The sequence below is a fragment of the Tessaracoccus antarcticus genome, from assembly GCF_003688855.1.
Classification (GTDB): Bacteria; Actinomycetota; Actinomycetes; order Propionibacteriales; family Propionibacteriaceae; genus Arachnia; species Arachnia antarctica.
In genome coordinates, this window is the sequence record NZ_REFW01000002.1 from 687,905 (window position 1) to 801,044 (window position 113,140).

The 113,140-nt window shown below is 65.6% G+C and carries 111 protein-coding genes and 1 pseudogene (2 of these 112 cut by a window edge); 59 read left to right on the forward strand and 53 right to left on the reverse strand.

What is annotated here, in order from left to right:
* The 7 genes from EAX62_RS10440 to EAX62_RS10470 all read left to right on the forward strand — a co-directional run.
* On the forward strand, window positions 1-255 hold the 3' portion of the coding sequence (locus EAX62_RS10440; RefSeq protein ID WP_121901586.1) for a small basic family protein. Its footprint begins 78 nt before the window's first position; the window shows 255 of its 333 coding nt (coding positions 79-333); its start codon lies beyond the left edge, outside the window; it ends in the stop codon at window positions 253-255.
* The gene (locus tag EAX62_RS10445; protein WP_121901587.1) at window positions 248-1,105 is read left to right on the forward strand and encodes a DUF881 domain-containing protein; all 858 of its coding nucleotides are present in this window, start codon (window positions 248-250) and stop codon (window positions 1,103-1,105) included. The genes EAX62_RS10440 and EAX62_RS10445 overlap by 8 nt, the downstream gene beginning before the upstream one ends.
* A gap of 119 nt (window positions 1,106-1,224) precedes the next feature.
* Window positions 1,225-1,710 carry an FHA domain-containing protein gene (locus EAX62_RS10450; protein ID WP_121901588.1) on the forward strand — a complete coding sequence of 162 codons (486 nt, stop codon included), beginning with the start codon at window positions 1,225-1,227 and terminating at the stop codon, window positions 1,708-1,710.
* Window positions 1,710-2,393 (forward strand): transcriptional regulator FtsR, encoded by a 684-nt coding sequence (ftsR, locus tag EAX62_RS10455; RefSeq protein WP_121901589.1) that lies wholly within the window; start codon window positions 1,710-1,712, stop codon window positions 2,391-2,393. The genes EAX62_RS10450 and ftsR overlap by 1 nt, the downstream gene beginning before the upstream one ends.
* 13 nt (window positions 2,394-2,406) lie before the next feature.
* Window positions 2,407-2,883 carry a bifunctional nuclease family protein gene (locus tag EAX62_RS10460; RefSeq protein ID WP_121901590.1) on the forward strand — a complete coding sequence of 159 codons (477 nt, stop codon included), beginning with the start codon at window positions 2,407-2,409 and terminating at the stop codon, window positions 2,881-2,883.
* Between the two features lie 189 nt (window positions 2,884-3,072).
* Complete coding sequence (locus EAX62_RS10465; protein WP_325048820.1) at window positions 3,073-3,642, forward strand: MerR family transcriptional regulator; 570 nt, start codon at window positions 3,073-3,075, stop codon at window positions 3,640-3,642.
* A gap of 335 nt (window positions 3,643-3,977) precedes the next feature.
* The gene (locus tag EAX62_RS10470; RefSeq protein ID WP_121901591.1) at window positions 3,978-5,234 is read left to right on the forward strand and encodes a YhjD/YihY/BrkB family envelope integrity protein; all 1,257 of its coding nucleotides are present in this window, start codon (window positions 3,978-3,980) and stop codon (window positions 5,232-5,234) included.
* A 51-nt stretch (window positions 5,235-5,285) separates the two neighbouring features.
* Here the strand turns inward: EAX62_RS10470 and EAX62_RS10475 are convergent, their stop codons facing one another.
* Window positions 5,286-6,188, reverse strand: a complete 903-nt coding sequence (locus EAX62_RS10475) for a fructose bisphosphate aldolase (RefSeq protein WP_121901592.1) — start codon at window positions 6,186-6,188, stop codon at window positions 5,286-5,288.
* A gap of 166 nt (window positions 6,189-6,354) precedes the next feature.
* Window positions 6,355-7,575, reverse strand: a complete 1,221-nt coding sequence (locus EAX62_RS10480) for a pyrophosphate--fructose-6-phosphate 1-phosphotransferase (RefSeq protein ID WP_121901593.1) — start codon at window positions 7,573-7,575, stop codon at window positions 6,355-6,357.
* A 159-nt stretch (window positions 7,576-7,734) separates the two neighbouring features.
* Here EAX62_RS10480 and EAX62_RS10485 point away from each other — a divergent pair, with 159 nt between their 5' ends.
* The 6 genes from EAX62_RS10485 (at window position 7,735) to EAX62_RS10505 (ending at window position 11,263) form a co-directional block, all read left to right on the forward strand.
* Window positions 7,735-8,100, forward strand: a complete 366-nt coding sequence (locus tag EAX62_RS10485) for a pilus assembly protein (protein WP_121901594.1) — start codon at window positions 7,735-7,737, stop codon at window positions 8,098-8,100.
* Window positions 8,101-8,227: 127 nt separating this feature from the next.
* Complete coding sequence (locus EAX62_RS16555; RefSeq protein ID WP_147454082.1) at window positions 8,228-8,848, forward strand: hypothetical protein; 621 nt, start codon at window positions 8,228-8,230, stop codon at window positions 8,846-8,848.
* A 344-nt stretch (window positions 8,849-9,192) separates the two neighbouring features.
* Window positions 9,193-9,780, forward strand: a complete 588-nt coding sequence (locus EAX62_RS10490) for a hypothetical protein (RefSeq protein WP_147454083.1) — start codon at window positions 9,193-9,195, stop codon at window positions 9,778-9,780.
* Between the two features lie 37 nt (window positions 9,781-9,817).
* Complete coding sequence (locus tag EAX62_RS10495; RefSeq protein ID WP_121901596.1) at window positions 9,818-10,210, forward strand: pilus assembly protein; 393 nt, start codon at window positions 9,818-9,820, stop codon at window positions 10,208-10,210.
* Between the two features lies 1 nt (window position 10,211).
* Window positions 10,212-10,613 (forward strand): TadE/TadG family type IV pilus assembly protein, encoded by a 402-nt coding sequence (locus EAX62_RS10500; protein WP_121901597.1) that lies wholly within the window; start codon window positions 10,212-10,214, stop codon window positions 10,611-10,613.
* 29 nt (window positions 10,614-10,642) lie between these two features.
* Window positions 10,643-11,263 (forward strand): L-threonylcarbamoyladenylate synthase, encoded by a 621-nt coding sequence (locus EAX62_RS10505; RefSeq protein ID WP_121901598.1) that lies wholly within the window; start codon window positions 10,643-10,645, stop codon window positions 11,261-11,263.
* Between the two features lie 30 nt (window positions 11,264-11,293).
* Here the strand turns inward: EAX62_RS10505 and EAX62_RS16725 are convergent, their stop codons facing one another.
* From EAX62_RS16725 to EAX62_RS10515, 3 genes are all read right to left on the reverse strand, one after another.
* A complete protein-coding gene (locus EAX62_RS16725; RefSeq protein ID WP_158600638.1) occupies window positions 11,294-11,452 on the reverse strand; it encodes a hypothetical protein in 159 nt (52 codons plus the stop codon).
* A gap of 65 nt (window positions 11,453-11,517) precedes the next feature.
* Complete coding sequence (locus EAX62_RS10510) at window positions 11,518-12,375, reverse strand: DUF4870 domain-containing protein (protein ID WP_158600639.1); 858 nt, start codon at window positions 12,373-12,375, stop codon at window positions 11,518-11,520.
* Between the two features lie 55 nt (window positions 12,376-12,430).
* Complete coding sequence (locus EAX62_RS10515; RefSeq protein WP_121901600.1) at window positions 12,431-13,891, reverse strand: amidohydrolase; 1,461 nt, start codon at window positions 13,889-13,891, stop codon at window positions 12,431-12,433.
* Window positions 13,892-14,005: 114 nt separating this feature from the next.
* Here EAX62_RS10515 and EAX62_RS10520 point away from each other — a divergent pair, with 114 nt between their 5' ends.
* Window positions 14,006-14,884: an aldo/keto reductase gene (locus EAX62_RS10520; protein ID WP_233557889.1), complete on the forward strand. Its 879-nt coding sequence runs from the start codon at window positions 14,006-14,008 to the stop codon at window positions 14,882-14,884.
* Window positions 14,885-14,902: 18 nt separating this feature from the next.
* On the opposite strand, the gene EAX62_RS10525 is transcribed toward EAX62_RS10520, so the two are convergent.
* The gene (locus EAX62_RS10525) at window positions 14,903-15,238 is read right to left on the reverse strand and encodes a hypothetical protein (RefSeq protein WP_147454084.1); all 336 of its coding nucleotides are present in this window, start codon (window positions 15,236-15,238) and stop codon (window positions 14,903-14,905) included.
* Between the two features lie 59 nt (window positions 15,239-15,297).
* Between EAX62_RS10525 and EAX62_RS10530 the strand changes: the two genes are divergently transcribed.
* Window positions 15,298-16,020 (forward strand): YggS family pyridoxal phosphate-dependent enzyme, encoded by a 723-nt coding sequence (locus tag EAX62_RS10530; RefSeq protein ID WP_121901602.1) that lies wholly within the window; start codon window positions 15,298-15,300, stop codon window positions 16,018-16,020.
* A 9-nt stretch (window positions 16,021-16,029) separates the two neighbouring features.
* Window positions 16,030-16,548, forward strand: a complete 519-nt coding sequence (locus EAX62_RS10535; protein WP_121901603.1) for a DUF488 domain-containing protein — start codon at window positions 16,030-16,032, stop codon at window positions 16,546-16,548.
* A 6-nt stretch (window positions 16,549-16,554) separates the two neighbouring features.
* Here the strand turns inward: EAX62_RS10535 and EAX62_RS10540 are convergent, their stop codons facing one another.
* Window positions 16,555-17,313: a Crp/Fnr family transcriptional regulator gene (locus EAX62_RS10540; RefSeq protein WP_121901604.1), complete on the reverse strand. Its 759-nt coding sequence runs from the start codon at window positions 17,311-17,313 to the stop codon at window positions 16,555-16,557.
* A 166-nt stretch (window positions 17,314-17,479) separates the two neighbouring features.
* On the opposite strand from EAX62_RS10540, the gene EAX62_RS10545 reads away from it, so the two are divergent.
* Both EAX62_RS10545 and EAX62_RS10550 read left to right on the forward strand, forming a co-directional pair.
* The gene (locus EAX62_RS10545; RefSeq protein WP_121901605.1) at window positions 17,480-18,742 is read left to right on the forward strand and encodes an Nramp family divalent metal transporter; all 1,263 of its coding nucleotides are present in this window, start codon (window positions 17,480-17,482) and stop codon (window positions 18,740-18,742) included.
* Window positions 18,739-19,344 (forward strand): annotated as a pseudogene (locus EAX62_RS10550) (metal-dependent transcriptional regulator); the annotation flags it as partial. The gene EAX62_RS10545 and the pseudogene EAX62_RS10550, both read left to right, overlap by 4 nt.
* On the opposite strand, the gene EAX62_RS10555 reads toward EAX62_RS10550, so the two are convergent.
* Both EAX62_RS10555 and EAX62_RS10560 read right to left on the reverse strand, forming a co-directional pair.
* On the reverse strand, window positions 19,264-21,150 hold the full coding sequence (locus EAX62_RS10555) for a SulP family inorganic anion transporter (RefSeq protein ID WP_407703319.1): 1,887 nt from the start codon (window positions 21,148-21,150) through the stop codon (window positions 19,264-19,266). The pseudogene EAX62_RS10550 and the gene EAX62_RS10555 overlap by 81 nt on opposite strands.
* Window positions 21,151-21,290: 140 nt before the next feature.
* Window positions 21,291-21,734: a hypothetical protein gene (locus tag EAX62_RS10560; RefSeq protein ID WP_121901607.1), complete on the reverse strand. Its 444-nt coding sequence runs from the start codon at window positions 21,732-21,734 to the stop codon at window positions 21,291-21,293.
* A gap of 108 nt (window positions 21,735-21,842) precedes the next feature.
* Here EAX62_RS10560 and EAX62_RS10565 point away from each other — a divergent pair, with 108 nt between their 5' ends.
* Complete coding sequence (locus EAX62_RS10565; RefSeq protein ID WP_147454085.1) at window positions 21,843-22,028, forward strand: hypothetical protein; 186 nt, start codon at window positions 21,843-21,845, stop codon at window positions 22,026-22,028.
* Between the two features lie 17 nt (window positions 22,029-22,045).
* Here EAX62_RS10565 and EAX62_RS10570 read toward each other — a convergent pair whose 3' ends face one another.
* The gene (locus EAX62_RS10570; RefSeq protein ID WP_233557890.1) at window positions 22,046-22,606 is read right to left on the reverse strand and encodes a mycothiol transferase; all 561 of its coding nucleotides are present in this window, start codon (window positions 22,604-22,606) and stop codon (window positions 22,046-22,048) included.
* Between the two features lie 128 nt (window positions 22,607-22,734).
* Here EAX62_RS10570 and EAX62_RS10575 point away from each other — a divergent pair, with 128 nt between their 5' ends.
* Window positions 22,735-23,424, forward strand: a complete 690-nt coding sequence (locus tag EAX62_RS10575; protein ID WP_121901609.1) for a hypothetical protein — start codon at window positions 22,735-22,737, stop codon at window positions 23,422-23,424.
* Window positions 23,425-23,484: 60 nt separating this feature from the next.
* Window positions 23,485-23,982: a DUF427 domain-containing protein gene (locus tag EAX62_RS10580; protein WP_121901610.1), complete on the forward strand. Its 498-nt coding sequence runs from the start codon at window positions 23,485-23,487 to the stop codon at window positions 23,980-23,982.
* 80 nt (window positions 23,983-24,062) lie between these two features.
* On the opposite strand, the gene EAX62_RS10585 is transcribed toward EAX62_RS10580, so the two are convergent.
* The 3 genes from EAX62_RS10585 to EAX62_RS10595 form a co-directional block, all read right to left on the reverse strand.
* Window positions 24,063-25,703, reverse strand: coding sequence for a solute symporter family protein (locus EAX62_RS10585; RefSeq protein WP_121901611.1), 1,641 nt, complete (start codon window positions 25,701-25,703; stop codon window positions 24,063-24,065).
* Window positions 25,700-26,125 (reverse strand): DUF485 domain-containing protein, encoded by a 426-nt coding sequence (locus tag EAX62_RS10590; RefSeq protein WP_121901612.1) that lies wholly within the window; start codon window positions 26,123-26,125, stop codon window positions 25,700-25,702. The genes EAX62_RS10585 and EAX62_RS10590 overlap by 4 nt, the downstream gene beginning before the upstream one ends.
* 192 nt (window positions 26,126-26,317) lie before the next feature.
* Window positions 26,318-27,655 (reverse strand): MFS transporter, encoded by a 1,338-nt coding sequence (locus tag EAX62_RS10595; protein WP_121901613.1) that lies wholly within the window; start codon window positions 27,653-27,655, stop codon window positions 26,318-26,320.
* Between the two features lie 334 nt (window positions 27,656-27,989).
* Between EAX62_RS10595 and EAX62_RS10600 the strand changes: the two genes are divergently transcribed.
* Window positions 27,990-28,262: a hypothetical protein gene (locus tag EAX62_RS10600; RefSeq protein WP_121901614.1), complete on the forward strand. Its 273-nt coding sequence runs from the start codon at window positions 27,990-27,992 to the stop codon at window positions 28,260-28,262.
* Between the two features lie 333 nt (window positions 28,263-28,595).
* A complete protein-coding gene (locus EAX62_RS10605) occupies window positions 28,596-28,781 on the forward strand; it encodes a hypothetical protein (protein ID WP_121901615.1) in 186 nt (61 codons plus the stop codon).
* Between the two features lie 180 nt (window positions 28,782-28,961).
* Here EAX62_RS10605 and EAX62_RS10610 read toward each other — a convergent pair whose 3' ends face one another.
* A complete protein-coding gene (locus tag EAX62_RS10610) occupies window positions 28,962-31,358 on the reverse strand; it encodes an ATP-dependent DNA ligase (RefSeq protein ID WP_199711231.1) in 2,397 nt (798 codons plus the stop codon).
* A gap of 5 nt (window positions 31,359-31,363) precedes the next feature.
* The gene (locus EAX62_RS10615; RefSeq protein WP_121901616.1) at window positions 31,364-31,918 is read right to left on the reverse strand and encodes a DUF2231 domain-containing protein; all 555 of its coding nucleotides are present in this window, start codon (window positions 31,916-31,918) and stop codon (window positions 31,364-31,366) included.
* 88 nt (window positions 31,919-32,006) lie between these two features.
* Between EAX62_RS10615 and EAX62_RS10620 the strand changes: the two genes are divergently transcribed.
* From EAX62_RS10620 to EAX62_RS16910, 3 genes are all read left to right on the forward strand, one after another.
* Entirely contained in the window at window positions 32,007-33,275 is a 1,269-nt protein-coding gene (locus tag EAX62_RS10620) for a GNAT family N-acetyltransferase (protein WP_121901617.1), read from the forward strand.
* Window positions 33,276-33,411: 136 nt separating this feature from the next.
* Window positions 33,412-33,642 (forward strand): hexameric tyrosine-coordinated heme protein, encoded by a 231-nt coding sequence (locus EAX62_RS10625; RefSeq protein ID WP_121901618.1) that lies wholly within the window; start codon window positions 33,412-33,414, stop codon window positions 33,640-33,642.
* Between the two features lie 189 nt (window positions 33,643-33,831).
* Entirely contained in the window at window positions 33,832-33,978 is a 147-nt protein-coding gene (locus EAX62_RS16910; RefSeq protein ID WP_199711232.1) for a hypothetical protein, read from the forward strand.
* Window positions 33,979-34,065: 87 nt separating this feature from the next.
* On the opposite strand, the gene EAX62_RS10630 is transcribed toward EAX62_RS16910, so the two are convergent.
* The gene (locus tag EAX62_RS10630; RefSeq protein WP_121901619.1) at window positions 34,066-35,100 is read right to left on the reverse strand and encodes a YeiH family protein; all 1,035 of its coding nucleotides are present in this window, start codon (window positions 35,098-35,100) and stop codon (window positions 34,066-34,068) included.
* A gap of 69 nt (window positions 35,101-35,169) precedes the next feature.
* On the opposite strand from EAX62_RS10630, the gene EAX62_RS10635 reads away from it, so the two are divergent.
* Window positions 35,170-36,069, forward strand: coding sequence for a LysR family transcriptional regulator (locus tag EAX62_RS10635; protein WP_121901620.1), 900 nt, complete (start codon window positions 35,170-35,172; stop codon window positions 36,067-36,069).
* A 73-nt stretch (window positions 36,070-36,142) separates the two neighbouring features.
* Here the strand turns inward: EAX62_RS10635 and lpdA are convergent, their stop codons facing one another.
* On the reverse strand, window positions 36,143-37,543 hold the full coding sequence (gene lpdA, locus EAX62_RS10640; RefSeq protein ID WP_121901621.1) for a dihydrolipoyl dehydrogenase: 1,401 nt from the start codon (window positions 37,541-37,543) through the stop codon (window positions 36,143-36,145).
* A 91-nt stretch (window positions 37,544-37,634) separates the two neighbouring features.
* On the opposite strand from lpdA, the gene EAX62_RS10645 reads away from it, so the two are divergent.
* Complete coding sequence (locus tag EAX62_RS10645; protein ID WP_121901622.1) at window positions 37,635-39,176, forward strand: helix-turn-helix domain-containing protein; 1,542 nt, start codon at window positions 37,635-37,637, stop codon at window positions 39,174-39,176.
* Between the two features lie 9 nt (window positions 39,177-39,185).
* On the opposite strand, the gene pdxY is transcribed toward EAX62_RS10645, so the two are convergent.
* Window positions 39,186-40,040: a pyridoxal kinase PdxY gene (gene pdxY / locus EAX62_RS10650; protein WP_121901623.1), complete on the reverse strand. Its 855-nt coding sequence runs from the start codon at window positions 40,038-40,040 to the stop codon at window positions 39,186-39,188.
* Between the two features lie 102 nt (window positions 40,041-40,142).
* Between pdxY and EAX62_RS10655 the strand changes: the two genes are divergently transcribed.
* Complete coding sequence (locus tag EAX62_RS10655) at window positions 40,143-40,934, forward strand: glycerophosphodiester phosphodiesterase (RefSeq protein ID WP_121901624.1); 792 nt, start codon at window positions 40,143-40,145, stop codon at window positions 40,932-40,934.
* A gap of 50 nt (window positions 40,935-40,984) precedes the next feature.
* Window positions 40,985-41,326, forward strand: a complete 342-nt coding sequence (locus tag EAX62_RS10660) for an RNA polymerase-binding protein RbpA (protein ID WP_121901625.1) — start codon at window positions 40,985-40,987, stop codon at window positions 41,324-41,326.
* A 55-nt stretch (window positions 41,327-41,381) separates the two neighbouring features.
* Here EAX62_RS10660 and EAX62_RS10665 read toward each other — a convergent pair whose 3' ends face one another.
* The 3 genes from EAX62_RS10665 to lnt are packed head-to-tail and all read right to left on the reverse strand — an operon-like array spanning window position 41,382 to window position 44,300.
* A complete protein-coding gene (locus EAX62_RS10665; protein WP_121901626.1) occupies window positions 41,382-41,942 on the reverse strand; it encodes an FxsA family protein in 561 nt (186 codons plus the stop codon).
* Window positions 41,935-42,732: a polyprenol monophosphomannose synthase gene (locus EAX62_RS10670; RefSeq protein WP_121901627.1), complete on the reverse strand. Its 798-nt coding sequence runs from the start codon at window positions 42,730-42,732 to the stop codon at window positions 41,935-41,937. The genes EAX62_RS10665 and EAX62_RS10670 overlap by 8 nt, the downstream gene beginning before the upstream one ends.
* On the reverse strand, window positions 42,729-44,300 hold the full coding sequence (gene lnt, locus EAX62_RS10675) for an apolipoprotein N-acyltransferase (protein WP_147454086.1): 1,572 nt from the start codon (window positions 44,298-44,300) through the stop codon (window positions 42,729-42,731). Before lnt ends, EAX62_RS10670 begins: the two co-directional genes overlap by 4 nt.
* Before the next feature lie 53 nt (window positions 44,301-44,353).
* On the opposite strand from lnt, the gene EAX62_RS10680 reads away from it, so the two are divergent.
* Window positions 44,354-45,259, forward strand: coding sequence for a 5'-3' exonuclease (locus EAX62_RS10680; protein ID WP_233557891.1), 906 nt, complete (start codon window positions 44,354-44,356; stop codon window positions 45,257-45,259).
* Between the two features lie 7 nt (window positions 45,260-45,266).
* Here EAX62_RS10680 and metW read toward each other — a convergent pair whose 3' ends face one another.
* The 5 genes from metW to EAX62_RS10705 all read right to left on the reverse strand — a co-directional run bounded on the left by metW (window position 45,267) and on the right by EAX62_RS10705 (window position 50,876).
* On the reverse strand, window positions 45,267-45,869 hold the full coding sequence (gene metW, locus EAX62_RS10685; RefSeq protein WP_121901629.1) for a methionine biosynthesis protein MetW: 603 nt from the start codon (window positions 45,867-45,869) through the stop codon (window positions 45,267-45,269).
* The gene (metX, locus tag EAX62_RS10690) at window positions 45,869-47,029 is read right to left on the reverse strand and encodes a homoserine O-acetyltransferase MetX (protein WP_121901812.1); all 1,161 of its coding nucleotides are present in this window, start codon (window positions 47,027-47,029) and stop codon (window positions 45,869-45,871) included. Before metX ends, metW begins: the two co-directional genes overlap by 1 nt.
* 51 nt (window positions 47,030-47,080) lie before the next feature.
* Entirely contained in the window at window positions 47,081-47,959 is an 879-nt protein-coding gene (locus EAX62_RS10695; protein WP_121901630.1) for a sugar ABC transporter permease, read from the reverse strand.
* A complete protein-coding gene (locus EAX62_RS10700) occupies window positions 47,959-49,542 on the reverse strand; it encodes an ABC transporter permease subunit (RefSeq protein ID WP_233557893.1) in 1,584 nt (527 codons plus the stop codon). Before EAX62_RS10700 ends, EAX62_RS10695 begins: the two co-directional genes overlap by 1 nt.
* 77 nt (window positions 49,543-49,619) lie before the next feature.
* Window positions 49,620-50,876 (reverse strand): sugar ABC transporter substrate-binding protein, encoded by a 1,257-nt coding sequence (locus tag EAX62_RS10705; RefSeq protein WP_121901631.1) that lies wholly within the window; start codon window positions 50,874-50,876, stop codon window positions 49,620-49,622.
* 139 nt (window positions 50,877-51,015) lie between these two features.
* Here EAX62_RS10705 and EAX62_RS10710 point away from each other — a divergent pair, with 139 nt between their 5' ends.
* From EAX62_RS10710 to EAX62_RS10730, 5 genes are all read left to right on the forward strand, one after another.
* Window positions 51,016-52,008 carry a LacI family DNA-binding transcriptional regulator gene (locus EAX62_RS10710; RefSeq protein WP_233557894.1) on the forward strand — a complete coding sequence of 331 codons (993 nt, stop codon included), beginning with the start codon at window positions 51,016-51,018 and terminating at the stop codon, window positions 52,006-52,008.
* Between the two features lie 205 nt (window positions 52,009-52,213).
* A complete protein-coding gene (locus EAX62_RS10715; RefSeq protein ID WP_158600640.1) occupies window positions 52,214-53,743 on the forward strand; it encodes an ABC transporter substrate-binding protein in 1,530 nt (509 codons plus the stop codon).
* 75 nt (window positions 53,744-53,818) lie between these two features.
* Window positions 53,819-54,757, forward strand: a complete 939-nt coding sequence (locus tag EAX62_RS10720; RefSeq protein ID WP_121901633.1) for an ABC transporter permease — start codon at window positions 53,819-53,821, stop codon at window positions 54,755-54,757.
* Window positions 54,757-56,550: a dipeptide/oligopeptide/nickel ABC transporter permease/ATP-binding protein gene (locus tag EAX62_RS10725; RefSeq protein WP_121901634.1), complete on the forward strand. Its 1,794-nt coding sequence runs from the start codon at window positions 54,757-54,759 to the stop codon at window positions 56,548-56,550. Before EAX62_RS10720 ends, EAX62_RS10725 begins: the two co-directional genes overlap by 1 nt.
* A complete protein-coding gene (locus EAX62_RS10730; protein ID WP_233557895.1) occupies window positions 56,547-57,386 on the forward strand; it encodes an ATP-binding cassette domain-containing protein in 840 nt (279 codons plus the stop codon). Before EAX62_RS10725 ends, EAX62_RS10730 begins: the two co-directional genes overlap by 4 nt.
* A gap of 54 nt (window positions 57,387-57,440) precedes the next feature.
* Here the strand turns inward: EAX62_RS10730 and EAX62_RS10735 are convergent, their stop codons facing one another.
* Window positions 57,441-58,727, reverse strand: coding sequence for an O-acetylhomoserine aminocarboxypropyltransferase/cysteine synthase family protein (locus EAX62_RS10735; protein WP_121901636.1), 1,287 nt, complete (start codon window positions 58,725-58,727; stop codon window positions 57,441-57,443).
* A 190-nt stretch (window positions 58,728-58,917) separates the two neighbouring features.
* On the opposite strand from EAX62_RS10735, the gene nhaA reads away from it, so the two are divergent.
* Both nhaA and EAX62_RS10745 read left to right on the forward strand, forming a co-directional pair.
* On the forward strand, window positions 58,918-60,207 hold the full coding sequence (gene nhaA / locus EAX62_RS10740; protein ID WP_121901637.1) for a Na+/H+ antiporter NhaA: 1,290 nt from the start codon (window positions 58,918-58,920) through the stop codon (window positions 60,205-60,207).
* Between the two features lie 9 nt (window positions 60,208-60,216).
* Window positions 60,217-61,068, forward strand: coding sequence for a sulfurtransferase (locus EAX62_RS10745; protein ID WP_121901638.1), 852 nt, complete (start codon window positions 60,217-60,219; stop codon window positions 61,066-61,068).
* Between the two features lie 6 nt (window positions 61,069-61,074).
* Here EAX62_RS10745 and EAX62_RS10750 read toward each other — a convergent pair whose 3' ends face one another.
* The 5 genes from EAX62_RS10750 to EAX62_RS10770 all read right to left on the reverse strand — a co-directional run bounded on the left by EAX62_RS10750 (window position 61,075) and on the right by EAX62_RS10770 (window position 65,410).
* Window positions 61,075-61,734 (reverse strand): DUF2334 domain-containing protein, encoded by a 660-nt coding sequence (locus EAX62_RS10750; protein ID WP_233557913.1) that lies wholly within the window; start codon window positions 61,732-61,734, stop codon window positions 61,075-61,077.
* Entirely contained in the window at window positions 61,661-62,857 is a 1,197-nt protein-coding gene (locus tag EAX62_RS10755; RefSeq protein WP_158600641.1) for a DUF2334 domain-containing protein, read from the reverse strand. Before EAX62_RS10755 ends, EAX62_RS10750 begins: the two co-directional genes overlap by 74 nt.
* A 138-nt stretch (window positions 62,858-62,995) precedes the next feature.
* Window positions 62,996-63,631: a LamG domain-containing protein gene (locus EAX62_RS10760; RefSeq protein WP_121901815.1), complete on the reverse strand. Its 636-nt coding sequence runs from the start codon at window positions 63,629-63,631 to the stop codon at window positions 62,996-62,998.
* Between the two features lie 32 nt (window positions 63,632-63,663).
* Complete coding sequence (locus EAX62_RS10765; RefSeq protein ID WP_121901641.1) at window positions 63,664-65,010, reverse strand: glycosyltransferase family 2 protein; 1,347 nt, start codon at window positions 65,008-65,010, stop codon at window positions 63,664-63,666.
* A 1-nt stretch (window position 65,011) separates the two neighbouring features.
* A complete protein-coding gene (locus EAX62_RS10770; protein WP_121901642.1) occupies window positions 65,012-65,410 on the reverse strand; it encodes a hypothetical protein in 399 nt (132 codons plus the stop codon).
* A gap of 183 nt (window positions 65,411-65,593) precedes the next feature.
* Between EAX62_RS10770 and EAX62_RS10775 the strand changes: the two genes are divergently transcribed.
* The 5 genes from EAX62_RS10775 (at window position 65,594) to treS (ending at window position 72,032) form a co-directional block, all read left to right on the forward strand.
* The gene (locus EAX62_RS10775) at window positions 65,594-66,670 is read left to right on the forward strand and encodes an alkene reductase (RefSeq protein ID WP_121901643.1); all 1,077 of its coding nucleotides are present in this window, start codon (window positions 65,594-65,596) and stop codon (window positions 66,668-66,670) included.
* Window position 66,671: 1 nt separating this feature from the next.
* A complete protein-coding gene (locus tag EAX62_RS10780; RefSeq protein ID WP_121901644.1) occupies window positions 66,672-67,106 on the forward strand; it encodes a MarR family winged helix-turn-helix transcriptional regulator in 435 nt (144 codons plus the stop codon).
* A 50-nt stretch (window positions 67,107-67,156) separates the two neighbouring features.
* Window positions 67,157-68,167: an NADP-dependent oxidoreductase gene (locus EAX62_RS10785; RefSeq protein ID WP_121901645.1), complete on the forward strand. Its 1,011-nt coding sequence runs from the start codon at window positions 67,157-67,159 to the stop codon at window positions 68,165-68,167.
* 89 nt (window positions 68,168-68,256) lie between these two features.
* Window positions 68,257-69,690: a phytoene desaturase family protein gene (locus EAX62_RS10790; protein WP_121901646.1), complete on the forward strand. Its 1,434-nt coding sequence runs from the start codon at window positions 68,257-68,259 to the stop codon at window positions 69,688-69,690.
* 110 nt (window positions 69,691-69,800) lie between these two features.
* Complete coding sequence (gene treS, locus EAX62_RS10795; protein ID WP_121901647.1) at window positions 69,801-72,032, forward strand: maltose alpha-D-glucosyltransferase; 2,232 nt, start codon at window positions 69,801-69,803, stop codon at window positions 72,030-72,032.
* A gap of 80 nt (window positions 72,033-72,112) precedes the next feature.
* Here treS and EAX62_RS10800 read toward each other — a convergent pair whose 3' ends face one another.
* Window positions 72,113-72,994, reverse strand: coding sequence for a LacI family DNA-binding transcriptional regulator (locus EAX62_RS10800; protein ID WP_233557896.1), 882 nt, complete (start codon window positions 72,992-72,994; stop codon window positions 72,113-72,115).
* 160 nt (window positions 72,995-73,154) lie between these two features.
* Here EAX62_RS10800 and EAX62_RS10805 point away from each other — a divergent pair, with 160 nt between their 5' ends.
* From EAX62_RS10805 to EAX62_RS10825, 5 genes are all read left to right on the forward strand, one after another.
* Window positions 73,155-74,291: an alpha-L-arabinofuranosidase C-terminal domain-containing protein gene (locus tag EAX62_RS10805; protein ID WP_199711233.1), complete on the forward strand. Its 1,137-nt coding sequence runs from the start codon at window positions 73,155-73,157 to the stop codon at window positions 74,289-74,291.
* 263 nt (window positions 74,292-74,554) lie between these two features.
* Window positions 74,555-75,943, forward strand: coding sequence for a TrkH family potassium uptake protein (locus EAX62_RS10810; protein WP_233557897.1), 1,389 nt, complete (start codon window positions 74,555-74,557; stop codon window positions 75,941-75,943).
* Window positions 75,936-76,607, forward strand: a complete 672-nt coding sequence (locus EAX62_RS10815) for a potassium channel family protein (RefSeq protein WP_121901650.1) — start codon at window positions 75,936-75,938, stop codon at window positions 76,605-76,607. The genes EAX62_RS10810 and EAX62_RS10815 overlap by 8 nt, the downstream gene beginning before the upstream one ends.
* A 39-nt stretch (window positions 76,608-76,646) precedes the next feature.
* The gene (locus EAX62_RS10820) at window positions 76,647-77,363 is read left to right on the forward strand and encodes an AzlC family ABC transporter permease (RefSeq protein WP_121901816.1); all 717 of its coding nucleotides are present in this window, start codon (window positions 76,647-76,649) and stop codon (window positions 77,361-77,363) included.
* Window positions 77,356-77,682, forward strand: a complete 327-nt coding sequence (locus EAX62_RS10825) for a branched-chain amino acid transporter permease (protein WP_121901651.1) — start codon at window positions 77,356-77,358, stop codon at window positions 77,680-77,682. The genes EAX62_RS10820 and EAX62_RS10825 overlap by 8 nt, the downstream gene beginning before the upstream one ends.
* On the opposite strand, the gene EAX62_RS10830 is transcribed toward EAX62_RS10825, so the two are convergent.
* The gene (locus EAX62_RS10830; protein ID WP_121901652.1) at window positions 77,669-77,959 is read right to left on the reverse strand and encodes a DUF4031 domain-containing protein; all 291 of its coding nucleotides are present in this window, start codon (window positions 77,957-77,959) and stop codon (window positions 77,669-77,671) included. The genes EAX62_RS10825 and EAX62_RS10830 overlap by 14 nt on opposite strands.
* A 47-nt stretch (window positions 77,960-78,006) precedes the next feature.
* Here EAX62_RS10830 and EAX62_RS10835 point away from each other — a divergent pair, with 47 nt between their 5' ends.
* Window positions 78,007-79,344 carry a DUF2254 domain-containing protein gene (locus EAX62_RS10835; protein ID WP_121901653.1) on the forward strand — a complete coding sequence of 446 codons (1,338 nt, stop codon included), beginning with the start codon at window positions 78,007-78,009 and terminating at the stop codon, window positions 79,342-79,344.
* On the opposite strand, the gene EAX62_RS17160 is transcribed toward EAX62_RS10835, so the two are convergent.
* Both EAX62_RS17160 and EAX62_RS10845 read right to left on the reverse strand, forming a co-directional pair.
* Window positions 79,326-80,516 (reverse strand): septal ring lytic transglycosylase RlpA family protein, encoded by a 1,191-nt coding sequence (locus EAX62_RS17160; RefSeq protein ID WP_158600642.1) that lies wholly within the window; start codon window positions 80,514-80,516, stop codon window positions 79,326-79,328. The genes EAX62_RS10835 and EAX62_RS17160 overlap by 19 nt on opposite strands.
* Window positions 80,517-80,638: 122 nt before the next feature.
* Complete coding sequence (locus EAX62_RS10845) at window positions 80,639-81,571, reverse strand: cation diffusion facilitator family transporter (RefSeq protein WP_121901817.1); 933 nt, start codon at window positions 81,569-81,571, stop codon at window positions 80,639-80,641.
* Between the two features lie 381 nt (window positions 81,572-81,952).
* Between EAX62_RS10845 and EAX62_RS10850 the strand changes: the two genes are divergently transcribed.
* The 4 genes from EAX62_RS10850 (at window position 81,953) to EAX62_RS10865 (ending at window position 87,505) form a co-directional block, all read left to right on the forward strand.
* The gene (locus tag EAX62_RS10850; protein ID WP_233557898.1) at window positions 81,953-83,470 is read left to right on the forward strand and encodes a SulP family inorganic anion transporter; all 1,518 of its coding nucleotides are present in this window, start codon (window positions 81,953-81,955) and stop codon (window positions 83,468-83,470) included.
* Window positions 83,471-83,552: 82 nt separating this feature from the next.
* Entirely contained in the window at window positions 83,553-85,655 is a 2,103-nt protein-coding gene (locus EAX62_RS10855; RefSeq protein WP_121901656.1) for an MMPL family transporter, read from the forward strand.
* Window positions 85,627-86,871: a sensor histidine kinase gene (locus tag EAX62_RS10860; RefSeq protein ID WP_233557899.1), complete on the forward strand. Its 1,245-nt coding sequence runs from the start codon at window positions 85,627-85,629 to the stop codon at window positions 86,869-86,871. Before EAX62_RS10855 ends, EAX62_RS10860 begins: the two co-directional genes overlap by 29 nt.
* A 1-nt stretch (window position 86,872) precedes the next feature.
* Window positions 86,873-87,505: a response regulator gene (locus EAX62_RS10865; RefSeq protein ID WP_121901657.1), complete on the forward strand. Its 633-nt coding sequence runs from the start codon at window positions 86,873-86,875 to the stop codon at window positions 87,503-87,505.
* 19 nt (window positions 87,506-87,524) lie between these two features.
* On the opposite strand, the gene EAX62_RS10870 is transcribed toward EAX62_RS10865, so the two are convergent.
* From EAX62_RS10870 to EAX62_RS10900, 7 genes are all read right to left on the reverse strand, one after another.
* Window positions 87,525-89,234: an NAD-dependent malic enzyme gene (locus EAX62_RS10870; RefSeq protein WP_121901819.1), complete on the reverse strand. Its 1,710-nt coding sequence runs from the start codon at window positions 89,232-89,234 to the stop codon at window positions 87,525-87,527.
* A gap of 80 nt (window positions 89,235-89,314) precedes the next feature.
* The gene (locus EAX62_RS10875; RefSeq protein WP_121901658.1) at window positions 89,315-90,001 is read right to left on the reverse strand and encodes an alpha/beta fold hydrolase; all 687 of its coding nucleotides are present in this window, start codon (window positions 89,999-90,001) and stop codon (window positions 89,315-89,317) included.
* Between the two features lie 56 nt (window positions 90,002-90,057).
* The gene (locus tag EAX62_RS10880; protein ID WP_121901659.1) at window positions 90,058-91,074 is read right to left on the reverse strand and encodes an LLM class flavin-dependent oxidoreductase; all 1,017 of its coding nucleotides are present in this window, start codon (window positions 91,072-91,074) and stop codon (window positions 90,058-90,060) included.
* A 116-nt stretch (window positions 91,075-91,190) separates the two neighbouring features.
* On the reverse strand, window positions 91,191-92,963 hold the full coding sequence (locus tag EAX62_RS10885; protein WP_121901660.1) for an alpha/beta hydrolase domain-containing protein: 1,773 nt from the start codon (window positions 92,961-92,963) through the stop codon (window positions 91,191-91,193).
* A gap of 215 nt (window positions 92,964-93,178) precedes the next feature.
* Window positions 93,179-96,007: an aconitate hydratase gene (acnA, locus tag EAX62_RS10890; protein ID WP_325048817.1), complete on the reverse strand. Its 2,829-nt coding sequence runs from the start codon at window positions 96,005-96,007 to the stop codon at window positions 93,179-93,181.
* A 2-nt stretch (window positions 96,008-96,009) separates the two neighbouring features.
* Window positions 96,010-96,477 (reverse strand): NUDIX domain-containing protein, encoded by a 468-nt coding sequence (locus EAX62_RS10895; protein WP_121901661.1) that lies wholly within the window; start codon window positions 96,475-96,477, stop codon window positions 96,010-96,012.
* Window positions 96,470-97,255 (reverse strand): CDP-alcohol phosphatidyltransferase family protein, encoded by a 786-nt coding sequence (locus EAX62_RS10900; RefSeq protein WP_199711235.1) that lies wholly within the window; start codon window positions 97,253-97,255, stop codon window positions 96,470-96,472. Before EAX62_RS10900 ends, EAX62_RS10895 begins: the two co-directional genes overlap by 8 nt.
* Window positions 97,256-97,374: 119 nt before the next feature.
* On the opposite strand from EAX62_RS10900, the gene EAX62_RS10905 reads away from it, so the two are divergent.
* Genes EAX62_RS10905 through EAX62_RS10920 form a run of 4 tightly spaced genes read left to right on the forward strand, consistent with a single transcriptional unit; the run spans window position 97,375 to window position 100,684 of the window.
* Window positions 97,375-98,403, forward strand: a complete 1,029-nt coding sequence (locus EAX62_RS10905) for a zinc-dependent alcohol dehydrogenase (protein WP_121901663.1) — start codon at window positions 97,375-97,377, stop codon at window positions 98,401-98,403.
* 5 nt (window positions 98,404-98,408) lie between these two features.
* On the forward strand, window positions 98,409-98,789 hold the full coding sequence (locus tag EAX62_RS10910; protein WP_121901664.1) for a 6-pyruvoyl trahydropterin synthase family protein: 381 nt from the start codon (window positions 98,409-98,411) through the stop codon (window positions 98,787-98,789).
* Between the two features lie 30 nt (window positions 98,790-98,819).
* Window positions 98,820-99,860, forward strand: a complete 1,041-nt coding sequence (locus EAX62_RS10915) for a glycosyltransferase family 4 protein (RefSeq protein ID WP_121901665.1) — start codon at window positions 98,820-98,822, stop codon at window positions 99,858-99,860.
* A complete protein-coding gene (locus EAX62_RS10920; RefSeq protein ID WP_121901821.1) occupies window positions 99,815-100,684 on the forward strand; it encodes a class I SAM-dependent methyltransferase in 870 nt (289 codons plus the stop codon). The genes EAX62_RS10915 and EAX62_RS10920 overlap by 46 nt, the downstream gene beginning before the upstream one ends.
* Here the strand turns inward: EAX62_RS10920 and ribA are convergent.
* Together ribA and EAX62_RS10930 are read right to left on the reverse strand one after the other, a co-directional pair.
* Complete coding sequence (ribA, locus tag EAX62_RS10925) at window positions 100,681-102,045, reverse strand: GTP cyclohydrolase II (protein ID WP_121901666.1); 1,365 nt, start codon at window positions 102,043-102,045, stop codon at window positions 100,681-100,683. The genes EAX62_RS10920 and ribA overlap by 4 nt on opposite strands.
* Before the next feature lie 42 nt (window positions 102,046-102,087).
* Complete coding sequence (locus EAX62_RS10930) at window positions 102,088-102,654, reverse strand: SOUL family heme-binding protein (RefSeq protein ID WP_121901667.1); 567 nt, start codon at window positions 102,652-102,654, stop codon at window positions 102,088-102,090.
* 353 nt (window positions 102,655-103,007) lie between these two features.
* Here EAX62_RS10930 and EAX62_RS10935 point away from each other — a divergent pair, with 353 nt between their 5' ends.
* Entirely contained in the window at window positions 103,008-103,514 is a 507-nt protein-coding gene (locus tag EAX62_RS10935; protein WP_158600643.1) for a GNAT family N-acetyltransferase, read from the forward strand.
* Window positions 103,515-103,762: 248 nt separating this feature from the next.
* Here the strand turns inward: EAX62_RS10935 and EAX62_RS10940 are convergent, their stop codons facing one another.
* The 6 genes from EAX62_RS10940 to pdxS form a co-directional block, all read right to left on the reverse strand.
* Window positions 103,763-105,202 carry an HNH endonuclease signature motif containing protein gene (locus tag EAX62_RS10940; RefSeq protein WP_121901669.1) on the reverse strand — a complete coding sequence of 480 codons (1,440 nt, stop codon included), beginning with the start codon at window positions 105,200-105,202 and terminating at the stop codon, window positions 103,763-103,765.
* Between the two features lie 142 nt (window positions 105,203-105,344).
* The gene (locus tag EAX62_RS10945; RefSeq protein WP_121901670.1) at window positions 105,345-105,575 is read right to left on the reverse strand and encodes a hypothetical protein; all 231 of its coding nucleotides are present in this window, start codon (window positions 105,573-105,575) and stop codon (window positions 105,345-105,347) included.
* A 76-nt stretch (window positions 105,576-105,651) separates the two neighbouring features.
* Entirely contained in the window at window positions 105,652-107,349 is a 1,698-nt protein-coding gene (locus EAX62_RS10950; RefSeq protein WP_121901671.1) for an MDR family MFS transporter, read from the reverse strand.
* 231 nt (window positions 107,350-107,580) lie between these two features.
* Entirely contained in the window at window positions 107,581-107,901 is a 321-nt protein-coding gene (locus EAX62_RS17165) for a hypothetical protein (RefSeq protein ID WP_121901672.1), read from the reverse strand.
* A gap of 184 nt (window positions 107,902-108,085) precedes the next feature.
* Window positions 108,086-108,736, reverse strand: a complete 651-nt coding sequence (gene pdxT / locus EAX62_RS10960) for a pyridoxal 5'-phosphate synthase glutaminase subunit PdxT (protein ID WP_121901673.1) — start codon at window positions 108,734-108,736, stop codon at window positions 108,086-108,088.
* Window positions 108,733-109,635 (reverse strand): pyridoxal 5'-phosphate synthase lyase subunit PdxS, encoded by a 903-nt coding sequence (gene pdxS, locus EAX62_RS10965; RefSeq protein ID WP_121901822.1) that lies wholly within the window; start codon window positions 109,633-109,635, stop codon window positions 108,733-108,735. Before pdxS ends, pdxT begins: the two co-directional genes overlap by 4 nt.
* A gap of 261 nt (window positions 109,636-109,896) precedes the next feature.
* Between pdxS and EAX62_RS10970 the strand changes: the two genes are divergently transcribed.
* The gene (locus tag EAX62_RS10970) at window positions 109,897-110,514 is read left to right on the forward strand and encodes a GNAT family N-acetyltransferase (protein WP_121901674.1); all 618 of its coding nucleotides are present in this window, start codon (window positions 109,897-109,899) and stop codon (window positions 110,512-110,514) included.
* 42 nt (window positions 110,515-110,556) lie between these two features.
* Here EAX62_RS10970 and EAX62_RS10975 read toward each other — a convergent pair whose 3' ends face one another.
* Complete coding sequence (locus EAX62_RS10975) at window positions 110,557-112,065, reverse strand: MutS-related protein (RefSeq protein WP_121901675.1); 1,509 nt, start codon at window positions 112,063-112,065, stop codon at window positions 110,557-110,559.
* Window positions 112,062-113,140, reverse strand: partial view of a MutS-related protein gene (locus EAX62_RS10980; protein WP_121901676.1) — the 3' portion only. The gene runs 517 nt beyond the window's last position; 1,079 of the gene's 1,596 nt are visible here — the last part of the coding sequence; its start codon lies beyond the right edge, outside the window — the gene reads right to left on this strand; its stop codon occupies window positions 112,062-112,064. The genes EAX62_RS10975 and EAX62_RS10980 overlap by 4 nt, the downstream gene beginning before the upstream one ends.

A 113,140-nucleotide genomic window follows, 5' to 3' on the forward strand; every position in this document is an offset into this window, starting at 1 on the left:
CCCTACCTCCCCATTGCGATCGTCGCCGCCATGGATGCCATCCTCGGCGCAACCAGGGCGTACCTCGAGGGCGTGTTCTCGGACCGGGTATTTGCGGTGTCGTTCCTCTCCAACGTCGTGATCGCAGGTCTCATCGTCTTCGTCGGGGACCAGATCGGCGTGGGATCCCAGCTGTCCACCGGCGTGGTTGTGGTGCTCGGTATCCGGATCTTCACGAACGCCGCAGCCATTCGCCGGGCGCTGCTCCATGCCTGAGCAGGACGACGTCGAAATCGACGCCACCCCCGTCGACGACCCAGCCACTGCAGCCCACGCCGACGACGACGTCACGGCGCCCAACGACACCACAGCCCGCCGCGTCGCTGACGAGGAGACCCCGCCCAAGGACTCGGCTGAGCGTCACCTGCTGCGTGACTTCGTCCGCCCGGGTCGCGGTCAGCTGACGGTTGCCCTCGTCCTGTTCCTGACGGCGGTCCTGGTGGTCCTGACGCTCCGCTCCCAGGCTGCGCAACCGTCGTATGCGAACCTTCGCCGGACAGAACTGATCCAGTTGCTGGACAACCTGTCCGCCGAGACCCGACGGCTGGAGGACGACATCCGCGACCTCCAGACCACCCGGGATGAACTGGCGTCCGGCGCCAAGGGCGCGGAGGCTGCCAAGGCTGAGGCAACCCGTCGCCTCGACGAACTCCAGATCATCGCCGGCACGGTTCCGGTCCACGGCAAGGGCGTGAGGATCACCATCGAGGACCCCGACAAGAAGATCAGTCCCGAATTGCTGCTCGACGCGCTCGAGGAGCTGCGTGATGCCGGAGCGGAGGTGGTGGAGATCAATGACCGCATTCGGGTGGTGTCGTCCACGTGGTTCGGTCTGGACGGGGAGGGGCGCGTGGTGGCGGACAACCAGGTGGTGGTGAGTCCCATCGTCCTCGACGTCATCGGTGACCCCGCCACACTGGAGGCGGGCGCGAAATTCCGCGGCGGACTTGTCAGTGAGGTGGAGGGAACGCGCGTGGGGGGCACGGTCACCATCCAGCAAATGTCGCGCGTGGACATCGACTCCGTCGTGGTGGTGGCCGAGAACGAGTTCGCCCGTCCGAATTGATCAGGGGCGGTGTTGTGTAACCCGATCCCCCCGATAGGGTGGGTGTCGCAACCGAGCATCGACCATCACTGTGGGATGGGGCGTCGCCGGACAAGAACGAAGTGAGAGGGGCCCCGCCCATGAAGTGCCGTCAATGTGGACGCGACAGCCGCACCGATGCCAAGTTCTGCAGCAATTGCGGCGCGCCGTTGGGTGATCCCATGGGTGACACCACCACGGTCCTCACAGCCATCACAGACGACTACATCGGCGAGCTCAGTGAACCTGAACTGGACGCTGTCCGGAACCTGAGCGCTGGTGACGCTCTCCTGATCATCCGCGGCGGCGGCAGCGAGGGATCGCGCTTCCTCATCGACACTGACGTGACCTCCATCGGTCGTCATCCCGCCTCCGACATCTTCCTCGATGACATCACCGTGTCCCGGCACCACGCCAAGTTTGTCCGCACGGGCACGGATCTTCGGGTGGAGGATCAGGGCAGCCTCAACGGAACCTATGTCAATCGGAAGATCGTTGCGGAGCCCGTTGCACTGCACCAGGGCGACGAGATCCAGATCGGCAAGTTCCGTGCCACCATCAGCCTGAGCGAGCCCGGCGGGAACTGATGCCCAGCCCCCCGCGCACGATCGGTCAGGTCCTGGAGGCCATCCGGGGGGAGTTCCCCGATATTTCGGTCTCGAAGTTGCGGTATCTCGAGTCCGAAGGTCTGGTGTCTCCCGAAAGGGACCAACCATCCGGTTACCGACGTTTCCGACAAAGCGACATCGACCGTCTCGTTTTCGTGTTGCGCGCGCAGCGCGACAAGTACTTACCTCTCAAGGTCATCCGTGAGCAGCTGGATGCACTCGACAGGGGTGAGGAGGTTCCGTCGGAACCTGCACCGCCCTCTGTCGACGAAGAACCCGCCACCCCCGTCAGGCCTCGTACCCCCGTTCCGTCGTCGAGGCTCGTCAATCGTCGCCAGATCATGGCGGAGTCAGGATTGGGTGAGGCAGGTTTCATCGAGTTGGAACGGCTCAAGCTGATCAGCGTTCGCCGCGGCACCCAGCTGTACGGCCGGGAGGCCGTCGCCATCGCTGTCGCGGCAAAGCGGTTGGGGAGCTTCGGCGTGGACGCTCGGCAGCTGCGGGTCGTCCAGCAGGCGGCGGCCACCGAGGCTGCCCTCGTGGAGCAGGCGCTGGCGCCCTACCAGAGGCGCTCGGGGGTGCCGAAGGAGATTTTGGCCGACCTCTACCGTGTGATCCTGCAGGCGCATGCCGCACTTCTCCACAGCCAGATCAACGGGTAATAGGCTGGTGGGCATGATCGACCTTGACGTCATCGGCATCCGGCTCGCAGCCCCGGAGGATGTGCCTGTGCTGCTCCTCAGGGAAAGTGGGGGAACACGGCTCCTGCCCATCTGGATCTCCAGCGTGGATGCGGCGGCCATTGCCATCGTCCTCGACGACAGTGAACAGTTCCACCGACCCATGACCCATGACCTCCTCGCCAACGTCCTGGACGAGGTCAGTAACGGTAAGCCCGGCACCGTGAACATCACCGAGATGCGCGACGGTGTCTACTTCGCCACCATCTCTGCAGGCAGCTTCGTCTTCGATGCCCGCCCCAGTGACGCCATCGCCGCGGCCCTACGCCTCGAGTGGTCCATCGAATGCCCTGAGCAGTTGATGGATCAAGTGGGGGTTGAGGTTGACCGGAGCGAAACCGACGAGGTGGAGAAGTTCCGGGAGTTCCTCGACACGGTCACACCGGACGACTTTGAGAACGAAAACCCATAGTCAGAATGGATTTGAGTACGGCGAGTTGATGCTTCTTCCCGGCCCCCACGGGGGGAGGTGTGGATTGGTCCCCGGGCGGCTGGGCGTGTCGTTCTTCGATTCACCTTCCGAAGGGTTAGCGTCGGTTCGTCGGTGCATCGCACTGGTGTCATCACACTGGTGTCATTGACTGGGCAGAGAGAGGTAGAAGTGACGGACGAGTCCGCAGGCAAGGCAACGGCGCAGCCGGTGCTGCAGGATCTGCTGTTCGAAGGTGACTTCTCGCCGCTGCCCGTCGACATGGGCTTCCGCGGTCCCGTCGCCCACCGTGTCGCAGGCATCACCTATCGCCAGCTGGACTACTGGGCACGCACAGGTCTGGTGGTTCCCGAAATCCGCCAGGCGGGAGGCTCCGGCACCCAGCGCCTCTACTCCTTCCGGGACATTCTGCTCCTGCGCGTCGTCAAACGCTTCCTGGACGTGGGGATATCGCTGCAGCAGATCCGCGTCGCCATCGAGCACCTGCGCGCCCGTGGCGTCGAGGACCTCACCGAGATCACGCTGCTCTCCGACGGTTTCAGCGTGTACGAGTGCACCACCGCCAGCGAGTTGTACGACCTGTCCAAGGGCGGTCAGGGAATGTTCCTGATTTCTGTCTCCAGTGTCTGGAAGGAAATCGAGGGCACGCTGAGCGCCCTGCCGTCCGAGAAGGCCGGAATCACGGCGTCCCAGGACCCGTCCGACGAACTCGCAGCCCGACGCCGCGACCGCGCCGTCTGAGCCCCATCCACACCCCACAGGAACGCCCCACGGGCGGACTCAGGTGACGGACAACATGTCGTTCCGCGCCCCGCACCTCACGAGCCCTTCGGTACACCGCCCCCTCGTGCGTCAGGGGCGGCACTCAGGAACAAGACCAACGCGACGCAGCCCGCGCACCCGCATCTGTTCCCTGAGTAGCCCCGCGACGTAGGAGCTGGGCGTATCGAAGTGCCTCCCGCACCTCACGAGCCCCCCGATGCACCGCTCGGTTCCTTTCAGGTGTCGACGTGCGACGTTGGGCGCAGGTGACGTTGGTCAGGCACGCGGGAGTCCCGTGCGGCTATTGTGCAGGCGTGAAGGAACGCATCGAGAAACTCTTGCGACGTCCCAGCGTCGCTCACCTCCTGGCCGCCAACGAGCGGTTCGGTAAACGACTCGGTCCACAGTTCGCGGGTGCCGTCACCTACTTCTCGGTCCTGTCGATGATCCCGGTACTCATGTTCGGGGTGGCACTCCTGGGCCTGACGGTCACCGTCCTGCGTCCCGATCTGCTCCCGCAGGTGCAGAACCTGCTGACGGAGCAGCTGGCGGCGATCACTGGTGTGGAGGACACCGCCAACGAGCAGGCCAAGAACTTCGCCAACACCATCAGCGAATTCGTCACAAGCACTTTCAACAGCTGGCCGTCGATCGGCATCATCGCGTTTCTGGCCGCCGCGTATTCGGGATCAAACTGGGTCAAGAACCTCAAGCACGCAGTCCGTGCCATGTGGAGGAACAAGTTCGCGGACGCCGCGGAGACCGGTGGTTTCGTCGGGGAACTCATCAGCAACTTGATCACGTTCTTCGGGTTGTTGCTGTCGGTCGGGGTGGCCGTTGCGGTCACAGCCGCCGGTCAGGCATTCCCCGAGCAGATCATCAAGTGGCTCGGCCTAGGGGGAGTCCCCGGCATCGGACTGCTTCTGCAGGCGGTGAGTCTTGTCGTGAGCCTGCTGGCAAGTTGGCTGCTCTTTGCATTTCTCTTTGTCGTTCTTCCCGGGCAATCCGCTCGTTGGCCCACGTTCCTCAAAGCAACAATTGCCGGTGCCGTGCTGATCACGGTGCTGCAGCGATTGGCCGGGGTGTTCGTCAGCCTTCTCTCCGGCAACAAGTCCGCTGGCATCTTCGGTCCCATCATCATCCTGATGATCGTGTTCAACCTGCTGGCCACCATCATCCTCATGATCGCAGCCTGGGTGGGGACCGCTGACTCATGGGAGGCCACCAAGGCAAAGAAGGAAGCCGACAAGGCCGCCGGCGTCCACGATGAGGACGAAGTGCGCGTCGACGACGAGGACGATGACGAGGTCCCAAGGCTGTCACCCGTGACCGTTTCCGCCCGGTACCGGGCGGAGCGATGGGCGGCCACCATGGATCCTGACGACCTGCGCGCGGTCAATTACGACCCCGGCCGAGTCACGCTGAACGATCCCGACGCCACGGTGTCGCAGGAGAACGCTGCCCGCGGTGTCCGAGTGGGCCTGGGCGTGGGCTACGGCGTCGGCGCTGCCACCGGCATTGGGCTGGGTGCCGCAGTCGCCGCACTCGTGCGCAAAGTCGCCCAGCGCTGAGCAGGGATGAGGTTGGAGTCGAGGCGAGAACTCGACTCCCTGTGGGCGTGGTCAGGTGATTGAGGCGCGGAAAATCGAATCCACGGACTCGGACAGCATGCGGTTGAAATCATCCTCTGACTGTTGGACCGTCAGTCCTTGCGTCAGTGCTCTCGAGAAACTCGCGATGAGGCCATGGTTGCGTGCCAGGCGCCGGTTGGCTTCCTCGCGGGTATAGCCACCGGAGAGCGCCACCACGCGCATCACACGGGGGTGGGCGATCAGATCTGCGTAGTGATTGTCCTTGTCGGGGATCGTCAGCTTCAACATCACGGAGCGATCCTGCGGGAGCGCGTCCAGATGGCTGCGAAGCTCAGGTTCCAGGATGTCCTCGATCTTGCCCTTGTCGGGGGATGTGATGTCCACTTCCGGCTCCAGTATCGGCACGAGTCCGTGTTCCAGGATGCGGTTACCGTATTCGAACTGTTGAGCGAGGTTCTCCGCGATACCCCCCGGGTCGGCTGCGGCGATGACGGAACGAGCCTTGGTACCGAAAATACCCTTGGTGTGGGCGTGTTCCAGCAACTCGTCGAGGTTGTCGATGGGTTTCATGAGCCGGACACCATGGCTTTCATCGAGAAGCCCCTTGTCCACCTTCAGGATGGGCACGATGCCCTTGTCCTCCCAGAGGTAGAAAGGCGTGTCCTTGCCAGCCACCTGGCGGTTCATCGTCTGCTCAAAAAGGATTGCCGCGATGATTCTGTCGCCGCTGAACTGGGTACTCGTCATGATGCGTTCGCGCATCTGATGGACGAGATCGAACATTTCGATCTCATCCGAGTACTGGTCGTCCTGGATTCCGTAGAGGCGAAGCGCCTTGGGGGTGCTGCCCCCGCTCTGGTCGAGTGCTGCCACAAAGCCCTCGCCCGTCCTCATCTGATTTTCTTGCGCCGTATTCGTGATTTCCCTGTGCATGACCCCTCCTGGCCGGAGTCTAATCTCACAGGATGATACTTGTGGGTTCCGTGGACCTTCGGCGGCCTGGTGGTCTGTCGTCGCTGTTCAGGGTGACGACGTTCGTCCTCGGGATACGCAAAAGACCGGACCCTTGGCGGGGTCCGGCCTCTCGTGCAGCGGAGAATCAATGAGCCGTGGCGGGCTTGGGGTCTCCCTGGCCGGTGGCGTGCAGCATGTCGACGAACCACTCCTGAGTGATGTCAAAGGCCTTGCCGCCGGCGATGCGGTCGAAGGCGATGGCGGAGAGCTTGTCGCCATTCTCCTCGTCCTCGCCGATCACACCGGACTCGCCGCGGAGGGCGCAGTCAACGGCCAGGTCCGTGCACTTCTTGATGAGTGCGAGGTCCGCGTCGTTGGCGGCGGCTGAACGTGCGAAGTATCCCGACTTCTGCACCATGACCTTTTCTGCATCCAGGCGATCCGCGAACCGGTCGGCGAACCATTTGCCGGGGTTGACCTTGTCGAGCTTCACGTGGCCGAAGGGATCGCGGGGGATCGTCTCGCCCGCAGCTTCCATCTCCGCGACGATGGCGTCGAGGCCTGCACCCTCTGACAGGAAGATGGTGACGTTGCCCACCTCGTCCATGATCTTGTGGAGACGATCCGCCTCGGCGGCCATGTCGATCTCGGCCTCCGGCACGTATACCGCGTGGACGTCCCACGCCTCACGGCTGAGCCCGATCTCCGGCAGCCATTCCTGAGCGTCCAGCCACTTGACGTATTCGGCTGCGGTGGCAGCGGTCAGCCAACCGCAGTGGCGTCCCATGACTTCGTGGATGATCAGCATTCGGGAACCGGAGTTGTGTTCCGCTATGACGTTCTGCGCGAAGATCGCCCCCTGCTCGGCGGCCGTCCAGGCGCCGAGGGACTGCTTGATCGGAATCACGTCGTTGTCGATGGTCTTTGGCAGGCCCACGACAGTCAGCGGGTAGTCGTTGTTGGCCAGGAAGGCCGCAAGGTCCGCCGCGGTGGTGTTGGTGTCGTCGCCGCCGATGGTGTGCAGGACGTCGACGCCGTCGGCCACGAGCCGGTCAGCCGCCACCTTCAGCGGGTCGGCACCCGGCTCGACGAGCCCGCGCTTGACGAGGTTTTGCAGGTTGGTCAGCTTCACCCGCGAGTTGCCGACGGGGGAGCCACCGAACTTGTGCAGTAGGCCCGCCTTTGCACGCACGGCGTCGGTCACCTCGAGGTAATCACCCTGCAGGAGTCCTTGGTAGCCGTGGCGATAGGCGATGATCTCGACCTCAGGGGCGAGTTCCGTGTACCGCTCGATCAGACCACCGATGGCGGACGAGAGACAAGGCGCGAAACCACCTGCTGTGAGGATGGCTACCTTCTTGACCATTGCATACCTTTCCTTGGAAAATCTGACGGCGCCAGCCTATTGCACCCGTCCGCAAAGAGGGTCAGCGGGTATCGCGAGGCGGTCGCCTCCCGCTCTTCGGTTCTCCACAACTTGGCCGCGTGACCTTGACGTGGCCGCTCCCGATGGCAGCATGGACAGATGCAGGACCAACGGGGGCTCAGCAACGGGGTGCAGGTCACCCTGCTGTTCCCACTCGCGTTCGGGGTATTGCTGCTCACGCTTCAGTGGGCCATGGTGTCCTGGGCTGGCGCAACCGCACTGGCGGCCGCCCAGGACGGTGCCCGCAGTGCAGCCGCCATCAATGGTTCCGCCCCCGCTGGGCAATCGACGGCGTTGGCTGCGGCGGACAACGGTTCCCTCTTGGGGCTCGATGTGACCGTCACGCGCACCGCAGACCGCACCACCGTGACGGTGAGCGGACTCGCACCATCGGTTCTGCCGGGTTTCACGTCCCGGGTGAGCAAGAATGCTCAGGTCCCCACCGAGAGGCTCACTGGCCCCTGAGGGGGAGTTGTCCACAGACTCACGACGAGCCCTATCGCGTGAGCCTATTGGATGGCAATATTCCCCGTACGGGCAACGAAGCCCGTCCGACGGGGAGGGGCCTGATGTGAGACCCGGGACGCTGTTGGTGGCGCTGGCCTCAGTGATCATCGTGTCGGCCTGTTCGCCGACCGGTGCCCTGACCCCCACTTCCGTGCCGGAAACCCCACCGCGGACGACCTCGATCAGCCAGAGCCCCACAATCACCGAGACTTCCACTCCTACCGCCACACCGACGCCAAGTCCCAGCGTCTTCGAGTCATTCCCACCGCCACCTGCTGACGAGACACCGGAGCAGGCCGCCATCCGGCAGGGCTGGATGAACTACTGGGTAGTAGTAGACACGTTCTCGAAGAACCCGATAGCGAGCGACTATTCAAAAACTCAAGAGGTGACGGTATCGCAGAGCGAACAAAGTAAAGCCATCTTGGATGACATTGCGCACCTTCGAGATAACGGCTGGAAGGTAGTTGGTGATCAGGTACTGAGGCAACTTACTATCGGAACACCGAAAGTTTCTGGGTCGATGAAAACTGTCGAGTTGACCTACTGTTACGACGGCACGCATCGAAAAGTTGTATCAGCTGAGACTGGCATCGACGCAAAAATCGACTCGCCTGACTTTCTAAAGGAACAAGCGCTGTTCGAAGAAGGACAAGATGGAATTTGGCGAGCGTCAAGTATCCTGAATAGGCGAGAATCGTGCTGAAAAAAACCTTGGGGTGTTTGATTCTCGTTCTTATTTTGTCAATTCTAAATCTGCCTACCGTTCAGGCAGACGCGGGTTGCAAGACTCAAAGCCGATTTGACGCGGTTTGCACTGTGGAGTTAACGGTAGTCCGGGAAACAGTTGCTAATCCAAAGCAGGAGTCGAGATCAAGAAGTGAATCCGGTGGGGAAGCCGCGCGAGTCTGTACATTCGGCGCGCGAGAGATTCCCTGTTCCACAGGCGCAGGCGCCTGGGTCGCTTCGCAGTCCTCGTGGTGTCGAGTTGCTTCTGCTCAACCTCCGAGATCGTCTTCCCTGTGGGGCGGACGCAGTGAGGGCTCCATCATGTCCTGCACTCGCCCTGGATTCACCGGGATCCCAGACCTCGGAATGGTGTACCAGACGTGGTTGCCCGATGCCGCGGTGGCGGCGCCGCCTCCTGACCCCGAGGTATTGGCGCGACGAGCTATTGCCCGAATGATGCTGCGCGCCGTCGAATTGGGCACGTTTCCCATGTCCGTCGCTGCAGACCCCGACGCTCTGGGCTACGTCGGATGGAATGTCTGGTTGTGGGCGGAGGACCCGGGACCCACCACGTGGGGACCGGTGACCATGTCGGTCTCCGAGGGTGGATACAGCGTCACGGCCACCGCGAGAGTCTCCGACGTCGTTTGGGACATGGGCAACGGGGACACAATCACCTGCGGCGCAGGAACACCCTGGAATCCGCAGTTGACCCACAACGAACCGTCCCCGGACTGCGGGTACCAGTACCAGCGCGAGGGGGAGTACGAGGTGACGGCCACATCGCACTGGGAAGTGCAGTGGTCCGGCATTGGTGAATCCGGGGTTATCCCTCTGGACCTGAGCGACACCGCAGACTTCCGCATCGCCGAGGTTCAGGTGGTCAACGTGGCAGTCGGGAACGGCTGACGCCGTGCACGTGCACCGACGGGAGAGGGGGAACGCGGTGGCACTGGAGGCCGCGGTGATCATTCCTGTCATCGTGCTGTTCGTGGGTCTCGTCATCATCCTGGCGAGCGATGCGCTCGCACAGCAGGCCGTCGGTGCCGCAGCGTCCCAGGCAGCCCGGGCAGCATCACTCGAACGGTCTCCACAGGCCGCGCGACGTGCGGCGGAGTCGGCGGTGGGGGCGGCGCTGTCGGACTCGAACGTGGCGTGCCGCGAACAGAGCGTCTCGGTGGACACGGCCGGGTTGCGGGCACCACGGGGGACTCCCGCCCGGGTGACTGTGACAGTGACCTGCGTCGTGGCGTACGACGTGTCCTTTCCCGGATTCCCCGAGCAACGACGGATGACGCAGACCCGCTTCTCGCCTGTGGACACCTACCGGGGCCGATGACATGCGTGACCAGCGGGGGTCTCTCGCGGTGTGGACGGCGCTGGTGATGCCCGCGTTCGTTCTCTGCGTCGGTCTTGGAGTCGACTTCGCGGGGCATGCAGCCGCGCAGCAGGAAGCCAGAGCAGTCGCGGGTGAAGCGGCACGGGCGGCCGGGCAGTACCTGCAGGTGAGTGAAGGACGGGTGCGACCGGACAAGTTCAGGGCCGAGCGCGCGGCCCTTGACTTCGTTGCTGCGTCGTCGCTGACAGGCACCGCTGTGGCGGATCCGGATGGCAGCATCACGGTAACCGTCCACGGAACCTTCCCCACACAGTTTCTGGGAATGATTGGCATCAACACCCTGCCGCTGGATGCAACCGGTTCGGCTCGTGTCGTCTCCGTGATTGCAGGGAACGAGGAATGAGACGGCTTACGACAGCCTAGGGTGGGGGAATGGCTCAGTACTACGACGTGCATCCAGAGAACCCGCAGGCGCGCAGCATCAACCAGGTCGCCCAGATCCTGAGGGACGGTGGCCTCGTCGCCTACCCCACGGACTCCTGTTACGCGCTTGGTTGTGCACTGGGCAACGCGGACGGGATCGCCAGGATCAAGCGCATCCGGCACCTCGACGACAAACACCACTTCACGCTCGTGGTGGACGAGTTCGCAAAGTTGGGCCCCTACGTGGACATGGACAACTGGGTGTTCCGCTCCATCAAGGCCGTCACGCCGGGCAGCTACACCTTCATACTCCCCGCCACCCGGGAGGTACCGAAGATGATGCAGCACCCCAAGAAGCGCTCCGTGGGTGTGCGAATTCCGCAGCACCGCACGGCCCTTGCACTGCTGGCGGCTCTGGACGCCCCGATGCTCAGTTCAACGCTCCTCCTGCCGGGCGAGGAGGAATCACCCACCGACGGGTGGGCGATCAAGGAACTGCTGGACCACGAGGTGGATGCGGTCCTCGACTCGGGAGACGTGGGTAGTGAGCCCACCACCGTGGTGGACATGACCAGCGGTGAACCCGTGGTGGTGCGCGTTGGCGCAGGGGACCCCTCACCCTTCGAGTGAGGGTGGGGCGGCCGCCATACTGATCGTGTGTCAGTCGGTGGTCGAGTGGTCGTCGTCGATGGGTTCCGGATCTCCCGCTTGCACGAGATCGCGCTGTGCGGGCTCCTCCAGAGGCGGAGTGGTACCCGTCAGTTCCTCCACGAGTCGCTGCTCGGTTGCTGCCTGGTTGATCGGCATCTGCTCTGTCATGACGACTCCAGTTCTGTGGTGCTTGGTGCCGACGTTGGGGGCGATTTCTCGCCCCCAACGCTGACTCACTTGATGAAGCGGAATGTCAGCGGGAAGCGGTAGACGCGCCCGTTGCCGTACTCCTCAGTGCCCTTCATGGCGCCGATGATTGCCATGACGAACAACACGATGGAGCCAATGCCGCCGACGATCCATCCCACGATCGGAATGGCCGTGACGGCGCCGACGATCACACGGGTGATGTTGAAGTTGAGAAGCTCCTTGGTGTGCTCATCCACCAACTGGTTCTTGTCACGCTCGGTGAGGAAGAAGATCAGGGACGGAATCCAGGAGAAGAACACGCTGAGCCAGTAGTCCAGTTGGAGCGTGCTGCGGCCCTGCTCTGTGGGTCCCACGAGCCAGTTCGGGTTGTTCTGACCTGTGGGCATGGGTGCGTAGCCTCCGGTGTAGGGCTGCTGAGGCATGCCCCCCATGGGAGGTCCAGCCTGGTAGTTCTGGCCGGGGTAGGGGGACTGCTGTCCCGCACCGGGGCCACCGGCCCAGGGGGCCTGCTGGCCCTGGGCGGGGTTTCCGTAGGGCGGCTGCTGGCCCTGGCCGTACGGTGGCTGAGGGGCAGCGGAGCTGCCAATGTTTTGTCCGGTCTCCCACCACTTCGCCTCCGGGGCTTCGTCGGTGCCGGTGGCACTCGGAGCGTCGCCCAGTGAAGCGTCCAGAAGCGGTGTTGCGTCCGGGGCGCTGGCGTGGGGGGCCGACTCCTCGTTCACCTGTCCGGTGGTTGTCGGGACTTCCCAGTCGCTGTCCTGCGTGGAGGAGGAGGTGTCATAGCTGGGCTCTGAATATCCGGGCTGATATTCAGGGCTGATTGCCTCGTCTGGAAGGCCGTTCTGGCCATCATCTGACGGGGTGTGAGGATCGTTTGTCATGATCGGTCCCTTCTGTCGAGGAACACGCTAGCGGTGATGCCCAGCGTGTGACCGATTACCCATCAACCATATCCACATTGCCGTGGGTGAGCTCTCCTGCAATGAGCGTGATCAGAGAATTCTGCGTTGTGAAGTTGCCCTGCTCCAACTGGGCCGGACCCTGAGTCAGCAATGCAAGATCGGCCGGTTGCCCCACGGCAACGCGGGTGCGGGTGCACGCGGCGAGCGCCTCCGCAGGAGTCAGTCCCTGCCCGGGTCGGTGCGGACGGTTCACCGCGACGTCCATGGCCAACCACGGGTCGAGCGGAGAGACGGGTGCGTCCGAGCCGAGCGTGAGCCGGGCACCCGCGTCGACGAGGGCCCGCAGCGGAAAAGCGCGGTCGGTGGACGTCGGCCACACCTCGTCCAGCACAGCCTCGTCCTCCAGGAGATGGGCGGGCTGAACGCTCGCGCCGACACCGAGGTTCGCAAACCGGGGGAGGTCGTCGGGATGGATCAGCTGGGCGTGCTCGATGGTCCCAACGGCACCTGAGCGTTCGAACGCATCCAGTGCATCGCGGCAGGCCAGATCACCGATTGCGTGTATCGCACCCTGGATTCCGCTGCGCCCCGCCCGCGAGAGGAGTTCCAGCATCTCCTCCGGCGAATGGTTTGCCACCCCGTTCGGCGATCCAGCGATCGGATGCGGGTAGGGGGCCAGACAATGTGCGGTCAGTGAGCTGAGCGAGCCGTCGGAGATGACCTTCAGCGGCCCCACCCGCAACCTGTCACCCAGTTGGGTCCCAGTGCGCATGCCCAGGCCGATGAGTCGGTCCAGGTCCTCGGGGTAGGTGGCCACATCAACTCGCACCAGCGACCGACCGCCCTCGAGACGGCGCAGCCAACTGCCGATACCCCACTGCATCTCCATGTCCACGACACCAACGACGCCCATCGCCGCTGCGCGACGCTCCGCACCCCGGACGAGCGCGTCAACGTGGGTCGTCTCCGTGCGCATGAGATGCACCATGGCATCGAACGCCTCCTCCTCCCTGAGTAGTCCCGTTGGATGTTGGGATGCGCCGACGGCTGTCAGGCCAGCTGTGTTGCACCAGAGGGAGTGGAGGTCGCCCGCGATCAACGCTATGGGCTCAAGGGAGAGGGCATCCAGGGCATCGGCACTGGGCTGCACGGGCCACGTGGCACTGCGATAGCCGAACCCCACCAGGAGACCATCGTCCCGGCGAGTCACCAACTCCTGGCGAACGCGATCGAAGATTTCGGCCAGATCAGCGTCAGCAGGGAGTTGAAGACACTCTGCCAGCAGCGCATGTGTGCTGAAGTGGACGTGCGCATCCCACAGGCCGGGCACCAGCACTGCGCCGTCGGCGTCGATTCCACCTGTCCGTACACCGGTGTGGGGCCTGACAGCGGTGATGCGACCGTGGCTGACGTCGACGTCGACCAGTTCCGAGTCGACCGGATCAGAGCACGCGGGAATCAGCCGCGCCCGGCGGATGGTCACATCGCTTGTCACTCTGGCCTCCCACGCCCGATCGCCCCGAAGCCTATTGCCTGCGGGGAGGTAACTGCGTTCCGTGCTTCAGCCCGGACGACACCGGCACAACATACTGTGAAGACCATGGCGAACATGAGAAGGATAGGTCGGTTCAACGTCTCGCCGATCGGCATGGGCGCGACTCCGTTGTCGTCGGTGAAAAGTACCCCGCCCTCCCGGGAGATGGCGGTCGCAACGGTCCACGCCGCCCTGGACTCCGGCATCACACTGATAGACACCGCCGACATCCACGGCCCCACCTGGGAGGCGATGGGGGAGAACGAGTCCATCGTGGCGGAGGCCCTGCGGACGTACGGCCGGGACACCACGGGTGTGGTCGTGGCCACGAAGGGTGGTGTCACCCGAGGTCCCGGGGAGCGCATGGGGCGCGACGGCTCGGCCGGCTACCTGCGGCATGCGGCGGAGCAGTCCATGGTGCGGCTCGGCGTCGAGCGACTGGACGTGTACTACTGGCACCGGCCGGATCGGAGCCGGCCATACGCTGAGGGCGTCGAAGCCCTGGCCCAGATGCAGGCCGACGGCCTCATCGCAGAGATCGGGATCTCGAACGTCAACGTCGAGGAGATTCAGGTGGCCATCGATGTGCTCGGGGAGGGCGGTCTGGCTGCTGTACAGAACCAGCTCTCGCCTCGCTTCAATCACACGAGCAAGCCCGAACTCGACTTCTGCGGCGAGCACGGAATCGCCTTCGTGGCGTTTTCGCCGCTCGGGGGGATTCGGGGGAACGGCGCCTACGTGGTCCGTCAGCGCCCGGTCATCACCGAGGTGGTGGGACGACATCACGGCATCAGCCCCCAGCGGGTGATCCTCGCGTGGGAGTTGGCGCTGGGAAACCACGTCATCCCCATCCCGGGGGCATCGCGTCCGGCCACCATCATCGACTCCGCGCGGGCCATGACCCTGACGCTCGATCCAGAGGACCTGCGCATCCTCAACGAAGAACTTCTGTGAGCGGATCGAGGGGAGCGCTCAGGGATTTCCTCGTTGCCGAAAGGCGAAAGCGAAGTTGACCATCACGATGCCGATCCAGCAGACGATGGCCATGAACACGCTGCCGTTCCCCAGCGCAATGGCCGTCAGGGGGATCGCCATGACCAATGACACGATGCCGATGGCCAGACGCCCTCCGTTGCTCTCAGGGCGCGGCACCGGCTTCTGGTGCTCCATCCAGGTCTGGCGCTGAACTTCAGCAATGATCTTCTGCGCGAACGAGTCCACGAGTGCTGGCTCCATGCCCGGGCCGAGTTCCTGGCGTGCTGCGAGCAGCGATTCCATCTCCTCGCGGTCAATAGGATTCTGGCTCATGGCAACAGGCTAACCCCTGCGGCTTCCCGCGTGGAGGCTGGGTGGTGTAGTCATGGGGCATGAATGACATCGCAGCCAACCTCGCGACCATCGAACACCGGATCGCCGACGCGGCCGCACGGGCCGGTCGCTCCTCCCGTGAGGTGCGCTTGCTGCCGGTGTCCAAGACCAAGCCGCCCGAGGTGATACTGGCCGCCCACGCAGCCGGTTACACACGCTTTGGTGAGAACAAGGTCCAGGAGGCCTCCGCCAAGGCTGAAGCCCTCGCTGACGTCGCGGACATTGAATGGGCCGTCATCGGACACCTTCAGACCAACAAGGCCAGGGACGTCGCACGCTTCGCCACGGAGTTTCAGGCGCTGGACTCGTTGCGCGTGGCCAAGGAGTTGGACAAGCGCCTCCACAGTGAGGGGCGACGTCTCGAGGTGCTCGTGCAGGTCAATTCTTCCGACGAGGACCAGAAGTTCGGCCTGCCCCCATCCGAAGTGCTGGCGTTCACCCGCGAACTGGCCGCCTTCGACGCTCTCGACGTGCGAGGGCTCATGACCTTGGCGCTGTTCAGCGACGACCACGCACGGGTTGCGGCCTGCTTCGCCACGATGGGGCAGGTGCAGCGGGAACTGCGCGACGCCGACGGAGAGGGCTGGGCGGAGCTGTCGATGGGTATGTCGGGCGACTTCGAACTGGCCATCGAACACGGCGCCACCTGCGTCCGCGTGGGGCAAGCGATTTTCGGTGCTCGTCTGGACCCCAACGACTACTGGCCCGGCATCCAGGGCTGAGGAGGAACCGTGTTGTTCACGATCGGGCACTCGACCCATCCACTGGACGAGTTCGTGGCACTCCTGCAGTCCCACGGCGTGAACTGGCTCATGGACGTCCGCACCGTCCCACGGTCGCGGACCAATCCCCAGTACAACCTGGACTCCCTACCCGAGGCGTTGACGCCCTTCGGGGTCGGCCATGAGTACAACAAGGGGCTTGGTGGGCTCCGGCACACCACCGCTGACTCGCCCAACATGGGGTGGCGCAACACCTCATTTCGCGGGTATGCCGACTACATGCAGACGCCGGAGTTCGACGCGGCGCTCGAGGTCCTCATCGGGCGGACCGAGGAGAAGACGGTGGCCATCATGTGCGCCGAGGCGGTGTGGTGGCGGTGTCACCGCTCGATGGTGGCCGAAGCCATGATCGTGCGCGGCCACGCAGTGCAGCACATCATGCCGGACGGTCGCCTCAGCGAGGCGACGCTGCGCCCCTTCGCCGTCGTGGATGGCACCCGCATCACCTACCCGCCCGTGGAGGAGTAAGCCAGATCAGCCTGTGGCCAACGACTCCAGAGCGTCCACGTCCAGCAGGACCGTGGTCCTTCGTGTGTCCGGCGCCACCAACCCCTCCGACTCCAAGCGGGCCAGAGCCCGGCTCAGTGACTCCGGCGTGGTGCCGAGGTACGAGGCCACATCCTTCTTGGAGATGGGCCACGTGACCACGGCGCCCCGCGGATCCCTGCGCATGGGTAACTCCAGCAGGTAGTCAGCCAGCCGGGCGGGGACCCCCGTCGTGTTCAGTGACAGGGCACGCTCTGCTTCATCCAGGCGCTCGCTCAACGTCCTGAGCAACTGCCCGCCGATGCCGGGGTGCAGCGCCATCAGTCGCGTGAGGTCCCGATGCTGGAAGGTGCACACGGACGTGTCCTCCAGTGCCTCGACGTACACATCGGAGCGCTCGCCCGTGAGGAAGGCGTGTTCCCCCACCACGTCGCCCGGCTCGGCGAGTCTCACAAGTCGCTCAAGGCCACCCGCCGTCAGTCGCACCACCTTCAGGAGTCCGGCGTGGACCACGAAAAGTTGGGCCAGCGCGCTCCCTGGGCCGTGGAGGAGTTCGCCCCGCATGACGTGGAGCGGGTGGGCGGACGCGGCCACCGCGACCTGCGCGTCGCCGTCGAGCCGCGCGAACAGGGGCACCCGCGAGACGCAGGAATCGTGACTCTGCAGAATCGGCAGTTCCTCCATGAGCGCCCCTTCCAAGCCCATCAACTGTCCTCCCACGATGGCGATGAACTTGATGCGTGTCAAGACTGGCTGTGGGGGCGGGCCTCCTCACTCGGATCACATGCACCGAGCCGCATTGATCGACCGACGGAGACGGGAAATGCGTCCTGGTCCGGGGACTTGCAGGGTGGGGGAGCGAGTCGACAGCGAGGATGTTAACGTGAGTTAACACTGTGCGAGAAGGCAGGACATGACCTCTGTGAAAGCACCTGTGCCCATTGCGACGGGCAGGGCGGAACAACCCGAGAAGCGACTGCTGTGGCTGCTCGGTCCCGCATTCGTTGCTTCCATCGCCTACGTGGACCCGGGGAATGTTGCCGCCAACCTCACCGCCGGTGCCGACTACGGCTACCTGCTCGTGTGGGTCCTTGTGGTGGCCAACGTCATGGCGGTCATTGTTCAGTATCTGTCGGCGAAGCTGGGGTTGGTCACCGGGAAGAGCCTTCCAGAACTCCTGGGGGAACGGATGCCCAGGGTGGGGCGTCTTCTGTACTGGGGACAGGCCGAGCTGGTTGCTGCAGCCACAGATCTTGCGGAGGTCATCGGCGGAGCCATCGCCCTTCAGATCCTCTTCGACCTTCCGCTGCTGCTTGGGGGCGCCATCGTCGGGGTCATCTCCATGCTCATCCTCGGAATCCAGAACAGGAACGGGCAGCGCCCCTTCGAGTTCGTGGTCATGGCGCTGCTGGCCATCATCACCGTCGGCTTCATGGCCGGACTCGTTGTCAGCCCCGTCAGCTGGTCCGAAACGGCAGCCGGACTGGTGCCACGGTTCGAGGGGTCTCGCACCGTCCTACTGGCGGCCAGCATGCTGGGCGCCACCGTGATGCCTCACGCCATCTACCTCCACTCCGCACTGTCGAGGGACCGTCATGGGGTGAGCAAGGAACCGGCCCGCATACGGCGGTTGCTGACGGCCACACGATGGGACGTCGGGTTCGCGCTGGTGATCGCCGGCTCCGTCAACGTCGCCATGCTTCTGCTGGCCGCCGCTTCGCTGCCCGGCGTTGCTGGCACCGACACCATCGGCGGTGCACATGCGGCCATCGAGTCAGCCCTCGGCCCTGTCGTCGGTGTCATCTTCGGCATCGGACTCCTCGCGTCCGGCCTCGCTTCGACCTCGGTGGGCTGCTACGCCGGCGCAACCATCATGAAGGGCCTCTTGCACGTCCGCATCTCGTTGCTCGCGCGGCGAGCCGTCACTCTCATCCCTGCCCTGATCATCCTGGCCGTCGGTTTCGACCCGACACTGGCCCTGGTCCTGAGCCAGGTGTTCCTGTCCATCGGGATCCCTTTCGCTCTGGTGCCCCTCGTCTGGTTCACCAGCCGCAAGGACCTCATGGGTCAGTTCGTGAACCATCTGCCAATGCGGCTCGCCGCCGTCGCCGTGACCGCCGCCATCGTCGTACTCAACGTGCTGTTGGTCTACCTCACCGTCACGGGACAGCAATGACCGTGGGGGATGGGGACGCACAGATAGACGCGATCACCAGCACCGCCGAGGACCATCTCAAGGTGATCTGGGCGGCGCTCGAATGGGGCGGCTCACCCATCACCATCAAGGGACTCGCGGAACGCTTCGGCACCACCCCCGCGTCGGCCTCCAGCACCGTCAAACGACTCGTGAGGCAGGGACTGTTGGTACACGAACCCTATGGGCCGATCCTGCTCACGGCCGCGGGGGAGCGGCAGGCCGTGATGATGGTGCGTCGGCACCGGCTCATCGAGACGTTGCTCGTCGAGACACTTGGCTACAGCTGGGACGAGGTCCATGACGAGGCAGAGAACCTCGAACATGCGGCATCCGACCTCCTGATCGACCGGATCGACGCCATGCTCGGTAACCCCGACGTTGATCCCCACGGGGATCCCATTCCCGACGGGTCAGGGGTGGTCAGCTACCCCGCCAGCGCCCGACGACTCGCCGATGCCCTGCCCGGGGAGCACCGTGTCACGCGCATCTCTGACGACAGCTCAGAGTTGCTCTCCCTCCTCGATTCCAGGGGGGTTCGCAGGGGGGTTGTCGTGACCGTCGTTGGACACAGTGGCCACGGGACGATCATCCGCGTCGGAGCTCGGCAACTGGTCCTGACTTCCGAGGCGGGACGCTCCATCATCCTGGTAGACCGCTGAGCCGAACGTGTTGAGGCGGTAGATGTGCGACCGTGCGTGGGCCACGGCATCATCGAGCCGTTCGAAGAGGTGCTCCTGGTGCCGCAGTGAGGCCACCACACCGATACGGGTGGCCAACTCCACGTGTCGGCTGCGCAACCCCTTCACCAGCACCGTCACCCCGCGCGCCTCGAGTGCCGTGATGACCTCGGTGAAGAGCTCGGCCCCCGTGCTGTCCAGAAGGTGGAGCCCCGACATCCGGATGATCACGACGTCGATGTCGTGGACCTCCCCGATGGCTTCGAGCATCCGGTCGGCGGCGCCAAAGAACAGCGCACCCTCCAGAGCGAACTGAGCGATTTGGTCGTCTCCGGGCTGGGGCTCCCCCGAGAGTCGCTCCCGCGTCACCCCGCTCGTACGCGCCACGGCCCGCAGCGCGAAGAACGCGGCGGCGACGATGCCGATGCCAACGGCATAGATGAGGTCGAAGCTGACGGTGATGAGGGCCGTCATGGCAAAGATCCAGGCCTCGGAGCGGCTCGTGCGAATGATGTGGCGGACACGTCGGATCGAGACCATGCGGGCAGCCGTCACCATGAGGACACCTGCGAGGGCGGCAAGAGGGATCTGGCTGACGACCGCGGCTCCGAACGACACCACCCCCAGCAGCACCAGTGCATGGGTGATGGACGCGACACGCGTCTTCGCGCCGGAGCGCACGTTGACGGCCGTGCGGGCGATGGCGCCGGTTGCCGGCATGCCACCGAAGAAGCCCGTGGCGATGGTCGCCAGCCCCTGACCGACGAGTTCGCGGTCCGGCAGGTAGTTGCCGGCATCGGACATCGTCGCCGCCACACGGACAGACAGCAGGGATTCGATGGCTGCCAGGATCGCCACGGCGAAGGCGGGTCCCACCAGCGACATGATGATGGCGGGATCGACGGAGGGCACACTCGGAACCGGCAGCCCCGGTGGGAGTTGGCCGATGGTGGCCACGGGCAGCTTCAGCAGCACTGCCCCCACGGAAGCGACAACGATCGCCACCAGCGACGCCGGGATCTGTGCGGAGAGCCTTGGCAGCCACACCATCACCGCAGCGACGACACCGACCAGCGCCAAAGCGGAGAACAGGCCGGCGTCGATCCCGCCGGGGATGGACTGGATTGCTGCCACCACGGCGTTGTTGCTGGGCCCAGCGCGAGATCCCAGGGCCGAGGGCACCTGCTGGAGGAAGATGATGACACCGATGCCGAGGGTGAAACCCTCGATGACCGGCCGGGGAATGACGGAGACCAGCCCGCCGAGCCGGAACACCCCGGCAAGGACCACCATGACGCCGGCCATCAGGCACACGACCGCGAGCGCGCTTGCGCCGTGCATGGCAACGATGGGCCCGAGGACCACCACCATCGCCCCCGTGGGTCCGGACACCTGGACGTGTGAGCCCCCGAAGACGGCGGCGATGAACCCCGCAACGATGGCGGTGATGAGACCCGCCTCCGCGCCGGCCCCGGAACTCACACCGAAGGCCAGCGCGAGTGGAAGGGCGACGATGCCGACCGTGAAACCAGCCGCGATGTCACGTTTCCAACTGCGGGGCAGGGAACGGTAGTCGTCCTTGGCTGGCAGTAGACCCCGCAGGTGGCGCAGGGTGTCACTCCGCCGCGACGATGTTGTGGAGGTTCCGGCGTCCCACTCCTGGAAGGGTTCGTTCCGCTCAGCGCGTGGTGAATTTCCCCGTGTGGACATCTTTTCCTTCGATCGAACAGGCACATGCGCCCCATGCAGAAACCACGTGGGGTATTGCCATGACTGATGCTGCCATTCTAGGCAGTGACGTGCACCCGGGCACGGGCGGGTTCCCGGAAACGGGTGGACATCGGATCGGCTCAGGTGGTGGGGGAGTGATCGGAGTACACGTCGACGGGCGCCGTGGATGCCGAATCCTCCACCAGAGGTCGCCGCGTCACCCAGAACTGACGGTGCGCCGTCATCATGCCGACGAGCACCATCCACGTGACCGTCATCATCCCCGCGGGAATGAGTGCGAGGCTGGCGGGCATGCCCCCATCGTTGCCCATCGCGATCGCCACCACCGCGAAGACCGCGGTCAGGCTGAGCCATTGGCCCAGCACCCACAACGGCCAGCGGCCGGCGGCGTTGGGTGCGTAGGCGTAGACCAGTGCCCACACCACCACCACGGGGAGGCCGTAAAACCCGTTCACCAGGATGAACGCGGGGGCGAAGCAGGCAAGTAGTCCCGCGAATGCCACGATGGCGCCCAGGACAAGTGGACGCCTACCCAGCTCAGCAGTGTTCGAGGTTGTGTCCATCTCACAACTCAAGCATCAGATGACGGCACGTGGCGACTCGGGCCCGAACACATCCCTGATGGAAGCGGGGTAACGGTCTCCGGTGCGGCTGACCCCATGCTCCGCGCCATGTACGACACCTCGATGGAGGTCACCTCATGGAGTGCGGGAGGAGGGGGATGGTTCACCCTCGTGCTCATCAACGCCGCTCTGGCCGAGCAGAAGAACGGTTCGCGGCTGAACTGGTTCCTGGTCCCGCTTCTGCTCGGACCCCTCGCAACCCTGCTGATCGTGGCCATGCGCCCTCCCGAGTGAGGCGCTGTTTCCGGGGGTCAGGAGCGGCGTCGACGTTCCACGAGGCCACGGACGTAGCCGGCCTGACCGATGTGCTGGGTCGTGTCGTTGATGACGCTGACGAGCCGGGTGGCGACGGTGACGGGAGGGTCGTAGGACTCATCGATGACTCGGTCAAGGTCTTTCGGTGACATCGCCCGGAGGATGTCCGCCGTGCGCTCGCAGACCGCGGCGTAGTACCCCGTGAGCAGGCCAGGGCTGTCCACGGAGAAGTCGCCCACCTCCCTGGAAGTCTGGCCGTAGCCGATGGAGTGTGTGTCGTAGGGCAGCGCGAATCGTCTCTCCCAACCGTCCTGCACCCAGACCTGTTCGCCGTCGGAGATGCCCGCCAGGTGGTCGTCCTGGACACGGGCGAGGTGCCACACCAGCCACCCGACAGGGTTGGCGTCGGCGTCGGGACGCCAGAGGAGGTCCTGCACGGAAAGGTCCTCCACCACGCCTGGGACAAGTTCCTGCACGCGTTCGAAGGCGTCGATGAGCATCACCAGGCTCGGGTCAGAGCCTGTGTCAGTGGGATTGTCAGTCGCTGGGTGTGTCACGATTCCTCGCTTCCATGTCTCGTTCCACGAATCTAGCGCGGTGATGTGGTGGTTGTTGGTTGTCGGGACACGTGACGTGCCCGGTCTCCTGTGTCACGATGGTTGTTGCGACGACGAGGTGGGACAACATGAGCGACCAGTGGAATGACCGCGGCCAGGCCAACGACCCTTCACAGGGCGGGTACGGCCAGCAAAATCCCGGGCAGTACGGGCAGCCCTACCAGCAGCAGGGCTCCTACGGCCAGCAGAACCCGCAGGCGCCGTACGGTGAGCAACCCCAAAACCCGCAGGCGCCGTACGGTGAGCAACCCCAAAACCCGCAGGCGCCGTACGGTGAGCAACCCCAGTACCCGCAGCAGGGCCAGCAGGCCTGGGGTCAGAATGCGCCCATGTATGGCAACCAGTACGGCTATGCTGCCGCTCCGGTGAAGCGTCCCGCCACGCTCGGTGTCGTGGGTCTCGCTGTGGTCGTGGTGGCCACCATCGTCCTGTCCATCGTCGCATGGGCGGGCGGCGCGGGTTTCGGGCAGTTCATCCTGGACGTTGAGGCCTCCGGCACCGTGTACAACGAGAACGACCTCATGAATGACCCCATGACCCAGGCGTACGCCCAGTCCGCCATGGGGCTGGTACTCGGGGCCCTGGCCGCGTGCGTCGCCGGTCTGGTGGGATGGATCATCAGCATCGTGGCGACGGCCCAGCGTCGGGGACGAGGCTTCGGGATCGTGGGGATTGTTGTGGGCGTCCTGTCGCTCGGCATCGCCTACGCCGTGTTCATGGTCGGCCTTCTGCCGGCCATCCAGCAGATGAACGGCTGACACTGCTGAGCCCTTCGGCGCGCGACCTACCATGGAGTTCTCAACCTCCAGGGAGTAGTCATGACCTCACGCCGCCGCGATGTTGCACTACCCGGGCAGGAGTCGGTGTGGGACTTTCCACGACCGCCGGCCCTGCGTCCCAGCGCTGACCTGGTGGAGGTTCGCTTCGCGGACCAACTCATCGCCACCACCACCTCGTCGTTGCAGGTGCTGGAGACGAGCCACCCTCCGACGTACTACATTCCGCGTGACGCGTTCGCGGACGGTGTGTTGGTTCCGGTACAGGGGAGCACCCACTGTGAGTTCAAGGGCAGGGCCGACTACTTCGACGTGGTGGTGGGGGACAGGGTCGCCTGCCGCGCAGCCTGGCATTATCCGCATCCCGACCCGAAGTACACGGCCATCCTCGACCACGTCGCGGTCATGCCGGCCATGATGGATTCCTGCCACGTCGACGGTGAACTCGTGCGCCCCCAGGACGGCCAGTTCTACGGTGGATGGATCACTTCCAAGGTCAGCGGACCCTTCAAGGGCAGCCCGGGCACCATGGGCTGGTAGCCCGTCAGCACGAACTGTGGGCGGCAGGAACCAGAGGGTTCACCTGCCGCCCACAGTGGAGCACTGGTGCCGGGGTGATGTCAGTGGGCGATGGCTCCGTCGGCACCGGCCCCGGTCATGGAGCGGACCTCCATCTCCTTCTGCTTCTCCGGGAACTCGGCCTTGCCTGTGTAGGTGCCGATCACCGCAGCCAGGAAGGAGAGTGGGATGCTGACCAGCGCGGGGTTGTCGTAGGGGAACCAGGCGAAGTCGACATCAGGCATCATCGAGGTCTTCGCCCCGGACACAGCCGGGGAGAACACGATGAGAATGAGTGACGACGCGAGCCCCGTATAGATCGAGGCCAGCGAACCACGGGTGTTGAACCGCTTCCAGTACAGCGAGAACAGGATCGACGGCAGGTTCGCAGACGCCGCAATGGCGAAGGCGAGCGCCACGAGGAACGCGATGTTCTGGCTCTTGGCGGCTATTCCGCCGACGATCGCCAGCGCGCCGATCACCAGAACTGTGTACCGGGCGACCTTGACCTCCTTGGCGGGGTCCGCTTTTCCGTCCTTCAGAACGGCGTTGTATATGTCATGGGCGAAGGACGCCGACGCGGTGATGGTCAGGCCCGCCACGACAGCGAGAATGGTCGCGAATGCGACACCGGAGATGACGGCAAGGAAAATGGATCCCCCGAGATCTCCGCCCGGCAGCCAGTACGCCAGTGCGGGGGCGGCCGCATTCGCCTTGCCCGGCAGCGCCTCGATGGCTTGCTGGCCGCCAGGGATGATGGCTGCGGCACCAAAGCCCAAGATGAGCGTGAACAGGTAGAAAGCGCCGATGAGGCCAATGGCCCACGTGACGGATCGGCGTGCTTCGTGTGCGGTGGGGACCGTGTAGAACCGCATGAGGACGTGCGGGAGTCCTGCTGTGCCGAAGACCAATGCCATCGACAACGAAATGAAGCCGACCGGGTTGCTGCCGTACTTGCTCATGGGGGGCAACAGCATGTCGCCAGCCTGCGCAACGAGGCCCTTGGCCGGGTCGTTGTTCACCTCGACGGCCTTGCCGAACAGTTCCGAGAGGTTGAAACCGAACGTGGCCAGCACCCAGATGGACATGATTGCGGCGCCGAGGATGAGGAGAACGGCCTTGATCATCTGGACCCACGTGGTGCCCTTCATCCCGCCGATCATCACGTAGATGATCATCAGGATGCCCACCAGGACGATGATGGTGTTCTGCGCCAGATCACCCTTCAGCCCGAGCAGAAGCGAAACGAGTCCACCGGCGCCCGCCATCTGGGCCAGCAGGTAGAAGAAACTGATGACCAGCGTTGAGAGGGCGGCCGCCATACGGACGGGCTTGTTCTTCATGCGGAAGCTGAGCACATCGGCCATGGTGTAGCGGCCGGTGTTGCGCAACGGCTCTGCGACGAGGAGGAGCGCGACGAGCCAGGCGACGAGGAAACCGATGGAGTACAGCAACCCGTCGTAGCCGTAGAAGGCGATGGCACCGACGATGCCCAGGAACGACGCCGCCGACAGGTAGTCGCCGGCGATGGCGAGGCCGTTCTGACGCCCGGAGAAGGCGGCGCCACCGGTGTACATCTCGCCGGCGGACTTCTGTCCGGAGCGTGTGACCGTGATGACGACTGCCATCGTGCCCACCACGAAGACGCCGAAGATGATGATGTTGAGGAGGGGACTGCCCAGGGCAGTCTCGAGAAGTCTCATCGCTGCGCCTCCATTTCGGAACGCAGCTTGGTCGCGATCGGATCAAGATTCTTGTTGGCGTGGCGAATGTAGAGCCACGTGATGAGGAATGTCGTCACGAACTGGAGCAGACCAAGGATCATTCCGAGGTTCAGGTTGCCGATGATCGGAGTTGCCATGAAGTCTCGCGCAAACACCGACAGCAGCACGTAGGCGAAGTACCAGATGAGGAAGACGGCGGTCATGGGGAACGCGAAGGACTTGAACCTGTGCTTGAGTTCGGCAAACTCCGGTGACACGGCCACGGCGGCAAACTCTTCCGCGGTCGGTTGGTGCTTGAGGGGGGCCGTCACCGAAATCTCGGGGAGGGGCCAGTGATCGGGTGGGAGATTGGACTCGCTCTTGTCCCACGTCGGGGACGTGGAATCATCTTGCGTCGACATTGGCGCTCCTGGACCTCGGCCTCGTTCGGGCCGTCCTTCAGGGAAAGTAGCAAGAACTGATCGTTGGTGCGTTGATTGTCAGGAATACCCTTCGAAAGTTGATGTGGGCGTTGATGGGCATGGTTGTCATGTGCGGGCTCATCACCTCGGTGGCGATGGCCGCGACAGAAGCCGATGTGTGGAAGGCAGTCCTCATGCGGTGACGTTGCGTTGGCCATCGGTACTGGGTTCGACTCCCGTGGCACCGGTCTCGACGCCGCGGTAGCGGACAAGGCGGGATCCCCGCGTGCCGATCATGAGCACCGCCACGACGAGCAGCGCGGCACTGAAGAACGTCGTGGCCCCGATTCCCAGTAGCTCAGCAGCAACCCCCAGTGCCAGCGAGGAAATGGGCTGGATACCGATGGCGAGTTCCTGCAGGCCGAGTGCGCGCCCATGCAGCGGTGGCTCGGTGGTCATGAGGACCAAAGTGGTCTGCAGCACACCGAAAGCCGCACTCATCAGCCCGATGGCGCCCATCAGGATGTAGGACCACACGATGGTGTGGGAGAGTGCGAAACCTGCCCAGAGAATCCCCCAGATCGCAGTTCCCATGACGAACAGGGCACCTTTGAACCGGAAGTCGCCCAGCGACGCGATGATGACCGAACCGATCAGGCCTCCGAATCCGCTGCAGGCGAGAAGCCAGCCGAGGCCCGCGGCGTCGAGGTTGAGGGATTCCTTGGCGAAAACCGGCATGAACGACTGGTAGATGGGCCACAGGAACGTGTTCGCAGCCAGGGTGATCAGCAGTGTCGCGGAGGCGAGCGGGTTGGATGCGATGGAGCGGAGCCCACTGCTGACCATCGCGAATGCCGAGCCGGTCCGGGCGTGGATCGTTTGCCGGTGGCCGCGCAGGGGGAGAAGCATCATGACCGAGACTGCGTACCAGGCTGTGGAGATCCACAGTGCTGACGGGGCGCCGACCAGACTGATCATGGCCCCACCGAGGGCGGGACCGATGACCTGGGTCATGTTGATCGCCATCGAGTTCAGGGCGTTGGCGTTGCTGAGGTTTTCCCGGGTCACCAACTCGAACACCAGTGAGGCCCGTGCAGGTTGCGAGGGGGACTGGGACAGTCCGATCGCCAGCCCGCCCAGCAGCAGCACCCAGTACGGCAGCAGGTCCAGGGAGGACAGCGTTGCAACGAGGCCGACGGCGAGCACAGCCCACGAACCAGCGAAAAGCAGTAGGCGGACCCGGTTGTGGCGGTCGGCGAATACACCAGCGAAGGGTCCGAGCAGCAGGGGAGAGAGGCGAACCGCCCCGAACACTGCGACGAGCATCGGTGATCCGGTGGTCTCGTACGCCAACCAGGCAAGGACCAGGGTTTGTGTCCAGACTCCGCCGAAGAAGAACAGGTTGGACACCCACAACAGTCGGAACTGACGGTTGTTCTTCAAGGACGCCAGGGCTTGTCGAAGGCCGGCCCCGGAGGGCTGTGCGGTTCTCGACCCGTGTGGACTCGTCACCCGTTCGTCACGCTGCATGCTGGACCTCCTTCTCACGTTCTTCACCACGGGGCCCCGCCGAGCCGGCCCTCACATGTCGGGGGCTCCCGGCCCCGTCCTCCGGGCCGACAGCCTCTGGAGACTACTCCGGAGCCGGAGAACCCCCGCCTGACACACAGGCGCCATCCATCGGCCCCGCCGACCCGACACGACTGCAACGAACGGGCAGCGGTATTCACTGTGGGCCCCGGGCTCTGGTCGTCAAGCGAGCGGGAGGGGTAGTTTGGTGGCATCGAGTGTCACTGCGGTGGCGGATCGTGCTGGTGGTGGGGCTTTCGGCCACCAGGTGGATGAGCCAGCGGAGGAGTTGAGGATGGACACATTCGAGATCGTTTCGCAGGGTGACGGTGAGTACCTTGTCCGCGTGGTGTCGCTGGACGGGAACACCTCCGTCACGATCGACCTCGACCACGCGGGTGACGACAGTGCCGGCCGGTTGGGCGACGATGAAGCGACGGCTCGGGCCACCATCAAGTACCTACTCACCCATCAGGATGCCAGCGACCTGCCGGAGCGCATCGAATTGGGAGACCTGCTGGCCGCGTACCCGGATGGTGTTGACCGTATCGAGGCCCTGCGGGACTGATGATGCGGCGAGCGGGCAGCGCGGGGCCGGTTGCGGTGACGCAGGCTCACCATGCCAGACTCCACCCCCAAGGATTCTCCCCGAACGGACGACGAGTGGAAACCCTTGGAGTTGACCGGTTGTCTCCGTTGGTGGACGGGACGCGAGAGGTTGAACCCGGTTCGGCACAATGATCGGCAAATGACTTCTCCTCGGCAGAAATAGCTGGGAAGGACACAGTGCTGCCTTGTTTTGCGTGCTCACAGATGTTAGCTTCGAAGTATCGTTCAGTGATTAATAGTGGCGTGCTGTAGCGCGTTATTGCCAGTCTGAACAGTTGCGCTGGAGGTGCTCATGAAGAAGAACAGCTTGTTTCTCGCGTCAATCATTGGATTGGCTTTATCGGGTGCTGTTCTGATTCTGCTCATTCCTGGTCTGTTCAATTCACCCGGTCAGGGAACCCTGTGGATGGTTTCCATCATGGGCGTCCTCGTGGTGCTTTTTGCCGTGGGAACGCGGTATTGGAAGACAACCACGTGACTGCCACGCATGTTCGTGCGCGAATCCATTGGCACGATCATCCTCGGTGGAGGAGTGATGGAGGATCCATCCACACGGCCATCTGTTCAAAGTGACATAATGTTGCTTATCGGACAACGATGGAAGCGGCGATGAGGGCCGTGACGAGGCGTGAGGCCCCCAAGAACAGTTCACGCATCCTCACTGCTCGCGGACGACGTCCTCAGCCATCCTGTCCGGCCGCCAGCCGCGCCACACTGGTTGGCGCAGGCGCCCGGAGGCAGTCCATTCAGCGAAGGTGACCTCGCCGACCAGCAGCGGCTCCACCCAACGGGCGCCCCGTGCGTCGACCTTGGGAACATCATCAACGGGCGGGCAGTCCGTCTCGATGCCCTCCAGCACCGCCCGCGCCCGGGCCAGCGCCTCGTCGCTGAATCCGCTGCCCGCTTTGCCCACGTAGCGCAATTCCCCGTCCTCGTGGACTGCGAGGAGCACCGAGCCCAGCGTTGCCGAGCGGGCACTGTTGCCACTCGACCATCCGATCACCACCACCTCCTGGGTGCGGACGTTCTTGAGTTTCACCCACGAGGACGAGCGACGGCCAGCTTCGTAGCGGCTCTGCGCCCTCTTGGCCACCACGCCCTCCAGGCCCAGGTCCTGCGACATTGCGATGGCGGCGTCCCGGTTGGTACCCAGTGCTGGTGGCACATGGATGTGGGGGTGTTCCGGGGTGATCAACTGCTCCAGCAACGCCCGGCGATGCACCCACGGGACGTCCAGGAGGGATGTGCCGTCGAGCCACAGCACATCGAACGCCATGTAGTGGGCGCCGCCCTGCCGACCGTGGTTCTGGAGAAGCTCGAAGCTCGAGCGCCCCTGCTCGTCCAGCACCACCACTTCCCCATCGATCACCGCATCGTGGCCTGCCAGCGTGTCCACGAGTTCGCTCAGTTCGGGGTAGGCAGAGGTCAGATCGAGTCCGCCGCGGCTGGTGAGCCGCAGGGCGCCCTTCTGGACGACCGCGATGGCGCGGTAGCCGTCCCACTTGATCTCGAAGTGCCACTCCCCCGTGCCCACGTCCTCGGGTCGCCCCGCTGTCGCCATCATGGGTGCGATGGAGGGGGCGACGGGGACATTGACGTCAGGTGCGTCTACACCCGGTGCGGCCCCTTCGGGGGTGTCCGCCTTGGGTCGTTCTTCCGCAGGATGCCCCGGGTCCGGGTCCGGGTCCATGAGGTGGATCAGCCAGTTCTTCTTGTCCCCGCCCAGCGCGGTGTGAATGAGTGCGAACTTGTGCGGCTCGCCGCCCAACCCCCCGTCGGGCTGGCCCTGAAGTGTCGCGATCACCTCCTTGCCGTCGCGCCACTTGTGCTCCACATAGGTGCCTGAATCCCAGATGTCGACGTGACCGCCGCCGTACTGGCCCTTGGGGATGTCACCAGCGAAGGTGGCGTACTCCATGGGGTGGTCCTCGGTCTGCACGGCCAGGTGGTTCTTGCCAGGGTCCGTGGGTGGCCCCTTGGGCAGCGCCCACGACACCAGGACGCCGTCGCGCTCGAGGCGGAAGTCATGGTGCAACCGGCGGGCGTGGTGCTCCTGTATGACGAACTGATGACCGCCTCCCCCGCGTGGGCGGGCCTCTGGGACTGGTTCGGGGGTGACATTGGCATCGCGCATCGATCGGTAGGTGATGAGGCGATCGTCCCCGCCCAGTACACCGGCCATGGGGTCGCCGTGGTCCTGAAGGCGTTGCAGGACGTCGGTGAACTCCAGTTGCTGGAGCCCCTGCACGATTTCGTCCCACATTCGGGGGGCGGCCACCGTGGGGTGGGACCGTCCGCGCAGGGAGTACGGCGCAATAGTGGTCTTGCTGCCGTTGTTCTGGCTCCAGTCCAGCAACACCTTCCCCTCACGGACCGCCTTCTTCATGTCGCTGACCACCAGGTCCGGCCGCATCCCCTCCAAGGAGCGCGCCAACTGACGCGCCAGTTCCGACGCAGCATCGCTCGTCAACGTGCCGTCGAGCGGTGCATACAGGTGAATGCCCTTGCTCCCGGAGGTGACGGGGACGCTTGCCATACCGATGCCGTCGAGCACTTCCCGGATGAGATGGGCGAGTTCCACGCACTGATCCATGGTGGCGCCGGGACCGGGATCGAGATCGAGGACGAGCCGGTCAGGATTGGCAGGTGTCCCGTCAGCAGTGAAACGCCACTGCGGCACGTGCATCTCCAATGACGCCAATTGGGCGAGCCACACCAGCGTGGCCGCGTCGTCGATGAGAGGGTAGGTTTTGGGTCCGTCGTCGTGTTCCAGCACCGCTGTGTGAACCCAGTCGGGTGTCGAGCGTGGATCCAACCCCTTGTGGAAGAAGGCGCCGCTCGGTTCAGGGCCGTCGCCGACGCCGTTGGGCCAGCGCTTGCGTGTGGCCGGCCGGCCCGTGACATAAGGAAGCATCCACGGCGCCACATGGTGGTAGTACGCGATGACCTCGCCCTTCGTGGTCCGCGTTGATGGATAGAGCACCTTGTCAAGGTTGGTGACCTTCACTCGGTGGCCGTCCACCTCCACCTGGGAGGACGTTGATGCAGAGCCCACGCGGATCAGACCGCCTCCTCGTCGCCGTCCTGGGCCAGGTCCCGGCCGTAGACGAGGTCACCACCAATGAAGCCCGCCACACCGTAGGCGCCTGCCGCACCGAACAGGAATATCCGCGCTGCCCCGTGCGCCCGCATCAGACGCAGCACGAAGGACAGGAGCGACAGGGTGGTACCCGCCGACGCCGCCATGGCATGTAGTGCACCCACGTGTCGTTGGCGCGTGTCGGGGCGGCCCCTCGTCCATTCCGCGAGGCCCGTGACAGCCGTCGGGAGCGCTGTGGCGACAGTGATGCCCGAGAGCACCGTGGTGGCGGCCGTGAAGCGTCCCAGCCCCACGATCTCGAGCGCCGCGGCACCCATCGTGATTCCAATCGGGAAATGGACCAGCGCGGGGTGGATGGGATGCCCCGTCAGTGACTCCCCCGTCAGTGTGTCGTACATCTCGCGATGACTCTCCAAGTCATCCGCCACTGGGTCCAGGACGCGGGCCAGCTTCTCCACCAGTGGTTTTCTCGACAACGCGGCCAGTGTGTCGGTGACGATGCGATACCTCGGCATGTTCTCCCCCTTGTGCTCGTCCAGCCATCATGCCTTCCTCCCTCCCTGCACGACGGGAATTGGCGCAAGCCGGGAATAGGCTGAGGTCATGCACGAGCCCTATCGCTATGAGGTCCTGCCCCTTGACACCCCCGACGAGGACCCCCGCTGGGCCGCCTACCTCGACATCTTCGATTTCGGCTTCCTCGACCGTCGCTCCGCCGACGCCTCCGTGGAGACATACCGGACACATCGCAGGCGGGACCGCGCGACCCTGGGCATGGTCACCACTGTGGGCCCCGGTCTGGCCGGACGCCAACCCGTCGGCGCGTTCGCGAGCGCACCCTTCACGCTCAACGCGGGCGCCGGCATCGTCGACTGCCTTGTCATCAACACCATCGCCGTGAGTCCCAGCCATCGACGGCGCGGGCTCCTCACCGAAATGATGCGGCTCCATATGGGTGACGCCCGCGACCGTGGCCTGGGGTGCGCCGTGTTGTCCGCCAGCGAGGCGACCATCTACGGCAGATACGGCTTCGGTGTCGCAACCCGGCAAATGGACCTCTCCATCGACACCGCACGGTTCCACGTCCGGGACGACGTCGACGTGGCTGAGGGGCACATCGAGTTCGTGCACCCGTTGTTTCTACAGCCACACTTCGATCGCATCACGCTGGCTCACCAGAGCCGCTACCGCGGGGCCCACGGCCGGGTGCACGGACACTACCTGCTGCACACCGGCGCCTGGGACCGCGCCGACGAGGGACCTTCCCGAAGCCTGCGTGCCGCCGTGCACTTCGACGCCGACGGTGTGCCCGACGGATTCGCGATCTTCAAGCACAAGGGGTGGGAGAGCTCCCCGGTGACGGCCGAAGTGGTGCAGGTGTGTTCGCCCCATCCCTCCGTCGACCGCGCACTCTGGCGTTGCCTGGCCAGCATCGACCTCGTGGAGCGGCTCACCTACGGCAGCTCACATCCCGGAGACCCGTTGCCGCTCGCGCTGAAGGATCCGTGGTCCGTGAAGGTCACGGGCGGTGACGATGCCGTGTGGCTGCGACTGCTCGACCTTGCGGTCGCCACCCGTCAGCGCGGTTTCGACGCTGACGGCGACGTCACGTTCAGGGTGATTGACCCCCTCGGCTGGTGTGAGGGCACATGGCGCCTGCGCGCCGACGGTGGCCGCGGCACGGTGGAACGCTCCGATGCGACGCCTGCAATCACTCTGGGCGTTGATGCGCTGGCTACCCTGTGGCTCGGTGATCGCACGGCGGAGACGCTGGCACTCGCCGGTCGCGTGACGGGTGATCCCGATGCCATCCGTGCGTTCTCGCGAGTGTTCGCCACTGATCTTCCTCCCGTCAACCTGGCCCGCTTCTGACCGCCTGTCGCCGTCCCTTCTCGGGGGCCGGAAACGCTGGAAAGTTCACGCCCCACGGTGACACAATGAATATTCCTCGCAAGGATCAGTTGTGGGCTGGGAAATGACCCGCCCACTGACGGGAAGGAGAACCGTCATGGACGCCTGGTTGGCCACATTGACGACGCCAACACCGCAAGAGGGTTTCGAGCTCGCCATCAAGCTGTCCCGCATGGGCGTCAAGTACACCCAGCCGGACATGGAGGTCCTGAAGCGCCTCCGCCCGGAATACGCCAACGATGCCGACGGTCTCACCGCGGCATCGCACGTTGTCGCGTTGAACTTCCAGACCGTGGCTGCCGCCAATGACTACTGGCGCGGCGTCTGATCAGACTTTTCCGCAGTCCGCCACCCCCTCTGGGGTGGACCCGCCGGCGACAATTCTTCACGGTCGTGAACAGGTGCAGCGCCATGGGCGTGTCGGGTCTCCTTTCTCAAGAATTCGCACCCCGCGAGCGCTACTGTCTAGGTTGTTGAAAATGCAATCGCCCGTTGAGCGGGCAGAAATGGAGAAATCATGATCACTCTCGGAGTCATCCTGATCATCATCGGCCTTCTCGTGAAGAGCCTGAGCATCCTGTGGACCATCGGCATCGCCCTGGTCGTCATCGGTCTCATCCTCAACCTCGTCCCGATCGGCGGCAGCCGCCGTCGGGTCTGGTAGTTCACGACAACACGCAATAGAAGAGGGTGCCGGTGGGATTTCTCCCACCGGCACCTTTTTTGTTCTTGTCCATTGACGTGGAAACGGTCAGGCCGCGAGGGTCACCCCGGCCAGTGCCACACCGGTCACCAGCACGGTGGAGACTGCGCCGAGCACCAGCGGCTTGGGGCCGACCTTGATGAGGCTCTTGATCCGCACACCGAGGCCGAGAGCGAACATGGCGATCGCGAGAAAGGCCGTCTGCAAGAGCTTGGCGGCGTCGAGTGCGGGGGTGGGAAGGAGGTGGAGCGAAGCCACGGCCACCATGGCGAGGAACCCCACCACGAACAATGGCACCAGTGGTGGACGTTTGATGGTGGTCCCCCCGGTGGACAGGCGGCGCTGCATGATTCCCAGCACTGCCATGACCGGTGCCAGCATGAGCACGCGGGTCAGTTTGACGATCACTGCGCCCTTGAGTGCCCCCCCGCCGATGACGCCGGCGGCAGCCACCACCTGGGCCACCTCGTGAATACTGGCTCCGGCCCAGAGCCCACCCATTTCAGGGCCGAGGTGCATGACGGCAACCAGCAGGGGCAGCACGGGGATCATGATGGTCCCGAACAGGACCACGAGTGCGATGCCGGTGGCGACGTCCTCGTCGTCGGCCTCCAGGACCCCGTCGCAGGCCGCCACGGCTGCCGCACCGCAGATGGAGAAGCCGCAGGCGATGAGCAGGCGCTGCTGTGAGGGGATCCCCATGGCACGGCCAAGAATCACCGTGCCGATGATCCCGACGGTGACCACAACAGCCGCCACGGCCACCATGCCGAGGCCGAGTTCCAGAAGGTCACCGAGGACCAGTTGTAGACCGAGCAGCACGATGCCCACCCGAAGTATTCGCTTGCCTGCCACAGCCACGCCGGGCGCCATCACCGCCGGGACGCGCCACATGTTGCCGATGATCGTACCGAGAACGATGGCGAACAGCAGGGCGCTGACCGTGGGTACGAATTGGTTCGCCAGCACGGCTGCTGCTCCGCCACCGATGCAGAGCAGCAGGCCCGGGTACAGGGCTGTGAGGCGTGTGGGGGCATGAACTCCCTCGACGCCCGTGGCTTCATTCTTCATGGCCTTCGACATGCCCCCATTCTCTCCGGGTCGTCATGATCCGGTCATGCGTGTGCTGCATGAGGGTCATACAATACTGGTATGACCTGGCCTCTTCTCGCAGATCTGGAGCTCCTCGTCCGCTCCGACCAACTCGGCTCGTTGTCGGCGGCCGCGCGAGAACTCGGACTCTCACAACCCGAGGCCTCGCGCCGCCTGTCACGCTTGGAGGGACAGCTTGACCAGCAACTGATGGTGAGGAGCCACACGGGATCGCGTCTCACGAAGGCGGGCGAGTTGGTGGCGGAGTGGTCAAACCAGCTCCTGGATCAGGCCACCCAGTGGCAGGCGGGTGTGGCGGCGTTGCATGCCCGGACCAGCACACAGCTCCTGCTCGCTGCATCCCAGACCATCGCGGAATACCTGGCACCGCGCTGGTTGGCCGCGTTCCGGACGCTTCATGAGGATGTGGTGGCACGTCTCGAGGTCCACAACTCGGCACACGTGGCCGCACTGGTGGCTTCCGGTGAGACGGAACTCGGTCTTGTGGAGTCGCCCTCCGTGCCCGCGATGCTGGAATCTGTTTCCATCGGGCGCGATCGACTGGTGGTGGTGGTGGCGCCGGGCCACCCGTGGAGCAAGCGTCGCTCCATTCGCATCCAGGATGTGGCAGCAACATCGCTGGTGGTGAGGGAACCGGGGTCAGGGACACGCGAAACCTTGGAACAGGCACTCGAAGGTCTCCCCTGCACCCCGTCAGCGCTGGAACTTCCCAGCAACGCGGCTGTCCTCTCCGCGGCCGCTGCAGGTGGCGGCCCCGCCGTGGTCAGTGCTCTGGCGGCGCGCGGAGCCATCGCCGATGGCCGCCTGCTCCGGGTCCCGTTGTCCGGACGCCCCCTGGAACGGGAGTTGCGGGCCGTGTGGAGGCGCGACATCCCTCTGGGGCACCTTGCCGAGGCGTTCGTGGCAATGTTGCGCACCGATGAGGGCATGGGCCGGTGAATCGTCAGGCCGGCGCCTCACCAACGCAGAACGGCTTTCCTCGCCGTGCCGAGGAAAGCCGTTCTGGTGGTGCTCAGTAGTTGATCATGTGGCCGCCGATACCCTCGGCTGCCTCCTTGATCGCCTCGGACAGGGTCGGGTGCGCGTGGATGTTGCGGCCGATCTCCTCAGTGGTCAGGTCGTACGCTTGCGCCAGTGTCAGCTCGGGCAGCAGCTCGGTGACGTCTGGGCCGATCATGTGGGCACCGAGGATTTCGTTGTAGCGGCTGTCGGCGACGATCTTCACGAAACCGATACCCTCCCCCAGCCCCCACGCCTTGCCATTGGCGGCGAACGGGAACTTGGAGACCTTGACCTCATAGCCCTTGTCCTTGGCCTGCTGCTCGGTGTAGCCGAACGAGGCAATCTGGGGCTGGCAGTACGTTGCGCGCGGGATCATGTCGTAGTTGATGGGCTGGGTCTCGGCCCCGGCGATCGTTTCGGCCGCCACCACCCCCTGGGCTTCGGCGGTGTGCGCCAGCATGAGTTTGCCGGTGCAGTCGCCGATGGCGTAGATGTTCTCGACGTTGGTGTGCATGAAGTCGTCGATGGCGATGGCGCCACGCTCGGTGGTCTCCACCCCGATGTTCTCCAGGCCGTATCCGGTGAGTCGCGGAGCGAAGCCGATGGCTGACATGAAACGGTCGGCCTCGAGCACCTGGGGATCCCCACCCTTGGCGGGGCTCACGGTGACCTTCACGCCGGAGCCGATGTCCTCGATGGCCTCCACCTTCGTGGAGGTCATGACCTTGACACCCATCTTCCTGTAGACCTTTGCAAGTTCCGCGGAGATCTCGGCGTCCTCCGTGGGAACCATACGGTCCAGGAATTCCACAATGGTGACGTCCACGCCGTAGTTGCGCATGACGAACGCGAACTCGGTGCCGATGGCTCCGGAGCCGCCGATGATGATGGAGCCGGGCAGGCTTTCCTCGAGGATCTGCTCCTCGTACGTCACCACATTCTTGGATACCTTCGTGCCGGGAAGCATGCGGGTTGTGGCGCCCGCCGAGATGATGGCGTTGGTGAACGTGACCTTCTTCTTGGCGCCGTCGTCACCCTCGACCTCGATGGTGTTGGCGTCGACGAAGGTCCCCCACCCGTTGAACTCCTTGATCTTGTTCTTCTTCATCAAGTAGTGGACGCCCTTGATCATCCGCTCGGAGACGGAGCGGCTGCGCTGGTACGCCTTGCCGTAGTCAAACGTCACCTCGCCGCTGATACCGAACGTGTCAGCCTGGTCATGGAAGATCTGCGCGACTTCGGCGTTGCGGAGCAAGGACTTCGTGGGAATGCAGCCGACGTTGAGGCAAACACCTCCCCAATACTTCTTCTCGATGATGGCGGTTGTGAGGCCTAGCTGGGCAGCGCGGATGGCCGCCACGTATCCGCCGGGCCCGGCACCGAGTACAACAACGTCATAGTCGTGGGTCATGCACAACACCTTAGACCCGCTCCAGAGCAGGCGACACTCAGGACCCAAAGAGCCACCGGGCTTTATCTCAGGTATGAGATATGTTGGAGAGATGAGCACCACAAGCCAGGCCATTGGCACGATGATTCGCGACGGGCGCGTTGCCCGAGGTTGGTCCCAGCAGAGGCTGGCAGACGAACTCGGCACGGCACAGAGTGCGGTGCACCGGATCGAGAACGGCCAGCAGAACCTGTCGCTCAGCATGATCGACCGCCTCGCCGACGCCCTGGACATGCCTCTGATCCACACCGCGACCGAGGGCAAGCTCAACTTCCAGATCACCGGTCCCACGAAGCTGTCCGGCGACATCGCCGTGCGCACGTCGAAGAACGCAGCCGTGGCCCTGTTGTGCGCCAGCCTCCTGAACCGGGGCACCACGGTGCTGCGTGGCATCGCCCGCATCGAGGAGGTGGACCGCATCTGTGAGGTCCTGACCTCCATCGGTGTGACGATGAAATGGATCGGCGACCGCAGCCAGGATCTCGAGATCCGTCGGCCGGAGGTGCTGACCCCGGCGACCATCAACCAGAGGGCGGCCCGGCGCACGCGCAGCATCCTGATGTTCCTGGGGCCCCTGATGCACGACTTCGACACCTTCGAGCTCCCCTACGCGGGTGGCTGTGACCTCGGCGCACGCACCGTGCACCCCCACATGTCGGCGTTGCGACGCTTCGGCCTCGGGGTCGAGGCCACCGACGGCCAGTACCAGGCCAGCGTCGACAAGTGCACCCTGAGCGAACGCCACATCACCCTTGTGGAGCGTGGGGACACCGTCACGGAGAATGCCCTGATGGCAGCGGCCCGCACGGAGGGTGTGTCCGTGCTGCGCAACGCCTCAGGCAACTACATGGTGCAGGACCTCTGCTTCTTCCTGCAGAAGCTCGGTGTCAGGATCGAGGGCATCGGGACCACCACCCTGCGTGTCGAGGGAGTCAAGAACATCGACGTGGACGTCGAGTACTTCATCTCCGAGGACCCCATCGAGGCGATGAGTCTCCTGACGGCGGGCATCGTCACCAACTCGGAGATCACGGTGCGGCGTTGCCCCATCGAGTTCCTGGAGGTGGAGATCGCCGTGCTGGAGGAGATGGGCCAGCAGATGGAGATGTCTGCGGAGTACACCAGCAACAACGGGTGCACGCGACTCGTGGACGTGACCGTCAAGCCGTCGAAGCTCGTGGCACCGTTGGACAAGATCCACCCCATGCCCTTCCCCGGGCTCAACATTGACAACCTGCCGTTCTTCGCGGTCATCTGTGCCACGGCCGAGGGACAGTCCGTCATCTATGACTGGGTGTACGACAACCGCGCCATTCACCTGAAGAAGCTGGCCGATTTCGGCGCCAACGTGCAGCTCATGGACGCGCACCGGCTGCTGATCATCGGGCCCACCCGGTGGCGCGGACGCAACATCGAGTGCCCGCCGGCCCTGCGGCCCGCGGTGTGTCTGCTGCTGGCGGCCATGGCCTCCCGCGGCACCACGAACCTGCTGGACGTCTACGTCATCAACCGTGGCTACGAGGACCTTCCCCAGCGGCTGAACGCGTTGGGTGCCAACATCAACGTGTTCTGGGGCGAGCCGAACGCCGACTGAGGGTGTCCCTCAGGACAGCCGTATGGCCTTGAACGTGTGGGTCGGGTTCACGATGTTGTCCTGAGCAGCCACCAACTGCAGTTCCGTGACACCCGAGGTGGCGGTCTGTTCCAGGATCGAGTAGACGATGGAAGCCGTCTGTGACAGGGACTCCGCAAGGTCCCCGGTCTTCAGCCAGTGCGTGAGGAACATGGCGGTGGTGAGGTCCCCTGAGCCGGTGAAGGTGCGGTCGATGAGCGGAGTCTCCACCAGCCACGCCTCGTTCTCCCCGACTGCCAGCATCCGCATGGGGTCGGGGACCATGTCGTCGGCCACCACGGAGGTGACCAGAACGATGCGTGGGCCGCGGGCGCGGAGTTCCTCGGCGGCGGCCAGAACATCGCCCACCGTCCCGGTGGTCCGCCCCGTCAGGTACTGCAGTTCGAAAAGGTTGGGCGTGAGAATGTCGGCGGCCTGGACCACGTGGTCGCGCATGAACTCGGGAATCCCGGGCCGGGCGTAGAAACCGCGCCCCACATCGCCCAGGACCGGGTCGGCGCAGAACAGCGCCGCGGGGTTGCGCTTCTTGACGAGGGCTGCTGCGTCAAGGATCACCTGCCCCATGTCGGCCGACCCCTGGTATCCGGACAGCACCGCCGACACCTGTGGGAGCACCCCCCGCTCGTCCACCCCCTGAATGACCGAGGCCACGTCCTGCGCGTCGATCATCGGGCCGCGCCACGTCTCATAGCCGGTGTGGTTGGAGAAGTTCACGGTGTACACCGGCCACACGTTGACCCCTGAGCGTTGCATGGGGAACACGGCGGAAGAGTTCCCGGCGTGCCCATAGGCGACGGCGGACTGGATCGACAGGACAGTGTGCATGACCCGAATTGTCGTGCACCACCGGAGCTGCTGTCCACAGCCGGCCATCGTCGAGGGGTGGAGATCTGTTCGGCGCTGCTGTTGTGACGGCATAATGGCCGCATGTCGATGCAGCCGGGCGGGTATCTGGCGCCCGGGTTCATTGCTCTGGCGCACCGAGGCGGGTCGTTGTTGGCGAGCAACCTCGGCATCGAGAACACGCTCCAGGCATTCTCCAACGCCGTCCAGTTGGGCTACCGGTACCTGGAGACTGACGTGCACGCCACGCGCGATGCGCGACTGGTCGCATTCCACGACCCTGACCTCAGCCGTGTCACCGACACCACCGGACGCATCGCCGACATGTCATTCGACGAGGTGCGAGAGGTCCGGGTGGGCGGACGCGAACTGATCCCCAGCCTCGACGAACTCCTCGAGGCGTTCCCCGACGCCCGATTCAACATTGACCTGAAGGCTGACGCGGCAGTTCCGCTGCTGGCCGAAGCCGTGACGCGACACGCCGCCACAGCCCGGGTCCTCGTCGGGTCGTTTTCCCGCTCGCGCCTCAAGCGCTTCCGGAAGCTGGTCCCCGGGACAGCGACGTCCGCCACCACCGACGAGGTCATGGCCATGGGCGTTGGTGTCGTCCGCCCCAACCGGTCAGGTCAGGACGTGGCGTTCCAGGTGCCAATCACCCACCGGGTGGGGCCTGTGACCCTACGCCTTGTCACACCCCGGACCATCAAGGCCGTGCACGGGGCGGGACGTAGGATTCACGTGTGGACCATTGATGATGCGGAAACCATGCACCGCCTCATCGACTGGGGGGTCGACGGGATCGTCACTGATCGCCCGGATCTGTTGAAAGTCGTTCTCCGCACACGTGGGATGTGGTCTACTCGGCAGGGAACCTGAGTCCCCCACCGTTCGTTGATACATGGACCGAGAAAAGCAAGGAGGCAACAATGGCTGACCGTGCATTGCGCGGCGTCGGACTGGGCGCCAAGAGCTTTGAGGACGAGCAGGGTATCGAGTTTGCCGAACGCCAGTACGTGGCGTTCGACTGCCCCAAGGGACATCACTTCGAGGTGGCGTTCGCTCGCGAGGCCGATCTTCCCACGGAATGGGAGTGCAAGAAGTGCGGTTCCGTGGCCGTGCGCTCCGACGGATCCGTCGGCGAGGAGAAGAAGACCAAGCCGGTGCGGACACACTGGGACATGCTGCGGGAGCGGCGATCCATCCCCGAACTGGAGGACATCCTCGCGGAGCAGCTCGACAAGTTGCGGGACTCCGACGAGATTTACTGACGCTCCGGGGAGACCCCGGCGCACCTGAACAAGATGACGAGGGATGCCAGGACCGTCATGGTCCCTGGTGGCCCTCGTCGTCCACGTTGTGGGGGCTGATTCCGGGAACGGTGCCGCCCTCCGGACCTGATCCAGGCTCCACCACCTCACCTTCCACCACTTCGCCTTCCACGACCTCGCCCTGGATCACCATGTTGCGGGGCATGGCGCCGTCCCGCGGCACAGCGCGGGTGACCCACCAGCCAAGGAACGAGCGCACACCGGGCCGTGTGAAGGGCAGTAGCAGCAGCAACCCCAGAACATCGGTGATGAAGCCGGGCATGATGAGCATGAAACCGCCCAGCAGCACCAGCACCGCGTCCGCGGTGCGCCCCGGCGGCAGGCTGCCTGTCTTCAGTGACTCGCCCAGCTCTTTCCAGGCCTTGCGCCACTCCCGCTGCAGCAGGTAGGCGCCCACCACTGTGGAGACCATGAGGGCGACAAGCGTCCACCAACCGATCTGGGTGGAGACCCACACCAGAAGGGCCACCTCCGCAAGAATGAAAAGGAAGAACCCCGACAGCGCCAGCGCAGGGACGCTGCGCCGGGGCCATCGGCCTCCCGGGGTCTCAGGCATCGGTGGGGGGAAGTCCTTCACGCTCACCGCGCCCCGTGAGCCGGCGGACAAAGTTCTTGACCTGCCCACTGCGGTACTCAACACCCCACAGCGCCGTACGGATCATGGCCTCGATGACGATGTTATTGCTCATCTTGGAGTCCCCGAACTCTCGTTCGACGAACTCGATGGGCACCTCAACCACCTTGTGGCCGGTCTTGAGGGCACGCCATGCCAGGTCCACCTGGAAGCAGTATCCCGCGGAGGCCACCTCGTCGAGACCCATGCCCTTGAGGGTCTCCGCACGGAAGGCGTTGAACCCGCCGGTGGCATCCTTGAGAGGGATTCCCAGCCACATCCGCGTCCAGAGGTTACCGCCCTTGGACAGCACCTCCCGCGACTTCGGCCAGTTGACGACCTTCCCGCCCTTCACCCAGCGCGATCCCTTGACCATGTCGGCGGTCTTCAGCGCCTCCAGGAGCAACGGGAGCTGTTCGGGCTGGTGCGATCCATCTGCGTCGTGTTCGACGAGGACGCCGTAGCCCTTGTCGAGGCCCCAGTGGAACCCTGCCAGGTAGGCGGCCCCCAACCCCTCCTTGCCCCTGCGGTGCAGGACGTGGATATGGCTGTCAGCTGCCACCAGGCGGTCGACGATGTCGCCGGTGCCGTCCGGGGAGTTGTCGTCCGCCACCAGGATGTCGGCCTCCGGCACGGCCTTGCGGAGCCTGCCCGTGATGCTCTCGATGTTCTGGGACTCGTTGTAGGTGGGGATGATCACCAACACCTTGCCGAGGGGCGGGTAGTGCGTCATGGCGTACTTCCAATCGATGCCGAGGACTGTCGCGGCAGTCTATCCGAGGCTCCCGACGTTCTCCTCCGCAACCCGGCCCACAGGGTGGCGCCGACCCCCACGACTGCCAGCGCCCATCCCAGCCAGGGGTTGAGACGCACAGCCATGTTGATGTTGGTGCGCAGCGGCACAGTGAACGTCCGGTGTGCGGCAGTGAATTCCGCAGTGGAATCGTGGAAGGTTCCTGACGCGTCCACGAGGCCCGTCAGTGAGTTCAGCGTGGACACCACCACTTCCCTCCCAAGCTCCATGGCTCTGACCCTGTTGAGTGCCAGCTGCTGCGGCACCTCGAACGTTCCGCCGTAGGTGTTGGTGTTGCTCTGCGTCACGATGATGTCGGCCCCGGCCAGGACGGTGTCATAGACCGTGTCGTCCCAGGCCAGCTCGAAACAGATGACATCGCCGACGCGCAGGAACGTGTGGTCCGCCGTGGGGGCTGCCACCACACCCGGCCCGATACCCGCAATGGACTGCCGGCCGATCTGCTCCAATACGGGCAGGCGTGGCAGGAGGACATCGCGGAAGGGAATGTACTCGCCGAACGGCACGAGGTTGCGCTTGTCGTAGCGGTCCCCCGGGCCCGTGTCCGGGGTCCACCAGATGCTCGACGTCTGCCGGGTGTCCGGCTCCGGACCATCCATGACGGCACCCACGAAGATCGGGACTCCCGCGAGTGCCACTGAGGTGTCCACGAGCTGGCGGATGGCCGGGTGACGAAGTGGATCGACGTCTGTGGCGTTCTCCGGCCACACGATGAAATCCAGGGCAGCGGCCCCTGTGGCGCGCTGGGAGGCGAGCAGGAAGACGGTTTCGCTGAGCATGTTGTCGGTGACGGATGCCGCGTAATAGGGAGTGCCGTGCAGGTACCGGTTGACGTTGCCCTGCACCACTCCGATGGTCACCTGCTGCTCCGGGGAGGCCTGCGGCAGCCACTTCAGGGACCCACCCACCACCACCAGGGCCACCGCAGCCACGAGGGTGCGCAATCGGTTGCGACGGGAGCGCACGGCCTCCAGACCGAGCTGCGCCACGAGCGCCAGAAGGAACGACACACCCGCCGACCCCACCCACGGGAGCCAGCCGGACAGCGGTTGGTCGACCGTGGTGTAGGCCAGGCGTATCCAGGGGAACCCGCCGAACGGCACCCGCCCGCCCGCCAGTTCCACGGCCACCCACGCGCACGGTACCCACAGCACCCACAGCCGCAACCGGGTGAGCAGCGCCACCATGGCTCCCAACAGGGCGCTCCACAGCGACATGAACGCCACGAGAGCAATCGCCACCGGAACGCCGAGGACACCGATCCAGTGGATCGTGAGGGAGTTCATGGCCAACCCTGCAACGGCACCCAGGCCCGCGGCGCGCCACGGGGTGCGCCCCGCCACCAACCAGGTGAACAGCCCGACGCCGACGATGGTGGCGGGCCAGATGCCCATCGGGGCGTACCCGGCTCCCAGCAGCAGTCCGGTGAACACCGCGAGGACGAGCGAGAGAGCGCGAGGGAGGCGTTCGCGGGACAGGGGGTGCACGATAGTCAGGGTACCCGCCGCAGCGCGGGCGCCCGGCGTGCCACCATGGGGCCATGGGCGATTCCCTGATGGTTTTTGACACCTCCTACCTTTACTACCGCGCGTTCTTCGGTGTCCCCTCGAGTCTGCGGGCTCCCGACGGCACACCGGTCAACGCCATCCGCGGGCTCCTGGACTCCATCACGCGGCTCGTCGAGCAGTACTCCCCCGATCGTGTTGCCTGCGCCTGGGACGACGACTGGCGCCCGGCCTGGCGTACCGATCTGGTCCCCTCGTACAAGGCTCACCGTGTGGAGGAGGAGATCCCGCTCGGTGTGGACCAGGAGGAGACCCCCGACGAGCTCGGTGTACAGGTCCCCCTCATCCGCGAGGTGCTGGAGGCAGTGGGAATGCCCATTGTGGGTGCGGCTGAGCACGAGGCCGACGACGTTGCGGGGACGCTGGCCACACAACACGAGGGACGGTGTTGGGTGGTCACGGGTGACCGCGACCTCTTCCAACTCGTCGACGACGACACCCGCGTGATCTGGGTCGGTCAGGGCGTGGCCAAGCACGCCGTCGTGGACTCGGCCTGGCTGCAGGACAAGTACGGAGTGCTGCCGGAGCGCTACGTGGACTTCTCCGTGCTGCGTGGCGACCCCTCGGACGGGTTGCCGGGCGTGAAGGGCGTCGGGGAGAAATCCGCGGCCCGCCTCACCGACGCCTTCGGGTCGTTGGAGGATCTGGTGCGCTCCGCACTGGACGGTTCAGGGTCCATTCCACCGGCGATACGTCGCAGCATCGCCGAATCGGCCGAGTACATCCTGAAGGCGGAGGTTGTCGTGTCCGTGGTGCGGGACCTGCCCCTGGCCGCCCCCCCACACCTCCCCCTGGTCCCGGACGCCCGCCGTGTTGCGGCGCTGTCGGAGAGACTCGGACTCGCCGGGCCCATCAACAGGCTTGTGGCCGCCTGCTCCTGAGGGCGGCTCAGCGCTGTGCGTGCAGCAGGTACACGGCTGAACTGGCGAACATGTTGGCGGCCGCATTCCCCAGAACGTGCGCCTCGCCACGGGCGTTCAGCGGGATGCAGCGGTCGATCTGCAGATCCAGGCTCCTGAACAGGGGCTCCAGATCCTTCAGCGACGTGTAGTGCAGGTTCGGGGTGTCGTACCAGGGGTACGGAAGGTCCTTCGACATGGGCATCCGGCCCGTCAGCAGACGCGCCCGACCGCTCCAGTGGGCGAAGTTGGGCATGGACACCACGCAGTGCACGGCGATGCGGCTGATCTGCTCCAGCACGTCGCGCGGCTTGTGGACGTTCTGCAGGGTGCGGGACAGCACGACGACGTCGTAGGAGTCGTCAGCGAACTCCCCCAGTTGCGTGTTGAGGTCCAGGTCGATGACATTGACACCCGAGCGGAGGGCCTGGACCAGTGCTGCTGGCTCGATCTCCACGCCGGTACCCGTGCAGCCCTTGCCCATGAGCAACTGCAGCAACTCCCCGTCGCCACAGCCCAGGTCCAGCACGCGTGAGTTCTGCGGTATCAACTGTGCGATGAGCTCGAGGTCAGGACGCAACGTGTCACCCATCACAATCCCCTCTCGGTCGCCGCACGTTCCAGGAACGCCGCGATGGTTTCGTGGTAGTCCGCGATGGCGAGCAGGAACGAGTCGTGACCCCACGGGGACGATATCTCCCGGAACGACGTGGGCACGTGCGCACCCTCCAGATGCCGCACGATGCGCCGTGAGTGCTCCGTGGAGAAACGCCAGTCACTGTCGAAGCTCATGACGAGGAACTTCACGGCGTCGGCGGCCAGCGCGTCCAGGGCGCCCGGCGCGGCGAACGGGTCGTAGTAGTCCATGACGCGGGTCAGGTACAGGTAGCTGAGGGCGTCGAACCGTGACTGGAACGCCTCGCCCTGATGGTCGAGGTAGCTCTCCACAGCGAAGTCGACGCCAAAGTTGGGGGTCAGCTCACCGGACTGGGCGGCACGCCCGAACTTCTCGGAGAACGCTTCCTCCGACAGGTACGTGATGTGGGCCATCATGCGGGCCACAGCAAGACCCTTCTTGGGTGCCGTGCCCTCCGAGAGGAAGCGACCGCCCCGGAAACCGGAATCCTTCATGATGGCCTGGCGACCGACAGCGGAGAACGCGATGTTCTGCGCCGTCAACCGTGAGGAGGCCGCCAGCACAATGGCATTGTCGGTGTCCTCGGGGTACTCCAGTGCCCACTGCAGCACCTGCATGCCGCCCAGGGAGCCGCCCATCAGCAGTGCCCAGCGCTCGACGCCGAGGTGCCGACCCAGAGCCCGGTGAACCGTCACGAAGTCCGACATGTCCAGGAGCGGGAAGTCGAGGCCGTAGGGATCCCCTGTTGCGGGGTTCGTGGACGATGGTCCCGTCGTGCCCTGACAGCCGCCGAGTATGTTGGCGCACACGACGAACCAGATGTTGGTGTCCACAGGCTTGCCAGGGCCGATCATCGTGTCCCACCAGCCGGGGCGCTTGTCGCCCTGGCGCCAACCGGCGGCGTGGGCATCGCCGGTGAGTGCGTGGCAGATGAAGACGGCGTTGCTGCGCTCGGCGTTCAGGGTGCCCCACGTCTCATGGGCGACGTCCACCTCCGCGAGGGTGGCCCCGCTCCGGAGAACCAACGGAGCGTTGGCGTCGAAAAGCCGCACAGTCTCGCTGACTGTCACGTCCTGCTGGTCCTCGCGCTCTCCCACGGGCCCATTGTGGTGCATGTCGTCAAGAAGATGCTCAGTGGTGGTCACCACAGCCGGCCGGGAGCGGCGTCAGCCCTTCACGCCACCTGCCGTCAGGCCGCCGACGATGTACTTCTGCAGGTACATGAACAAGATGATGATGGGGATGGCGGCCAGCACTGCGCCGGCGGCGAACAGCGACCACGGGGCATTGCGTTCGTCGGAGGCCCACACGTAGAGCCCGACGGCCAGCGTGTAGTTCTCGGGCCGTGCGAGCACGATCTTCGCCAGGATGAACTCGCCGTAACTGCCGACGAAGGACAACAATCCCACCACGGCAAGGATCGGCGTGACGAGCCGCATGATGACCCCCCAGAAGATCTGGGCGTGCGTGGCGCCATCGATCTTGGCGGCTTCGTCGAGTTCTCTCGGGATGGTGTTGAAGAAGCCGTAGATCAGGAAGGTGTTGGCGCCCAGCGCTCCGCCGAGGTAGACGGCGATGAGCCCCATGAGTTCTCCCAGGCCCAGGAAGGGGAAGATGTCGCGCAGGGTGAGCAGCAGCAGGAAAATTGCCACGAAGGCCAGCATCTGCGGGAACATCTGGATGATGAGCAGCGCCGAGAGTCCGCCCTGGCGCCCCGCGAAACGGAAACGGCTGAAGGCGTAGGCGGCGCAGGACGCCATCAGGACGGTCCCGAGGGCAGTCGCGGTGCTCACCACCAGAGAGTGCAGCATCCACGTCGGGAAATTGGTTCCCATCAGATCGACGTAGTTCTTGGTCGAGACCTCGCTGAATAATTTGGCCGACCCCGTCAGGGTGCCGCCGGGGCTCAGCGACGCGGACAGCACGTACAGGAGGGGGAAGGCGCAGAAGGCGATCACGATGATGCCGACGATGTGCTTCCAGCCCACCTCCTTCCACCACCGCGCGCCCTTCAATCTCGTTTCCGTCTTGACTGGCCGTGCCATCACATGACCTCCTCGAGCTTGCGTGTCTGGCGGAAACCGAGCCACGAGATGAAGCCAACCACCACGAAGATGATGATGGACATGGCGGACGCGAGCCCGTACTGCTTCACCCCGGACTCGAAGGCCACGGAATAGACCATGGAGATGAGGATGTCCGTCTCGCCCACGAGGACGGGCGAACCCGGGAAGTTCGGACCCCCGCCGGTGAGCATGTAGATGAGGGAGAAGTTGTTGAAGTTGAACGCGAAGCTGGCGATCAGCAGGGGCGCCACCGACACGAGCAGCAGCGGCAGCGTCACGCTGCGGAACCGCTTGAACGGCCCGGCGCCGTCCATGATGGCGGCCTCGTTGAGCTCACCCGGGATGGACTGCAGAGCGCCCGTGCAGACCAGGAACATGTAGGGGAAGCCCAGCCACAGGTTGACCCCCAGGATGGACAGTTTTGCGAGGGTGCCGTCGCCGAGCCAGTTGATGGAGGCCCCCCCGAGGAGGCTCTGGTTGATGATGCCGAACTGCTGGTTCAGCATCCCCTTCCAGACGAGGGCGGCCAGGAAGCCGGGGAAGGCGTACGGGAGGATGAACAGGGCCCGGTACACCACACGCCCCTTCACGCGGGCGTCGTTGAAGATCGTGGCCAGACCCAGCCCGAGGGCGAAGGTGGTGAGGACGGACGCAATGGCGAAGACGAACGTCCACACCAGGATCTTGAAGAAGGGACCCGACAGGCGGGAGTCGGTGAACATGCGTGTGAAGTTGTCGACGCCCACCAGTACCCGCCACCCGGGCGTGAGGCTCGTGCCGTCCGCTGCCACGAACAGCCCCTGCTTGGCGTCGGCCGTGTAGACCTTGCCCTCGGGTGAGGTGAACGTGTCGGCTGCCTCGTTGTAGACAAGCGCCGACTTCGCGACGTAGGACAAAGTGCCGTTGTCGGTGCGCAGCCATCCGTCGTCGGGGTTGTCGCTCAGGCTGACGCGCAGAGCCAGGACGTCCTTCTGGCGGGACTGGATGTCCGCCAACTTCAGCAGGTCGTAGCCGGGGACCTCCGTGACACGCTCGCCGTCGATGACGGCGTCGGGAGCGTTCTTGAGGGGATTCTCCTGGTCCCCTACACGGGCGGTGCCGTCCTGGACGATGGCGAAGGACAGGACATCGCCCTTTTCCAGGATGGAGACGGGAAACGTGTTCGTCCCCTCCACGCGCCTGTCCGAGGTCTTGAGGATCTGCGTGATCGCCGGCTGTTTGGCGTCGTTGTGACCGTCGCCGTAGTTGGTGAACGCCACGTAGGCCGTGTTGCCCATCACGTAGATCTGGTACACGGCCAGGAACACCAGTCCCGGCATGAGGTACTTGGCGGGGATGGCCCGTTTGGAGAAGTAGACGTAGTCGGCGATCGCAAGCGTGACTGCCAGGAAGGCAAGAATGTAGAAATCCTTGCTGGCCCAGGACGCCAAGATCCCGTAGATGCCGAAGGCATTGACGAGAGCCATCAGGACCAGCTTCACGTAGAAGCCGGGTCTGCTGATGTCGCGCGCGTGGGAAAGCTGCTGGGGCTTGGTGCGCGGTGGTTCTTCGGTGATGGTCACAGTCGCGGTCCTGTCTCAACGTTGAGAGGGGCTGCGCACGGGGTCCGGAGGCCCCGCGCGCAGCCGGTGTCCGAAGGTCAGAAAGCGCCTTCGATGTTGGTGATCATCGTCTTCCAGGCGGCCGCCGGATCCTTGGCGGTGCCGTCGATGATGCTGATCTGTGCTGCACCCCAGAAGGTCCACACGGCACCCATCTCAGGGATGGACGGCATGGGCTGCCCATCCTTGCCCGCCTCACCGAAACCGGCGAGGACCTTGTCATCCACGGCGTCTGCCGACTCAGTGAGGGCGGGGGTACGGCCAGCGAGCTCGTACATGGTGGTCTGCGCCTCAGGCGTGGTCATGTAGTCGAGGAACTGGTTGGCGAGCAGGGCGTTCTCCGACTTGGAGGACAGGTAGACGCCCTGGATGCCCAGGAACGGCTGCGAGGGCTGGCCACCGGCCGAGGGCACGGGCAGCACCGAGAAGTCGATCCCGGCCTTCTCGAAGTCCGCGATGTTCCAGGGACCGGTGATCATGTAGGGGCTCTTGCCGTCCAGGAAGGCCTGCTTGGCCTGGTCGCCACCAATGGCAGCGCTCAGCACCTTGTCGTCGGCGAGCTTCTTCAGGTACGCCGCGAACTTGGCACCGTTCTCGCCACCCATCCCCAGCTCGCCGGTGTACTCGCCGTTGTCGCCGGTGGTGAACACTGGTGCGCCGAAGGAGCTCTGCAGCGGGTACAGGTGATAGGCGTCGCCTTCCGCCCCCTGCTGGATGAGGATCGGGAACTCAGCACCGGAGGACTTGCCCTGCGCGACGAGTTCGTCGAACGTGGCGGGCGTCTCGGCTGCCAGCTTGTTGTTGCGGACGAGAGCGATGTTCTCGATGGCGTAGGGCACGCCGTACAGGGAGCCATCCATGGTGAAACCCTGAATGGAGGTTTCCGAGAAGCCGCTCACCTTGTCGCCGAGTTCGACGGGGGCGATGACGCCGTTCTTCACGAGGTCACCCACCCAGTCGTGGGCGCCGACGATGAGGTCGGGCCCCTCTCCCGTGGGTGCCTGGGCGATGAAGTCGGTCTTGACGTCAGCGGTCGGCTTCTCCACGACATCCAGGGTGACGCCCGTGGACGTCTTGAACTTCTCCCCCAGCGCCTTGAAGGAGTCGACGCGGTTCTCGTCGGCCCAGAGCGTGAGTGTGCCGGCGTCCTCCATGGGTGCGGAGGTTTCCGCAGTGGCGGTGGTGTCCGTCGAGGCTGACGGGGCGGTGGTGTCGGCAGGGCCCGCTCCCCCGCCGCATGCCGTCATGGTCAACGCCAACCCGGCTGCTGCCATGGCGAGGAAATGCTTGCGCATAGTCGTGATCCTTTCGATGTGTCCGGCATCCTTGCCGGACCAGTGGCAGAACCGTAACACCTCAAAATGTCGGTTGCAGCAACTTGCGGCGAGTTGTTGCGTTACTGTGACCTTTCCAGAGCCGTCCCGAGGAGTCGCAGTGTCCATTGCCGCCACCAAGATGTCCGATCTGGCGGTGCGTGCAGGAGTGTCCACCGCCACGGTCTCGCGCGTCCTGGGCGGCAAACCGGGAGTGCGCCAGGCCACCCGTGACGCTGTGCTGACCGCCATGGAAGAGTTGGGCTACGCCCGCGACAGACAGCCCCCGACCAGGGCTGGTGTGGTGGCCATCCTGGTGCCTGAGCTCTCGAACCCCGCCTTTCCCGCCTTCGCCGAAGAGATCGACACGCTGTTGTTCTCCGCGGGTCACCCGAACGTGGTGCTCGCCTCTGGTGCTGCGGGCACCAGCGAGGTGCAGCATCTCGAGACGCTCGCCGAACTGAGCATTGCCGGCATGGTGTCGGTCTCGGGTACACCTGCGGACACCCTCGCCTCCAATGAGCCGTACCAGCGACTGATCTCGGCAGGGGTTCCGTCGGTGTTCATCAACGGCTATGCAGACAACCTCCAGGGGGCGTTCTTCTCCTGCTCCGACGCCGAGGCCGTGACCTCGTCCGTGGCACACCTGCGGTCCCTGGGCCACACCCGCATCGGACTGGCCGTGGGGCAACCGAAATACCTGCCGACGCAGCGCAAGATCGCCGCGTTCCGGTCCCTGGGTTTCACTCCCGAGGACGTCGCATCCACCATCTACACCGCCGAGGGCGGTCAGCTTGCGGCGTCGCGGCTTCTGGATTCCGGGCACACGGCCCTGGTGTGCGGCTCCGACATCATGGCGCTGGGTGCCATCCGTGAGGCCCGGGCACGTGGACTTGGCGTCCCCCGCGACGTCTCCGTCGTGGGTTTCGACGACAGCCCTCTCATGGCCTTCACGGATCCCGCCCTCACCACTGTCCGCCAGCCCGTTCGCGCGATGTGCGAGGCAGCCGTCTCCGCACTGCTGGGAGCCATGCACGGCACGGCCCTCGACCATACGGAGATGTTGTTCCATCCGGATCTCGTCATCCGCAGCTCCACGGGTCCGGCGAGCTGATCCCGGCCACTCTTCACGGGTCACAGCCACCACTCACAGGTATTTCGAGCGTCGAAGTATAACGATCTGGTGAAGAACTCACCCCAGCCCTGCAGTAGTGCCACATTCCACCGCGTGGAGCGGCCATCATCGTATGATCGCCACTCCAGCGGGGCTCATCCCGCGGACGTTCACGGCGGGTTCATGGATTTTGAAGGGAAACACTGTGCACATCAGACGCATCCTCGCCGCGGCTCTGGCCGCCACGATCCTCACCGCCACCGCTTGTGGCACCGACGACACCAAGACCACCAGCGGCGACGAGAACGCCGCCACGCAGCAACTTGTTCTGGGCAACAACGGGGACGTGCTCAGCTGGGATCCCGGTGAGATGAAAGAGGGCGCCGTCATCCACTATGCGGAGGCCATCTACGATCCACTGCTGAGGAAGACCGCGGACTCCAGCATCGAGGGGAACCTCGCCACGGAATACTCGTACAACGACGACCTCACCGAACTCACCCTGAAGCTCCGTGACGATGTCACGTTCAGCGATGGCGAGAAGTTCGACGGTGCTGCCGTCAAGGTCAACCTCGAGGCACGCAAGAAGGGTGCCGGCAGCGCCTCCGAGGCCGCAAAGGTCATCACGGACGTCGCCGTCGAGGACCCGACCACGGTGAAGCTCATGCTCAGCGAGCCGAGCCCCGGTCTGTTGTCCGGGCTCGCGACATACCTCGGGTTCATGGTCAGCCCCAAGACACTCAGCCAGGGCGACATCGAGACAGCACCCGTCGGTTCCGGCCCCTACATCCTCGACAGCTCGGATTCGGGTGTCGAGTACACGTTCACGTCGCGCGAGGACTACTGGAATCGCGAGGCATTTCCCTTCGACAGCGTCGTGATCCGCCCCTACGAGGACTTCACCGCCCGCTACAACGCATTGTCCACAGGCCAGATCCAGTTCATGTACGGCACGTCGGACATGGTGCCGCAGGCCGAGACGGACGGTCTCACCGTGCAGAGCGTTCCCGGAGAATGGCAGGGGATCATCCTCCAGGACCGCGGCGGCGAGGCACTGAAGGCGCTCGGCGACGTCCGTGTGCGCCAGGCCATCAACTACGCGCTCGACCGCGAGGCCATCCTCAAGACCCACTACAGCGGTCGTGGGCAGGTCACCACGCAGACGTTCAACCCGGCCAGCCAGGCATGGGTGGAGGAGCTGAACAAGCGCTACCCGTATGACCCGGAGAAGGCCAAGCAACTTTTGGCGGATGCGGGCTACCCGGACGGGTTCACGCTCACCACCTCCTACAGCGAAGGGTTCATGACCCCGCTGGTCCCGATCGTGCAGCAGTACCTCTCCGACGTCGGTATCACCATGGACCTCGTTCCCGTCAACGGGTTCGCCTCGGGCGGACTCGAGACGTTGAAGAGCCAGCCGTCGTTCATGCTGTCCTTCTCCACCAACATCCCCGCATGGACTGATGTGCTGAACAAGCTCACCACGACGGCGCTGTGGAACTACTTCGGCTACACCGACGACACGGTGACACGCCTCATGAAGGAGATCCCCCTCACCCAGGGCGACGATCAGACAGCCCTGTACCAGGAACTGAACACCCACCTGGTGGAGGATGCCTGGTTCGCGCCCATCGTGCTGCAGGACAACATCTACCTCTCCAGCCCGGACATCAAGGTGACGATGCAGCAGGCGCAGCTGGTTCCCAGCCTGCGGTTCTTCACGCCCGCCAAGTAGTCCATCCCGGCTTCCGGTGGGCCACCACCGGGAGTCGGGACAGTTCCACGCCCCGCCCCACGAAGGACACGGACCATGCTGGGATTCATCGCACGACGGCTTGCCATGGGCGCTCTGCTGGCGTTCACCGTCGTTACCGGGATGTACTTCTTCCTCCTCAAAACCGGCATGGATCCGGCCCGGGGAGCCCTGGGGCTCTATGCAAGCGAGGCGCAGGTCGAAACCAAGCGTCAGCAGCTGGGCCTTGACCGGCCCGTGACGCAGCAGTACCTGGAGTGGCTGGGCCACGCACTGCGCGGTGACCTGGGGCAGTCCACCTCGGGGAACGCGCAAGTCCTTGACCTCCTCATCACGAGGCTCCCGGTGACGGTGTCACTGGCGCTGGGCGCCGTGCTCGTCGCCGCCACCTTCGGTATCGCTCTGGGCCTGCTGGCTGCCATCAGGCCGGGGACTTTCGACAGGATCCTGCAGGTGGTCATGGTGCTCGGATTCAGCCTCCCCAACTTCTGGGTTGCGATCCTGCTGGCGCTCTTCTTCGCCGTGCGTCTCCGCTGGTTCCCCGCCACGGGGTATGTCCAGTTCGGCGACTCCCCCGCACGATGGCTGTCCTCCATCGTCCTGCCCGTGACGGCCCTGGCGATCGGGTCCATCGCCGCCATCGCACAGCAACTCCGCAACTCCGTCATCTCCGTGTACAGCCAGGACTACGTGCGCACGCTGCGCAGCCGCGGGCTGCCGGCCCGGACCATCCTGCTGACCCACGTGCTGCGCAACGCATCGCCACCCGCGCTGACCATGCTGTCGCTGCAGTTCATCGCGGCCATGAGTGGCGCCGCCATCGTGGAGCGAGTGTTCGGCCTGCAGGGGCTGGGCGCCGTGGCCATCAACGCCTCCGCCGACAGCGACATCCAGGTCCTCATGGGCCTCCTGCTGTTCACCGTCCTCATCGTCGTGGTGGTCAACCTGCTGGTGGACATCCTCTACGCAGCCCTCAACCCGAAGGTGCGAAGCTGATGACCGCCACCACTGCAACGCACACCATCGCCCCGCCCCCCGCCTCCGGGCGCCGCCTGCGAGCCTTCCTGCGCAACCCCATGGGTGTGATCGCGGGTCTGGTGCTGCTGCTCATCGTCGTCGCCAGCATCCTCGCCCCGTGGATCGCCCCCCACGACCCGGGGCTCGTGGTGCTGGCTGAGTCACTGGCTCCTCCCAGCCTGAACCATCCGCTCGGGACCGACGGCAACGGCCGCGACATCCTGAGCCGTCTGCTCTGGGGTGGCCGCGTCAGCCTGGCAGCGGGCACCATCATGGTGAGCGCTGCCATCATCTGCGGTGTGCCGGGCGGCCTGCTGGCCGGCTACTACTCCCGCTGGTTCGACGCCGTGGCCAGTTGGGTGTCCAACATGTTGATGTCTCTCCCGCAGATCCTCATCATCATCGTGGTGATCGCGTCCCTGGGCAGCGGGCTGGTCCCCACCATGATCACACTCGGTGTGCTGGCATCGCCGGACCTGTTCCGCCTCACCCGCAGCGCCGTGATCGGCGTCCGGCAGGAGTTGTTCATCGACGCGGCCAAGGTCTCAGGGCTGAGCGATTTCCGCATCATCTTCCGGCACATCTTCTCGGTGATCCTCGGTCCCGTGCTGGTGCGCTCCTCGTTCATGTTCGGCATGGCCATCATCGCCCAGTCGGGACTGGAGTTCCTCGGCCTTGGGGACCCTCTGCGACCAAGCTGGGGTGGAGAGCTGAGTCTCGCCTTCCAGAACTTCCAGCGAGCCCCCAACCTCGTGATCGCCCCCGGCGTGGCCATCGGCCTGACCGTCATGGCCCTCGTCCTGTTCGGCGCCGCCCTCGCCGACTCCCTGGGAGCCACCCGCAGGACCAAGAAGGGCAACTGGACACCGGCTCCCTCGCGCCCCACGGATGGTGCACCCCACGACGATGCGGCTACGGGGTCCAGCCCGGATGAGCCCGAAGGGCCCCTGCTCGTGGTGGAGAACCTGGCGGTCAGCTACCCCGGTGAGGACGGCAAGGGCGTCGTAGTGGTGGAGGACGTGTCGCTGCACGTCAGGCGTGGCGAGGTTCTGGGACTGGTGGGAGAGTCAGGGTCCGGCAAGTCCCAGACGTCCTTCGCCATCCTCGGCCTGCTGCCGCCCGAGGCATCTGTCTCCGCCCGGAGGCTCAGACTGGACGGGCAGTCCCTTGAGGTGCTCTCCGAGAAGGTCATGGAGCGGCTCCGCGGCCAGAAGATGGCCTACGTCCCGCAGGAACCGATGTCCAACCTGGACCCCTCGTTCACCGTCGGATACCAACTGACCACCCCCATGCGTCACAAACTTCACATCTCCCGGAGCGAGGCGAAGGAACGTGCCCTGCGACTCCTCGAGCGGGTGGGCATCCCCGACCCGGCGCGCACGTTCGCGTCCTACCCGCACCAACTGAGCGGCGGAATGGCGCAGCGGGTGCTGATCGCCGGGGCCGTGTCGTGCGACCCGGAACTCCTCATCGCCGATGAGCCCACCACCGCCGTGGATGTCACCGTCCAGGTGGAGGTGTTGGCGCTGCTGCGCGACCTGCAGCAGGAGCGGAACATGGGGATGATTCTGGTGACGCACAACCTCGGCGTGGTGGCCGACATCTGCGACCGTGTGGCCGTGATGCGCAAGGGCCGGATCGTCGAGGAGAAACCAGTGCGGGAACTGTTCAGCAACCCGGAGCACGAATACACGCGCATGCTGCTCGCCTCAACCCTGGAGGACGCACTCCCGAGGCAGCAACGCGACGACGAGATGGGGGTGACACGGTGACCGGCTCCACGATCGGCGCCGCACCCCTGCTCCAGGTGAGCGACGTCAACGTGGTCTACCGCGGCGCTGGGTGGCGCCGTCCCACTTTCCACGCGCTGCACGACGTGTCACTGGACATTCGGGCCGGGGAAACGCTGGGGCTCGTGGGCGAGTCGGGATCCGGCAAGACGACGCTGGGTCGTGCGGTTCTGGGGCTCGCCGACGTCAGCAGCGGCTCCGTGTCCTTCGACGGCGACGACATCACCCGGGCCACGCGCCGGACGCGGCGGGCCCTGAGCCGCGACATCCAGGTGGTGTTCCAGGACCCGTACTCGTCCCTGAACCCAGCCATGACCGTGGCCTCCATCCTGGCGGAACCCATCACTGCGCACGGGGCCACACGCCAGGAGGCGGCGGCCCGGATCGCTGAACTGTTGGACCAGATTGGCCTCGAACCGGATGCGGGAAGGCGCTACCCCCGGGAGTTCTCCGGTGGACAGCGACAACGCATCGCCATCGCCCGGGCGCTTGCGCTGCGCCCCCGGCTCATCGTGTGTGACGAACCGGTGAGCGCGCTCGACCTGTCCACACAGGCCCGCATCCTCGACCTGCTCATCGACATCCAGGTCACCACGGGCGTCGCGTACCTGTTCATCTCCCACGACTTGTCGGTGGTGCGCTACATCAGCCACCGCGTGGCAGTCATGCTGGACGGGCAGATCCTGGAATCGGGTGACGGGGACAAGGTCACGTCCACCCCGGAGCACCCCTACACGCAGCGACTGCTCCTGGCCTCCCCCATCCCCGACCCTGCCCGGCAGGCCCAGCGCCGACACGACTACGCGAATCTCGCCTGATCGGGGACCCAAAACGCCCGGACCCCCATGGGGTCCGGGCGTCGGGTGATCCGACTAGGAGAGCTGGGCGAGCCCCTGGTCGATGTCGGCGATCAGGTCATCGACGTGCTCGATGCCCACGGAGAGGCGCACCATCTCGGCGGGGACTCCGGCCGCCTGCAACTCCTCGTCGGAGAGCTGCGAGTGCGTGGTGGATGCACTGTGGATCACGAGGGACTTCGCGTCGCCGATGTTGGCGAGGTGGCTGAACAGTGTCAACGCGCTCACAAATGTGGTGCCGGCCTCCCGTCCCGCCTTGAGACCGAACGACACGAGCCCACCGAACTGGCCCTCGGCCAGGACCCGCAGCGCAATCTCGTGTGAGGGACTGGACTCCAGTCCCGGGTAGTTGACCCACGCGACGGCGTCGTGGTTCTCGAGGTACTTGGCGATGGTCAGCGCGTTGGAGCAGTGCCGCTCCATGCGCAGGTGAAGGGTCTCCAGCCCCTGCAGCAGGAGCCATGCGTTCATGGGGGCAATGGTGGCGCCGGTGTTGCGCAGCAGCACCGTGCGGGCCCGGATGATGTAGGCGGCGGGTCCGGCCGCATCGGTCCACACCACGCCGTGATAGGCGTCGTCGGGCTGGGTCAGACCGGGGAAGCGATCGGCATTGGCGGCCCAGTCGAACTTGCCGGAGTCGACGATCACGCCTCCCAGCGTGGTGCCGTGCCCGCCGATGTACTTGGTGGCGGAGTGGACCACGATGTCGACGCCGTGGTCGAAGGCGCGGGTCAGCAGCGGCGTGGCCACAGTGTTGTCAAGGATGAACGGCAGGCCGTGGTCATGGGCCGCGGTGCTCCACGCATCCAGGTCGATGACGTTGAGTGACGGGTTGCCGATGGTCTCCCCGAAGACCAGCTTGGTCTTGTCGTCGACGAATTTCGCCAGGTCCTCCGGCTTGGCCGGGTCCACGAAACGCACCTCGATGCCGAACTGCGGCAGCGTGTGCGCGAACAGGGCGTAGGTGCCGCCGTACAACGTGGACAGCGCCACGATGTTGTCGCCAGAGTAGGTCAGGTTGAGCACGGCGTAGGTGACGGCCGAGGCCCCGGATGCGGAGGCCAGGGCTCCCACGCCGCCCTCCAGTGCGTTCATCCGCTCCTCGAACACGTTCTGCGTGGGGTTCATGATGCGGGTGTAGATGTTGCCGGGCTTGCGCAGCGCGAAAAGGTCAGCGGCGTGCTCCGCGTCATCAAACGTGAACGACACCGTCTGGTAGATCGGGACTGCGCGCGCGTTCGTCGTCGGGTCGGACTGTTCCTGACCGGCGTGCACTGCCAGCGTTTCGGGGCGATACGTCATTGGTTCTCCTCATGGACCTCAAGAATTCACGGACTGCCGTGGACAACCCCAAGGGTGGCGTCGCTATTCCCACCTGCCACACTCGTCCGACTGGTGGGACGATGCGAACTCCGCCGACTGCCTGTAATGTGACGGTTGGTGTGTCGGGAAGTCTGGTCGACGACGGTGTCCACCTACCCTTGGGAAACCCATGAACTCTGCATCCTTGCCCCAACGCATCGCCCAATTCGTCGCACGCGACAAAGTGGGTGGGGCGTTGATGATCAGCGCCGCGATCCTTGCACTCGTGCTGGCGAACTCACCGGCAGCCGGGTGGTACACCAACCTCTCGGAGTTCCGTCTGGGGCCGTCATCCCTTCACCTGGACCTGACTCTCTCCACCTGGGCGGCCGACGGTCTCCTGGCGCTGTTCTTCTTCATCGTTGGCCTCGAGCTCAAGCACGAGCTCATCGCTGGCAGCCTCCGCTCCCCCAGCCGCGCAGCCGTCCCCGTGGCGGCCGCCATTGGCGGGATGGCGGTTCCGGCGCTGGTGTACGTGGTCATGGTGAAGGTGCTCGGTGATCCGGGTGCGACGAGCGGTTGGGCCATTCCGACCGCCACAGACATCGCCTTCGCTCTGGCTGTGCTGGCAATCTTCGGGAGCAAGTTGCCCGGTTCATTGCGCACGTTCCTGCTCACACTGGCCGTGGTGGACGACTTGTTGGCCATCATCGTCATCGCCATCTTCTACAGCTCCGGATTGAACCTGTGGTTCCTGCTCGGCAGCCTCGTCACCGTGGCGGCGTTCTCGTGGTTGGCCAAGACCCGGCGCATGCGCTGGTGGGCCATGGTGCCGCTGGCCCTGCTCGCCTGGGTACTCATGCACGAGTCGGGCGTCCACGCCACCATCGCCGGCGTTCTGCTGGGCTTTGCCGTGCCGGCTCGCCAGGTCCACGGTGAGGACGACACGCGCACCCACATGATTGAGCACCGCCTGCGACCGCTCTCCGCCGGGATCGCACTGCCGATCTTTGCGTTCTTCTCCGCCGGGGTGGCCTTCTCCGGGGAGGGGACGGGCAACGTCCTGGCCCAGCCGGTTCTTGTGGCCATCGCCGTGGCCCTCGTCGCCGGCAAGCTCATCGGCGTCCTGGGCACCACCAAACTGGTGACCACGTTCACACGGCTACGCCTGGCGGACGGCCTCGGCGTCCGGGACCTGCTGCCCATCGGACTCCTCACGGGCATCGGCTTCACGGTCTCCCTCCTGATCGCGGAGCTCAGTTTCCCGGACTCGGAGCACACCGCCGCCGCAAAGCTGGGGGTGCTGATCGGCACCGCGCTGGCGACCGTGCTCGCCGCGTTGGCCCTCGTCTGGGACTCCCGTCACCCGCGTGGGGACGACATGAACCTCGACGGTGTCCCCGACGTGGACACCGCCCCGTATGACAGCACCCATCCGGACTGGACGTACACCCGCAGCGATGATGCGCCGCTGCAGTAGGTTGCGGCCATGGACAGTCACCCCCTCATCACCCCTGCGGAGCTGAGCCGCCTGCTCGCTGACTCCTCCACCGCCCCTGTGGTGTTGGACATCCGATGGTCTGGCCCCGGTTCCGGAGACGGCCGCGAGGCGTTTCAGCAGGGCCACATACCCGGCGCCCATTTCGTCGACATGGACACGGTGCTCGCGGACCCCTCGACCGGCGGGGTCGGGGGACGCCATCCCCTTCCTGCCCCGGAGCGCTTCGAGTCCGGCATGCGAGCCGCGGGTGTGGCACAGGACCGCCCCGTGGTGGTCTATGACGACTGGAGGTCCATCTCCGCGTCACGGGCCTGGTGGCTGCTGCGCCACTTCGGGCATGACGATGTCACGGTCCTCGACGGCGGGTGGGGCGCCTGGCGCGCCGCCGGCCTCCCCGTCGAGACCGGCCCGAACGAGGGTGTCGAGCTCGGCGAATTCGTGGCCGGACCCCCACGGCTGGCCGAACTCGATGCCGACGGTGCGTCCCGGATTGCCGTGACCGGGACACTCATCGACGCCCGACCCGCGAATCGGTTCCGCGGTGAGGACGAGACCGTGGATCCCGTGGCCGGGCACATCCCCGGGGCACGGTCGTTGCCCGCGCTGGAACTGGTGGGTTCGGACGGCACGTTCCTGTCCGCCGCTGAGCTGCGCACCCGTTTCGCGGCCATCGGCGTCGACGGGGAGGCACCGGCGGCCGCGTACTGCGGCTCGGGCGTTCAGGCATGCCACATGGCGCTGGGCGCTTCGGTGGCGGGTCTGACGGACGACCTGGGCCTCTACGCCGGGTCCTGGAGCGACTGGATCACCGACCCCGACCGGCCTGTCGCCACCGGCTGACCCGATCTACGTGAGCTCCATCGCGGGCACGAATGTGTAGCCCAGTGCCTGGATCCCCTCCACCGTCTCCCGGAGCTGTTCCACCCCGAGGAAGGGATGGTAGAAGAAGCTGGCGGTGGATTGCCTCACGGCGAGATTGGCCCTGGCACCTCCCACGATGAAAGCCGTATCGCGCACCGCGTGGTTGTTCTGTTCTTCCTCCGTGATGTTGCCCAGGTTCTCGGGCAGCACCTTGGTGCCGTAAATGTCTCGCACCGTATAGGGGAAGAATTGATCCATTGCCCTCTGGTAGGGCGCCTGGTCCCCGGAGAGTTGCCCGGGGAAGTAGTTCGAGCGCTCGTAGCGGTACTCGAACACCTTCGAAATGGCGGTGTAGGCATTCGAGGAAGCCAGGTAGTGGGGCGTCTCGAACACGGTGACGTCGCCCAGACCCAGATCAGCGAAAACCTGCTGGCCCTCCGTGAGCCGCTGCACCCAACCGTCCACCGAGTCGGAGCCGACGGGGCCGGTGTCGACGATGTAGGAATCGTTGATGCACGGCTCGATCACAGGGGTGGGGCCGGGGGTGGCGCTGCACTCCGCCCGGTAGAACTCAAAATCGGCTCCGGAACTGCCGCTGTACGGGTTGTCGAGCGTTCCGTACTGATGTGTGGTCCCGTGCTGGATGAGCGTCCCCCCCGTGCTGTTGCATGTAGCGCAACGCCTTGACGACGTCCGGCCGGTCGCCGAGGCTGAGGCCCACCCAGGAGTCAGGGTCACCGCCCGGGGTTCTGCTGAGACGTATGGGGATCACCGCCACCTGGAAAGGGACGCCCCGCTCGTGCAGGAAGTCTGTGATGGCGTAGAGGTCCTCCGGGCTGGCCGCAGCATCCACATCCTCCAACCTCAGCGCCGCCTGCCTCACCGGTGCAGTATCCGGCGCCAACAGGTCGTAGAAAAGATCAGCGAAGGCCAGATAGCGGTCGGTCTCGTCGACGTACGTCAGTGGATTCTCACCGATGTAGGTGAGGTTCGCGGACCGGATCGCCCAAGGGTGGGTCCGGCTTCCCGTGGTTCTGGCGAGGATGTCAACCATGCCCTTGTCCGTGATCCGGGGCACGAGGACCGGTCCCGCGGCGGAACCGTTTCGGGTCAGGGAGTGCCCCTGATAGGTCACACCATCAATGTGCTCTTCTCCACTGTCCTTCGACGTCGCGGGGTCCCACCCGTAGGTCTCGATGAACTCCGCATTGACTCGGCGGTCCGCGACGGCCGCTACCGCAATGTTTCCACCAGCCCACAGGACAGGGGTCCTGTCCTTCAGCATGTCCTTCTGGAATGCCATCGACAGTGAACCGGCCGACGTGGAACCCATGTAGACCACACCGTCGTAGCCGGCCATGTCACCGGAGGCGTAGTCCTTCATGGGGGCGGTCTGCACGTGGCCGAAGTGCGTGGCCAGGTTGGCGGTGACGATGGCATGGGTCTCGGCGTCCGCCATGGCGGACGCGGAGCCCTCTGTGTCGTAGAGCACGAGAGTCCGGATGCCACTGTCCGTGCCCCACGCATCCTTGAAAATGGCTTGTGGTGCCGTCCCGGGAGGTCCCGGCAGAACCTCCGTGTACTTGTGCGCGAGCGGGGAATCCTCCCCGAAATTGGCTGTCGAACTGCCAACGCCGAAGACGACGAAGACAGCAATACTGAGGGACACGGTCACGGCCACGATCCACGTGGCGCGCTGGCCGCGTCCAGGCGTCAGGTCGGCGACGGGGATGGCTCGATGCCCTCCGGGGACATTGGTTTCAGGCATGGTGGGGCTCTCTTTGCGTCCAGAGCAGGGGGACGCTCTTGATGTCATGGGTTTTGCCGTGGTCGAGACACAACGATGCACCCCGTTGATCGAGGGGCATGGTCGGGTGCGCTGTGACCACCGCGATCTGGGGTGGAGCTAGTTGTTGCCGGGCGCGATGTGAAGGTCGTTGAAACGCACGAGGGCGTCCTCGGTGTAGAAACCGATGGAACCGCTGCGGTAGGGGGTCTCCCTGTCGATGACGGAGGCCAGGACCTTCCCGTCGACACTGACCGTCATCTCACCATTGTCCTGCGTCACTTCCACCCGGCGACTCTCTCCGATGGGGAAGGTGGGTTCATCACCTGTTGCGAGGTATCGCTGTTTGCCCGGATAGGCGGGGTCCTGCTTCGAGATCTCCCACCCGTTGGGTTTCAGGGCCACCGCATAGAAGTGGTCGTCGTCCGTGTGATTCCACAACACCCACCCCACCTCCCACGGGTTGGGGGGATCCTTCCTCACCTGCTGCTCCGTGGTCACCACCACGCCAAAAGTGGCCTCATCGAAAGTCTCGCGCGTGACCACCAGCCCCCCATGGGTCACGCTCAGGTCCTCGGCGGATTTCGGATGGAGAATGATCTCGGCATCGTCTCCCGTAACCGTCCCGTAGCCGTGGTAGACGGAACGAAACTGGCCTCGCTCCTCCCCGTCCTCCCACGCCCGTGCGGCGTCGCGCGTCAGGAACAGCCCGCCGGCAGTCAGGGCAACCACCAGCACTGCAGCACTGACGGACATGACGACTCCCTTGTGATGGTGCACCGTGGCCTTCACAGAGTCCGGACGTCTGCGCCCGAGAGCACCAGCGATCCGTGGGCGGAGTCCAGGCGAGCCGCGGAGTCCTCCACCGTGCGGTCGGTCTTGGACCAACCGCCCTGTCGTGTGAGCACCCGCCACACTGCCCGCCACCCGGCAAGGAACCACAGGAAGGCGTACGCGACGTACAGGTCGGGCAGGGCAACCGACCGAACCCGCGACCAGCCGCTCTCCTTCTCCATGCCCGCATAGATCGATCCAAAGATGAGAGCCGGGCCGAAGGCAACCAGGTAGGACGACACCCACCACCAGGAAAAGGTGACGGATCCGAGCAGGAGACTGATGACCAGGTCGAGCCCCCACAGCACGAATGCCACCGAGAGGAGCGAGGTCACGAGCAGGAGGAAGGGGCTCGTGAGGTGGTACATGAGGTCAACGCGGGCAGTCCCCTTCGTGTGCTTGAGCACGAACGGGATCAGCGTCCACGACTGCAGATGCCCCTGGAACCAGCGAGTCCGCTGCTTGACCCACCGTCCGACGCTGACCAACCCCTGCTGGTGGACGGCGGCGGTGGCGCAAAAATCGGTCTTCCAGCCCGCCATGAGAAGGCGCAGACCCAGATCCAGGTCCTCGGTGAGGCTCCTGGACCACGGCGTGTCCCCGAGACTCATGAGTGCCGAGAGCCGGACGAACTGTCCGTTGCCGCCCAGGCCCACGCTGCCCAGATGGCGACGGCCGCGCTGGAAGATCTCTGTGTAGAGAACGAATTCGAAGTCCTGCATCCTGGCCAGGAGGTTCTTCTCCCGGTTGTTGATGCGCACGCCGATCTGAATGGCACCCATCATGGGGTCGTCGAACCGGGGCACAACGTCCACCAGCGCGTGGGGCTCAAGACGACCGTCCGCATCCACGACGCACACCAGGACATCGTCGGGGTTGTCGAACGGGATGACGGCGCCGCTCACGATGTGGGCGAACGCCGCATTCAGAGCTTCTCCCTTGCCCTTCTGGGCGTTGGGAAGTACGCGTTGCAGCAGATGAACCCGGGGGTCCGTGTTCTGGGCAACGATCCGGGCGGTGGTGTCGGATGATCCGTCATCGACGACGAGGATCTTCATGCGGGGATGGTGCAGCTCCAGCAATCGCTCGAGGCTGGTGCCCAGCACCCGGTCCTCATTGAGGCATGGCAGCACGAAGATCACGGACTTGGGTGTGCTCATGGCCAGCGGACCACTCCGCAGGCGGGAGGGTTCACGCCGGGACAGGATCATCATCGTGAGCCCGTAACACACACCCAGTCCGATGAGGGCCACGGAAAGGACGAGGACCAGGTCGACCCAGTGGCCGGAGACTACAACCATGTCAGGACTGCTCCACCATGGCCGGGAAGGCCTCATGTCGAGGAACAATGGCGAGGTTCTTGTGTCGTTCCAGCGCGGTGTGGGCCCAACCCCTCACAGAGAAGACCAGCAGAGCACTCGTCATGAGCACAAGATAGGCAAGGAACAGGGTGGCTGCGATGGTGAGGACGATCCGGCCCGCTGAGGAGAGCACATCCTGGGTCTGCTCCATGAGGATCGGAACAGATACCAACAGGGGAATGACCCCGTGCTGGAACGCAACTGAGAACTGCATGCTTCCCCCCGGAAGTGTTGTGATGTCGACCATCACCATCGAGTCGACTGCGGTGGTGTGAACCAGCAGGACTGCGAGAGGATGGGAATCAACTGTGGGGGACTTGGTGTCTCCCTCAGTTGTCACAGTAGCGACCCTGGGGTGTTGTTGACAATTCAATCATCGCCGGGCGTGTCGCGGTTCAGGCTGATCCACCGTAGTCAGAGGGTGGACGACGCCACCGGAACGATTAGTTGTGCACGATTGAATCGTGTACTATCGAACCTGTACGAACTTGCCCATCACCGCAGAGCTTCACAGGAGCCACACATGGAACGTCTCTTCACCCCCATCCGCATCGGCAACATGGATCTCCCCCAGCGCTTCGTGATGGCGCCACTGACCCGCAACCGTACGGGTGTCGGCATGGCCCCCACACCCCTCAACGCCGAGTACTACGCCCAGCGTGCGGGTGCAGGCCTGATCGTCTCCGAGGGCACCCAGCCCAGTGCGGTGGGCCAGGGATACCTCAACACTCCCGGCATCCACACACCCGAGCAGATCGCCGGCTGGCGCCTCGTGGCGGACCGCGTCCACGAGAATGGCGGTCATATCTTCGTGCAACTCATGCACGCTGGTCGGATAGCGCACCCTGACAACAAGCAGGGCCTCGAGTCCATCGCCCCCAGCGCCATCCCCGCCCCAGGAGAAGTCGTCACCGCCAAGGGATCGCTCCCCATGACTGTGCCCCGCGCCCTCGAGGCCGACGAGATCCCCGGCGTAGTGGCGGACTATGTGCACGCTGCCCGTTGCGCAGTTGAGGCAGGGCTTGACGGCGTGGAGATCCATGCAGCGAACGGCTACCTCCTCCACCAGTTCCTGGCCCCCTCCTCCAACCAGCGTGACGACGGCTACGGCGGCTCCCCTGCCAACCGGGCCCGCCTCACGATCGAAACCGTCAAGGCGGTCGCCGAGGCCATCGGTGCCGAGCGGGTCGGTGTACGGATTTCCCCCGCCCACAACATCCAGGGCGTACTGGAGAAGGACCCCGCCGATACCCGCGAGACCTATGAAGCGCTCCTCGACGGCATCGCCGGCCTGTCCCTGGCCTACCTCAGCATCCTCGCCGACCCGGCCGCCGAGCTGACCACCGACCTGCGTTCACGCTTCGACGGACCCGTCATGACCAATTCGGGTTTCGGTACGGTCACCACTCGGGAATCAGCTGCGGCCATCATCGACAACGGCCAGGGCGAACTCGTCGCGGTTGGGCGACCGTTCCTGGCCAACCCCGACCTTGCGGAGCGGTGGCGCACCGATGCATCGCTCAACACTCCCGACCAGACGACCTTCTACGGCGGCGGCGCCGAGGGCTACACCGACTACGCCAGCCTTGACGCCGCCTGAGATGGTCACGGCCCCACGGCTGGACGAGCAGCTCTGTTTCGCCCTGTACGCCTCGTCCCGCGCCATCACCAACGCCTATCGGGCGGGCCTCGCTGACCTGGGACTCACGTACCCGCAGTTCGTCACCCTTCTCGCGCTCTGGGAGAACGACGACCTGACCGTGAAGGAACTGGGTGAGCGGCTGCACCTGGACAGTGGCACGCTGTCCCCGCTCCTCAAGAGACTGGAGACACTGGGCTACCTCACGCGGCACAGGGCCACCGATGACGAGCGCCGGGTACGCGTCCTGCTGACGCCCTCCGGCACCGCCCTGCAGGGCCCCGTTCTGGAGGTCCAACGTGCCGTCGCGTCCCAGCTCACCCTTACGCCTGAAGAGAGCGACCTGCTGCGCACCCTGGCCCGTCGCCTCACTGGCGATGGACCCGTCACAGCCTGAGCGGTCATCCCCCATCTACCACGACCCCGATCCGGAAGGATTACCACCTCATGACACAACTTCCCCGCACAACCCGCCAGATTCTCCTCGCATCCCGCCCTGAGGGGTGGCCGACACAGGAGAACTTCACGCTCAGTGACGCCACTCTCCCCGAGCTGGGCATCGACCAGGTCTTGGTGCAGAACCACTACATGTCCGTGGATCCCTACATGCGTGGCCGGATGAACGACAGCAAGTCCTACACCGCGGCCTTCCAGATCGGCGAGCCCCTTGAGGGAGGTGCCGTGGGCGTCGTGCTCGCGTCCACGAGCCACGACGTGCCGGTGGGGGCGACTGTCCTGCACAACCTGGGGTGGCGTGAACACGCAGTGGTCGAGGCTGCAAACGCCAAGCTCGTGGACCCGTCGCTCGCCCCGGAGTCCGCCTACCTCGGCGCACTCGGCATGACGGGCCTGACCGCCTATGCCGGGCTGATGTATGCAGGCCAGTTCCAGGAGGGCGAGACCGTCTTCGTCTCGGGCGCAGCGGGGGCCGTCGGCTCCATCGTCGGGCAGATCGCCAAGCTGTCCGGTGCCTCCCGAGTCATCGGCAGCGCCGGCTCGCCCGAGAAGGTGGCACGCCTCATGGAGCTCGGCTTCGACGCCGCCTTCAACTACCACGACGGTGACGTGTCCGAGCAGTTGCAGGCCGCAGCGCCTGACGGCATCGACGTCTACTTCGACAACGTCGGCGGTGACCACCTCGAGGCGGCCATCACCTCGCTGAAGGTTCACGGCCGGGTGGCCATGTGCGGCGCCATCTCGCAGTACAACGCCACGGAACCCACCTGCGCACCCCGCAACCTCAGCTCGGCCATCGGCAAGCTCCTCACCATCCGGGGCTTCCTCGTCGGAGAGTTCTCCGACAAGGCCGACGAGTTCGCCCAGAAGATGGCGGGCTGGCTGTCCGACGGATCACTCACGTTTGACGAGACATTCCGCGAAGGCCTGGACAACGCCCCGCAGGCATTCATCGACCTCCTCAAGGGGGCCAACACCGGCAAGATGGTCGTCCGTCTGTAATCCGACCTGACGCACGGCACGCACGAGCGGCGCCGCCCCGCCCGGGGTGGCGCCGCTCCTGCGTCCACGGGCAGGGCACACTTGCCACCATGCGCGACGTGACGGTGGTGGGTAGCGGCCCCAACGGCCTGGCTGCAGCCATCGCCATGGCACGCCATGGGCTGGAGGTGGTGGTCCTCGAGGGTGCCGAGTCAATCGGTGGTGGCCTGCGCACCCGTGAACTGACGCTTCCCGGGTTCCGCCACGACGTGTGCTCCGCCATTCATCCGGCCGCCGTGACGTCGCCGTTCTTCCGCGAGATCGGTCTCCTGGAAGCCCTGGACTGGCTCACGCCGGAGGCGTCCTACGCCCACCCCCTCGACGACGCACCCGCCGCCGTGGCGTGGCACGACCTGGACCGCACCGTCGAGGGCCTCGGCAGCGATGGCGACATGTGGCGTCACGCCATGGAGCCGCTGGTGCGACACGTCGACGGTGTGGTGGACCTGACGGGCCACCAACTGCTGCGTGTCCCCCATGACCTGCGCGCGACGGCCCACTTCGGGCTCCGCACGCTCGCTCTGGGTACCGGGCTGGATCGACACCTCCTCCGCGGCGACGGCGCAGCAGCCCTGCTGGCCGGTTGCATGGCGCATGCTGCGGGCCGGATGCCCTCGCTGGCACAGGCGGGTGCCGGCCTGCTGCTCGCGGCCCACGGCCATGCCGGGGGCTGGGGCTATCCGAGGGGTGGCTCGCAGGCCATCGCCGACGCCATGGTGGAGGAACTGGCCCGTCACGGGGGGCGGGTCGAGACGGGGCACTTCGTCACGGACCTCCGCGAACTGGAGACCAGCCGCGCCGTGCTGCTCGACACGTCCCCCGAGCTCCTGCGCACCTCACCCACCTCACCGGCGTCCTACCGCCGGGCCCTGAACCGGTACCGCTACGGCTCCGGCGTCGCCAAGGTGGACCTCGCCCTGTCCGGACCCGTTCCGTGGCTCGACCCGCCTCTGGCGCTGGCACCCACCCTCCACCTGGGCGGTTCCCGGGACGCCATCACGGCCTCCGAGAATGCCGTCGCGCGGGGGCGGGTGTCCCCCCGGCCGTACTTCCTCGCCGCCCAGCCGTCGAACCTTGACGATTCACGAGCACCAGGCAGCGGCCACACCTTCTGGGCCTACATGCACGTTCCCCGTAACTCCACGGTCGATCCGTTGCCGCTCCTACTGTCGGAACTGGAGCGGCACGCCCCCGGGGTCAAGGAGCTGGTGTTGGCATCCTCCACCCGGCGCGCCCATGACTTGGAGGCGTACAACCCCAACCAGGTGGGCGGCGACATCTACACCGGGGAGCTGTCGCTTCTGCAACTGGTGAGGCGGCCGGTGGTCTCGCGCGCACCGTGGCGCACACCGATCCCCGGTGTGTACCTGTGCTCGAGCGCCACCCCACCGGGACCCGCAGTCCACGGCATGAACGGCTGGTACGCAGCACAACTGGCACTGCGAGACATGTTCGGCGTCAGCGCGCAGATCCCATCCGCCTGATCCCGGGCATGCGCGGACGGCGGTGCGGGGCGCGTCACCTCCGCGCGGCTCCGGCCCTTCGTTGGCGAGGCTGAATTAGGTTCGGCCCGTGGACCTGTAGCGTTGCGCCAATGACAAGGCACGTAGAAGACCGTCCGGACGAGGCCCGCACCAACATCGCTGACGACATCAGCGACGAGCTCCCCGAGCTGAGTTTCGACGACCACCGGTTTGCTGCCCGGCCCTCGAGACTCAGGCCCAAGGCACGGCGGCGCGAGGATGATGCCAGCCCCATCACCCCGCCGTTCGAGCCGGTGGGGTCCAACCGTGCCTACGTCGACTGGTTGGAGGACCAGTCGATGCTCCATGACGCCACGCAGGTGTCCCGGCAACTGGCGGGCACCCATGCCATGTGGGCCAACCCGTACGCCCACCCGGATCCGCGCGCCGCGCTGGCGCAGGCGTCGGTCTGGTACACGGCCTACCCACTGTCCCACATCACGGAGCCGGGCACCTCGTTCCTTGGCGCCCTGGGGTCCGCCGAGTTGTGGGAGGCGTTCTCGCAGATCGGCATCGACGCCCTCCACACCGGGCCCGTGAAATTGGCCGGCGGCCTCGACGGGTGGGAGCCCACCCCCAGCGTCGATGGGCACTTCGACCGGATGAGCATGGCCATCGACCCGCTCTTCGGGACCGAGGCAGAGTTCCGTGCCATGTGTGAAACGGCTGCACGCCACAACGGCACCGTCATCGACGACGTCGTCCCCGGTCACACGGGCAAGGGCGCCGACTTCCGCCTCGCCGAGCTCAACTACCGGGACTACCCCGGGATCTACCACATGATCGACATCCCCCGGGCCGCCTGGCACCTGCTGCCGGACGTGCCCGAGGGGCGCGACTCCGTCAACCTCAGCACCGAGGCCGAGGAGGCGCTCGCCGAGGAGGGCTACATCATCGGCGCGCTCCAACGCGTCATCTTCTACGAACCGGGGGTGAAGGAGACCAACTGGTCCTGCACGCCGCCCATCACCGACACCAAGGGCAAGGTGCGCCGCTGGGTCTACCTTCACTACTTCAAGGAGGGCCAGCCCACCATCAACTGGCTGGACCCCACGTGCGCCGGAATGCGCCTCGTCATGGGGGATGCGCTCCACTCCCTCCTGGATCTTGGCTCAGGTGGGCTCCGTCTGGATGCCAACGGTTTCCTCGGCGTGGAGAAGACCTACGGTCAGTCCCCCGCGTGGTCCGAGGGCCACCCCATGTCCCAGGCGGCCAACCAGCTCATCGGCTCCCTGGTGCGCAAGGTGGGAGGGTTCACCTTCCAGGAGCTGAACCTGGGCATCGACGACATCCAGCGCACCGGCGCCGTCGGACCGGACCTGTCCTACGACTTCATCACCCGGCCGGCCGCCCAGGTGGCGCTGTGCACCGCCGACACCGAGTTCCTGCGCCTCGTGCTGCGCGAAGCCATGGAGCTGGGGATTGACCAGGCGTCGCTGGTGCACGCACTGCAGAACCATGACGAACTGACCTACGAACTCGTCCACTTCGCCGCAGCGCACCGAGACGACATCTACACCCTCGGCGGCGAGGAGTTCACCGGTGCCGAACTGGCGCACCACATCCGCCAGGTGATGCGGGACAAGTTGACCGGTGACGCGGCCCCGTACAACTCCGTTTTCACCCAGAACGGCATCGTCAGCACCACGGCGTCCATCGTCACGGCCACGCTCGGCATCACCGACCTGGATGCCATCACCGACGCCGACGTGCGCCGCATCACCTCGGCCCATTTGTTGATGTGCATGTACAACGCCTGGCAGCCCGGCGTGTTCGCCCTGTCCGGCTGGGACCTCGTGGGCGCGCTCCCGTTGGATCGGGACCAGGTGAGGGCACTCATCAGTTCCGGCGACACCCGGTGGATCGAACGTGGCGCCTACGACGTCCTCGGCTCCGCCCCCGACGTCAAGAAGTCCTCCTCGGGCATGCCCCGTGCCCGGACGCTCTACGGCCCCATCCCGGAGCAGCTGAAGCGTGAGACGTCGTTCGCGTCGCGCCTGGCGGCCATCCTCAAGGTCCGCAAGCGCAACGGACTGGCGTCGGCGAAGCTCATCGACATCCCCGAGGTGGGTAACAAGTCACTGCTCGTTCTGGTCAACGAGTTGGAGATCGGCGCCATCCAGATCACCGCGTTGAACTTCAGCGCAGAGAAGATTGAGGCCCGCATCCAGTCCGAGCACCTGCCCACAGGCAGGGCCTTCGACCTCAGCACCCGCCGCAAGGTGGGCACGGTCGACGACCTCCGCGGCTTCTCCGTGGAACTGCCCGCCTTCGGTGGACTGGCCATGATCATCCGCGACTGAGTGCTCCCCTCAACGGCGACCCTGAGTTGATCACGCCGGCGAAGGTCGTCACCCGGTCTCCAGTGTGGAATCCGAGCGCGTCAGAGGGGGTCAGCGTGGAACGCCACGTTGGTCGCGTCGACTGGCTCGGAGCGGCCTGTCGACTCGCGCTCCACGATGTGGTAGTCGGCACGGATCTGCCGTGGAGCGACCCGATCGTCCTTCTCCATGACTCGCTCGAGTAGCAACTCGACCGCTGTCTGTGCGATCTGATCGCCGCCGGGTTCGACGCTTGACAGCGACGGGACGGAGAACCGCGCCTCGTCAATGTTGTCGAAGCCGATCACCGCCACCTCATCAGGCACTCTCACGCGGGCTTCTCCGAGTGCCCGAAGGACACCGAGCCCAAGGGTGTCGGTCAAGCAGAAGACAGCGTCGAAGGGGACTCCCTCCTCGATCAGCTCTCGCATGGCCACGGCGCCATTCTCACGGTGCCACGGGACGGCGATGCGCACGAGCCGCGGATCATGGGGGATGCCGGCCACCTCGAGTGCTTCACGGTAGCCCCGGATGCGGAGGTTCGCGGAGCGAATGTCGTCCCGATTGCTGGGGTGGGCCCCTATCACGGCAATCCGTCGGCGCCCGATGCTGATGAGGTGCGCGGTGGCCGCACGGGCGGAGCCGACGTTGTGCATGGTCACGTGATCCGTGGTTCCGCCGAACATCCGCTCGCCAAGAAGCACGAGTGGGAAGTCGACGTCCAGCAGGTGGATGTCATCCTGCCCGAGGCTCTCGGGGCTGAACAGCACGCCGTCGGTGAGTCGCAGACGCTCTCCAGCCAGGACCGCCAGCTCACCCTCGCGTGTTCCACCAGTCTGGTCGATGAGTACGGAGACCTTGTGCGGGGCGGCCTTGCGGCTGATCCTGTCGGCAAGCTCGGCGAAGTAGGTCTGGCGAAGTTCGGGAATCGCGAGTCCGATCACTCCTGTGCGTCCGGAGCGTCTCCGGTTATCGGTGGGAGGGCGGTGTGGGACCAGCTGAGGACCGTCCCCAACGTCTTGACCTCGCGTGGCACTCGATGGAGCCCAACACTTTCGGGACCGACGAATTCATGAGGTGGACCGCCAAGGCTGGGTTGAACCCATGATGGCAGTCAACCTCGGCACCCGAGGGTTGCAAGAGGCACTGGACCTCCTTGAGTACTGCAATGTTGCAGCCGGTTCGCACTGGGCTGAGCAGCGCCGCAGAAACGGCACCGACGAGCCCTACCGGGTGAAGCTGTGGTGCTTGGGCAACGAGATGGACGGTCCTTGGCAGATTGGCCACAAGCCTCCCCAGGAATACGGACGGATCGCCAACGCCACTGCGCAGGCCATGCGCATGATCGACCCCAGCCTCGAGCTCGTGATCTGTGGTTCCTCCTCGCGCGGCATGCCCTCCTTCGGCGACTGGGAGCGCCTGGTGCTCACCGAGGCCTACGACGCCGTCGACATGATCTCAGCGCACGCCTACTACTGGGAAAAGGAGGCGGGGCTGCAAGAGTTCCTGATCAGTGCCGAAGACATGGACCGCTACATCCACCAAGTCTCCGCCACCGCCGACGGTGTGGCTGCCGCTCGCAAGAGCGACAAGGTCATCGGAATCTCCTTCGACGAGTGGAACGTCTGGTACTTGGACCGCGCTCCCTCCAACCCTCCCACTGGCGACGACTGGCCTGTGGGGCCGCGGCTCCTCGAGGACAATTACTCGATCGCCGACGCCGTTGTGGTGGGCAACCTGCTGATCTCTCTGCTGCGCCACACCGACCGCGTCTGGTCAGCCAGCCAAGCCCAACTGGTCAACGTCATCGCCCCGATCATGGCCGAACCCGGCGGCCCGACCTGGAAACAAACGATTTTTCATCCCTTCGCACTCACATCAGCCCATGCCAAGGGCAACGTCCTGCAAGTCGTCATCGACGGACCGACCATCGAATCCAAAGAATTCGGCACGGTCCAGGCCGTCGACGCAGTTGCTACGTGGGACACGACAGAGGGCGCACTTTTCCTCGTCAACCGCCACGAGAGTGATGCGATCGCCTTGGAGATTGGGCTTCCCGGCGGCTGCAGGATCACCGATGCCGTCACACTCAACCACGACGATCCCCAGTGGAAAGCCGGCCCCGAGGACGACACGACCGGCGCGCCGCAGCCCAACACAACAGCAACCCTCAGCGGTCCCACCCTCACCGTAGAACTGCCTCCCATTTCTTGGACAATGATCAAGCTGTCACACGACTGAGCCGAGATGGCCACCCCGGTTGCATGTCGGGTCAGGAGGGTGCGGACCCCTACAGGGGTGCGCTGACCGGATGTGCTGTTCAGCGTGCGAGGAAGGGGTCAGCCCACCGATGCCACTCATCAGTGCCCGCACGGGATTCACCATGGGACGAGGTGGCCTGCCTTCGGCGGATTGCCGATGATCATCCGCGACTGACCCGTTGTGTGGTGCGCCACCCGCGACGAGAATCGCGGGTGGACCACCGGAGGGGATACCTTGTGCCGGTGGCCCACGAAGCAACCCCGGGACGGCGGATGACGCTGCCAGCCGGACGGAAGTCCCGCCGTCGCTTCCTGCGCTCGCCCGGGCAGGTCATTGTCTCCGCGTTCGCCCTGGTGGTGGTGATCGGCACCGTGATGCTGATGTTGCCCATCAGCCGCAGCGGCCCCGGTGGGGCCCCCTTCATCACAGCCCTGTTCACGGCCACCAGCGCCGTCTGTGTGACCGGACTCATCACCGTCGACACGGCCACCTACTGGACGGGGTTCGGTCAGGTGGTGATCATGGCGCTCATCCAGGTGGGTGGGCTGGGAATCATGGCCCTGGCGTCGCTGGTGGGTCTACTGATGTTTCGCCGCATGGGTCTGCGGACTCGCCTGACCGCCGCGCAGGAGACCAAGAGCTCCGGCCTCGGGGACGTCCGCGCCCTCCTGCTGGGGGTCGCCAAGGTGAGTCTGGCCATCGAGGCGTTGGTGGCGATCCTCCTGACGGGCCGTTTCCTCTTCGGCTATGGGGAGGCCCCCGGCCGGGCGCTCTACCTCGGCGTGTTTCACGCCGTCTCGGCGTTCAACAATGCAGGATTCGCCCTGTACTCGAACAACCTCGTGGGATTCGCTACCGACCCCTGGGTGTGCCTTCCCATCGCTGCGGCCCTCATCCTCGGCGGTCTGGGATTTCCTGTGCTCCTGGAACTGCGGCGGGAGCTGAACCGCCCCAACAAGTGGAGCATCCATACCCGACTCACCCTGTCCACCTACTTCGCCCTGCTGGTCATCGCCGTGGTCTTCGTCACCGCGAACGAGTGGAACAACCCCGCGACCCTGGGACCGCTCGAGCCGCCCGGCAGGCTCCTGGCGGGCTTCTTCCAGGGGGTCGTCCCCCGCACCGCAGGATTCAACAGCCTCGACTACGGGCAGATGAAGGACGGCACCATCCTCGCCACGACGGTGCTCATGTTCATCGGTGGCGGCTCGGCGGGCACGGCGGGTGGCATCAAGGTCACCACCTTCATCATCCTGCTCTTCGTCATCCTCGCCGAGGTGCGTGGCGGTCGTGACGTCAACATCGCCGACCGACGCATCGGGTCACGGGTCCAGCGTCAGGCGCTGGCCGTCGCACTGCTGGCGGTGGGTCTGGTGATGTCCGCCACGCTGCTGCTGCTGGAGATCACCTCACTGCCGCTGCGCGATGTCCTGTTCGAGACGGTGTCCGCGTTCGCCACCGTGGGATTGTCCACGGGCATCACGGCCCAGCTCCCGGTGCTGGGACAATTGGTACTGGCCGGGATGATGTTCGTCGGACGGCTCGGACCCATCACACTGGTGTCAGCCCTCGCTCTGCGCGAGAAGCAACTCGGATACACCCTCCCGGAAGGACGGCCCCTCATTGGCTAGACACAAGCTCCCCACCGACGCACCCGTGGTGGTCGTGGGGCTCGGACGCTTCGGGAAGTCACTGGCGCTCGAGCTGGTGGAGGAGGGTGTCGAGGTGCTCGGCATCGACCAGGACATCAAGGTGGTGCAGTCGCTCGCCGGGCGGCTCACCCACGTCGTCGAGGCCGACACCACCAACGCGGAGGCCATGCGGCAGCTGTCGGTGCACGAGTTCGACAGGGCCGTCATCGGTATCGGCACCAACCTGGAGTCCAGCATCCTGTCCGCTTCAGTGCTGCTCGAACTCGGCGTCCCCCACATCTGGGCGAAGGCCGTCACTGCCTCCCACAGCCGCATCCTCACCCGGCTCGGGGTCCACCACGTCGTGCGTCCCGAGCACGACATGGGAAAGAGGGTGGCGCACCTCGTGCGAGGCCGGATGCTCGACTACATGGAGTTCGACGACGGCTACGCCATCGTCAAGACCCGACCTCCTCGGAGTATGTGCGGCCTGTCCCTGGGTGAGTCCACCGTGCGCACCCAGTACGGCGTGACGGTGGTGGGCGTCAAGCGGGCAGGACGGGGGTTCACGCACGCCACCGCCGAGACCGTGGTGGAGGACGGGGACCTCATCATCGTCTCCGGCACCGCCGACGACGTGGAGCACTTCAGCACGCTGCGGTGAATTGGTGGCGTCCTGCCCCATATGCCACCATGGCGCATCATGAACGAATCGAGCGTGGTCGAGCATCCTGTGGCGCGCAGGTCCGAGGTGCGTGCCGGGGTTCGCGCGTCTCTGGCGGCTGGGCTCGGCCTCTTCCCCTTGGGCGTGGCTTTCGGCCTCCTGGTGATCAACTCGGGGTTGTCGTGGTGGGTGGCGCCCGCCCTGTCGGTGGCGGTGTTCGCCGGATCGATGGAACTGCTGCTGGTGGGACTGCTGGTCGCAGCCACTCCGCTGGCGACGATCGCCCTGACGACACTGCTGGTGAATTTCCGGCACGTCTTCTACGCCTTCTCGTTCCCGTTGCAGGTGGTGCGCCACCCGGTGGCACGTGCGTACTCGGTGTATGCGCTCATTGATGAGGCGTGGGCCATCACGAACGCACGACCCCAGGGGTGGACGTCCTGGCGGCTGGTGTCGATGCAGCTGGCACTTCAGGGCTACTGGCTGGTGGGCGGCCTCGTGGGGGTCGTTGCGGCGCGACTCATCAACCGCCCCATAGAGGGACTGGGATTCGCTCTGTGTGCACTGTTCGTCACCCTTGCGCTGGACGCCTTCCGTTCCCGCCGGCAAGTCCCTCCCGTGGTCCTTGCGGGGCTCAGCTTCACCGTCGCGGTCGTGGTGGCGCCCGGCTCCGCGCTCTTCGTGGCCCTGCTGCTGTTCGTGGGCGCCCTGGTGGCGTTCCACCTCCTGAGCGGACGGAGCGACGCACGTGCCTGACCTCTCCTACGTGATGGCCGCTCTCGCCATTGCCTTCGTCATCACCGTGTCGCTGCGGGCGGTCCCGTTCCTGCTCCTCAAGCCGCTGCGCGAGTCCACGTTCGTCCGCCACATGGCGTTCTGGATGCCCGCGGGCATCCTGTGCATCCTGGCGGCCACCACGTTTCGTTCCTCCGCATTCGGAGAGGTCACGCACCTGTGGGAGGCCGCCGTCGCCACCGCCGTCACCGTGGTGGTGCATCTGGGGTTCGGGCGCCGCACGCTCCTCAGCGTGGGTGCCGGCACGGCCGTCTTCGTGACGCTCGTCAACCTCGTGTGAAGTGCCGCGTGGCAGGCCACTCATGCTTGCGCCTGCGCAGCCCGCTGGCGATGAGCCGCTGCACCAGATCCTTGGAACGCACCGGAATGGCTCCCATGGTCACGAGCTGGTCATACATGTGGGCGGGGACGTCGTAGTGGTCCCGGTCGAACGCACGGGGCGACACCTCGGCCCGTTCGGCGAAGTTGTGCAGTTCCTCGTGTGACACATCCGAAACCAGGTGCGAGAACGTCGTGCCGTGCGCGGGCCAGATGGGTGGGTCGATGAGGATTGCCATGGCACAAGGATGCCCTCCCGTTGATGGGGCGGCCCTAGTCTGGGGGGATGAACCGACTCTCCAGCTGGTGGTACAGGTTGCGCGAATCCTTCTGGTTCGTGCCACTGGTCTGCCTGGTGGCCGCCCTGGTGCTGGCCCAGACAATGGTGTCACTGGACAAGGCTGTCACCGATGACCTCTCCTCGGCGTGGTTCGCCTGGGTGTACGGCGTCGGGATAGACGGTTCCCGGGCCATGCTGGGCGCCATCGGCACGTCCATGTTGGCCGTGGCAGCCACCGCGTTCTCCATCACCATCTCGGTGGTGGTGACCGCGAGCGCCACCTATGGCCCACGGCTCGTGGGCAATTTCATGGCCGACCGCGGCAACCAGATCGTGCTGGGGGTGTTCGTGGCCACCTTCGTGTACTCGCTGATGGTGCTGCGCACCATCCGTTCCGAGGCGGACGACCAGACGTCGTTCGTCCCCCACCTGGCGGTGAACCTCGCCGTGCTCATGGCCGTGGCCGACGCGGTGCTGCTCGTGTGGTTCATCCACCACATTGCGGCGTCGGTGCGGGTGGAAACGTTGGCCCACGGTGTTCGAACCAACTTCCGGGCGGTGGTGGAGCGCATGCACCCCCGGGAAGCACCGGAGGACGTCACGCTGACGAGTGCACTGCGGGCGGGTGGTACGGCTGTCACGGCCGGTGCGGTCGGCTACCTCGTCGAGATTGACTTCCACCGCCTGCGGAACGTGGCCGAGGAGTCGGATGCGTTCATCGAGGTGGTCCCGCGCGTCGGGGACCACATTCTGGCGCGCGAGCCTCTGGCACGCATCTGGCCCGGGGAGGCCACCGACGATGACGAGACGGTGGAGAAGATCCGCGACTGCGTGCGCATCGGGGATTCGCGGTCCGTCTACCAGGACATTCGGTTCGCCGAACAGCAGGTGCTGGAGCTGGCGGTCCGTGCCCTCTCCCCCGGTACCAATGATCCCTACACCGCTGTCAACGCCATCGAGGAGGTGGCTGCGGGCATCGTGATGGCGGTTTCGCAGGACCGACCGGGCAATACCCTGCTGGACAAGGGAACGGCGCGGGTCCACTTCGGGACGGTCAGCCTCGAGGAGATGGTCGACATGCCTTTCGACCAGGTCCGCCCCTACGCCCTGGATCACGTCATGGTGCTCACGGCGCTCATCGACCTGGCCACCCGCGTCACACTCGCGACGATCCACCCCGAGATCGCTGACCGAATGCAACACCAGGTGGAGGTGTTGGTGGAGTGCTTCCGCGCCACCGACCCGCCCGCCCACGACATGTCGCGGTTGGAGGAGCACTTCGACGACCGTCGGGGTGCGCTGTCACGGCGTGGCAGGACAGCTGATCAGCCGACGACCTCGTAGGCGACCTTGACCACTCCGGAGGAGGTGCCACCGATCTGCTGCATGGCGGCGGTGGACAGGTCCAGGCAGCGCCCGGAGATGTAGGGGCCGCGGTCGTTGATTCGCACGACGGCACTCTTGCCGTTGGCGAGGTTCGTGACCTTGACCATCGTGTTGAATGGCAGCGACTTGTGGGCGGCCGTCATGGCGTTGGTGTTGAACTGTTCGCCGTTGGCGGTCGGCTGGGCCTCCCAGTAGTACGAGGCCATGCAGGTGCTGCCGGATGCCGGGGTCAGGTTGTTCGACCCGGTGGGGGCTGTTTTCTTCACTCCGGGGTCTGCGACCTCCACCTTCGGGGCAGGCTCCTTCGTGCCGAGCGTGGTGACTTCGTGGACGGGCTGCCGTGAGATCACGGACTTGGCCAGCGTGGAGCTGACCAGCCTCCCGTCGTGGTAGACGTCGGTGTAGGTTTCGCGCGACATCCCCACGGCACCCTTGGTGGTGATCTTCTTCTCGCCCTTGGCCATCGTCTCAGAGCTGGTGGTCGTCTTCTTGAACGGGATGTCGACCTCCTTGGCGCTGGTCTTCACCTCGACGTCCACGAACGTGATGGCCAGACCGTCGGTGAGCGTGGTGTCGGCTGCTGGGGTGAGGGTGTCGTCTGCGTCGGGTGTCACCCCTGCCTCTGCCAGGGCATCGGCGACCGTGCCGGCCACGGTGAGCTGGGTGGTCTTGCCAGCCACTGTCAGGGTGACGTCCTTCGCCGTGGCGATGTCCACGGACAACCCCTGGCGGGAGATACCGGTGGAGCGCGACGTCGAGAGCTTCGAATCCTGTGCGTCGAGGTTGAGGAATGCCAGCGCCTGGCCGACGTCGGGGGCCGTGGTCCACACGGTGCGCTTCACGCCGTCCACGCTCAAGTCCAGCGGCCGACCGTAGGCCACGGTGATTTCCATCCCCTGACTGATGCGTGTCTCCGGCCCTGGCAGCACGATGTCATGCTCCCCCAGCTCGATGCCCTCCAGTTCCAGCACAGCGGCCACGGTGTCCTCGCGCACGGCGATGGACGTGGCGGAATTGTCAACGACAAGTTCCACGTCATTCTTGTGCAGAGCAGTGGCAAGGCCTGCGGTGGTGACCAGGGCCAGGGCGGAGATGCCTGCGACGGCGGGGATCAGGAGTGTGCGTGCCATGTGGCGGGACTTCCTCGTGCGGGGCGATGTGCCGGGGTGGACCGGCAACATCAGCGTAACTCCGACCTGAATATTTCCCAAAGAATTCCTGAGAGAATCTCAGAACTGCGGCGTGTCGTGCATCAGTGGTGGCCTTCACGCTCATGACGCAGGCGCTCGGGGTGCTCGAACTGGAAGGTGGAGTGCTCGATGCTGACGTCAAAGTGTTCGGCCACGCAGTGCTGCATCCGATCCAGCAGTCCCGGGAGCGAGCCGTCCTCGAAGGATGAGGGCGACACCACAACGTGCGCTGTCAGGACCGGAAGTCCCGTTGCGATCTGCGACGCGTGGAGGTCGTGGACCTCCAGCACGTCCGGCAGGCCCAGGAGGTGCTGCCGCACCTCGGAGAGCGCCAGGCCGGGAGGAGTGGACTCCAGGAGCACGTTGGTGGTCTCGATGAGCAGTCTGATGGCGCGCGGGATGATGAGGATGCCGATCAACAGGCCGGCGAGCGAGTCGGCGCCTCCCCACCCAGTGGTCGCGATGACGATGGCTGCGGCGATGACCGCAACGGAGCCCAGTGCATCATTGACCACCTCCAGGAACGCAGCCCGCAGGTTGAAGTTCGCGTTGCGACTGGAGGCGAGGACCAGCAGTGAGGCCACGTTGCCGACGAGGCCGATGATGCCAAAGATCAGCAGCTCCGTGGACGGGATGGTGGGTGGCTCGGAGAGCCTGCCGATGCCCTCGACGATCACGAAGAGCCCCACCCCCAGCAGCACTGCGGCCTGTGCGGTCGCGGCGAGTACCTCGGCTCGACGAAAGCCCCACGTCCGCCGGTCGCTCGCGGCCCGGGTGCTGAGGTGCGAGGCTGCCAGCGCCATGGCAAGGCCCCCCGCGTCGGTGAGCATGTGTCCGGCATCCACGAGCAGTGCCAGTGACCCCGTCCAGATGGCGCCCACGACCTCGGCCAGAAGGATCGCCACGGTGATCCCGAACGTCACCATGATCCTCGTACGGTGCGTCCGCGCGGCGTCGGCGAAGTCACCGAGCGCAGTGCCGTGCGAGTGTGCCATGGCCACAAAATAGCGCATGCATCCACGCCGTCCGGGCTTGCGCACTCCCCCCACGGTCGAGGATGTGCCCATGGACGCCGTGATCCTCCGGGCACCACGGTGAGGTGGACGAACGCCTTCGACGACGGTCCCTCCGCCCCTGCCGCCGTCGTCACAGACGCCGTGAGCACACTGGTGGGTTTCTGTTCCACCTGCTGACGTTTCTGTGGGACTGGGCCCGACGCATCGGGCTTGCGGCATTCGGCGGTCGAAGGCGCCGCTGTGTATCGTCGGTGATGGCCTGTTCACATTCCCGGCCCGTCCTGCTCCGCCGTCGCCGGTGGATCGTGCGCTGTGAGCCCCCCGCCAGTCGACACCCCGTACGCCCCAGGAGATCTTGCCTTGACAGCTGTTCGCCATGCCCAGGACCACACGTCGCGGTATGCACCCGACCCCTCCGTGCTGACGGCGCTCCGCACCCCGCGAATCCTCGTGCGGGAGGTGTTGGCCGGGCTCGTCGTGGCAATGGCCCTGATCCCGGAAGCCATCTCGTTCTCGATCATCGCCGGGGTGGACCCGCGGTACGGGTTGTTCTCGTCGTTCGTGATGGCCGTCTCCATTGCGTTCCTGGGAGGCCGGCCGGCCATGATCTCGGCCGCAACCGGCGCCGTCGCGCTCGTCATTGCCCCGGTGGCGCGCGACCACGGGATCGACTACTTCCTCGCGACCGTGATCCTCGCCGGCATCTTCCAGGTGCTTCTGGCTGCACTCGGTGTGGCCAAGCTCATGCGGTTCATTCCCCGCAGCGTCATGGTCGGATTCGTCAACGCCCTCGCCATCCTGATCTTCGCTGCCCAACTGCCGCACCTCATCGGTGTGCCGTGGCTGGTGTATCCGCTGGTGGCCGGTGGGCTGTTGCTGATGGTCGGCATGCCCAAGATCACCAAGGTGGTCCCCGCGCCACTGGTGTCCATCGTGCTCACCACCGTGGCTGTGGTGGTCCTGGCCATCAACGTCCCCACCGTCGGGGACCAGGGTGAGTTGCCGAGAAGCCTGCCGCAGTTCCTCTTCCCCGACGTGCCCCTGACCCTGGACACCCTCAGGATCATCGCTCCCTATGCCCTGGGAATGGCTCTCGTGGGCCTGCTGGAGTCGCTCATGACGGCGAAGCTCGTCGACGACGTGACCGACACTCACTCCCGCAAGAGCCGGGAGGCCTGGGGTCAGGGTGTGGCCAACGTCCTCTCGGGGCTCTTCGGCGGCATGGGTGGCTGCGCCATGATCGGCCAGACGATGATCAACGTGAAGGCGTCCGGCGCCCGGACACGGATCTCCACGTTCCTGGCCGGTGTGTTCCTGCTCATCCTGGTGGTGGGTCTGGGTGACCTGGTCGGCGCCATCCCCATGGCGGCGCTCGTGGCAGTGATGGTCATGGTCTCGGTGGGCACGTTCGACTGGCACAGCATCCGCCCCAGAACCCTCATGCGCCTGCCGCGCAGCGAGACCGCCGTGATGCTCATCACGGTGATCACCGTCGTCCTGACGAGCAACCTCGCCATCGGTGTGGTCGTGGGCGTACTGGCCGCGTCCGTGTTGTTCGTGCGCCGCGTCGCCCATTTCGTGACGGTGGACAAGACGATCATCGACGGGGGGGCCACTGCGCACTACGCAGTCAACGGAGAGCTGTTCTTCGCCTCCAGCAACGATCTGACCACCCAGTTCGACTACACCGAGGACCCGCAGCACGTCATTATCGACATGTCGCGCTCACACATCTGGGACGCCTCGACGGTGGCCGCACTGGACGCGATCGTGACGAAGTACGAGCGTCTGGGCACGTCCGTGACGTTCGAGGGCCTCAACGGCCAGGCCAGCCGCTTCCACGCCAACCTGACAGGCAATCTCGGCGCCGGCCACTGACCCGTCTCCACCAAATGGTTGACGACTGGTTCAACCGGTTTGGCGATGCCCGGACCCCCTCCTGCGGGGTGGGATGGGTTCCATGGCACACCTACGCATTCCCACACGCCTTCCTGAACGCCTCACGTCCCGACGTGGGGCCTGGATCTCGCTCGCAATCGTCCTCGTCGTCTTCGTCGCCCTCTTCGGGGCCTTCGGGCGGGCCACAGCCCCTGCCGGCAACGACACGGCACCACCTGACTCGGAGTCCGCGCAGGCCTCGGCACTCCTCGCGGAGTTCCCCGACGCCGATGAGCAGTCGGTCCTTGTCGTGGGCTCACGTGCCGACGGTGCGGCACTCACCGCGCAGGACCTGGCCTCGATTAGTGAGCTCGTGCCGGCGCTGGACGGCCAGACTGGCCACACCGCCACCGGCCCCATGCCCAGCGAGGACGGCCGTGCGGCCGTCATCATCACGCCCATCACTGTGGGTTCCGACAATGCGGAGACAGCGCAGGCCATCAAGGACCTTCGCGCCATCATCGCCGACCAGCCCGTGCAGGGCGTTGACCTGCAGGTGACCGGCGGTCCCGCTTTCGGCGCCGACGTCACGTCCTCCTTCGACGGCGCAGACTTCACACTGCTGCTGGTCACCATCCTCATCGTGGCGGTGCTTCTCATCGCCACGTACCGCTCCCCCGTCCTGTGGCTCCTGCCACTGCTGGTGGTGGCGTTCGCCGACCAGTTGGCCAACAAGGTGACCGCCGCCGTGGGCACGGCACTGGAACTGCAGTTCGACGCAGGCATCATCAGCGTGCTGGTCTTCGGCGCTGGCACCAACTACGCACTCCTGCTCATCTCCCGTTACCGGGAGGAACTGCTCCAGTCACACGACCACCGCGCGGCCCTGGCCTCGGCATGGCGCAAGACCGTGCCGGCCATCCTCGCCTCCAACCTCACCGTGGTGCTGTCCCTGCTGACCCTCGCGTTCGCCGTGATCCCCGGCACCCGCGGACTCGGCATCTCCTCCGCGGTTGGTCTCCTCATCGCCCTTGTCGCTGTGCTGTTCGCGCTGCCGCCGGTGCTCGCGGTGTGCGGACGCAAGGCGTTCTGGCCATTCGTCCCCCAGCCCGGCTCCGCCGCGAAGCATGGCAAGGGCTGGCGAGCCGTTGCCTCCTACGTCGTGCGTCGCCCGCTCGTGGGGCTCGGCGCCGGCCTCGCACTGCTGGCCGTCATGGCCACGGGGCTGTTCGGCACGCAGGTGGGTCTCAGCCAGGTGGAGAAGTTTCGTGTGGCCTCGGAGTCCGCAGTCGGCCTCGAGGTGCTCTCCGAGCATTTCCCTGCCGGTGAATCGCAGCCCATCCTCATCGTCGCCGCGTCGTCGCAGGCGCAGTCCGTCACCGATGCCGCCGCCGGCATCGACGGTGTCATCCGCGCCACCATCACCGGTCGGACCAGCGACGGTACGTGGTCGCGCATCATGGTGACGGGCGAGTGGGCCCCCAGCACACCCGAGAGCCTCGAGCTCGTCACTGACCTGCGAGACGCCGTCCACGACATCGACGGCGCCGAGGCACAGGTGGGTGGCGCCACAGCGACGGATCTCGACGCCCGTACCGGCAACTCCAGGGATCTTCTCGTCATCGCCCCGCTGGTGCTGGCGGTCAGCTTCGTGGTGCTGGTCCTGTTGCTGCGCTCGCTCGTGGCGCCGCTGCTCCTCATGCTGGTCAACCTCGTGAGTGCTGCCGCGGCCATCGGAGCCGGATCCTTCCTCAGCGGCATCCTCTTCAAGCAGGATGCACTGGACCTGCAGGTGCCACTGCTGTCGTTCATGTTCCTCGTGGCACTGGGGATCGACTACACGATCTTCCTTGTCCACCGTGCCCGCGCCGAGGCGCAGGTGGTGGGCACCCGCCGGGGCATGGTCAACGCCGTCGCCCACACCGGGGGCGTCATCACCAGCGCAGGCATCGTGCTGGCGGCCGTCTTCGCGGCACTGGGTGTCCTGCCGCTGGTGACCCTGGGTCAGCTCGGCCTGATCGTGGGGCTCGGCGTCCTGGTGGATACGCTCGTGGTGCGCACCATCATCGTTCCGTCACTGTTCGGTCTCTTCGGTGACAGGATGTGGTGGCCGCGATCCATCGAACGAGACGTCGACCAGGTGGGGGAAGCAGCACATGAAGAGGAACCCGTCCTCGTGGGTTGATCCCTCGCGTCCCCGTACGGCAACCGCCACCCTGCGGTCCATGCAGGTGGGGCAGCATGTGATCGCGGTGGTTCTGGCGGTGGTCGGCGCGGCGAGGGCCTTCGCGGGGAATCCTGCCGGGGCCCCGGTCGTCGCGGCAGCCGCCATCCTGCTCTGGTACGGAGCCGGCGTGGTGCTGTCCCGCCGCTTCGACGGGCCCGTCGCGGCCCGATGGTGGCTCGTGGGCCTCACTGCACTCTGGGCGGTCGCCGTCGTGGTGGTGTCGCCGGAGTTCGTCTGGTTCGCGTTCGTGCTCTGGTTGCTCTCCGGCCACCTCCTCACACGTTGGTCCTCCGTCGCCTTCGCCCTGCTCGTGTTCGGAGTCGTGGTGGTGGCCAATGTGGATCCCTCGGGCACCACCACCTACGCCGCTCTCTTCGGCCCCCTGATCGGTGGAGTGTTCGCACTCGGGGTCTCTCGTGGTTACCTCGAACTGCGCCGCGACGCGCGTGAGCGCGAGCACCTGGTGGAGTCGTTGACGCTGGCGCAGGCCGAAATGGCGGGGCTGCAGGAGGAACTGGCGCACACCCAGCGGCATTCCGGTGCGATCGCGGAGAGGACGCGCCTGTCCCGCGACATCCACGACACCATCGCCCAGGGCTTGTCCTCCATCCGGCTGCTCGCCCGGGCAGAACTGGACCGGGACGGCAGCGGGGACGCGGGCCGCACACTGGCGCAGGTGGAGGCGCTCGCGGGCGACAACCTCGCCGACGTGCGCCGCATCGTCGCCGAGCTGACACCCTCAGAGCTGGAGGACAACGCGTTGGCGGCTGCACTCGCCCGCATGCTGGAGCGTTTTGCGGCGGAGACCGGCATCGAGACGGACCTCCGCGTGGACGACACACTTCCCACGCTCGCGACCGCCCATGAGGTCGCACTGTTGCGCACCGCACAGTCCGCCCTGGCCAACGCACGGCAGCACGCGGGCGCCGGCCGTGTGGTGGTGAGTCTGTTGGACGGCGGCGACAGCGTGCGTCTCGACGTCGTCGACGACGGCCACGGCTTCGATGTTGGCGCATGGACCAACGAGCCGTCCTCCCCCGGGTCCAGTTACGGACTGAGGTTCATGCGTTCCCGGCTGCGGGAGCAGGGCGGCGGCCTGGACATCGAGAGCAGTCCCGGTGACGGCACCGCACTGTCTGCGCACCTGCCCATCTCCACGGCGAGGGGAAGCTGACGTGGCCGTGGGTGTCCTGCTCGTCGATGACCATCCCGTGGTGCGCACGGGCCTCCGCGCCGTCATCGGGTCGCGTCCCGGCGTCGAAATCCTCGGGGAGGCCGCCACCGGGGAGGAGGCCGTCGTCCTGGCGGGGCACCTCCGCCCCGACGTGGTGTTGTGCGACCTGCGGCTGGGTGACGGCATGGACGGGGTGGCCACCACGTCGGCGCTCAGGGCGCTGTGCCCGGCACCGGCCGTCATCATCCTCACCACATTTGACCGTGACGTCGACATCCTGCGGGCCATCGAGGCCGGGGCAGCCGGATACCTCTTGAAGGACGTGTCCCCCGACACCATCGTTGATGCCATCTCGGCGGCGGCCCGCGGCGACATGGTTCTGGCCCCAGAGCTCGCCACCCGCGTCATGCGTGGGATGCGCAACCCTGCCCCTCGTCTGACGCAGCGGGAACTGGAGGTGCTGCACCACCTCGCCACGGGATCGTCCAACAGAGAGATTGCCAGGGCGTTGTTCGTCAGTGAGGCCACCATCAAGAGCCACCTCGTGCACATTTTCACCAAACTCGACGTGGACAGCCGCGCCCGCGCCATCCATGTGGCCAGGGAGACGGGCATCCTTCGCCCCGGGCACTGACGTCTGTGCGTGGTCCCGATCAGACCGGGATCACCGGGTGGTAGGCGCTCACCCACATGGCGTCGGTGATGCGCTGCTCCAGGTGTTGGTCTGCGGGCACGTCCGCAAGTCCCTCCACCGTGGCCTGCTGGGCCACCGCGCGCGCGACCACGATCGAGGTGGTGCGCAGCTCGATCATCTGCGGCAGCAGAGATGCGCCGCGGCTTGTCGTGTCCACCTGTCCTGCCACCGCCTGTGCCGCCGCCAGCAGCATGCCGTCGGTGAGGCGTCGCGCACGGGAGACGATCACGCCGAGCCCGAGACCGGGGAAGATCAGGGCATTGTTGACCTGTGCGATGTCGTAGGTGGTGCCCTCCAGGCTGACGGGACGAAAAGGGCTGCCGGAGGCCACCAACGCCCGACCTTTGGTCCAGGCCAGGAGGTCCGCCGGAAACGCCTCGGCAAGGCTCGTCGGGTTGGACATCGGCATGATGATGGGCCGCTCCACGTGTGCGGCCATCTCGGACACGATCGCTTCAGTGAACACCTGCGGTCGCCCGGACGTGCCGATCAGCACTGTGGGATGGACCCGCCTCACCACCTCCGCGAGGCTGATGCCACCGAGTCGCTCATCGGTGGCCCAGTGCGAGACCTCCGCCGCCGGGCGTGCGTAGGGCGACTGGAAGTCACGCAGATCGCTGCGATCATCGACGAGCAACCCGTGCCGGCCAATGCACCAGAACCGGCGTGTCGCCTCCTCGTGGGTCAGGCCGGCCACGCACATCGCGTCGCGCAACTGGTCGGCGATGCCGATCCCAGCCGTCCCGGACCCATGAACGATCACGCGATGGTCCTGCAGTGGGACGCCGCTGATCTGACTGCCTGAGAGCACTGCGGCCAGACTGACGGCGCCGGTGCCCTGCATGTCGTCGTTGAACGTGAGGATCCTGGAGCGGTAGCGCTCCAGGACACGGCGGGCGTTGCTGGTGCCGAGGTCCTCCCAGTGCAGCAGCGCATCGGGAAACAGTGCGCCAGTGGTCGTGACGTAGCGGTCGATGAACGCGTCGTAGGCGTCGCGACCAACACGCTCGTGTGAGACCCCGAGGTAGAGCGGATCGTCGAGGAGTTCCTGCCGGTTGGTGCCCACGTCGAGCATCACCGCCAGGGTCCGCGCCGGATTGATGCCCGCCGCCGCCGTGTAGACGTTGAGTTTCCCGACGGCAATCTCGATGCCGCCCACGCCCCAGTCGCCGATGCCCAGAATGCCTTCGGCGTCCGTGGCGATGATCAGGTCGATGTCCCGCGAGCCCTGCGTCGCTGCCAGCAGGGCCTGCTCCATCGTGTCGACATCGGCGATGGAGAGGTACACCCCGTGTGGCCGCCGGTATTCGTGGCTGTAGCGCTGGATGGCCTCCCCCACCGTCGGTGTGTAGACGATGGGCAGGAACTCCGACAGGTGATCACTGAGAAGCCGGTAGTACAGCACCTCGTTGCGGTCGCGCAACGCGGTGAGGAACACGTTCTTCGCCAGGTCGGTGGGCTGTTCGAGGTAGAGCAGGTAAGCCCTGTGAGCCTGCTCGTCGATGGTCAGGACACGTGAGGGCAGCAGTCCTATGAGCCCCAGATCCTCGCGCTCCTGCACGGTGAAACCGGTGCCTTTGTTGATGCGGGGTTCGCTGAGGACGGCGCGCCCCCGCAACGTCGACTCCCAGACCTGCTTGAGAGGATTCCACCGGGTTGCGCTCTGCATCTGCTCTGATGTGGCCACCTTGACCAACCTATCAGCGCACCTCGCGGCACCTACGGGCGCACGGTCGTTGGGCCAACCGGCTACTGCTGGAGGGCTGCCCGGGCGATGATCCCGGCCAACTCCTGCGGCCTGGTGACCATGGGCCAATGCCCGGAATCAATGTCCACGAGCGTCACATGCCTGGTTCTGGTCAGCTCCGGGACCTGACCGGCGTCGATCCATTCCTGGGCGTCGGAGGGTGAGTACTCGGGGCACACCACAGTGACGGGCACGTCGAACCTTCGGTCGTCGGAGAGGGAGACCACCCCATGACAGACGCCTTCCGGCACTGCCACGGCGTTGTCCTCGATGCTGCGGCGCGCCTCATCGTCGAGATCGGCGGAGTCGGCTCCAGCGAATGGTTCCCATCCGGGGAAGGGCATCTGGCCGTCGACCAGGGGAAAGAAGTTGGCGTAGGGCTTCCCGTCCTCCACCGGCATGCCCCCGATCATGACCACACCCACCACGGAATCGGGACGGGCATCGGCCACGATCCAGGCGAGCGCCGAGGCGGCCGAGTGCCCCACGACCAGAACGGGGGCGCTGGCGGCGTCAATGGTGGCCACGACGGCGTCCACCTGGTCGCGCAGGGTCGCGTCGGCCCTGCCGTCGCCCTGCCCCGGCAGGGTCACGGCCTGCACCCGGTGGCCGGCGCGGGTCAGTTCACTTTCCACATCGGACCATGCGTCGCCGCGGAGCCACAGGCCCGGTATCAGGATGATGTCCATGTGGCGACGCTATACCGACACCGGCCCAGCAGACCTGGAAGACGGTCGGTCAGGACTCAGCGCCACCCGAGCCCCGGAGCGACATGGCGGATGATGTTGTCCAGCACCTGGGCGTTGTAGTCCACGCCGAGCTGGTTCGGCAGAGTCAGCAGCAGGGTGTCGGCCGCCGCGATGGCCTCGTCCTCCGCCAGTTCCCGGACCAATTGGTCCGGCTCCCCGGCGTAGGACTTGCCGAAGCGGGCGGCACCCCCGTCGAGGTGGCCCACCTGGTCATGGCTGCCCGCTTCGCCCCCGAAGTAGGCGCGATCCAGGGCGCTGACAATCGGGAAGATGCTGCGGCTCACGGAGACACGGGGCTCGTGGGTGTGTCCAGCAACCTTCCAGGCGTCGCGAAACATCTGAATCTGTTCGGCCTGCAGTTGGTGGAACGGCACCCCCGTGTCCTCGGTGAGCAGTGTCGAGCTCATGAGGTTCATGCCCTGCTGAGCGGTCCACTCGGCTGTCGCTCGCGATCCGGCACCCCACCAGATCCGCTCCCGCAGCCCCGGGGAATGCGGCTCCAGGCGCAGCAGGCCGGGTGGGTTCGGGAACATGGGGCGCGGGTTGGGCGCCGCGAAGCCCCTGCCCTCGAGCTGCTCCAGGAAAATCTTCGTGTGGGTACGGGCCATGGCGGCGTGGTCGCCGTCGGCGGGTTCGTGGCCGAAGTGGCGGAACCCGTCGATCACCTGTTCGGGCGATCCCCGGCTGATCCCCAACTGCAACCTTCCACCGGAGATCAGGTCGGCGGCGCCTGCCTCCTCCGTCATGTAGAGGGGGTTCTCGTAGCGCATGTCGATCACCCCGGTGCCGATCTCGATGCGACTCGTCCGGGCACCGACGGCGGCGAGCAGCGGGAACGGCGACGCCAACTGTCGCGCAAAGTGGTGCACCCGGAAGTAGGCGCCGTCGGCCCCCACCTCCTCCGCGGCCACGGCGAGGTCAATGGACTGCAACAGCGCGTCGGACGCGCTCCGCACCTGGGACTGTGGTGAAGGGCTCCAGTGGCCGAAGGACAGAAAACCGATCTTCTTCATGTCAGGCACAACGAATCCGGACGCCAACTTCTTCCCGACGCAACGAGGTCCGCACACCCCTCGCAGGAGAGTGCGGACCTCGACGTGTGTTCGGTCACCAGCCGGCAGGCTGGGCGTCAGGGGATGTCGGACTGCTTGGCCTCCTTGATCAGTGCTTCACCGTCGGACCTGGTGATGAAGCGCTGGCTCACCAACGACTCGGTGTCCTTCCTGACCTTCTTCACGTAGTCGTTGTGGCTCGGGTACAGGCCAGCCAGTGCTGACGCTGAGAAGGGGACCTCGTGACCTGCAATGAAGCAGAACGATGCACCCGTTGATGTGCCGAACCAGGTGCTGGTGGGCACATCCAGGTACGGGGACCGGAGACCCCCAAGCACGTTGCCGAACTGGTCCGTCACCGGCGCGCCGTTGACCACCACGATGGGTGAGCCATGTGGTGGGGCTATGTCCTTGCGCACCCACTCGTCAAGGTTGCGCAGGATGGCGTCGAAGAAGATGTGGCTCGGGAACCGACTTCTCGGTCCCTCGTTGCAGGACATGGGCGGCACTGGCTGGCCCGCCCTGATGATGTCCGCCGGCTGGGCCGCGTAGTTGAGCTCGTCCGGCGTGGCGTGTCCAGCCCCGGCCATCTCGTACTGCCTGTACCTGTCGATGGGTGCATCGCTGTCGGGGCGGCGTCCGGCGATGCCGATGAGGTAGTCGGACTGTGACATCACGTGCATGATCGGAACGCCCACGCCGGAGAACTGGTAGCGCGGGTCCGTCACGGGGGGCACCGTGGCGCACTGGTTGATGGGTACGTTGCCGACGAACGCCCCGGCGGCCACGGCAACGATGTAGCCGTCGTAGATGGGCTTGCCGGGTGAACTCTCCGCGAGGGGCCGGATCCCGTTGATGTAGTCGTACATGTAGCCGCCGGTCTGCGAGTACCCGAAGCCGTAGACCTCCTCGGTGCGGTGCTTGGCGCCGTACCTGACGGGGTTGCGGGCGTCCGTGCTGCGTACCAGCTGGCCCACCTGGCTGATGATGTCCCAGGCCAGTCCATTTTCGGAGGCCCGGTCATCGGTGCCTGTCACCTGACAGTTCAGAGGGTCGTCGAGGCTGAGCGGGTTGGCCATTGCAAGGGACCCGTAGCGACCGGGATCAAACTTCTTCAGAGCCACGATGGAGACGGGCTTGACGGTCACACCCACCCACACGTCCCCGTTCTCCACCATCTGGCGATTCATCATGGCCCAGCCGATGTTGAGGTCGAACAGGTTGGAGGGGTTCATGGGCTCCACCACGACGTTGCCACTGAAATCACGGCCGTTGATGGGTTTCCGCACGAGGATGCGGGTGGTGTAGGGGGCATCCGTTGTGCGCACCACAGCTGGTCCGGGTGCGGGCCAGTCATACACGTCTGCGGCACCGCTGATGATGTACTCCTCCTCCACGTAGCCCTTCTTCTGGAGGTTCTCGGGTACCCCTTGGAACTTGGCCGCCCCGAACGGATGCGACTTCTTGGTGGAGGCCAGGGGGCCGACGACTTTCGGGATGGCGACGACAGTTGGTTCACCGGGGTTGGCCGTCGGATCCGGCGACGGTGTGACAGTGGGAGTCTGCGACGGCGACGTGGAGGCCACGACGGTTGCGGACGGCGCGGCACTCACACTGGCGGATGCGGATGCGGATGCGGATGCGGATGGCGACATGGTCACGGGCGCGGTGGGGCGCACGTCGACTTCAGTGGAACGCGAGACGCTGGGGGAGGGAGTCGACTCCACGGCAACGGCTGTCGGAACGACGACGCCCGCAGCAAGGACTGCGACGCTGACGGCTGTGAGCACGCGGCGGAACCGGGGACGGGTTCCGGGCTCTGCCCTGCGGAGTGATGATGAAACGCGCATGAAGCACTTCCTCTTCGTTGAGGCGGTTGGGAAGCACAGTTCAATTCACGCCGTGTCAACATGTCAAGGGATGTGTGCTGGCTCAACTCCAAAGTCACTCAACCAGTTACCCCGTGGAGATGCGGGCGCACCACGTTCGCGTGGGCATGGCCTGAGCATCCGCTGCCCCGGGCCAACCGTGGTGAACGGGGTGCGCCGTTCACCACGGGAGCCAGTCAGTCTGCCAAAAGCTGGCGCAGCACGTACTGCAGGATGCCACCGTGCTTGTAGTAGTTGGCCTCGGCCGGTGTGTCGATGCGGACGACCGCCGTGAACGTTCGCTCCCCCAGAGCGTCGCTGACGGTCACGGTCACTTCGTGGGGTAGCTCGTCGACGTTCTCGAGCCCCGACACCGAGAATGTCTCGTCGCCCACCAGCGAGAGACTCGAGGCACTCTCGCCGTCGAGGAACTGCAGCGGCAGGACACCCATACCGATGAGGTTGGAGCGGTGAATGCGCTCGAAGGACTCCGCGAGCACCGCCCTCACCCCCAACAGCAGGGTGCCCTTGGCGGCCCAGTCGCGCGAGGAGCCGGACCCGTACTCCTTGCCAGCGATGATGACCAGGGGGACGTCGTCGGACAGGTACCGTTCGGAGGCCTCGAAGATGCTCACCTGCTCGTCGCTGGGGAAGTGCCGGGTGAAGCCACCCTCCACTCCCGGTACGAGCTGGTTGCGCAGCCGGATGTTGGCGAAGGTCCCCCGGATCATGACTTCGTGGTTGCCGCGACGCGAGCCGTACGAGTTGAAGTCAGCGAGATCAACCCCGTGCTGCTCCAGGTACGTGCCCGCCGGTGAGTCGCGTCGGATGGCCCCCGCAGGCGAGATGTGGTCCGTGGTCACGGAGTCGCCCAGCAGTGCCAGCACACGGGCGCCGCGGATGTCGCGCAAGGGTTCTGGATGACGTTCCATGCCGTCGAAATAGGGTGGGTTGCGCACGTAGGTCGAGTCGTCGTCCCATGCGAACATGTCCCCGACGCCCACGTCGAGGCTCTTCCAGTTGTCATCGCCGGAGAAGACATCCGCATACCCCTGCGTGAACATCTCGGCCCTCAACGATGTCCGAATGTTCTCCTGGATCTCCTCGCTGCTGGGCCAGATGTCGCGCAGGTAGACGGGTTCACCGTCGCTGCCCGTCCCAAGCGAGTCACTGAGAAGGTCGATGTTCATGGTGCCCGCCAGGGCGTAGGCCACCACCAGGGGCGGCGAGGCCAGGAAGTTCATCTTCGTCTCGGCGTGGATTCTCCCCTCGAAGTTGCGGTTGCCGCTGAGGACGGCGCTCACCGACAGGTCCTTCACGCCGATGGCCCTGCTGACCTCGGGGATGAGCGGCCCCGAGTTGCCAATGCAGGTAGTACAGCCGTAGCCCACGAGGTTGAACCCGAGCTCGTTCAGGTAGGGGGTCAGGCCGGCCTCGTCGAAGTAGTCGGTGACGACACGGGATCCCGGTGCCAGGGACGTCTTGACCCATGGCTTGCTGCGCAACCCCTTCTCCACGGCCTTCTTCGCAAGCAGACCCGCCCCCAACATCACGGTGGGGTTGGAGGTGTTCGTGCAGCTGGTGATGGCCGCGATCACCACATGGCCGTTGTCGATTTCGGTGGTTTCCCCGTGCAGCTCGACGGGAACCGGGTCCGACGGCCAGGGCTCGTCCTGATAGGTCGTGGGCCACTGCTTGGGTTCCGTGTTGTCCCCGTAGTGGTCGACCGCGATGGGGTCGCTGGCGGGGAAGGACGAGTCGGAGGCGTCGTCGAGGCCCACGAGTTCCAGGGGGCTTCGGTGGGGATCGTTGAGCAGTCCCCCCACCACCCGGCGCGCCTTGGACAACGGGATCCGGTCCTGCGGGCGCCTCGGACCGGCGATGGAGGGTACGACCGCACCCAGGTCGAGTTCCACACTGCGGGAGTAGGTCGCTTCGCGCCCCGGATCGTGCCAGAGTCCCTGCTCCTTGGCGTAGACCTCCACGAGGCGCACCTGGCTCTCGGGCCGACCCGTGAAGCGCAGGTAGGACAATGTCTCGTCGTCAATGGGGAAAATGGCACACGTGGCCCCGTACTCCGGGCTCATGTTTCCCAGGGTGGCCCGGTTGGCCAGCGGGATGTTGGCCACTCCGTCGCCGTAGAACTCGACGAAGTTCCCCACCACCCCCACCTCCCGCAACATCTGCGCGACGGTCAGCACCAGGTCCGTGGCGGTGACACCCTCCCGCAGGGCACCCGTGAGCCGGACTCCGAGCACCGGCGGCACCAGCATGCTCATCGGTTGGCCCAGCATCGCCGCCTCCGCCTCGATCCCGCCAACACCCCAACCGAGCACACCCAGTCCATTGATCATGGGGGTGTGGGAATCGGTGCCCACGAGTGTGTCCGGGTACGCCTGCACCACATCGCCCACCGTGCGGGTGAACACCACGCGGGCAAGGTACTCGAGGTTGACCTGGTGGCAGATGCCCGTGTCCGGCGGCACCACCACGAAGTCGTCGAACGCCTGCTGTGCCCACCGCAGCAGTTCGTAGCGTTCCCTGTTGCGGTGGAACTCGAAATCGGCGTTGAGCTGCAGCGCATCGGCACGGCCGAACACGTCAGCGATCACAGAGTGATCAATGACCAGTTCGGAGGGGATGAGCGGATTGATCTTCTGGGGGTCGCCACCGAGTGCGGCCATGGCGTCGCGCATCGCCACCAGATCGACCACGCAGGGCACGCCCGTGAAGTCCTGCAGCAACACTCGGGCCGGCGTGTACTGGATTTCCGAGCCGTGGTGGGCTGCCGGATCCCAGTCGCGCACAGCCTCGATCTGCTGACGGGTGACGAGGCGTCCGTCCTCGTTGCGGAGCAGGTTCTCGAGCAGCACCTTGAGGCTGTAGGGGAGCCGCTCGGCCCCCTCCACTGCGTCCAGCCGGAAGATCTCGAACCTGTCGTCGTCGACCACCAGCGTCTTCCTGGACCCGAAGCTGTCGTGCATGTTGTCCTCCTCGACTTCGCCGTCGTCTCGATGACCTCCCATACCTACCATTGTTCGGGGTCGAGAATCAGGGAACCTGACGTTTTCCCATCGCCTCGGGGCTGTCCCACCCCATCGAAGACGCCGGGACGCCGTAGGTAGCTGACCAGATCGACCGTCAGGGGCAGGGTCTCCAGGTCGTCACTGTGTACCCAGCGGGCATCGTCGGCGTCGTCCCCGGCCACCAGGTCGCCGCTGATGACCGTGGCGGCAAAGTCATGGATCTCGAACATGCGGCCGTCCGCCGTGGGTGAGCGGAGGTTCCACAATTCGCGACCGATCAGCACCCGCAGGCCAGTCTCCTCCCACGCCTCACGCGCCGCAGCCTCCTGAAGGCTCTCCCCCGGCTCGACGCTGCCACCCGGGACACTCCACCGGCCACGTTGCGGCTCCTTCCCACGTTTCACGAGCACCACCCGCCCCGCCCCGTCGGTGATGACCACCCCCACTGCCTGCACAACGCTCTCATCCATGGGCCCAGTCCCCCTGCCGTGCGCTGCCCGGGTGTGCCTGGTCAGCGTCCCGCGGTGGTGGCGCGTCTGCGTTCTCCAAGGTGAGCACGTCACGTCCGAAGGACACCATCAGCAGTGCAAGCGACACGGCTGTGGCCACAGCGGCCACCGAAACGGGGAGCACGGGGATGAGTGCTGCCACCAGCACCCCGCCCTGGGTGCCGGCGACGATCCGCCGGAAGCGGCTGAATGCCAGTGACCCTCGCAGCGCTGGTCGCCACCAACTGGCCGCCCCGAACAGGTACCGCATGACGCCAATGCCCAGTACCCACGGACCCACGCTCAATGACAGCGGGACGGACAGGATGAGGAACAGCACCGCGTCGGATTCCATGTCCAGCCGTCCACCGGCCGCAGAGGCCGTGTTGGTCCTGCGTGCCACCCAGCCGTCCACCCCGTCAAGCAGATACGCCGGCAGCGCCATGACGAACAGCGGCCATGAACGGAGCGGAAGGTCGCCCCACAAGGAAAGGACCACCAGCGTCGCGCACCCGCCCGTCAGGACGATGCGGGTCAGGGTGACGCGGTCCGCCGCCGTGGTCAGGCGAGGGCGTCGTCTGAGCACGCTGATGGCCGCAACCGTGGGGACCACGAGCCCGAACGCTGTGGCAGCGACGGCGTGGGGTGACGGCACGCCAGCACGGAGGGTCAGCGCCGCCCCCAGGATAGCCGCGCCCGCCACAGTCAGCGCCGCATCGACGACTGCCCGCCTGCGTCCGTCTTGCTTGGTCTGGTGCACAGTGCCCATCCTCCCAGCCGCGGCAAGTCCCCGAGGGCCAACTCCCCCGCAGCGACGCCGTGCCACCCGTGCACCCCGATTCCCGGGCGTGACGGTGCGGACAAGGGCAGAATCGACCCATGTCCACGAAACGCTCCTCGTCGGGTGACGCCCTGGAGGCCACCGCATTCTGGGCGACGGGCCCCTGCCGTTCGGAGTTGCGTCGTGAACAGGTGGCTCCCCCGGCTCGGGGGGAGGCGCTGGTGCGGACCCTCTACTCGGGAATCAGCCGAGGTACCGAAATGCTGGTGCACCGCGGTGCGGTCCCGCAACGAGTTGCCCACCTCATGCGGGCCCCGTTCCAGAGCGGCGAGTTCCCGTTCCCCGTGAAGTACGGCTATCTGTCGGTCGGGGTGGTGGATCAGGGCCCACCGGGCTGGCCGGGACGACGAGTGTTCTGCCTCCACCCCCACCAGGATCGCTATGTAGTGCCCGTCGAGGCCCTCACGCTCATCCCCGACGAGGTCCCCAGCGAGCGCGCGGTGCTGGCCGGCTCGGTCGAAACAGCCATCAACGCCCTGTGGGAGTGTGCCCCGCGGATCGGGGACCGCGTCGCCGTGGTTGGGGCCGGCATCATCGGGGCGTCGTTGGCGGCCTTGTTGCGAAGGTTCCCGCTGTCGCGGCTCCAACTGGTGGATCCGGACCCGGCCAAGGGTGCCGTCGCGGAAGCCGTTGGCGTCGAGTGGGCTGCCCCGGGGGACGCCATGACCCATTGCGACATCGTCTATCACGCCTCCGCCACCGAGGCGGGGCTCGCGGGCGGTCTGGGCCAACTGGGGGAGGAGGGCGACCTCGTGGAACTGTCGTGGTACGGGACCGACTCCCCCGCCGTGCCGCTGGGCCTGGACTTCCACGCGCGCCGCCTCAGGATACGGGCCAGCCAGGTGGGGGTGATTGCGGCCCCGCGCAGAGCCCGCAGAACGCACGCCGACCGGCTCTCGTTGGCCTTCGACGCGCTCACCGACCCGGTCTTCGACGCGCTGCTGGGCGGAGCCTCCTCATTTGCTGAACTCCCCGAGGTGATGGAATCCATGTGCCAGGGATCCCTGCCCGGCATGTGCCGCATCATCGCCTACCCGGGCACTCCATCCCACACGAAACGAGGTTGAAACAGATGTACTCCCTGACAGTCTGCGACCACATCATGATTGCCCACTCCCTGCCTGATCCGCGCTTCGGGCCCGCGCAGGGCATGCACGGCGCCACCATGGCGGTGGAGGCAACGTGGCGACGCCACGAGCTGGGTCCCCTGTCCATCGTGATGGACATCGGGGAGGCCACCTCGATGCTGGCTACGGTGCTTGACGCGTTGCGCTACGAGAACCTCGATGAACATCCGGACTTCGTGGGGCGACTGAGCACCACCGAAACCGTCGCCCGTCACATCTCCGACAAGCTGCGGGAGCGGTTCGACGAATCGGAGTTCGCCGGACTGCAGGTGCTCCTGAGGGAGCATCCGGGGGCCTGGGCCACCTACGACGTCAACTTCGGCTGACGCGTCACCCCGGTGGAGTGCGCTTTCCTGATGCCCCGCGACCTGCCAGGCCCGAGCGGCGGCACGCACTTTGACTTCGCGGTGATCAGCGCCCTGACGCAGGCCGGGCACGCCGTGCGGGTATACCAACTTCCCGGCGATTGGCCCCGCCCCACGCCCGCCGACCGGCGGGCCCTCCAGACAGCGTTGCTGGCGCAGCCGCTGGCAGTGGTGGACGGCATCGTGGCTTTGGCCGCGCCCACCGAGATCGAAGCCGCGGTCCGTATGGGTATCCGGGTGCACATCCTCGTCCACTCGCTCCTGACGGCCGACCCCGGACTTGACCACGACGCCAGATCCGCGTTCACCATGGCGGAGAGCGCCGCGCTGGCGGTGGCATCCTCCAGCAGCGTCCCCAGTCAGTGGTCGGCCACCGACATCGCGACACGCTACCCAGGCGTCCGAACTCACGTCGTGCCGCCGGGCACGTCGCCCGCGCCACCCGCGGTGGGTAGCGATCCGCCGCAATTGCTGGTGCTGGCAGCCCTCACCCCCCTGAAGAATCAGTTGCATGCGCTGCAGGCCCTTGCGCTGCTGTCGGACCTGCCGTGGACGCTGGAACTCGTGGGCTCCGATGAGCTCGACCCCGCCTACGTGGGACGCCTGCGACACAGCATCGAGCACGACATCGGGCCCGGCCGGGTCACGCTGCGCGGGGCCGTCACGGGCGAGGCACTCGATGCTCTGTGGGAGGCCACCGACCTGCTGGTCCTGACGTCGACCAGTGAAACATTCGGCATGGTCATCACCGAGGCGCTGGCCCGCGGGGTCCCGGCCGTCGTCACGGGGGCCACCGGCGCCGCCGAAGCCCTCCGCGGGCAGGGTGTCGGGGACGGCCCGGTACCTGTCGTCGGGCTCCCGGGTGCCGTTGTGGATCCCTCTGACCCGGCCGTCCTGGCGGACACCCTGCGACTCTGGTTGTCGGAGGACGGTGTCCGCTCCTCGTGGCGGAGCGCCGCGTTGGCGCGCCGTCCTAGGCTGCAGACATGGCACCAGAGCGCAGCGGCGCTGGCACGGATCATGACCGCGTGACGCAGATCGTCCAGCGGGCCGCCAGTGACTGGTTGTCATTGCGCCGAGCCGCAGATGAAACCGCCCGCCAGGCCAGTGTGGCGGCGCTGCCAGCGCTGGACGCCCACCTGTCCTCCCGGCTGGGTCCCGGGACGGCCGTCACCGTGTGCGATCTGGGGGCCGGCACCGGCGCCAACATGGCATGGCTTGCGCCCCGTCTTGCCGTGCGGCAGCGGTGGACACTGGTGGATCGTGACGAGGACCTCCTGCACCAGGTGCCCACTGCCGCTCCGTCGGACGCGGTCCTGGGGGTCCGTCGGATCGCTGCGGAACTGGAGGACCTGCAGCACGACGACGCAGCCGGCACCCCCGCGGACCTCGTCACCTGCTCCGCCTTCCTCGACGTCCTCACGGTGGGGCAGGTACGGGAACTGGCTGCCTTCGTGGCGCGCATAGGGGCAGCGGCACTTTTCAGCCTGAGCGTCACGGGCGTCGTCCGCATGGACCCTGTCCTGGAGTTGGACTCCCGCCTCAACGACGTATTCAACGCCCACCAGGTGCGCCACGGACTTGCCGGGCCAGGGGCCACCGCCGTGGCGGCACAGGTGCTGTGCAGCAACGGGTTCACCGTCGGACTCATCGAGACACCGTGGGTACTGGGGGCACAGCAGGCTCCCCTGGTGGAGCGCTACCTCAGCGATCGCGTCGCAGCGGTGATCGACCACGACCCAGCCCTGGTTGAGCCGTCACGTGATTGGTTGGGGCTGCGGATGTCACAACTCCGCGACGGCCTCCTGTCGCTCCGGGTGGGCCACACGGATCTTGTGGCGCTGCCCTCCGACTAGGCGAAGGTGAACTCCGAACAGATGTCGTTGCCGAGCAGGAAACGCCGCACAGGCGCGGTGATGGCCCCTGACAAGGCGTCGGTGCCGTCGAAACGGATACCGGGGATGCCGTCACCCACCAGCATGGGGGCTGTGGTGAGAAACAGCCGGTCCAGTACGCCGCCACGCAGGAATGTGGACACGGTCACCCCACCGCCCTCGACGAGCACCCTCTTCAGGCCCTGACGGCCCAAACGCTCCAGCACGCGAGAGGGCGCGAAAGCTTCCATCGATTCGAGCCGATGGATGTCGACATGGTCCGCAACGCGCTCGGGCACCACCGCGTCCGGCCCCACGAACCACAGGGTGGGGGCGACCGGATCACTGAGGAGCTTCGCGTCCGTGGGGATGCGGGCGTGGGGGTCCAGGACCACCCTGACGGGGTGCGCACCGCTAACGGAGCGCACCGTGAGCTGGCAGTCGTCGGCAGTGACGGTACCGGCCCCGACGATGACGGCGTCCACCAGCGCTCGGAGGCGGTGCAGATGTTCGCGATCCTCCTCCCCGGTGACGAAGCATGCGTCTCCGGTGCGGGAGGCGATGAAACCGTCGATGCTCTGCCCCAGCTGGGCGATGACGAGGCGTTCACCGGCCTGGACCAGTGGGCCGTAGCGGTCGACCAACTCCATCTGGAGCGGATCGAGTTCTCCGTCGGGGATCACACCGACGCTCAGTTGCTCCCACGCCTGAGGATCGGGAACGGGGTCGTGTTCCATCCGCGAGCGCTTCGCGTTGAGGTAGGCAGTGTTCTCTGCACGGTCCGGAACGTGGAGCCGCTGCCGCCCCACCACGGTGATGCCCAGCGCCTCCAACGCGATCTGCTTGGCCGGATTCGACGTCAACAGCCGCACCGTCTCGATACCCAGATCCCGAAGGATGTCGGCACCCTGCCTGTAGTCGCGTGAGTCGATGGGAAGCCCAAGATCAGTGTTGGCGTCGACGGTGTCCCGGCCGTTGTCCTGGAGCGCGTAGGCGCGGAGCTTGTTGAGGAGCCCGATGCCGCGGCCCTCATGCCCGCGCATGTAGACGAGTGCCCCGGATGTGGCACGACTGATGGTGCCGAGGGCCGCGTCGAGTTGTTCGCCACAGTCGCATCTGTAGGAGCCGAACGCGTCCCCCGTGAGGCATTCCGAGTGGACCCGGACCAGGGGCGGTTCACCAGTGAAACCGTTGTGGCTCCCCCACACCAGGGCGACGTGCTCCGCTCCAGCCAGACCCGCGTAGCCCACCATGTCGAAGGTCCCGTGGCGGGTGGGGAGTCTCGTCGTCACGACGCGCGTCACCGTCACCGCAGCGTCTCGTCGTGCATTCTCAAGCGACATGGGGGAATAGTAGTTCGGGGCTCAACGATCCGTGAGCGGCGATCAATCCCCCGCCGTGGCCACGGGTATCAGGACCTCGTTGCGCCGTAGGAACCACGGCTTCCATGGTGGATCGAAGCGGGCATACCGCGGGGATCCCGTCACTTCGAGCGTGGACTGCTCGCCGATCCGAACCATCAAGCCGGCCAACTGTTCGGCGAACTTCGCCTCCGTGGAGCGTCCGCTGAACTGCCGCACGGCCGCCATGTCCTCTGCCACCTCACGGATGCGGACGTTGACGTCCGTGGGTTCCGGCAGCGTGTCCATGGTGTATTCCGCTGGCATCACGAACGAGACAACGTGCTCCTGCCCGCTCGACTCGTGGAGCACGGGTGCCGTCATGGCAATCTTCTCCGGCGACGGCTTCTGCACCACGGGTGCGGTCATCGCCACCTTCTGTTTGCCGACGTTGTCGCCGAAGATGAAGGCCGCCAACATCCGAAACGCCCTGTTGACGGCGTCGTCGAACGATCCGTGCACGGTGACCTCGGCCACGAGGTGGGCCGGGTAACGCCGCACCTCCCAGCCGTCATGTCCTGCGACAACGTCGTACTTCTGTTGTTCGGTCATGTTCAAGCATTGCACGCACGCCCCAATGGCGCTCAGGGGCTTGGTCACAGATGCCAGCAAACGCCAGGGAGCGTCTTGTTCGTGGCGTAGGCGCTCCCCTGGGCTCGGCCACTGTGACCTCGAATCCCCGCACGGTGAGGTGGGACCGCGCCACCGACATTTCCTTCATGGTGGCCTCATTCGCCCTTTCTGGGACATCGCACCACTTCCCGACGGGTCCGCAGTCGTGTGGATGATTGATCTGAGCACCGGCGGCGTCGCAGCATCTTCCGCCAGACGGAGGCGAATGCTCGAAGATGTGCGGGTGAAGTGTCCAGTGCGCTCCGTGTGCCTGCGAGACTACGATGCTCAGCGTGACCCATCCAGATGTTCCCGTGGTGATCCGCGAGGCCAGGGCCGAGGATCAGACCGCGGTGGTGGAGATCTGCCGTGCAAGCGGCCGAGACGCTTGGTCGCCGAAGGCCCTGATCCCCAGTGAAACGAGGATCGTCCTCGTCGCAACCATCGACGACGTGGTGCTGGCCGTGGCGAAGACGCACCTCCATGAAGAGGCCGATGACGACGCCCCAGCTGGCCACTACCTCGGCGGCGTCGTGGTCGATCCGCGCATGCGCCGCCAGGGGCTGGGATCAGTCCTGACGAAAGCTCGCATGCAGTGGATCGGGGAACGAAGCAATCGTGCGTTCTACTTCACCGATGAGCGCAATACAGCCTCCATCGAGATGCACAGCCAATTCGGTTTCGTTCCCATCGCCGCAGCCCTGTCGATCAGGGGGGTGTCCGCCGATGACGAGGGGGGCAACGTGGTCCTGTATGACGCATTGGCTCCCCTCGGGGTCCGCCGCCGTATCCGGCGTTGATCGCAGCCTGTGGGTTCCCGATGAACTCCTCCTGCTGCTGGGGTGTGATCCTCTTGATCCCCGATGCCGCTCTCTTCCCAGATCGCGGCGACGATCATGCCCGACCAGTGGAGGATGTTCCACGGAGCGTGGGAAGGGAGGCAAGGCCCAGAATTCACGCCTTCCGCGGCTCCGCTGCCGCCCAGAGAATCAGCGTCACCGTGACGGTGACGGACTCCTCCACAGTGGGGGTTCAGTGCCACATCGCATCATCCGGTGACGGCATACATCTGATCCGGCGGGGATCTGTCATCTCGTCCCCCGGCAATGTGCGGATCGCTCACGGGGGGATCGTCGGGCGCACCCCGGACGTGCTGCCGAGCCGTGAAGCGCGCGGTTCTGTTCGGCGGCGTCACCACAGCCTGACCGGTGTCCGGGTCGATGTGGATGACCCAGCGGTCCCCGGGGCGGCTCCACCGGTCCGGTTCCATGAGTTGGTGGTGATGCGGACACAACAACACCAGATTCCACAAGGCTGTGGCACCGCCGGCCCACCACGGCTGCAGGTGGTGCGCTTCGCAGGCAGAGTCCGGGGCGCTGCACTGGGGAAAGATGCATCCACCGTCGCGCAGGCTCAGGGCCTTCCGGATGGCCGGGGTCACCAGGCGCTGCGTGCGGCCCACGTCCAGGATCTCCGAGGGGCCGCCGAGGACGACGGGCATGAGGTCAGCGTCGCAGCACAACCTGCGCAGGTCCCCGGCGGTGATCGTGGCCCCCTTGGCCAGGACTCCGGCCCGTTCGGCACGTTCGCGGAGGTCCTGTTCCCGGATGGTGACGACGATCCGGGGTCGGTCCCCAATGCTGGTGGGTGCGTCACGGTGGTCGGAGATGATGTGGGTGAGGGCATCGGCGCGGCGCTGCTCGGGTGTGCGGTTGATGTCCTTGGCTGCCTGGTCCCGCATCACGCGGGGTCCGGGGTCGGTGGCGCGGGTGGACCTGAACCTGTCCCTGGCCGCGCGACGATCCGACTCCACATAGGCCTCCACCAGACTGATCAGGGGTGCCGCCTCCAGATGCGGCAGGGACCCGTGCAACCACGTCGACCCGTCCCCGTCATCACCCCACCGCAAAGACCGCTTGCTGAACGCCCGTCGGCGTTGCCGCACCAACCGGGCCGCCTCGTCCTCACCCGTGGGCACCAGCTCGGGGGCGACCTCGGCCAGGACCTGCGGCGCCAACTCCGCCAGACGCCTCGGCGTGTTCCTGGCAGCCCGGTCCAGGAACGCCTGCTCCGCCCGCAACGTCTGCTCAGCCGTCAGCGCCGACGGCAACTGCGCCATCCCCTTGCCGATGGCGGCCGCATGCCGAGACGACACCGTGCCAGCCAGGGCCGCCTCCTTGACCGCCTTGTGCCTGGCCAGGTCGCGGGCCTGGAACACCTGCCGCGCCGCGTCGTGGGAATCCCGACCCTCATCCAACCCGATCAGCGACGTGATCGGTGTCCCCGTCGCGGCCACCGAACTCTGCGACGCCTCATCAGTGAGCACACACGCCAACGACACCGCACGATCCTCAAAACTCCGGGCCCTCTTCATCAACACCAACCGCTCCGGCGCAGACAGCCTGACCCGCTCATCGTGATCGATCGAGGACATCACAGCCTCCAGCGCAGTCAGCGCCTCCGCCGTGGTCCGCCACCCCTGCTCCATAGAAAAACTCTACGGACCACCACTGACATTTTTTGAACAGGTGATCTATTCATCCTGAAATATTCTTCGATGCCATGCCGCCGAGATGAGTGATGGCTCAGCTCTCCAGCCGGTTACCTTTCTCGCTGCTCATCCAGCCCGCTCAACAAGGTGAAACGTGTGCTGGAGACGCGCTCGATTCCTGAGCGCGGGTGGCTTCGTCGGTCAGGACACCCACCAGGGAGGCGATCCTGTTCTGCAGTTCGTCGATCCACCCCACCAGCACCACGAGCTCGGGACCGCTCAGGCTGAGGCGCTGCTCGTCATTGATGGATGCGAGCGCGTCTTCCATCACATCGAGTGCTTCTGATGTCGTGAGTCCGAACGTTTCCATGCATCGACAGTATTGAGCAGCACTGACACTGCGATTGCGTCGGGAGGGGGTTGCAGTACTGGCGGTGACTCTTCGATCAAGACCTGGCGTGCATCGGAACCCGGCCGTCGTGCTCCGGTGCGGCGCCACTGGCTGCCCGGCGGGGCGAAACAGAGCCGCCCTCAACCGAGGCCAGGGCCCCGTCGAACAGAGGCTCGGCGACGCCGTCCATGACAGGGGCGGCGTCCGCGACACCGGATCCGGACATCCTCCCTGCCGTGGGGTGTGCAGAGAGAGGTCGCTCCTCGATGAACAGGGCGAGCGCCAGACCGGCGAGCGCAACAGGGACGGCGTAGAGGAACAGTGGAGGCATTGCTGTGGAGAAGGCGCCGGCGATCGTGCGTTGCACCGCTTCGGGGAGCCCCGCCAGAATTTCTGGGGTGAGCGAACTGATGTTTCCGCCCTGCGCGCCACCGATGGGGGTGCCGGACATCTCGGAGGTCAGCCGACTGATGAAGACGGACCCGAAGACGGCAATACCCACAGAGGCCCCGATCTGTCGGACGTAGTTCTGTGCAGACGTTGCCGTGCCCATGACTTCACCCGGCACAGAGTTCTGCACGATCAGCGTCAGGTTCTGCATCGCTGCGCCGACGCCCAGCCCCAGCACGACGAGGCTGGAAGCGAGGTACCAATACGGGGTGTTCTGGTCGATGCGGGACAGCATGATGAGCCCGACAGCCACGAGGGCAGTGCCGATGATGGGATAGATCTTGTACCGTCCCGTGGCGGAGATCAGTCGCCCGGAGATGATGGCGGCGAACAGGAGCCCGACGGTCATGGGGATCAGCATCAGGCCGGATTGTGTGGCGGTGACGCCGTTGACCATCTGCAGGAAGGTCGGCATGTATGCCACGGCCACGAACAGGGAGATACCGATCGTGAGGCCCACGGCGGAGGGCAGAACGAAGTTGCGGTCCCGGAACAGGGAAAGGGGGATCACCGGATCCGAAGCCCGTGTATCAACGAATATGAACAGCGCCATCCCCAGTACGGCCCCGATGATGAGGCCCACGATTACGGGATCGCCCCACTCGTAGGTGGTGCCTCCCCAGCTGGTGGTCAGCACGATGGCGGTGGAGGTGGCACCGAGCAGCACCATCCCGAGGAGGTCGATGGGCTTGCGTTGACCCGTGGGGCGGTTGGCGTGCAGAGCGAAGATGACGGTGGCCAGAGCGACGAGCCCCAGTGGCATGTTCACGTAGAACACCCACCGCCACGTCAGGTAGTCGGTGAGGAAACCGCCGATGAGCGGCCCGCCAACGGATGAGAGGCCGAAAACCGCGCCGATGAGTCCCATGTATTTGCCGCGCTCACGAGGAGAGACGATGTCTCCGAGGATTGCCTGGGCACCAATCATGAGTCCACCGCCGCCGAGGCCCTGCAGTGCGCGGAAGGCGATCAGCTGGGTCATGTCCTGGGCGATGCCTGACAGGATCGAGCCGATCAGGAATACAACGATGGCGAAGATGAACACGGGTTTGCGACCGATCACATCACCGGTCTTCCCATAGATGGGAAGACCGATGGTGGCCGCCAACAGGTAGGCCGTCACCACCCAGGACAAGTGCTCAAGTCCGTTCAGCTCACCGACGATGGTGGGTAGGGCGGTGGCGACGATCGTCTGGTCGAGAGCGGCCAGGAGCATTGCGAGGAGGAGTCCCGTGAAGGTCCACCTGAACTGGGAGCGTGTCAGCGGTGCGCTGCGCGAGGTGGCGCTGGCAGTGGTCGTCATGGGGATGGTCCTCACCGTGCGGGGAGTTCGGCGGGCTCCGGATCGCACCTTCGTTCGATGGGTGGTTCAAGCATCAACCAATTTACGTCGCCGAACCTTCCAACCACGAGGCTGTCCGACCACAAAATAAATATTTTTGTGACGACGTCACTGTCCCCCACCTTCGCGGGCATCGGTGGCTCGTGGCCCCGGCCATCGCCGTGCATGCTGCGTGGTCCGGATGGGGTCAGCTCACAGGGCGCCGAGGGCGGCGGCCACCGCGATGAGGAGCGCGGGCACGGCAACAAAGGCAGCCACCCTTACAAGCCGGTTGCGCAAGAGTGCCCGTAGCACTGGAGGACGCTGAGATCTGGCCACGGTGCCGGCGTCGTTGTCGGCCGACTTCGCCAGCACCCTGACGCGGTCGACAAGCCTGTCCACGGCTTCGATGCCGTAGCCGTTGTGTCCCTTCGGGACAGTCGTGAAGCGATGCTCCTCGATGTGGGGCAGCACGGGCACCCCGCCACGGGCAGCGAAGGCGAGTCCTGCGAAGAAGCGGTCGACGTCTCGCATCTCATAACTGCTGTCCCTGTGGCGCCCGGGAGGTAGATACGTGGCTCTCTCGATCTCCGCAAGAAGTTCCATCACCGCTGGGCTGTGGAGGGCGGCTTCCGGGTGCTGGCGAGACCGGGAACCGGTCCGGCGACGGTACGGGATTCGAGGCGGGGAATCTGCACCCTCTGTCATGGCAGCCAGCCTACCGAGCCCGCACTTCACCACCGGGAGCGCAGCCAGCAGCCGACCTCACCATGTTCACGAAGTACTCGTGGAAGCGGACATCGCCGCCCACCTCCGGGTGGAAAGCCGTGGCGAGGAGATTTCCCTGCCGGAGCGCCACAACGTGACGGACTGCGCCAACCTTCCGGCTCGTGACGGTGGCCAACACCTGGACGTCCGGGCCGGCCTGCTCCACCCACGGCGCCCGGATGAAGACTGCCCGGACAGGGTGGGTGGCACCGTCACGCAGCGCGGGCACGTGGAGGTCTTCCTCGAAGGAGTCCACCTGTCGCCCGAACGCATTGCGAACAACGGTGACGTCGAGGCCACCGAGCGTCCGCTGGCCCTCGATGCCTCCGACCACCCGGTCGGCGAGCATGATCATCCCCGCACAGGAGCCGAACACGGGCATACCCGCCGCGATACGGGCGCGCAGGGGGTCCGCCAGGTCGAACAAGTGCAACAGCTTGTCCATGGTGGTGGACTCCCCACCCGGGATGACCAGGCCGTCAACAGTGGCCAACTCGGAGACCCGCCTCACAGCGGCCGTGCGGACCCCCAGCTGTGTGAGCGCACGCACGTGTTCCCGCACGTCGCCCTGCAGCGCCAGGACACCGACGGTGATGCTCACCAGCCGCGTTCGGAGAGCCGGTGCGGCTGCGCGATCTCCTCGACGTTGATCCCCACCATGGCCTCCCCGAGGCCCCGGGAGAACTTCGCTATCTGGTCCGGGTCGTCGAAGAAGGTGGTGGCCTTCACGATGGCGGTGGCACGCTCGGCAGGGTTGCCTGATTTGAAGATGCCGGAGCCCACGAACACGCCCTCTGCGCCCAGTTGCATCATCATGGCCGCGTCAGCGGGCGTGGCGATGCCGCCTGCCGTGAACAGCACGACGGGCAGCTTCCCCAGTTCGGCGACCTCAGCCACGAGGTCGTAGGGGGCCTGCAGTTCCTTGGCGGCCACGAACAGTTCGTCGTGCGACATCGACTGGAGCCGACGGATCTCGGCGCGGATGGCGCGCATGTGCCCCGTCGCGTTGGAGACGTCGCCCGTGCCGGCTTCACCCTTGGAGCGGATCATGGCGGCGCCTTCGGTGATCCTTCGCAGGGCCTCGCCCAGGTTCGTGGCACCGCAGACGAAGGGGACGGTGAACGGCCACTTGTCGATGTGGTTCACGTAATCTGCCGGGGTCAACACCTCGGACTCGTCGATGTAGTCCACACCCAGGCTCTGCAGGACTTGAGCCTCAACGAAGTGACCGATCCGTGCCTTGGCCATCACGGGAATGGACACTGCCGCGATGATGCTGTCAATCATGTCCGGATCGCTCATCCGGGAGACGCCGCCCTGGGCGCGGATGTCGGCGGGCACCCGTTCCAACGCCATGACAGCGACTGCGCCTGCATCCTCGGCGATCCGCGCCTGCTCAGCGGTGACCACGTCCATGATCACACCGCCCTTGAGCATCTCTGCCATGCCGCGCTTCACGCGGGCGGTTCCGGTGGTGGAGTGGTTCTGGTCAGTGGGCACGGGTGCGCCAGCCTTTGCGTGGAGGAGGATGCTTGACGTCGCGTCGGATTCGACGGCGCGCAAGAGGACTCTGCAAGTCTACGCACGCCCATCACTGGCCCGGCCGTCGTTACTGGGTGAGAACCTCACCATGTATTCCGCGACGCAGCGTTGAAAAGGTACTCACGGGCTCAGCGTGCCCGCAGGGGCCAATAACGACGCGGCGGCGCCGCCCCATGTTCTGTGGGGCGAGGCCGTGGTCCGTGCGGCAGTATGGGGCCCATGACAGCTCGAACCGCGGGGCAGCACAGGATTCGTCCCGCACGGACGCAGGATCCCCATGAGGTGGACCGGCTCTACGACATCTGCCTGCGTACCGGAGCCAACGGGGCTGGAGCCGAGGACCTGTTCGTGGATCCCCGCCTCCTGGGCGAGATCTACCTGGGCGCGTACCTGGCGTTCGAACCCGAGCTCGCATTCGTCCTCGAGGGCGACGACGGGTCAGTGCTCGGCTACGTTCTGGGTGCACGCGACACCGCCGCATTCGAGCAGTTGCTGGAGGAGCGGTGGTGGCCCGCACTCAAGAAGTCGTACCCGCTTTCCAGTTTCCCGGCAGGCTCGCCCGACGAGGGCCTCGTGCAGATGATCCACGCCCCCTCCCGTACCGATCCCGCCACCATCGAGGCTTTCCCCGCTCATCTGCACGTCGACATCCTCGCTGAGGGGAAGGGCGGGGGCAACGGTCGTCGCCTGCTGGACACCCTTTTCACGGCGCTGCAGGACCGTGGCGTGGAGGGAGTGCACCTGAACGTGTCGCCGGAGAACACCCATGCCATCGGCTTCTACCGGCACATGGGGTTCACGCAGGTGGACGGCAGCCTGTGGGCCAAGCCGCTCTGATCCCGACCGGTCGCTGAGGTTCACCTTCCCGGATGGTGATGTTCAGCCGGGCCAGACCGCGGCACTGGAGAAGACGCGGTCATACATCTCGATACCGTTGCTGCGCGGCTCCGGTGCGCCGGTGTGCAACCTGTACGAAGCTCGACCGTCGGGCGTGAGCGTCGTACGCAGGAAGAGGTGCGACTCATCGTGCATCTCCGCGAGGCCCTCCGCGAGTTGGTACATGTGCGTGACATAGATGACCCGCATCCCGCGACGCGTCAGGGCCAGCACGACGTTGCGGGCGATCTCGGATCCTTCCTGTTCATACGTTGAGGCAAAGGACTCGTTGAACAGGACAAGAGACCCGGCCACCAGGTCAGGAATTAGGTCACTCATGCGGGTCAGCTCCTCGTCGAGCTTCCCGCTGGTGAGGGAGGCATCCTCTTCGCGCTTGAAGTGGGTGAGGAGTTGGGGGGCTGGCGAGACCTTCATCGTCCTGGCCGGCACCGGCAGGCCCGCCTGGGTCAGGAGGTGGGCGAGCCCGACACTGCGGAGAAACGTGGACTTGCCCCCGCTGTTGGCGCCGGTGATGAGGATGAGGGATCGCCCGTCGGCGTCGAGGTCATTCGTGACGGGTGCGTCCTGCCCACGCAGGGCCAGCCCGGCGTCGCAGAGGTCGGTGAACGCCAGTACGGGCGTGGCGCTGTCGGTGGGCTTCGGGAAGCATGTGGGAACGTGTCGGCGTTGGAAGGCGTGCAGCAGGTTCAACGCCCCGACGTAGAACGCGGTTTCATGGTGCAACAACAGCAGGTAACGCTGAACGTGTGTGGCTGAACGTTCGAGGGTGTCCGCGAGGTCGTTGAGGCTGAAGTCGCGCATGTGCCGCAAAGCGGTTGCACCAGCCTCATCACGTGGCTGGATCGTGACAACCCACGGGCTACGTTTCAACGTGCCGAAGAACTCGCGCAGTCGCCCCTGGCGCGCAGGGGGCTGGTCCACCCGGTAGTCGATGATCCCGTTGACGGGGCTGAGTCGCACAGTGGCCGGTATCCCGGTCCGGAACCGCATCGAGTCCAGGCTCAACGCGACCTGCTCCAGGTACTCGTCTGACAGGTCCGCACTGGTGGCCGCAAGAAAGGCGCTGACACCAGCGGATCCCACCAGTGCTGTGTTCGAGTCGGCGACCTTGCGCAACTCCCTGAGGAAGTCCAGCAACAGGGACAGCAGTTCGACGCTGCTGTGCAGCCGACTCTCGGGGCGATCCGTCAGCCCCCAGATGTGTTTACGCGCCTCACGCTCAGCGCCGAGGGAGCGCGTCGTGATGTCGTGCAGGGATCGGAGCAGGGCGGGGTGCTCCATGAAATCCCGCATCACGTCCTGGCGGAAGTGAATGTCGGATGCGCTGGTGAGGGGGTGGAGCAGAGTGGCCCGCATCACGTCACGGACCACCGGGTCCCCCTCCGCGCAGGCTGAGATGACGGGTTCCAGCCCCAGGTCGAGGACGAGATCCTCCGCGTGGGGAGCTGGTGATTGTTCGGCTCCCAGAGCGTGGAGCAGGTTGACTCTCATGACGGGATCCGTTCCAGGAGTTGGGGCAGGGTGAGGCCGTGTCTCGCAGCGAGCGCCAGGGCCCGGGCGGTGCCATTGGCGTGCTGGCGAGAGACTGTGAAGGTACGGCGGTTCAGATCCTCGTGTGAGGTCTGGCTGACGAGGCTGACGGTGGCCGGTCCCAGTCGCGACAGTTCGTCAACGAAGGTGACGTAGACCGCGAGCATGTCCGTGGCAATGATCTTCTCGAGGACCCGTTTGCCCAGTTCGCGGGCGTCCTGGAGGCTGGTCGAGGTGAATGCTTCGTTGAGCACCACAAGGCTGCGAGGGGTGGCGATCTCGAGCATCCTGCGCATCCGCACCAGCTCCTCCTCCAGCTTGCCGGTGGGGTCGCCGACACCCTCCACCCGTTCGAAATGAGTGAGAACCCGGTCCACCAACGGCAACTCCACGTCGCGGCCCGGAACAGGCAGCCCGATCGACGCGAGATGGTGCAATTGGCCGATCATGCGTGCATACGTCGTTTTGCCTCCCTGGTTGGGGCCAGTGACCACCAGCACCCGCTCAGCTCCGTCCAGCTGGGCGTCGTTGGTCACCACGTCTTCCCCCTTCGCGACCACCTGCAGGGCCAGTGCGAGGTCGAAGGAGTCGCGGGCTTCCAGTCGCTTGCCGTCGACGGTGATCCCGGGACGGCAGAAGGCAAGGCCGGCCTCCTCCAGGGGGGCGATCTCGCCGAGGTAGGCGAGGTAGAACCCGGCCTCCTGTGCGAACCTGACCAGCGTCTCGTCCCGGAAGTTCGCGTTCTGCCGACAGTGCTCAGCCAGCACGGTGAACGGCTTCGGCTCCATCCGCGCTGCCTGGGCCACGATCCCCGCCGTGACGTGGGTGATGCCGGGGTCCTTCTCCTGCTTACCCCCCTCCCCCCGAGGGACCGCATCGTCCTGGAACCGCTCGAAGAGCGCCGCCATCTGCTCGTTGTATGTCCCCTCCTGTTCCGCGGGCGTCACCACGATCAGTCCCATCTCCATCGAGATGCGGAATCTGACCCGGTCCAGCGCGTTGATCACTTCCCCGGTGGACCGGATCAGTTCCTCGA

Coding starts and splice junctions, on each gene's coding strand:
- EAX62_RS10445 (WP_121901587.1), top strand. CDS start 248: ATGCCTGAGCAGGACGACGTCGAAATCGACGCCACCCCCGTCGACGAC.
- EAX62_RS10450 (WP_121901588.1), top strand. CDS start 1,225: ATGAAGTGCCGTCAATGTGGACGCGACAGCCGCACCGATGCCAAGTTC.
- ftsR (WP_121901589.1), top strand. CDS start 1,710: ATGCCCAGCCCCCCGCGCACGATCGGTCAGGTCCTGGAGGCCATCCGG.
- EAX62_RS10460 (WP_121901590.1), top strand. CDS start 2,407: ATGATCGACCTTGACGTCATCGGCATCCGGCTCGCAGCCCCGGAGGAT.
- EAX62_RS10475 (WP_121901592.1), bottom strand. CDS start 6,188: ATGCACAGGGAAATCACGAATACGGCGCAAGAAAATCAGATGAGGACG.
- EAX62_RS10480 (WP_121901593.1), bottom strand. CDS start 7,575: ATGGTCAAGAAGGTAGCCATCCTCACAGCAGGTGGTTTCGCGCCTTGT.
- EAX62_RS10485 (WP_121901594.1), top strand. CDS start 7,735: ATGCAGGACCAACGGGGGCTCAGCAACGGGGTGCAGGTCACCCTGCTG.
- EAX62_RS10490 (WP_147454083.1), top strand. CDS start 9,193: ATGTCCTGCACTCGCCCTGGATTCACCGGGATCCCAGACCTCGGAATG.
- EAX62_RS10500 (WP_121901597.1), top strand. CDS start 10,212: ATGCGTGACCAGCGGGGGTCTCTCGCGGTGTGGACGGCGCTGGTGATG.
- EAX62_RS10505 (WP_121901598.1), top strand. CDS start 10,643: ATGGCTCAGTACTACGACGTGCATCCAGAGAACCCGCAGGCGCGCAGC.
- EAX62_RS16725 (WP_158600638.1), bottom strand. CDS start 11,452: ATGACAGAGCAGATGCCGATCAACCAGGCAGCAACCGAGCAGCGACTC.
- EAX62_RS10510 (WP_158600639.1), bottom strand. CDS start 12,375: ATGACAAACGATCCTCACACCCCGTCAGATGATGGCCAGAACGGCCTT.
- EAX62_RS10520 (WP_233557889.1), top strand. CDS start 14,006: ATGAGAAGGATAGGTCGGTTCAACGTCTCGCCGATCGGCATGGGCGCG.
- EAX62_RS10525 (WP_147454084.1), bottom strand. CDS start 15,238: ATGAGCCAGAATCCTATTGACCGCGAGGAGATGGAATCGCTGCTCGCA.
- EAX62_RS10530 (WP_121901602.1), top strand. CDS start 15,298: ATGAATGACATCGCAGCCAACCTCGCGACCATCGAACACCGGATCGCC.
- EAX62_RS10545 (WP_121901605.1), top strand. CDS start 17,480: ATGACCTCTGTGAAAGCACCTGTGCCCATTGCGACGGGCAGGGCGGAA.
- EAX62_RS10555 (WP_407703319.1), bottom strand. CDS start 21,150: ATGTCCACACGGGGAAATTCACCACGCGCTGAGCGGAACGAACCCTTC.
- EAX62_RS10560 (WP_121901607.1), bottom strand. CDS start 21,734: ATGGACACAACCTCGAACACTGCTGAGCTGGGTAGGCGTCCACTTGTC.
- EAX62_RS10565 (WP_147454085.1), top strand. CDS start 21,843: ATGTACGACACCTCGATGGAGGTCACCTCATGGAGTGCGGGAGGAGGG.
- EAX62_RS10575 (WP_121901609.1), top strand. CDS start 22,735: ATGAGCGACCAGTGGAATGACCGCGGCCAGGCCAACGACCCTTCACAG.
- EAX62_RS10580 (WP_121901610.1), top strand. CDS start 23,485: ATGACCTCACGCCGCCGCGATGTTGCACTACCCGGGCAGGAGTCGGTG.
- EAX62_RS10585 (WP_121901611.1), bottom strand. CDS start 25,703: ATGAGACTTCTCGAGACTGCCCTGGGCAGTCCCCTCCTCAACATCATC.
- EAX62_RS10590 (WP_121901612.1), bottom strand. CDS start 26,125: ATGTCGACGCAAGATGATTCCACGTCCCCGACGTGGGACAAGAGCGAG.
- EAX62_RS10595 (WP_121901613.1), bottom strand. CDS start 27,655: ATGCAGCGTGACGAACGGGTGACGAGTCCACACGGGTCGAGAACCGCA.
- EAX62_RS10600 (WP_121901614.1), top strand. CDS start 27,990: ATGGACACATTCGAGATCGTTTCGCAGGGTGACGGTGAGTACCTTGTC.
- EAX62_RS10605 (WP_121901615.1), top strand. CDS start 28,596: ATGAAGAAGAACAGCTTGTTTCTCGCGTCAATCATTGGATTGGCTTTA.
- EAX62_RS10615 (WP_121901616.1), bottom strand. CDS start 31,918: ATGCCGAGGTATCGCATCGTCACCGACACACTGGCCGCGTTGTCGAGA.
- EAX62_RS10620 (WP_121901617.1), top strand. CDS start 32,007: ATGCACGAGCCCTATCGCTATGAGGTCCTGCCCCTTGACACCCCCGAC.
- EAX62_RS10625 (WP_121901618.1), top strand. CDS start 33,412: ATGGACGCCTGGTTGGCCACATTGACGACGCCAACACCGCAAGAGGGT.
- EAX62_RS16910 (WP_199711232.1), top strand. CDS start 33,832: ATGATCACTCTCGGAGTCATCCTGATCATCATCGGCCTTCTCGTGAAG.
- EAX62_RS10630 (WP_121901619.1), bottom strand. CDS start 35,100: ATGTCGAAGGCCATGAAGAATGAAGCCACGGGCGTCGAGGGAGTTCAT.
- EAX62_RS10635 (WP_121901620.1), top strand. CDS start 35,170: ATGACCTGGCCTCTTCTCGCAGATCTGGAGCTCCTCGTCCGCTCCGAC.
- lpdA (WP_121901621.1), bottom strand. CDS start 37,543: ATGACCCACGACTATGACGTTGTTGTACTCGGTGCCGGGCCCGGCGGA.
- EAX62_RS10645 (WP_121901622.1), top strand. CDS start 37,635: ATGAGCACCACAAGCCAGGCCATTGGCACGATGATTCGCGACGGGCGC.
- pdxY (WP_121901623.1), bottom strand. CDS start 40,040: ATGCACACTGTCCTGTCGATCCAGTCCGCCGTCGCCTATGGGCACGCC.
- EAX62_RS10655 (WP_121901624.1), top strand. CDS start 40,143: ATGTCGATGCAGCCGGGCGGGTATCTGGCGCCCGGGTTCATTGCTCTG.
- EAX62_RS10660 (WP_121901625.1), top strand. CDS start 40,985: ATGGCTGACCGTGCATTGCGCGGCGTCGGACTGGGCGCCAAGAGCTTT.
- EAX62_RS10665 (WP_121901626.1), bottom strand. CDS start 41,942: ATGCCTGAGACCCCGGGAGGCCGATGGCCCCGGCGCAGCGTCCCTGCG.
- EAX62_RS10670 (WP_121901627.1), bottom strand. CDS start 42,732: ATGACGCACTACCCGCCCCTCGGCAAGGTGTTGGTGATCATCCCCACC.
- EAX62_RS10680 (WP_233557891.1), top strand. CDS start 44,354: ATGGGCGATTCCCTGATGGTTTTTGACACCTCCTACCTTTACTACCGC.
- metW (WP_121901629.1), bottom strand. CDS start 45,869: ATGGGTGACACGTTGCGTCCTGACCTCGAGCTCATCGCACAGTTGATA.
- metX (WP_121901812.1), bottom strand. CDS start 47,029: ATGCACCACAATGGGCCCGTGGGAGAGCGCGAGGACCAGCAGGACGTG.
- EAX62_RS10695 (WP_121901630.1), bottom strand. CDS start 47,959: ATGGCACGGCCAGTCAAGACGGAAACGAGATTGAAGGGCGCGCGGTGG.
- EAX62_RS10705 (WP_121901631.1), bottom strand. CDS start 50,876: ATGCGCAAGCATTTCCTCGCCATGGCAGCAGCCGGGTTGGCGTTGACC.
- EAX62_RS10720 (WP_121901633.1), top strand. CDS start 53,819: ATGCTGGGATTCATCGCACGACGGCTTGCCATGGGCGCTCTGCTGGCG.
- EAX62_RS10725 (WP_121901634.1), top strand. CDS start 54,757: ATGACCGCCACCACTGCAACGCACACCATCGCCCCGCCCCCCGCCTCC.
- EAX62_RS10735 (WP_121901636.1), bottom strand. CDS start 58,727: ATGACGTATCGCCCCGAAACGCTGGCAGTGCACGCCGGTCAGGAACAG.
- nhaA (WP_121901637.1), top strand. CDS start 58,918: ATGAACTCTGCATCCTTGCCCCAACGCATCGCCCAATTCGTCGCACGC.
- EAX62_RS10745 (WP_121901638.1), top strand. CDS start 60,217: ATGGACAGTCACCCCCTCATCACCCCTGCGGAGCTGAGCCGCCTGCTC.
- EAX62_RS10755 (WP_158600641.1), bottom strand. CDS start 62,857: ATGCCTGAAACCAATGTCCCCGGAGGGCATCGAGCCATCCCCGTCGCC.
- EAX62_RS10760 (WP_121901815.1), bottom strand. CDS start 63,631: ATGTCCGTCAGTGCTGCAGTGCTGGTGGTTGCCCTGACTGCCGGCGGG.
- EAX62_RS10765 (WP_121901641.1), bottom strand. CDS start 65,010: ATGGTTGTAGTCTCCGGCCACTGGGTCGACCTGGTCCTCGTCCTTTCC.
- EAX62_RS10775 (WP_121901643.1), top strand. CDS start 65,594: ATGGAACGTCTCTTCACCCCCATCCGCATCGGCAACATGGATCTCCCC.
- EAX62_RS10780 (WP_121901644.1), top strand. CDS start 66,672: ATGGTCACGGCCCCACGGCTGGACGAGCAGCTCTGTTTCGCCCTGTAC.
- EAX62_RS10785 (WP_121901645.1), top strand. CDS start 67,157: ATGACACAACTTCCCCGCACAACCCGCCAGATTCTCCTCGCATCCCGC.
- EAX62_RS10790 (WP_121901646.1), top strand. CDS start 68,257: ATGCGCGACGTGACGGTGGTGGGTAGCGGCCCCAACGGCCTGGCTGCA.
- treS (WP_121901647.1), top strand. CDS start 69,801: ATGACAAGGCACGTAGAAGACCGTCCGGACGAGGCCCGCACCAACATC.
- EAX62_RS10805 (WP_199711233.1), top strand. CDS start 73,155: ATGATGGCAGTCAACCTCGGCACCCGAGGGTTGCAAGAGGCACTGGAC.
- EAX62_RS10820 (WP_121901816.1), top strand. CDS start 76,647: ATGAACGAATCGAGCGTGGTCGAGCATCCTGTGGCGCGCAGGTCCGAG.
- EAX62_RS10830 (WP_121901652.1), bottom strand. CDS start 77,959: ATGGCAATCCTCATCGACCCACCCATCTGGCCCGCGCACGGCACGACG.
- EAX62_RS10835 (WP_121901653.1), top strand. CDS start 78,007: ATGAACCGACTCTCCAGCTGGTGGTACAGGTTGCGCGAATCCTTCTGG.
- EAX62_RS17160 (WP_158600642.1), bottom strand. CDS start 80,516: ATGGCACGCACACTCCTGATCCCCGCCGTCGCAGGCATCTCCGCCCTG.
- EAX62_RS10845 (WP_121901817.1), bottom strand. CDS start 81,571: ATGGCACACTCGCACGGCACTGCGCTCGGTGACTTCGCCGACGCCGCG.
- EAX62_RS10855 (WP_121901656.1), top strand. CDS start 83,553: ATGGCACACCTACGCATTCCCACACGCCTTCCTGAACGCCTCACGTCC.
- EAX62_RS10860 (WP_233557899.1), top strand. CDS start 85,627: ATGAAGAGGAACCCGTCCTCGTGGGTTGATCCCTCGCGTCCCCGTACG.
- EAX62_RS10870 (WP_121901819.1), bottom strand. CDS start 89,234: ATGCAGAGCGCAACCCGGTGGAATCCTCTCAAGCAGGTCTGGGAGTCG.
- EAX62_RS10875 (WP_121901658.1), bottom strand. CDS start 90,001: ATGGACATCATCCTGATACCGGGCCTGTGGCTCCGCGGCGACGCATGG.
- EAX62_RS10880 (WP_121901659.1), bottom strand. CDS start 91,074: ATGAAGAAGATCGGTTTTCTGTCCTTCGGCCACTGGAGCCCTTCACCA.
- EAX62_RS10885 (WP_121901660.1), bottom strand. CDS start 92,963: ATGCGCGTTTCATCATCACTCCGCAGGGCAGAGCCCGGAACCCGTCCC.
- acnA (WP_325048817.1), bottom strand. CDS start 96,007: ATGGGAGGTCATCGAGACGACGGCGAAGTCGAGGAGGACAACATGCAC.
- EAX62_RS10895 (WP_121901661.1), bottom strand. CDS start 96,477: ATGGATGAGAGCGTTGTGCAGGCAGTGGGGGTGGTCATCACCGACGGG.
- EAX62_RS10905 (WP_121901663.1), top strand. CDS start 97,375: ATGTCCACGAAACGCTCCTCGTCGGGTGACGCCCTGGAGGCCACCGCA.
- EAX62_RS10910 (WP_121901664.1), top strand. CDS start 98,409: ATGTACTCCCTGACAGTCTGCGACCACATCATGATTGCCCACTCCCTG.
- EAX62_RS10915 (WP_121901665.1), top strand. CDS start 98,820: ATGCCCCGCGACCTGCCAGGCCCGAGCGGCGGCACGCACTTTGACTTC.
- EAX62_RS10920 (WP_121901821.1), top strand. CDS start 99,815: ATGGCACCAGAGCGCAGCGGCGCTGGCACGGATCATGACCGCGTGACG.
- ribA (WP_121901666.1), bottom strand. CDS start 102,045: ATGTCGCTTGAGAATGCACGACGAGACGCTGCGGTGACGGTGACGCGC.
- EAX62_RS10930 (WP_121901667.1), bottom strand. CDS start 102,654: ATGACCGAACAACAGAAGTACGACGTTGTCGCAGGACATGACGGCTGG.
- EAX62_RS10940 (WP_121901669.1), bottom strand. CDS start 105,202: ATGGAGCAGGGGTGGCGGACCACGGCGGAGGCGCTGACTGCGCTGGAG.
- EAX62_RS10945 (WP_121901670.1), bottom strand. CDS start 105,575: ATGGAAACGTTCGGACTCACGACATCAGAAGCACTCGATGTGATGGAA.
- EAX62_RS10950 (WP_121901671.1), bottom strand. CDS start 107,349: ATGACGACCACTGCCAGCGCCACCTCGCGCAGCGCACCGCTGACACGC.
- EAX62_RS17165 (WP_121901672.1), bottom strand. CDS start 107,901: ATGCGAGACGTCGACCGCTTCTTCGCAGGACTCGCCTTCGCTGCCCGT.
- EAX62_RS10970 (WP_121901674.1), top strand. CDS start 109,897: ATGACAGCTCGAACCGCGGGGCAGCACAGGATTCGTCCCGCACGGACG.
- EAX62_RS10975 (WP_121901675.1), bottom strand. CDS start 112,065: ATGAGAGTCAACCTGCTCCACGCTCTGGGAGCCGAACAATCACCAGCT.